We start from the raw sequence: 115,343 nt of genomic DNA, 5'->3' as shown, positions 1-115,343 counted from the left end.
TCTGTTAAATCCCAATGAATGTGCTGAACACCTACAGGAATCGTCGGACATTTATCTTTTGCATCTCCACAAAGCGTAATAATCAAGTCTGCTTGTGTAAAATAATCCTGATCGATCAAATCAGACGTTTGGTTTGAAATATCAATTCCATCCTCAGCCATTACCTGAACCGCTCGTGGATTCAGTCCATGAGTTTCAATACCTGCGCTTTTAATTTCCACATCCGAGGCAGATAATAATTGACGTGCATACCCTTCTGCCATTTGGCTACGACAAGAATTTCCCGTACATAAAAAATAAATTTTTTTCATTTTTATTTCTCCTCCTGGATATGAGCATTCGATATAGCTCGGTCATTATTTTATTCTCTAACTAAAAGCAAGCATACAGGAATTTTTGTAGGAAAGCATCAAAAAAGAGTGAAATGATTGAAAAGTTACGTCATCAATTATCAGTTTGGTATGTTTTGGCCATCAGTTCTGATCTTCTTTTTACCTGACAATTAATAAATGTCATTATCCATGGATCGTCTAAAATTGAAGAAAATTCATCATACTCGATGTCATGAATCATTTCCTAAAAGAATTTTTTACTAACGAATGCTAAATGAACGCTTTGTTTTAAACGGCAGTTTGACGAACCTTATTCTATTGAAAGAAGCTAGAATAACCGTAGCTATTAGCACCCCACCCATAATTTCACTACATTTGGTTTTATACTAAAAAAATGAAATAAATTGATTGATTGGACACATTGAAACCTAAACTTGTTCCTTTAAACTTAAATTGTAAGCGAAGATCGTTTACATAAATTATATTAAAGGGAGGAATACCATGAAAAAAAAATTACCATTGGTCAGCCTATTGTTTGGTTTCATTGCTTTAATGTTTTTCTTACCACTAACCAAAACACATGCTGATGTCACCGTAACAAACGATTGTACAGATCCGTCACATTCATTTACAGCTTCCATTAACGCAGATAATGGAAAAGATGTCTCGTCAGACTACTACAAAGTAACAGTTGGACAAACAGAATCTTGGCGCAGAAATGATCCTAGAGGCCATATTTTAGCCATTGTTTATTTAGAACAACTTAGGACCTACTATACTCCAACTAACGCCGCCTACTCTTTTAAAGATGGAAAACTTTATTCCCAAGGTAGCACAACAGAAATCACTCCGTTAAAAGTTGAAACAAATTCGCTTGTTACGCGAAGTATGAACGTTAACATGATTAATCTTTCCACAAGTCTTACAACAGTATCGTTAAGTAAATGGAAAAGTGGCGGATCGACAGACTACTTTACGCTAAACCACCTTGATAGTGAAACTTGGAGCAGAAATGATGATCCAAGAGGCTTTTTAGTTTCAGTCCTATATAATAGCGGATTCTCAAAAGAATACATATATTATTTACCTAGCATACAATACCTAGGCTACAAAAATTTTCTGACAATCAGAAAAGATGCTATCTATGATTGGGATGAAACACAGAAATTAAAAGTAGTTAATGTGATTGACTACTAAGCATGAAGAACCATTAAAGCGATCAAATAATAACTAATGATGAGCCTAGGGAGAAAAGATGCCCTAGGCTTTTTCATTAAGTACAAAAATAAATAACCAGTGTTTTTGAAGTTAAGCTTCACACAATAGAAATACCGTCGTATAAAGTATAAAAAACGTTTATAAAGGCTATCCGCTTATTCACTCATCTTACAGTACTTTTTCCAACCTCTTGCTAAATTTCAGCCAGCTCCTCCGATATTCAAGAACTGATCGATATCCCAAAGAAAATTCCACTATACTTGACTCTAAAATAAAAAAAATTAATAAAATAGTAAATTAGAATCATTGAAAAATAGTCTGCATCCTTTAGACTTAAATTGTAAGCGAAAACGTTTACGACTATATTATATTAACAGGAGGAATATCATGAAAAAAAAATCATCACTGGTCAGTTTATTAATAGGAATGGTCGCTTTAGCCATCTTTTTAATCCCGACCAAAGCAGCACACGCTGACGTCACTGTAACAAACGATTGTACGGACTTTTCAAGTATTCAGGTTTCAGTTAGTGCAAATTCTACAGGAACGGGTAACACCGACTACTTCAATATCACACCTGGTCAATCAGACTCTTGGAGCAGACTTTCTCGTAGTGGATTTATCTTGTCGATTGTCCATAACGGAATGCTTAGAACCTATTATACGCCAACAAGTGCTTCTTACTCTTATAAAGATGGTAGCCTTTATCAACGAAACAGCTCAACTGAAATCACACCACTGAAAAAAGTAGTCTACTCTGATACAAAAGGAACTAAAATTGTAAATATGGTCAATCTCTCTGATGGAACTGTTCAGGTTGCATTAAGCAAATGGAAAACTGGCGGATATGCAGATTACTTTGAACTTGCTCGTCCAGCTGTAGAGAGCTGGAGCAGAAACAATGATCCAAGAGGCTTTTTAGTTTCAATGAAAGCCAAAAGTGAAATGAATGAATACATATATTATTTACCTAGCATTGAAAATATCGGTGGAAATTATTTAACTATTAAAAACCAAGCCATCCTTGATTGGGATGAAAGAACTCCATTAAAACTTGTAAATGTTATTAAATATTAATTTATAAGCAAATAAACCAAAAGAGACTGGGCCAAAACATTGACGGCTCTATAATTTATGGGACTGAAAAATCAAAATTGATTCTTCAGCCCCATTTTCATTTTTGCTATAAAAAAACATATCGTTCTCTAGTATGATTAAATCACCAAAACCTAACCAACTGAGAGGCCAATATGCTCTATAAATGATTTCAACTAAAAAATGCTAAAATTAATAGATAAAAATTTAACAAAATTCAAATAAGAACTGAGCTAGAATGATGGTCCTTTTTGATCCAGATTTGATTTTGTATCATTCATATTTTTTAAATAAAGAGTAAAAAAAGCAAGTAAAACCTGCCATTAGATATTTCTAGCTAAAAAATTTTAATTTTTGCAGATTATTCCACATTAAAAATACCTTCTCAATCAGTCTCATTAACCATCAAATCAAGTAATTAAGAGTCCATATAGTAGTTTAACGAGTTAATGGTTATCAAATTAAAATGATCAAAATCTGGTCATTTTAGATATGTTATTAGGAACAATACTTAATGTAAAAGTCTACTAAAATTGATCTTTTTTATTAACTTGAAGGTCTTTCCCCATATAAATTTTTGGTGTGAAATTATTTTCTAATATTGAACTATACCAATCAACAATCTTTAATTTTAATAGAATTGAACCTATTTGATTGAAGTCAAATTTCTTTTCTTCTGTCATCTTTACATATTTTTTTGTACTTTGTAACCACAACACTGAGGAAATCCTAGAATTTAAAATTTTCTCAATATTTTTTTTCTGAATATGAGGAAATTTACCTTTATCTTCATCTGTAGATGCTTTTCTATCATTATATTTTAATAACTCTTCTTCTACATTAAACTCAGTAATATTTCTTAATAATTGAAGTGATAATATAGATTGCTCAAAGCTATACATACTATTTGATGTATCCATTCCTCTTTTGATTGCTATTAACTCCTTGGTATCCTTTTTGTATACATCTGCTATTTCTATTGGAACTCCGTTGTAATTAATGTTTCTTTGATGTAACTTTATATAATTTTTATTCTCACTTAGTTTTTCAATATACCCACCTTCTCCTTTTAGCCTTCCTTCACCAGAAGAATAGTATATATTAAACTCCTCATTATACTCAATAACTCTATTTATCTCTTCTAATTGTTTTTTTAATAACTCTGAAAATTTATCGTTAAAGTATCCCCAAAATCCTGAATCCAAAGTATATAACATATTATTATATTCTAATTCACAATAAATCCATTCTTTTAATAAACGATTTTCAATTACATGATGTTCATGATTAGTCACTCTAATTTTCAGATCTGTTAAAGAAGTTATTTTTTCATTGTATTTACGAATGTATTCCAGTATAGAACTGTCGTAAGGTTCTAGCTCTTCTTTCGTTTCTTTCAAATGGTTACTAACATATATCTCTAAATGGTTATTCTCCGAATATATATTAATCGAATTATTTACTAAGTGTATTTTACTCACGTCCAAAGCTATACCAATTTCATTGACATCATTTACTATTCTTTCTATAACTTCTTCATCCAATGATCCTGATAATTGAGAACTTTTCGCAATCCTTTTCTTTCTAGGTAAAATCGATTTATTTTCTTTTAAAGTTAAAGCTTTATCTACATTTTTTAATAATTCAGATAATTGATCAAATCCTTCTTTACTATTTATATCAAAATTTTTCGGAAAAGATACACCAGTTCCACAGTCAATAGAATTTCCATAAAAACTAAAATCTGGTTTTCCACTTATATAAGCATAGCTTTCACTTGCTTTAGGAAATTCTCCTTGATCTTTCTTATAATTAGTGATACCTTTCATTTTATTTTTTTGAATATAACTCACATTTTTTAAAGTAATATGCTCATTTTTGATGGTCTTTTCAGCAAACTTCAAGCCAAATTCTTCGTCAATAAACTTTTCAAGAACTCTAAATCCTTGACTTAACGAATGTGCATACAAGTTATTCGGAGTTTTTAGTATAATAACTGCATTATATTGGTATAAAGTATCATCTATAATATTATGCTCTTTATAGTCTGCTTCACCAACATTAAAGAAACGTAATAATTCAGAAAGCCATTCTATCTGTTTCTTTTCATGACTCTCAAAAAAGAAAAACAATTCTAAATTATTTTTTGGCTCAGTTCTACTTTTTCCTATTTGTATATAACCATTTTCATTAAGTATCCTAGAAACCTCAGAAAAATTATTTGTTCTACATTTAGATAGTATAAGCTTCATTTTTTCATTTCCTTACATCACTTTATTTGTAAATATTAATTCCTATTTTTTAATACAAATATTTCCTTCCCCGAGGAACATCAAATTTATTTCTTATATAACCCAATGTATTCTTGTAATATTCCATATTTCTTTCCTTTTCTATATTTTTTAAGATTTTTAATTCCAACTGTAGTAATGCTGACAAGTCTTTATTATTTGATACACCGTAAAACCTCGAATTGACCAATTTCTTTCTCTAATCGGATTCGTCTTATATTGCTAACGATTACATTTTCTTTATAAATAATTTTCCCATAAACTGAGCAACTACTCATTTCAAATTAGGCACCACTCTTATTCATACACTCGTTTAAAAATTTTTTTGTTTTTCTCCCAATGTTTCCTTCAATTGTCTTCAACCTAAGCAAAGGGATTTCAGCTTTTTCTAAAATAATATTTTTAAGCCTGTCACGTTCTTGCTGCACCTTATCATCATGACTACTTCCATCCACTTCAATCACTCCAATCGGAATCTTGCCGATCTTATAATAAATGACAAAATCACAGCTCGATTTTTGCTTCATGAATTCTATCTCTCTATCAGTAAATGAATTATTTTTTATGGAGACAAGTTGGATTAACTTGATCTGCATATGAAACGTCAAAGAAGCAAATTCATCTGTCCTTAAAATATCCCTCAACAAGGCAGCCATAATCCGCTCAGATTTGAAATATGAGTCCTTTAAATTTAATTGAGTATTTAATTTTTCCAGAGAACGATCATATTCCTTATATAATAAATCGAATGCAGAAATTACTGGACTATCATAGATGTATTGATCAGAGGCATAGTACTTAATATATCTAACTAAAGCTGCCAAACTTTTATTATTCTTTGTAAATACTTGATTACCAGTTACTAAAGTGAATTTATTGATGGCTCTAGAAACAGCTACATTAACCAAATGCGGATTATCAACAAAATCAATCGATACTTGACTGCTTTTTTTCTTATCCAAAACTGTTGAAAAAATAATTTCTTTACATTCTCTTCCTTGAAATTTATGAATGGTTGCTCTAGCAAACTCTTCTGGTAGATACTTCCCAGCTAAATTCACTTGATTGTTATAAGGAGCAATAAATCCGATGTCTTTCTCATCAGACCAGCCAACTTCTACTAAAGACTCAATTTCCCGCAAATTAGTTCGTTTTCTTGTATGGTTTCCTTTAGATGTGGTAATTAGTTCAATGGATGCTTCTCCTTCATCGATAGTCATAGGGATTAATTGATTATTGTAAAATTGCTGATTGCAAAATTGGATAATTTTAGGATGGCATCTATAGTGCTCTTTCAACAAAGTAATCGGCACTTTCTCTTTAAATACATTGATAAAAGAATCCAGTAAACTATATTTTGTACATTCGTAATCATTAGAAGGCGCCTTGATTTCTGTCTTTTCAGGTATGTGGGGAAGTTGTTTGCGATCACCCACCACAATAATATTCTTTGCACAGCCCAGACTCAAAATCCCTGGAACGATATCTTGCTGTGATGCTTCGTCGATAATGATATAGTCTAATATCGCTCCCTCTGCTATAGAATTAATAATCGAATGTGTACTACTGCCAATCACTGGAAAACGTTTAATAAAATTACTGAACTCCTTTTTATAGCTATCTGCGGTAAAATTTGAATTAGATGGAATTGATTTTGATAATTGTTGCTTGAGAAATTGCATTGATTTATTCGTTAACTCTTCTAATAATTTTTCGAAATTATCCCTATTCAAATCGTTCTTATATTTTTGTAATTGCTGTTCTTTTTGTTGTAACGTTTTTTCATAATAATGAAATTGTAGAGAATAAATAAAATTTATTCGTTCAGTATAAGTATTTAAAAACTTAGTTCTAAATATTCTAAACCCTAGCAATAAGCGGAATCTCTCTTTAAAAGAAAATTTTATTTGAGAAAGATAATTCATATATGCAAGTAAATCAGAAGTTTTCTCTGGACTTAATTTGTATCTTTCGACATCCATTAACTCTACAAGTGTATTTTCTTCATGCCATTCTTCTAAGTACTTTTTCTCAACAAGCAGCTCGCTGATTTCTGCAGTCAATTGCGCTACTTTATTTTGTGTAGCCAGACTTGCTTTCACCTTCGCTAAAATATCATCAATTTCCTTTATAGGAGTAGCTGCAGAATTTGAATTATAACGAGGAACTTCTTTTACCCCTGCAAAGAATTCTGTCCTATTAGTTGAACTTCCTAATTTCGCAATAAGGTAGTCTAGTTCTTTTTTAGCCATCTTCTCATACACATTTTCAACTGCTGGGTTGTTATTTGAAACAATTGCAACAGATTTTTTATTCATTAAAATATTTGCAATAATATTTAAAATAGTTTGTGTCTTTCCTGTACCAGGAGGTCCTTCAATAATACTAATTTGAGAGGAAAAGGCATTTTCAACAGCTTTTAATTGACTCTCATTCAATCCAAAGGGAAAAATAAAATGTTTCAAAGAATTTCTAGCCTCATTTTTACCATAGCAATACGAATGCAACGCGGTTCCTTTATAAGGAGTGATTTTTTCCAATTGCCTCTTGATGTTTTCGGCCATAGATTTATTTGCTGGACTAGCATTACGAACACGCTCTTTTACAATTTCAGTAAAATAAGAAAATATATCCTCATTTTTCAAATCAGAACTCGAAATAATACTTACTTTTTCTGACTTCATGACATACTTTTTTTGGTCATTTGGATAGTTTACAACAATATACTTATTCCCGTATTCAGTGGCTTTATCTATTTGTTGATAAACATTTTCTTCTTTAGATAAAAGACCTGCATGTATCTCTTTTTGTGGTGTAATTTTACATAAATCTAATGGCTTCCAAAACGATTTACCTGACGGGAAATAAACAGTTATCATTAGTTTATTGTCTTTTTCCCAGAGCTTCCAATCAATTATTTGATTCGTTTTGTCTTGTCCATTCATAGATATGGAAAACATTTAGATCATACCACCTCAATTTCAGACTATATGCTTATTCTAGATTATTGGGAATAAAAGATTTAACTGGAATTCAGAGCCACTCAACTTTTCTTGATAACTTCTTCTACTGTACTTGAAACATATTCCATTTTTTCAAGTTCAAATGCTTCCATCTCTTGTGCATGTTGTTCTGCTAGACATTTTATACTAATAATAATTGCATTTATTTCATTAATATCTTCTAAACTGATTGAATTTAATGTCAATCGTTCATAAGACATCTGACTTAATGCTGAAAGACAGCTACTTAGACTATATGAATCAGCTACTAATTTATCGAGATCTACATTTTTTTCCATGAGAAATACTCTCCATTCTTTTATCTAGTTAAGGAACGAAACATCATTATAAAAGCTGTTGCTTATCTTAATTAACTAATTCGGTATTAAAACTATTGAATCAAATCTTTACTATTAAATAACTGTATAGGCTATCAAGTAACATCAGTCGAACCATCAATAATATCAGACTAAGGATTAATGGATACTTTTTGTTCATGTTAGCATATTTCCCTCAATTGTTTTTTTCTTTTTTCAGCTTATTTCATTCATTTTTTTTATTTTATCTTGCAAATATTTGATAAAATATTTCATTTTTTCTATAGCATTTAACTTTTAATGCTATCTTCTTTGCAAAGATGACTGAACTAACAAAAAAGCTAGAAACACCCTAAAAAGGTATTTCTAGCTTATGGTATTCATTTAACCCACGGAACCTTCCATCTCATAACTGATCAAACGGTTGAGTTCGACTGCGTATTCCATTGGGAGTTCTTTGGTGAATGGTTCGACGAAGCCCATGACGATCATTTCGGTGGCTTCGGATTCGGTTAGGCCTCGGCTCATAAGATAATAGAGTTGTTCTTCTGAGATTTTTGAGACTTTGGCTTCGTGTTCCAAAGAGACTTGGCTGTTGTGGATCTCGTTGAATGGGATCGTATCGGATTTTGAGTATTCGTCCATGATGATCGTGTCGCATTCAATGTGAGAGATGGAACCGGCGCTGTTTTTAGCGAAGGTTACTTGTCCTCGATAATTAACTTCTCCACCGTCTTTTGAGATTGATTTGGAGACGATGGAGCTTGAAGTGTTTGGTGCGTTATGGATCATTTTCGCCCCAGTATCTTGGATTTGGTTTGCGCCAGCAAATGCAATGGAAAGCATCGTGCCACGCGCACCTTTGCCGTCTAGGTAAACACTTGGATATTTCATCGTTGTTTTAGCTCCTAGGTTGCCGTCGATCCATTCGACTGTGGCACCTTCGTAAGCTTTGGCTCTTTTGGTCACTAAGTTATAGACATTGTCTGACCAGTTTTGGATCGTGGTATAGCGACAATAGGCGTCTTTTCGGGTGAAGATTTCAACGATTGCTGCATGAAGACTGTTACTTGAATACGTTGGTGCTGTACAGCCTTCGACATAATGGATGCTGGCTCCTTCGTCAACGATGATCAATGTTCGTTCAAATTGTCCGGTATTTTCGGCATTGATCCTAAAGTATGTTTGTAATGGAACGTCGACTTTTACTCCTTTAGGTACATAAATAAATGTTCCTCCTGACCAAACAGCTGAATTTAAAGCAGCAAGTTTGTTGTCAGTGGGTGGGACTAATTTGGAAAAGTATTCTTTGAATAACTCAGGATATTCTTTCAATGCAGAATCAGTATCGGTGAAGACGATCCCTAATTTTTCAAATTCGTCTTTCATGTTGTGGTAAACGACTTCTGATTCATATTGAGCAGAAGCACCTGCGAGGTATGCACGTTCTGCTTCAGGAATCCCGATTTTTTCAAAGGTTTCTTTGATTTTATCAGGTACATCTTCCCAATCTCGGGCAGGTTTATCACTTGGTTTTTGGTAATATTTTATGGCATTGAAGTCGATGTCTGACAGGTCTGGTCCCCATTTTTGCATGGGCATTTTATTGAATGTTTCTAAGGATTTCAAACGAAAATCTAACATCCATTCAGGTTCACCTTTGATTCGAGACATTTCTCGAACGACTTCTTCAGTTAAGCCTTCTCCTGTACTGAAAACTGGTTCCACATCATCGTGAAAACCAAATTTATATTCTTCTAATTCTGGTACACCCATGTTCTCACTCCTCTTCCTGATGCACGTGATGGAAGGTTGCAGTGCCGTTTTCTTCCATTGCTTTTTCTAAGGCTTTCCAGCCTAATGTGGCACATTTGATTCTTGCGGGAAATTTGGCTACGCCACTGAGCATTGCTGCATCGCCTAATTGGTCGATGGCTTTGACTTCTTTTCCTTGGACTAATTGCGAGAAATCAGTGATCAATTGTTGTGCTTCTTCAACAGATTTTCCCATGACAGCATCGGTCATCATGGATGCACTGGCTGTACTGATGGAACAACCGTTACCGTTGAATGCGATATTCTTGATGATTCCTTCTTTGACTTCGACTTGTAATTCGATGACATCGCCACAGGTCGGATTATTCAATTCGATTCGACTGGTTGATTCAGTCAATGTACCTCGATGATGAGGATGCGAAGAATGATCAAGTATGACCTGGCGATAGAGATTATCTAGTTTAGAGAGTGCCATGTTGGAAAAACTCCTTCGTTGCAAGAATTGCTTCGACTAAACGATCTGCATCTTGTTTCGTATTATAAAAATAAAAGCTTGCTCGTGCAGTCGCCGAGACTTCTAAATAGTTCAATAAAGGTTGGGCACAATGATGACCTGCACGAACAGCGACACCTTCCATATCTAAAGCAGTGGCTACATCATGAGGATGCAAGCCATCTAGATTAAAGGCGATGACCCCTGTACGAGTAGCGGGATCTTGTGGTCCATAAATGGTCAACCCATCGATTTGTTGTAGTTTAGGTAAGACATAGGCAATTAATTCTTTTTCATGATCATGGATATTGTCCAACCCAACGTTTTCGAGATAGTCAATCGCTTGACCTAGTGCGATGGCTCCAGCGATATTAGGTGTGCCGGCTTCGAATTTCCATGGAAGTTCTTTCCAAGTACTATCGTACAAGTCGACAAAGTCGATCATTTCGCCACCAAATTCGACTGGTTCCATTTGTTCTAACCATTTTCGTTTGCCATATAAGACTCCGATCCCAGTCGGTCCACACATTTTGTGTCCGCTAAACGCAAAGAAATCACAGTCTAATTCTTGGACGTTGATTGGCATATGAGGAGCGGATTGTGCGCCATCTACAACTAGTACCCCACCTTGCTCATGGACAAGTTTTCCTAGTTCTTTGACGGGATTGATCACACCTAAGACATTTGAAACATGAGCAATCGATACGATTTTTGTTTTGTTAGTGATCAATTGTTTTGCTTGTGTCATGTCTAAAAATCCGTCGGTAGTCAAGTCAATATATTTTAATGTTGCTCCTGTCTTTTTGGCTAATTGTTGCCAAGGAATGACATTGGAATGGTGTTCCATGTAAGAAATTAAGATTTCATCCCCTGCTTGCAGAAACTGTTCACCAAAGCTGCGAGCGACCCAGTTCAAACTCGTGGTGGTGCCACGAGTAAATAGGACTTCAGCAGTTTCAGCTGCATGGATAAACTTTCTGACCTTTTCCCGAGCGCCTTCATAGGCAAATGTTGCTCGTTCGGCTAAGGTGTGGACTCCTCGATGCACATTGGCATTATCTTGTTCGTAGTATTTTTTTATTGCTTCAATTACTGCTGTTGGCTTTTGCGTAGTGGCTGCATTGTCTAAATAAACGAGCGGTTCATCATTGACTTCTTGAAATAATATTGGAAAATCTTCGCGAATGGTTTCTTTCAGAATCATACATTCAACTTCCCTTCAATAACCTCCACTAACTCTTTTCGGACTGCTTCTACTGGAATTGCTGTTAACACAGAGCCAAGGAAGCCTCGAATAACTAATCGTTCTGCTTCTTCTTTATGAAGACCACGGCTCATCAAATAATACATTTCTTCAGGATCGACCCGACCAACACTGGCAGCATGTCCTGCAGTGACTTCATTTTCATCAATGAGTAAGATCGGATTGGCATCTCCTCTTGCTTTATCTGAAAGCATCAATACTCGACTTTCTTGTTGGGCATCGGCTCCTTTTGCGCCTTTTAAGATATGTCCGATCCCGTTGAAAGTCAACGTCCCTTTTTCTCGGATCACACCATGTTGTAAGATATGTCCGATCGTATGAGGCGCTTTGTTCGTGACACGCGTATCAATTCCTTGGATTTGTTTTCCTGAGCTAATGGCAACGATTTTCACTTCTGCATGGGCGCCTTCGCCAACTAAATCAGAATCAAAATCAGCAATTACATGTCCATCATTCATCACGCCGATTGCCCAATCTACAGAAGCATCACGTAAAATATGACCTCGGCGGTTGATATAAGAAGTGATATTTTCTCCTAATTGATCGACAGCTGAATATTTGATTTTTGCTCCAGCTTTAGCGATTACTTCGACAATGATATTACCAGAAGCTTTTTGGATTTTCTCTTTGGTCGTTTGGAATCGTTCCAAGTAAGAGAACTCACTATGTTCCTCTGCGACGATCAAGACATGTTTAAAGAAATGCTGTGCTAATTTGCCATCTTGGATGAATAAGCTCTCAATTGGCTCATTGATCACGACATTTTTAGGAACATATAAAAATACTCCGCTGTTCATGAAAGCAGCATGTAAAGCGGTCAATTGATCTTCATCCATTTTCACTGCTTTTTCCATATAGTATGGTTTGATTAAATCTGGATGCTCTTGGAGCGCTGTGAAGATATCTGTAAAGATCACGCCTTTTTCCATGAGTTCCACTGGTAATTGTTCAAAGATCGTACTTGTTCCTTCTTGCACCAACACAGGGTTATCTTTCATTACGTCAAACCCAGCTACATTTCCTGTCTCACTAAAGTGGTCTGTGAACTCATGGATATCGAATAATGGCCAGCGATGGAATTTTACACGATCGATCTGAGGAAGTGGTAATTGATTGGCTTTTTCTAACGCTGCTTGACGTAATTGGGTCATCCATTCAGGTTCCCCTTTGCTTAAAGAAAAATTGGTAACTGCGTCAAGTTGGTCGAGCCAGTTCGTTTCTTTCATTTTCCGCTCCTCCTTACGCTTCTTCTTCTTTATAGTCAATTCCTAGTTCTTTGCTGATGCCAGCATACCCTTCTGCTTCAAGTCGTTTCGCTAGATCTGCATTCCCAGTCATCACGACACGTCCTTCCATCATGATGTGGACGACATCAGGAGTGATATAATTCAATAATCGTTGGTAGTGGGTAATGATCAATGCGCCAAAGTTTTCGCTACGCATTTCATTGACCCCTTTTGCTACGACTTTCAATGCATCGATATCTAACCCAGAATCAATTTCATCTAAAATGGCAAAAGTTGGTTCTAACATCAATAATTGTAAGATTTCATTTCGTTTCTTTTCGCCACCAGAAAAACCTTCATTCAAGTAACGTTCGGCCATTTCTTCTGGCATATTTAACATCGCCATTTTTTCATCTAATTTTTTCAAGAAAGTCAAAACAGACATTTTATCGTCTTCATCACGTTTGGCATTGATCGCTGCACGCATAAATTCTGCATTCGTGATCCCAGGAATTTCGCTTGGGTATTGCATCGCTAAAAATAACCCTAGACGTGCCCGTTCATCGACCTCTAAATCTAAGATATTTTTTCCGTCAAATAAGATCTCGCCTTCAGTGACTTCATAGTTTGGATTCCCCATAATAGCGGCTGACAGCGTCGATTTCCCTGTTCCATTTGGTCCCATAATGGCATGGATCTCGCCTGTTTTCATCGTTAAGTTTACGCCTTTAAGAATTTCTTTCTCTTCAATTGAGACGTGTAAATTTTTTATTTCTAAGACAGACATGCAAATTCCCTCCAGATTCTGTTTCGTTCTCACTTATTTTAGACTAATTGAGAATAGAGCGCAATGTTATAACCCACTAAAATCAAAACTTTTTTCACGAGTTATCATTAAATCAATATTACTAGATAATAATATTTATAAAGAAACTTCTGTTTTTAGCATTCATAGATCACTGGTTATGTTGATTTGTTTTATGTAAAACGATAGGTGAACGTTGGCTTGCAGAATGATGTCAGTACGCATCTCTTGATTACCGCTTACCTGTTCTTAATAAATGCTTCTTGAAAAATGCCATAATAAAGAGAGTTCTCTATTGGTTACATAGCTAATTTATTCACTATTCACTCTACAAAAAAACATCAAAGCTAGTAAAATCAACTAACTTTGATGTTTTTGATGACTTGATTATTTTTTAGATTAACATTTGATTTTGTTCAACTCTATTTTTTGAAGTGCTTATTTAGCATCAGCTGCGACAGGTTTGACTGAACCGCCCCATTTGTCTTCAATCCATTTTTGGACGTCTTCACGGTGTAAGACTTCAAGTAATTTTTTGATTTTTTCGCTATTTTCATCACCTTTACGTGTGGCAATGATATTCACATATGGTGAGTTGTCTTCTTCTAATAAGACAGAATCTTTCAATGGATTCAAACCAGCACCATAAGCAAAGTTTGCATTGATCGCTACTAAGTCACCTTCATCATTTTGATAAGTAGAAGCTAATAAAGAAGGATCAATCGAATGATTGAATTTTAAGTTTTTAGGGTTTTCAGCGATGTCATCAAACGTAGCTGTTTCTAGATCTACGCCATCTTTTACCTTAACTAAGCCAGCATTTTGTAAAATAGTGATGATTCGTCCCCAGTCAGATTCTGAATTTGAAGTAATCACTGTTGCGCCGTCTTTTAAATCAGCAATGTCTTTGATTTTCTTTGAGTACAAGCCCATTGGTTCAATATGGACAGCTCCCGCATTGACAAAATCATAGCCTTTTTCTTTGATTTCTTTATTTAGATAAGGAATATGTTGAAAATAATTGGCATCGATATCGCCTTCTGCTAAAGATTGATTTGGTAAAATGTAGTCATCGAATTTCACGATTTCTAAATTAATGCCTTCATCTTTCAATAGCGGTTGGACGTGTTCCAAGATTTCTGCATGAGGTGTTGGTGATGCGCCTACTTTTAAAGTTGTATCGTCACTTTTTGATGAAGCACCTTTACTATCGCTATTATTGCCACAAGCTGCTAACCCTACAGTCAGCAAGACCGCTGCTGCAAATCCAAAAATTTTCTTTTTCATATCCTTTATCCTCCTATTTCTTCTTATCTTTTATCTGTTTTCTTTGTTAAAAAGTCCCCAATTCCTTGAACAATAAATACAATGACTAGTATCACTAACGTTGCCACAAATGTCACGGTCAGATTACCACGTTGGTAACCTTCTTGCCAAGCAAGACCTCCCAAACCACCAGCTCCGATTGCACCCGCCATCGCAGTAAAGCCGATCATTGAAATGGTAGTAACTGTCAATCCGGAGATCAGTGCAGGCACGCTTTCTGGTATCAAGACTTTCCAAATGATTTCCCAGTAGCTAGCACCCATCGCATCCGCCGCTTCTAAAACTCCAGGACTAACTTCACGAAAAGCAATTTCAACTAGACGAGCATAAAATGGGGCAGCTGAAAGTACCAAGGCAGGAATAGCAGCTTGCGCCCCTAGCATGGTTCCGACGATTGCTTTCGTGAAAGGAATGATCAAGACCATCAAGATCATAAATGGTGTAGATCGAAAGATATTACTAATAATCGAAACAATGCCATAAATGATTCGTGCATAAGGTTTATTTTTTCGTCCAATCGAATACAGGATCAAACCTAGGACTAAACCAATGATGGTCACTAATACCATGGACACCAACGTCATATAAAGCGTATCGATGAATGCTTGTTTCATCGTCTCCATGTTGATTTGACTAAAATCTAAATACGTTTCTGCAAAGCTTTTATCCACGGTGGATCACCTCCACTCCAACACCTTGTTCTTTAATAAACCGCTCTGCTTGATCCAATTCGTTCTCTGACCCAGTCATCAGTGTCGTTAAGGAACCAAAAGAACCTTCTGCTGTTTGTTTAATTTTACCGTAAACGACATTGATGTCGACGTTATACTGACGAATGGCTTGAGAGATGACTGGCTCGTTAGCATTTTTTTCGTTGAACACTAATGTCACTAATCGACCTTTTGGATTTTCTTTGATCAATTCAGCCAATAATTCTTTTGAGTCTGCTTCTGGTTCGATATCTTGTTGCACGAAACGTTTTGTTACTTCTTGTTTTGGATTTTTGAAGACTGTCAAAACATCGCCTTCTTCCACAACTTTTCCTCGTTCCATCACAGCTACCTTGTTACAGATTTTACGAATCACGTTCATTTCGTGCGTGATCAATACGATCGTTAAATGTAATTTCTTATTGATAGCTAATAAAAGATCCAATACTTCTTCAGTGGTTTGTGGATCTAGCGCACTTGTTGCTTCGTCACAAAGTAAGATCTCAGGTTCATTTGCCAACGCTCGAGCTATCCCAACTCTTTGTTTTTGTCCTCCTGAAAGTTGTGAAGGATAGGCATTTCCTCTACCCTCTAATCCGACTAATCCAAGCAATTCTTCTGCCCGTTCTTTACGTTGGGCTTTAGGTACGCCTGCTAATTCTAATGGTAGTTGGATATTTTCTAAAACCGTCCGTGACCATAACAAATTGAAATGTTGGAAAATCATACCGATTTTTTTACGAAATGTTCTCAGTTCTTTATTTTTTAGTTTGGTAATCTCTTGGTCATTCACAACAACCGTTCCGCTAGTAGGTAGCTCTAATCCGTTCAATAAACGGACAAGTGTACTTTTACCTGCTCCAGAATAGCCAACGATGCCGTAAATATCACCCTTTTCAACAGTTAATGAAACATCATTTACCGCTTGGATCGTTCCATTTTTGCCACCAAATGTTTTCTCAACATTGGTTAATTGGATCAATGACATATCGCTCACATCTTTCTTTTATTTTTTACATGGAGATCAAGTGGGAAACAAAAAAGCTTCCGCCCCCTTGCTTTAGCAAAAGGACGAAAGCTGAAACTTCCGTGTTACCACCTTGATTTGCTGCTATCTCACAATAACAACCTTTACCAGTACTTGGGTCATCGTTCTTTCATCATAATCATGCCCGTATACCGTTGTGCTGTAACGGGCACCCCCGTAGTAAGTTTGCAAGGCTCACCTACTCTGCTCTAAGACCATCTTCCATCTCATTTCCGTTACCCTTTTTCAGCAATCAGGGCTCTCTTTGAACGTCTGTGACATGTACTCTTCTTTTCAAAGCTTTATTTATGATTGTTCTGATTATAGCAGTTGGAAAATAACGTGTCAACATTTTACCGGTTACTTCTTTAAAATTTTCTGAAAATTGCTAACTCTTATAATTTCTCAAATTCTGTTGGATCGACTTCTTTAAAGCTTAAAAGCCAAGCATTCATTTCATCTTGATCATTTAAGACATTGATATCTTCATTGATTTTTTCATTCACGGAAGAAACCGTACCGCTTAATGGGCTAGCAAATTCACTGACTGCTTTTTCAGCTTCCACTTCGATCAAAGGCTCCCCGCTTTGATAAGACTGACCAGCTTTTGGCAAATTGGCAAATGTGATATCACCTAATTCTTTTTGTGCTTCATTAGTTAAACCGACACAATATTCTTTCCCATTAAATAAGATCCAAAGGTTATCTTTTTTCTTCAAGTGTTTCCCAGCCATTTTATATCAATACTCCTTCGTATATTTTTTCATTAAAACCGATTGCGACGAGTTGTTTGCCTTTGACGATCAGGGGACGTTTGATCAACATCCCATCACTTGAAAGAATGCGACTAGCTTCATTGATCGAAAAATCAGCCACTTGGTCTTTTAGCCCCATTTCCCGATACTTCATGCCACTCGTATTGAACAGACGACGTAATGGAATCTCATTATGTTCCAACCAGTCTGTGATCATTTCTTCCGATGGTGGACTAGCAATCATATCAATTACTTGATAATCAACATGATGCGCATCCAACCAAGCTTTCGCTTTTTTGCAAGTGGAACATTTCGGATACCAATAAAAACGATACAACAGTGTTACCTCCTAGAAGTTTTCGCAGGCGCCTCATTTTGATACCTCATGGATAATATCAAACCGATACCAATCATATTTCCAAGGATCGATGACCCACCTTGACTAATGAATGGCAGGGGAATCCCTGTTAATGGTAAGAGTCCAATATTAGCACCAATATTTTCAAATACATGGAACAAGAGCATCATGATCAAGCCGCTGGCGATATAAGCATAAAATTCATTGTTCGTATCAAAGCAGACACGAATCATACGATAAATCAAAATAAAATACAAGAAGATGACGAATGCGCCACCGATAAACCCAAAATTCTCACCAATCACGGTGAAAATCATATCTGATTCACGAACAGGTACATAGATATTACTTACATTGAATCCTTTACCTAATAATCCACCAGTTCCTATTGCGAGCAACCCTTGTGCTGGCTGATAGCTCATCCCAGTCGTGTCATGGAATGGATCAAGCCAAGAATCGATACGAGCAAACTGGTAAGATTTAAACCCGATTTTATATAATAAATCTCTTCCGCCTTCTGTGGTAACTAAAAAGATCGTCCCAGCACCGACAATCACTGCCAAAGCAATTACGGGCACGATAATGCGCCAAGAGATACCAGACATTAAGAAAACTCCACCAAAAATTGCTAAAAATACCAGCATGGTCCCAAAATCATCTTGTGCCATAATCAAGGCTAAAACCGGGAGCGTCACAATCAACATCTTGGCGATCAACCAAAAATCTGATTTGAGCGTTCGTTCCTTCATCTGAGTATTATGTTTTGTCACGATCAGCGCCATCATTAAAATATAAGCAATTTTCATTAACTCTGCTGGCTGAAACGTCAAGGAACCAAAACTAAACCAGTTTTTGGAACCGGTCGACTGGGCGAGGTTGCGGTCATAAAACTTTAACAAGAGTCCCATTACAATTAGACCAAAACCATAGAGATAAGGTGTTAATTTCCAGATCCATTTGGAATTCAAATGCATAATCACGACAATAGCAATTGAGCCCACGATATACCAAATCGCTTGCATCCCAACACCTCTTACTACCGAAGGGTGGTTAGGATCATGACTCAGCGCGACATATAAAGAAAGCAATCCAATCAAACATAATAAGAAGACTGGTAATATGACGCCATAATCAATGCGATTATCACGATTATTATTAGAAGCTTTTATTTTTTTTTCCATGTTTCATCCCTTTTCTTAAAAACCATACTGTTCTATATTATAGCGGTCTAGCGGCATAATTGAAAGCCAAAGCAAATACATTTGGGAAAACTTAAAATTATTCTTATCTAATCATCTGCCTTGCTACTCTTCAGTTAGACCCATCATCGAGATAACAGATAAAGTTCTGACGAATCATTTTTGATAGCGTTCATTATATCTCAAGATCTCTTTACCAATCGCTTGTAAATTCTCTGAAACTAAATTTGTTCGCTGGATCAAATAAAAATTTCGATGATACGCTAATTTCTCGGTTGGTATTTCTGGTGGCACCGCACGTTTTGATAAAATCGAACGTCCCACTCCTTCCTTTAAAAGAGCGGCAATGACTTCGTTACTTTTTACTAACAACTTTTTCCCATGGATATTTTTTTCTTCAAAATACCGTTGCGTATAATGAAAAACTCCAGAAGTTGTTTCTCGAACTAACCATAACTGACTGTCAGAATCCCCCGCAATCACTAGTTCATCCTCCATCAATGAAAACCTTTGAACACCAGAAGTTTCTAAAGGTTTTTCGATAAAACCAAAGTCAGCCTCGTGTTTTGCTACTTGTTCCAACGCATCATGAGAATTGGCATAGGCAATCACAAAATTAATTTTAGGATATTTCAAAAGCAAATCTTTCAACAATTTTGGTAACAGATAGACGGCAAAAGTGTGAGAAGCAACGATTCGGCAAACTTCTTCTTCATTTTGTTCATCTAGTAATTGTTGTTGTGTTTCTTGCCACTCCTCTAATAAAACTAACGCTCGTTCGTAGAGTAGATCTGCTTGTTTTGTCGGCTTCATTTCTTTCCGACCATTTCGCTCAAAGAGAATCACTCCTAATTCTCTTTCCAGCTGTTTGATTTGATTTGAAACAGCAGGTTGAGATAAGAAAAGTAATTCGGCTGTTCGAGAAAAATTTCTTGTTTCGTATACGACACGAAAAGTTGTTAACAATTTCAGCATGCGATCACTTCCATAATTATTTATTATAGTAACTATATCAACTATTTGATTTAAATATATCATGAAATGACTATAATAGTAAATGTAACGCACAATATATGAGATTGAAAAGCAACGAATGTTTCGATCTCGCTCAGACATAAAAAGATCGTTACTTGTATTCTTAATGATCAGTCAGGGCTACCGATTTGTTTATTTCCCAATAAATAGTCATTCATAATTATTTATGCAACCTACTATCAACCTTTCCACCTGACTGATCATTTTGTTCTGGGCTTTAGACAACACACTCATCTTATGAAAAGGAGAATTCAATTAATGAAGAATTTTTTAAAACTTATTCCTGTCCCGATTTGTGGGCTCATTCTAGGTTTAGCTTCGCTAGGTAATCTGTTTAAAGAATATCATTGGATTCATCTAGGAAATATCATTGGTGGGATTAGTATGATTCTCATGATCCTAATGTTTAGCAAATTGTTCCTATTATTTGAACATACGAGACAAACATTACATGATCCAATCATTGCCTCGGTTTCACCGACTTTTACGATGTCATTAATGGTTATTTGTACTTACTTTGTTCCATTTACGCACCTTTTACCAATCGTTCGGATCATCTGGCTTGGCGCTGTCCTTCTACAAGTGATTTTAGTTGTTTACTTTACTTACCATCATGTAATCAAAGCAGACTTATCACTGGAAGTCATTTATCCAAGTTGGTTCATTATTTATGTTGGTTTCGGGGTAATTACAGTAACTGCTGGAAACTTTTTCCCATTCATTGGCCAACTATTCTTTTGGTTATCTCTAGCTTGTTACGTTTTCTTATTGCCAATCATCATCCATCGGGTATTTTTCGTGAAAAACATGGCACATCCTACACTACCATTGATCACGATCGTTGCAGCTCCGGGATCTCTTTGTTTAACTGGCTATTTGAAAAATTTTGCGCAACCTTCCTTTTATTTAGTCGTTGCCTTATTTATCCTTTCGCAAACTTTATATTTTATCGTGCTATCTCTTTTACCACGATTACTTAAACTACATTTTTATCCAAGCTACGCTGCTTTTACCTTTCCACTAGTTATTTCTGCAACTGCTATGTTTTGTGCTGTAAATTACTTTCATTCATTAGGGATCGCTACTGGCTTTTTAACGGTCTTGAAACTGGTTGAATTAGTAATCGCTACTGGAATGGTGCTTTATGTATTAGGTCATTATATCCGCTTCTTGTTCAAAGAACATGGAAACACAAATAAATATGTCCCTAAAGAAATTTAATTAAGATGTTATTCTTCTGTCTTTTTCAAATTTAGAAAAAGGCAGAAGATTTTTTGCGTTTTTAAACTTTGTCAATCAAAACGAATAGTGCTACTATTATCAAGGATATTCTTGAGTTCAGAGTCGTCGTCCTCTAAATACGAGTACCCGTTTTTCAACTCTGAAACATGCGCACAGATAATGAAAGGAATTTTTAGAACATGAATCTACAAGTAACCATTAATCAATTTAAAAATCAAGGCTCACGAAGAATCTTGCCTGGATTACTTCTTGCTTTTTCAGTAGCAGTCATGAGCAAACTTCTCGCATTGTTGCTCCCACAGCTTGGTGCTGCCACGATCGCCATTTTATTAGGGATCTTGTTAGGTAATACTTTTTTCAAACAACCTTCTTTAGCCATTGGGACAAAATTCGCTGAAAGCAAATTATTGGAATGCTCCGTTTTCTTATTGGGAGCAACGGTTACGGCTCAAACGATTGCTCAAATCGGCATCAAAGGGATTGCCTTCGTCTTGTTGCAAATGAGTGTGACGATCGTCGGTGCCTATTGGATCGGCAAGAAATTGTTATTTAGTGATACAGCTTCCTTGATGATGGCAGGAGGAAATGCTGTTTGCGGTTCTTCGGCTATTGCAGCGATCGCTCCAGTGATTCATGCTGAAGAGGAAGAAAAAGGACAGATCATTACATTAGTGAATTTATTAGGAACGATCATGATGCTTTCTTTACCTTTTCTTGGCTTACACTTATACGGAGATCACTTAATTGAAAAAAGTGCCCTTTTAGGTGGAACACTTCAATCTGTTGGACAAGTAGTCGCTGGCGCCAGTTTGCTTGATGCTTCAGTTGTTCAATTTGCCATGCTCTTTAAAATTTTAAGGATCATGATGTTAGTTGCTGTTGTCTATTTATTTGAAAAATTTATCCAAAAAAAGACAGCTTCTGCTGAAACGATTTCGTCTGACAGTCCCAAGAAAAGAAGATTCCCATTACCATGGTATGTTTTAGGCTTTTTAGTTTTCTGCTTGCTCAACAGCCTATTTACGCTCCCAACTTTTATCGACAAAGGGGCTCACTTTATTAGTAATTGGTTTGAAATCACTGCTTTAGCCGCAATTGGTTTACGTTTAGATTTCGCTAAATTCATGAAAGAAGGACCTCGATTCTTATCTTATGGTCTAGCAGTTGGTTTACTGCAAACTGTTGCTGCGCTGCTATTCATTTGGTTAACAACACTATAACTACCGGATTCCACTGGTATAAGCGGTCTGCCTTTGTTGGCTTCATAAAATCCCCAGACTTAAAACCACCTCTTCGTCCCAAAATAGTCACTTCTATTTCAGGGCGAAGGGGTGGTTTTTAGGTCAATGATTCCAGTTTTTTTATTCAGATAGTGCTTTTTCTAATACAAGTAGTTGACGTTTGATCAATAAGCCAGCTTCCGCATTTCCCATATAACCGGTTAATTGACCGTTTTGTCCAATCACTCGATGACATGGAATCACGATTGGTAATGGATTCATGCGATTCGCTTGTCCGATTGCTCGGACCGCTTTGGGATGATCAATGGTTTCTGCTATTTTTTTATATGTGCGTAGTTCTCCATAAGGAATCTCTTGCAATGCTTGCCAAACCTTTTGTTGAAAAATCGTGCCTGTGTTTATTGATAACGGAAGTTGAAAGTCCTGCCGGTTGCCCTCAAAGTACTCAGCCAATTGACGTTCTGTTTCAAGTAGGATTTCTTGTTTCTTTCCTTGATCCTGTGCACCATTTACCGCCATTTCTTCAATCGGATGAAACGAAACCTTCGTCAACCCATTCTGATCTGCATCTAACCATAATTCTCCAATTGGCGTATTTATTTTCATTTTCATCGTCTAATCCTGAATGAACTAGACTTGCCCTCCTCTACCGTTCTACTATTTTATTTATCTTGTATTATTTTAGCTAAAAATGCAATTTAAAGTTTTATTAAGTGTCAGCTTAATGATAAACTAAAAATGATGATTACTTAAGTAACAGAAAATACAGTTTATTTACTATTCTGTTCGAACAAATAATATTTGCTTGAAAGGATTTATCATATGAAAATATCAATTGTTGTCCCTTGCTATAACGAAGAAAAGACTGTACCGCTTTTTTTCGATGAAGTAGAAAAATTCAAAGACGGACACGAGTTTGAATACTTGTTTATTGATGATGGCTCCTCAGATGGTACGCTACAAGCCATTAAAGCATTAGCGAGAAAATATGAATATGTGAGATTCGTTTCTTTTTCTCGAAATTTCGGAAAAGAAGCTGCCCTCTATGCGGGTTTACAAGCTTCGACTGGGGAGCTAATCACAGTAATGGACGTTGATTTACAAGATCCTCCAGAATTACTACCACTCATGATTGAAAAAATCACGACAACTGACATTGATTGCGTAGGAACGAGACGCTCAACAAGAGAAGGAGAACCAGTGATTCGGAGTTTCTTCGCTAAACGGTTCTATCAGTTGATCAATAAAATCAGTGACACAGAAATGGTAGATGGTGCAAGAGATTTCCGCTTGATGACTCGACAGATGGTTGATGCTGTTTTAGAGTTAACCGAGTACAATCGTTTTTCAAAAGGATTATTTAGTTGGGTCGGTTTCAAAACAGAGTATCTTTCTTTTGAAAACCGTGAACGAGTGGCTGGTGAAACCTCTTGGTCTTTTTGGAAATTATTCAATTATTCGATTGATGGAATCGTCAATTTTTCAGATGCACCACTAACGATCGCCTCTTTCACTGGCGCTCTTTCTTGTATTGGTTCGGGAATTGCTATTTTATTTATCATTGCACGAGCCTTATTATTTGGTGACCCGACAGCAGGCTGGCCTTCAATGGTATCGATCTTTTTATTTATCGGCGGCATCCAATTACTATGCCTAGGGATCATTGGCAAATACATTGGTAAAATTTTCCTTGAAACCAAACAACGCCCCGTTTATATCATACGTGAAACAGAACAAACCATCGTTTCTCGTGAAAAAGAATAAATCGTGAATACTGACCGTGGTGAGAATAGCTATTTCTATTTCGAGATGTTCTCCCTTCGTGCCCAAGGTTTTCTCTATAAAAAAACACCTGAAATGAGCGTGTGATTTCAGGTGTTTTTTTATTTTTCTAGTTAGCAAATACATTACTTCTAAACATAACAATAACATTCCGATAAAGCTATTGAATGAATCTCTGTCACATTATAGGCAGGTAAAAGAAAAAAGACTAGCTGGTAGAGGAAACATTGGACGTTTCCTTTTGATTTACGACATTTTTTTCGCTGATGCATTGTTTAATTTGTTTAATTAGTTCTTGCCAATTATGATTGTTGGGCAATCGTTGCCATAAGATATGGGTACATTGAAGGTTTCCTAAATGAAAGTCAGAAATATAGATATCCGTTTTCGAAGAAATAACTTTTTCAATGACTATTTTTCCAGCTAAGGAATATTGGAGATGTTCTGCAATAAACTCTTCATACGCTTTTCCATAAGAAAAATCCAACGTAATATAAACAGCTTCTTCAACTGCTTCTAAGGGAAAATTTTCAATCAATTCCATCATATAGTACATGTATAAATCTGCTTTTTCTTCTTCATTAAGTAAAATAGAACGAGCTGTTTCCATAATAGTTTCATTGACTTTCTGATCAAATAAAGGATATTCTTCTCTTAAAAATTGAAAATTATGGATATTTCCAAAACGATGATGGATATCGGGCATAAATAACAACCGTTCATGTATCGGTTGCACATTTTTCAATAACACTTTAAACAGACGTTGATCAACAAAAGTTGAATCAGCAATACCTTTTAGCATACTTGAATAATTATTATTAAAAATTGACAGTGTCGGATCTAGTTCAGAAAAATCTAGACAAGACTTCTTATCAATGATCCGATTAACATATAAATAGGCATACAAGACTGAAGCTTCTTTTACTGCTACTGTATCTGATATTTGGTACTCTGTCTTCAATTTTCCTGCAAGTTTTTGAACCAATATTGAGGTCTGATCAACTTTGATCGTCAGATGTGCTTCATCCAAATACGCTTTTCTCTGAATCCGAAGCGCACTGATTGATAGAAATAAAGATAATTTATAACGTAAACTATTACGGATTCTAATCCTAAAAAATTGTTCGATCCAAAATACAAGCCGGTCACTTTGATTTTTTTGTTGCTCAGTAAAAGGGGAATCAATCCCATTCAAATTATGGAGAATGCCATAGCCCACCGAGCGAATCTTCCATTCATTCCCTACTATCTTATTTTTCTTAATAATGAGATGATCTTTTTCTAACAATTTATTGATTCGTTTTTTATAAAGATATAAAGAAGAATTTGAAATGTAATGATCGGTCGTAAATTTATTAATCGGTCGGTTTGAAAACAGCAGGAAAATAAGCAGCTGATAAGTTAGCGAACTATTTAAATAGTGCTGACGTAATTTAAGAATGTTCTCATCACAAATAAAAGAATATACTTGAATAACGCCCCGCTTTACGACAAAAAAATCATTTAAGCATAATTTCTGTTCTAGCTCCATTTTCAACTCATGAATTAATTTACTTAATTTAAATTTAGATATACCTGTTTTCTGCGCTAAAAAAGAGATTTCTACTCTTTCACCAAGTTTTGTCTGAATAAGTTCCAGAAGTTTAATTTTCATTTTTGAGTTTTCATCTAGCAACTGAACGATATCCATTTCGCCATTCCTTTCCCTAATTACTTCCAGTAGATGAATTCAATACACTAGAAGTATGTTAATTATTCAGTTTTGCTCTTTTTCCAAAAGACCTGATTGTCTTCAAGAGCATTGAATCCTATTCCAAACATTTCGAATCAGAGGCTAGAAAGGTTCTTTTCGTTCGTTTTTGACAAACTTCGTTGTTTTATTTGTTGCTGTGTAGTTGGTTTTATTTGTTGTTTTATTTGCTGATGAACTTGATAAACGATCTGTTTTACTTCATTTTTATTTATATTTTGAGTTTCAACAAGCTCTTTATTTTGAAGTTGACTAGGAATTTTAGGCGCTTCATTTATCGTTATTTTATGGTAAACATAAGTAACTGGTTGATACTGATCATTCAATGCATCCATACGCTCATCTGAAAACTTGCTCTCATCCAAAAGATTTCTTTCAAGTGTCGCTGCGTAAGCAAATGTTGTCCCGTTAGTAAGAACCTGACCAACAACTAACCCCATCACCAATACCTGATAAATTTTTTTCTTTTTCATTTTTCCCTCCTAATTTAAAATAAATTCAAATATATAATTAGAATAGAGTGTTTTTTATTGAATAAACACCAATTTTTTCCGTTTTTTTCTATTTTTTTCACTTTTAAAATAAAAAATAATAGTATTATGAAGGTTTGCTGATGTTTGCATATAAATATGAAAAATAAATAACTAATTTCAAGTGAATTTTTTTTGATCGTCAAATTTCTTCAACTTTTAAATCAGAAGGTCATGAAGCAAGATCATACAGAACATCGTTTATTTCAATATAAAAATATAACTACAGAACTAGTTTGCTATCATTAATAACGACAAATAAATAACCAATAAAAAAATCGGTATAACATTTTAAAAAATAGTAATCTATATTTACAGTGAAAAAAAAAGGCGACTTAGATAGCAAATAAAGGAATAATGTGCCAAATAATTGACTTGATTTAAGAAAAAAATCATTTCCTATCCGCTTTTTTCCTATCCATAATTTTACATTTATTAGAAATCCCACTTAGTTTTTTTATAAAAAAGAACGAAACCTCTAGTTGTGCCAAACTCCTTTATTTTTCAACAGTTTTATGATTCCATCTGTTTTAGCACTTGACGGCTGTCATTTGTTCAACAAAAAAACATCAAAACTAGTAGAATCTACTAATTTTGATGTTTAAAAATTGGTTGAAGAACCAGATCTTGATGCTTCTTCTCAGTTATTGAATAGTAAAACAGATCCAGAATAGACATCACCGTATCCGCTATTTTTAATGATGGTCCTTCCTCTACTTTTCAAATTCCTTACGAAAAAAAGCAACGATCTCAAAATAAAAAATCTGTGAGATCATTGCTTTTATAAATGATGCCAGCTATAGGGATCGAACCTACGACCTACGCGTTACGAGTGCGTTGCTCTACCAACTGAGCTAAGCTGGCGTTTCCATATGAAATTATATACGTATTTTAAAAATTTGTAAAGGCACAAGTGTAAATTTCGTTCTATTTCATGATTTTTTTCATAAAACGTGGTATAATTGATATGAAAGGCAGGTTTTATGAAAATGGCAACGTTTGGAAAATTTGATACAACTATCGTACCGTCAGAATTTGGGGAAAAATTTACGATCGACACTCACGTGACATTTATGATTCATGGAACACCGCAAACTGGAACAATTTCAAAACAACTGAAAAACTCGGCTGTGGTTGAAATTGACAAAACAGATGAAAATGCCAATTTAATGACGCAAAGCAAAGGTGTAATCATCATCAATTACAAAGAATTGAAGAAAATTTAACACTGACCATCTCTGCGTTTTTTGGGATGGTTTTTTTATTTGAAAAATTTCATCAACTATCTAGGATTACTTATTCCATTCATGGGATCATAAACGTGCCTATTGTTCTCTCTAACTAAAAAACAGTTTTTTTCTCACATCAATAAAGACTTATGAGATGTCAAAAACTATCCTCTATTCTTTTGCTGTTCCTCTTGTTCACTTAAGATTCCGCAAGACTCCATCCGTTTTTTCAAATTCCGTATATTCTTTGATCCATCTTCTTGCAGCTATTCTTTGAATAAACTACTTTCTATCAAAACCATGATAAAATTACTAGAATTAATAACAAACAAAAAACCATAATAGAATAAGAAATCCTACTATGGTTTGGTGCCTTAGCGTTTATTATTTTTATTTCGTACCAAATAAACGGTCCCCTGCATCGCCTAGACCTGGAACGATGTAGCCGTGTTCATTCAATTTTTCATCTAATGCAGCTGTGTAGATGTCAATATCTGGATGTGCTTCTTGTAAAGCTTTTACACCCTCTGGAGCAGCTACTAGACAAACAAATTTGATATTTGAAGCGCCACGTTCTTTTAATGCATCGATCGCCATGATCGCTGAGCCACCTGTCGCTAACATTGGGTCAACAACAAATAATTGTCGTGCATCGATATCTTCAGGTAATTTTACGAAATATTCATGAGGTTCAAATGTTTCTTCGTCACGGTATAACCCGATATGTCCGACTTTCGCAGCTGGGATCAATTCTAAAATACCGTCAACCATCCCAATACCTGCTCGTAGAATCGGAATGATCGCTACTTTTTTACCAGATAACGTTTTTTGAGTTGTTTCTGTAATCGGTGTTTCGATTACGATATCTTCTAATGGCATGTCACGTGATACTTCATATGCCATCAACATAGCAATTTCGTCGACAACCTCACGGAAAACTTTTGTTCCACAGTCTTTGTCACGAATAATAGTTAGTTTATGTTGGATCAATGGATGGTCGATTACTTGGAATTTGCCCATTTTTCTGGTCTCCTTTGTTCTGTCGTTTCTTTTTAATTGTAAAACAAAAAGACCCAATTGACTAGTCAAACCAACAACTTTTCAAAAGAAAATAAAATAAATAAAACAACAGTAATCAAAAATAAAAAAAAGCAGTAAAAAATAACAAAAAAGCTTTGAACAATGAATTTTTTTGTTATTTTTACTGTCTTTTAGTCAGATTAATATTACATATATCTGGTTATATAAATAGGATCATCGATCCTGCTGTAACCACTGAGTCGCTAAAAGCATCGCTGCTCTGGTAGCATTGGTTTGGTCCAATGAATTGACCATCACAAAATCGTGGATCATCCCTTGAAAACGAACCTGGGTGACTGCCACACCTGCATCACGTAACTTCCGAGCATAAGCTTCTCCTTCGTCTCTTAAAACATCCGCTTCACCAGTTAAAATCAAAGCTGGTGGTAAGTCTGCCAACTCTTCAGAAGTCGCTCGTAATGGTGATACGGTGATTTCTGACCGCTCTGAATCATCAGTTGTATATTGGTCCCAAAACCATTTCATTCCTTCTTTTGTTAAAAAATAGTTTTCGGCAAATTCTTGATAAGAATCAGTAGTGAAATTGGCATCCGTCACCGGATAAAACAAAAGTTGTTTTTGGATGGGCAACCCTTGGCGTTCTTTGGTTAAAATAGTCATTACAGTTGCCATATTACCTCCAACTGAATCGCCCGCTACCGCTAATTCAGATAAATCTAACCCTTTTGATTCCGCTAGTTCACTTAGCTTTTGTAAGACTGCATAGCTTTGTTCGATCGCTGTTGGATATTTTGCTTCCGGCGAACGGCTGTACTCTGGAAAAACGACGACCGAGTTCGTGCGAACGGCTAATTCACGAATCAACTTGTCATGAGTTTGTGCGCTACCAAAAACCCAACCAGCTCCATGAATATAGAAAATTACTGGTAATTTATCAGTATTTCCTTCTGGACGAACAAAACGAACGTTGATGGACCCCCATTGACCAGTATCAACCGTTAAATCTTCAATGTCGACTGGTAGTTTATCAATGGGCGATTCTTGGACTTTTTCTAATAGCGCTCGTCCTTCTTCAGGTGGTAATTCGTAGATTCTTGGGTGGGGAGCATTTGCATCACTAAATTCGATTGCTGCTTTTTCTAATGAGATTCGTTCGGTCATCATGGTTCCTCCCTAGATTATAATAAAAAGCCAAATTACACCTCATATACTAGTGAGCCCCAATGAAAAAGTCAAAAAATCAGTTTGTTTGTTTTCTCTCAAACTCAGTAAACATAAGCATTCCCCATACTTCCCCCAGTACCTCCGTCTTAGTTTATCCCTTCATTAAAACAAAACCTCAACACTTCCATACCTAATCCATCTCAGTCCTATATCTCAGGCTATTTTAAATAGATCTCACCAATGTATTCGTGCTGCATCGATAGAAGAAAACTTTTGCCTAAATAAAACTAAAACACCCAAAAGAAGCGATTCCAACAACTTTCCCTTGAAAAAGTATCCACACACAATAAGCCATTTCAAAAAATAATCCAAAGAATTCCAAAAACAGGAGAAGCGATTTTGGATTCTTCGGATTATTTTTAATACACAGTAAATTTCAGCAAACTAAGAATTTTGGAACAGTTGCTTTTTGATGTCTGCTGATGGTACTTCTTGCGTTAAGCGACTCGTTTTGTAGTGATTATTCCTTTTATTTATTATATAAAGGATATTTTTCAGTCAATTCACGCACACCAGCTTTGACTTCAGCTAATTCGGCTTCATTCTCTTTGGCTTGTAAAGCTTTGACGATCAATTCCGCCACCTTCGCAGCATCTTCTTCTTTGAAGCCTCTTGTAGTAATTGCTGGAGTACCGATACGGATACCGCTAGTCTTGAACGGGCTAAGTGTTTCAAATGGAATTGAATTTTTGTTAACCGTAATATTCACACTATCTAAAATACTTTCGGCTTCTTTCCCGTTTAACTCTAATCCACGGACATCGATTAAAACTAAATGATTATCCGTTGCGCCAGAGACCACTCTTGTACCGATTGCTTGATTGAAGACTTTTGCCATCGCTTTGGCATTAGCAATAATCTGTTCACTGTATTCTTTAAATTCAGGTGTCAATGCTTCTTTGAATGCTGCTGCTTTCCCTGCAATGACATGCTCTAGTGGTCCACCTTGGATGCCAGGGAAAACTGCACTATTGATTTTTTTCGCTAATTCTTCATTATTGGTCAAAATCATACCACCACGTGGTCCACGTAATGTTTTATGAGTGGTTGTCGTAGTAATGTCCGCATAAGGGATTGGACTTGGATGGACACCAGCTGCAACTAAGCCAGCGATATGTGCCATATCAACCATTAATTTCGCACCAACTTCATCAGCGATTTCTCTAAATTTTTCAAAATCAATGATTCTACCATAGGCACTTGCTCCGGCAACGATCAATTTTGGTTGATGTTTTCTAGCTAAAATCCGCACAACATTGTAATCAATGACTTCTGTTGTTGGATCAACGCCATAGGCTACAAAATGGTACGTTTTTCCACTAAAGTTCACAGGAGAACCATGAGTCAAATGTCCACCTGCTGAAAGATCCATCCCTAAAATCGTGTCACCAGGTTCTACTAAAGCAAGATATGCTGCCGTGTTCGCTTGTGAACCAGAATGAGGTTGAACATTGACAAATTTTGCACCGAATAATTCTTTTGCACGATCGATCGCTAAACTTTCAACGATATCGACAAATTCACAGCCACCATAATAACGATGCCCAGGGTAACCTTCTGCATATTTATTTGTCAAGATACTTCCTTGAGCCGCCATCACTGCTTCAGAGACAAAATTTTCGGAAGCGATAAGTTCCAAATTATTTTCTTGTCTTTCTTCTTCTTTTGCGATTGCTGCCCATAAATCTGGGTCAAACGTTTTGTAGTCTACCACACACAACAGCTCCTTCTTATTGTTTACTAAGAAATCATGAATCAACTAGCAATCTAGGCACGATCAGCTGAAATTCTTAGCTGGTCATTCAGATCGCTGTAAAAAGCTATATCTCACGAATGATTGCTGATTCTTTCTCTTTTGATCATGATCTCTCAGTTTTATTCAAGTTTATTCAAGTAGAGTTTACTTTATTGCATTGTATCATAATAAAGTATGGGTACAAGCTACCTACGTTCTTTTTTCAAAATATTTTTGTCCCGCTGATTTTTTTAAGCGATTCATATAAGCATTTCCCAGACCTTCTTCTGGAAATACTGCAACAAAGATCATATCAAGTCCAAGGTTCTTCTCATCTAACCCACGTAATCCTGCAAATAATCCTTTCGTAGCGGCTTCTACTGAATCATCAAAATACATGTAGACTGCTGCTACATCAAAACGAACAGCTTCAGCAATTTTAGGACCTGCAATTACTCCAACACGCAAATGTTCTTCTTTCGCCCATTTTACAGCGGCTTCCCAATCATTTTCTTGGACCATCATGACTTGCGTATCAGGCGAATAGTGCTTATATTTCATTCCTGGTGATTTAGGTGTTTCAGTACTTTGGACTAAATGACGATCAACGGCTACCTTTCCACCGATCACTTTTTCAAGCTGTTCTTTGGTCACCGCTCCTGGACGTAAAATCATGGGTTCACGATTCGGATCACTGAGATCGATCACGGTTGATTCCACACCAATTCGGGTTGCACCATCATCAATGATCCCATTGATTTTTCCTTTTAAATCATGGTAGACATGTTCCGCAGTCGTTGGACTAGGTTTTCCCGAAGTATTCGCACTAGGACCAACAATTGGTATACCAGCTAATTGGATGACTTCAAGTGTTTTTTTGTTATCTGGCATACGAAAAGCAGCTGTGGATAACCCACCTGTTACAATAGGTGGTAAAGACCCTTTTTTGATCTCAAAAATAAGTGTTAAGGGACCTGGCCAGAAATGATTGACGATTTTTTCCGTTAAAGGATGAAAGTTATCCACAAATTGTTTTACTTGCTCAAACGATGAAACATGGACAATCAAAGGATTATCTTGTGGACGACCTTTGACCGAAAACACTTCGGTTACCGCTTCAGGCAAAAGTGCATTAGCGCCTAGTCCATAGACAGTTTCAGTTGGAAAAGCAACGAGTTCGCCACTTTTTAATGCTTGTGCTGCTTCTGATAATTGTTCTTCATGATAATAGTTTGTTTCCACAGTCTATCCACACCCTCATTTTTCAATATGCTTGATTTATTCTACTTTATCCTCATGTTACCAACAGAGTGTTGATAACTATTTTGTCAATAGTGGATAAGTATGTTGATAAGTCAATAACTCGTTTTCATCCTTGTAAAATCAATGTTTTTTTATGATAAAAAAACATAAAAAATTTTTTTCATCCACAATCAGCTCATCACAGAAACTATTCGTTCATTTCCAAATAAATCTTTATGAATACTTACTTGTTTATTGGGGAATGCCGTTTGAAAGATTTGTTTCACGATCTCCCCTTGGCTAAATCCTATTTCCAAAAAAAGTTTTCCCTCTGGTTTCAAACATTGTTTTGCTTCTTTTGCTATTTTTTTATAGATGGCTAATCCTTCATCTTCGGCAAATAATGCCATTTTAGGTTCAAATGTCCGAACACTTTCATCCATCAATTCCCATTCATCGAAACGAATATACGGCGGGTTGGAAATAATGACGTCAAAGGTTTGATCACTGACCGGTGCCAGTGTATCTCCATGATAAAAATGGATCACCAGTCCAGCTTTTTGCGCATTCTCTTTCGCTACTGAAAGAGCTGCTGGAGATAGGTCCACAGCCGAAACGTCCCAGTTCTTTCTTGCAGCTTTTAAACTGATCGCAATTGCCCCTGTTCCTGTTCCAATATCTATGACCTTCAAGTTTTGTTCTGACGTTTCTTGCAAACATCGTTCAACTAATTCTTCTGTTTCCGGTCTAGGGATCAAAGTGTCCTCTGTCACTTTTAGGCGGTGACCATAAAAGTCAGCATACCCCAACAAATATTGAGGCGGATAATTGTTCATCAAATGCTCCAGATCTTGTTCGATCATCTGTTGATCTTCGCTAGAAATGGGCTCATTCATTTGCAACAACCAATCAAGTTTTTGCCAACCTTTACGTTCAAGAAAAAGAAATTGGATACTATGACCTTCTTTTCCATGATCTTCTAAAAAAGAAGAAGCCCGTGATAGGACTTCTAAATACGTGGTCTTACCCATTTTGCATTTCTTCCAATTTTGATGTTTGGTCATACATGATCAACGCATCCACGATCTCATCCATTTTTCCAGCAAGGATTTGATCTAATTTTTGGATAGTTAAACCAATACGATGGTCTGTCACACGGTTTTGCGGGAAATTATACGTACGGATCCGCTCAGAGCGATCACCCGTTCCAACGGCTGATTTACGGTTTGCATCGTATTCACTTTGTGCTTCTTGTTGGATTTTATCATAGACACGGGCACGTAAAATCTTCATGGCTTTTTCACGGTTTTTCAGCTGTGAACGTTCATCTTGCATTGCTACCACAATTCCAGTAGGTAAATGAGTTAGACGAACTGCCGATGCTGTTTTATTGACGTGCTGACCGCCAGCCCCTGATGCATGATAGATATCTGTTCTGATATCTTTATCTTCAATATCGATTTCTACTTCTTCTGCTTCTGGCATGACCACAACGGTTGCTGTTGATGTGTGGATTCGTCCTTGTGATTCTGTAGATGGTACTCGTTGTACACGATGCGCACCACTTTCATATTTTAATTTTGAATAGACATTTTCTCCAGAGATCATCATGATCACTTCTTTATAGCCACCGATACCAGTAATACTTGCCTCCATCACTTCCGTTTTCCAACCTTGTGATTCTGCATATTTCTGATACATGTTGAATAAGTCACCAGCAAATAACGCTGCTTCATCTCCACCTGCTGCCCCGCGGATTTCCATGATGATGTTTTTATCATCGTTCGGGTCCTTTGGTAGTAATAAGATTTTGATTTTTTCTTCTAATTCTTCTTTTTCTTTTTTCAAATCAGATAATTCTTCTTTGGCCATTTCAGCCATTTCATCATCTAACTTTTCACCTAATAGCTCTTCTGTATCTTTGATCCCTTGTACGACATCTTTGTAACGGCGATAGACATCAACAGTTTCACGAGTGTTTGCTTCTTCTTTTGACAATTGCATAAAACGTTTCGTATCTGAAATTACTTCTGGATCGCTTAGTAGCTCGCCCAGTTCTTCATAACGGTCTTCAATTGCTTGTAATTGATCGTACATCTTTATTCTCCTTCTGTCATAATTGATGGTTCAAAATAGTGTTTCCGACAAACGGGGTAATAGGCTTCATTTCCACCAATTTGTACCTGATCCCCCTCGTAAACTGGTTGACCATCGATATAATGTAAATTCATGATTGCTTTCTTATGGCAGAACCAGCAGATCGTTTTCATCTCTTCGATTTTGTCTGCATAAAGCAATAGATATTTTGATCCTTCAAATAACTCATTTCTAAAATCATTCTTCAAACCAAATGCCATCACCGGAATGTTTAATTCATCAACAATTTTCGTAAACGCAATTACGTGTTTTTTCTTTAAAAATTGCGCCTCGTCGATCAATATACAATATGGCTTATCCTCCATTTGAAAAATGACATCAAAGACATCTGTTTCTTCAAAAATCGGCGTGGCTTCTCTTTTTAACCCAATACGACTAGAGACAACACCAACACCATCTCTGGTATCGATCCCACTTGTCATCAAGACAACTGGTTTATTCTGTTCTTCATAATTATGTGCGACTTTTAAGATCTCAATTGTCTTGCCGCTATTCATTGCGCCATACTTAAAAAATAGTTGTGCCATTTACTTGCTCACCTTCCAGTTTGTTCCTATGGTATTATACTTGATTTTCATTATTTTTTACAGTGAGAATTTTTCATCTGGTAAAAACGTTACTTTAGATTAAAACACTCATACATTTAAAACAATAGCTGCGTGTCTTTCAATTCTTCAAGATCAACTAGTGGTTTGGGAAAACAGATTTTTTTGCTATACTTAATAAAATTCATCTAACTTATGAAGTCAGGAGTGACCTTATGTCAGAAATCTTCAATCAAATCGCAAACCATTATGATACTCCCGAAAGAAAAGCACTAGCAAAAATTATTCAAGACGAACTAATTTCTCAACTACCTTCTTCCACCAAAGAACTGACTTTTATGGATTATGGCGGAGGTACCGGTTTGGTTTCGTTAGCTTTAGCTGACCGATTCAAGCAACTTCTTCTAGTTGATTCCTCTGATGCGATGCTAACAATTGCTGAAGACAAAATTAAGACTAGCGGATTAACAAACGTCTCTTCGGTAACGTTCGATGCCACAACCGAATCCATCAATCAAAAAATCGATCAAAAAGTAGATCTTATTTTGATGTCATTAGTCCTACTGCATATTCCTGACACACGTTTGATCTTAGAAAAACTCTACCACATGCTTACGCCAAACGGTCAACTTTTGATCATTGATTTTGATCACAATGATGCGATCAACCATCCAAAAGTCCATAATGGGTTTGACCATGAAGCACTTATGGCTCTACTTGAACAAATTGGGTTTCATTCCACGAATATCTACACTTTTCACTCTGGTAAAAATTTATTCATGAACCAAGATGCTTCTTTGTTTTTTGCTAGCGGAAAAAAATAAAAAATAAGCCACAGAATCCTTAAAATAGGAAAGACTATTTCGGATTCTGTGGCTTATTTTCTGGGCTAGACAACTTGGTCATGACCACTGTTGCCTACATTTTTGCTCATGCTCTTTCTGATACCTACTCAGAAAGAGACTTAAAAGATTTTGATTTCGTTTAAAGGCCAGTAACGGAAAACTACTTTTCCTTGAATCATGTCTGCATCCACCAAACCAAATATTCGACTATCTTTAGAGATCAAACGATTATCTCCTAAAACTAAATATTTTCCTTTGGGCACGACATATTCAAAATCACTTGTGAAATGCTGCGAATTTTCAGCCTGTGCTTGGAAAGCTTCACTGTAAGAATATTCATTCTGCAATTTATCTTTCGCAAAATCTTTTTTAAACTCATTTAAATAAGACTCATTATATTTTTTACCATTAATCGTCAATTGATCATTTTCCATTTTCACGGTATCGCCCGGCATGCCAATGATTCGTTTAACGATCATTCGTTCTTCATCTCCAGGTTCTTTCGTCGTGATAATATCAAAGCGTTCATACTTTGAGATTTTCGACGAGATCAATCGTTGACCATCACTCAACGTCGGATCCATTGAATGTCCATTAACGGTAACTGGCGTAAATACATAGACCCGAGCTAATAAAATAGCTGCTAGTACTACGATCAAAATACCCCAATTTTTAAAAAATTCTTTCACAACATACCTCCCGCTTTACTTTTGTTTTCTCTTCGTATTATTCAATTGATTTTTTTATTGTTCTTTTTTATTTTACCTTTTTTAGAAAGTAAAGGAAAGAATAAGAATACATCACGTATAACTCTATTTTTTTCTTTTATTATTCAAAGGGAGATTCTGTCATTTTTCATCCACAATTTTCCAACCTGTCTTGATCAACGTGATCCATTAACTTCGTGAATGCTTTCTTCGTTGACTTCTACTGTAAACCATTGCTTCATTTTCTGGTTGTTCTTTTTTCACGATAAGTTTTAAACGATAAGGCTCATGATACCTTAAGCCTTCTTTGACGAAGTCACCACCTACAATAAACAACCCAACTGGTTCGAGCTTTTCATCCGCCGAATCCATAAGAATCGTTCCAACAGGGGCTAAATCCGAGTAGCTGCGCCCAATACTCAACTGATATTCTTTTTCTGCTACTTTTTTAACGTAATAATAAGGATAAAGTGTGTTACGATCCACAAGATAGCCATCCATTCTTCCTAGATCATTTGTTTTAATCTCACCATTCCCGATTAAATAACGCATGTTTTCAGCTAATCGCAATTGATAATCTTCATCATAAGAAACACTGACTTCTTTCGTGTTCACTTTGTCGATTGCACCGCTATTCAGCATCGCTTCTTCTGTTTGAATATTGAATGCTTCTTCCGGTAAATATTTGACAAACAATTGTGTCACATCCGCTTTGGTATTCTTATCCAGAAAGTAATAAAACACATTCAAAATGATAAAATACACTAACACTAAAAAGCCGATTCCATACAAGAAAAATTGTAAGTAATTTTGGTTTTGCCAAAGTCCATAAATAATCCGTAAAAGATACATCGTTGGGATCACACTTAAAATCGTATAGCCTCGATTTAAATATTTAGGACTAATATCTAAATAACCTAAAAACTTATGCACGCTATTGATAATATCTAATAAAATTGTCATTGTGAATCACCTGCTTGCTGATTATACACTTGCTTCCCATCTGTATTTTGGGTTGGCGTTACATTTTTCACGGTAGCCTCTCCACTATCTTGTCCTTCAGTACTTGGTGTCGTATTACTTGGTACTGTTGACGAACTTGAGCTTGGTTCTGTATGATTTCCTCCATTGATCGCATTCGTATCACTGGTTTCGGATGAACTGCTTCCTTGCTTGTCAGACTTTTCTTTCGAACTACTTGGTTGCTCTGTAGAATACGTATTTTCATTGGTTGAACTCGTATTTTCTTCCCATGTGCTCGATGAATCATTCGTCTGATCCAGTGTTGTCGACGTTTCATTAGATGTGGTCTCTGGTGTTGATGTTGATGTTGTTTCTTCCACCGAACTTGAACTAGGGGTACGATAACTTGAACTGTTGACAACACCGGTCGCAGTAGCAACGATTGTTGAAATAGTTAAGACTGCTATTGGTTTCAAAATAGGTGCTACTTTTCGCATCATATCTCTTCCTTTATGTTTTATTTTTCATCACTATTATTTTTTATGCTTGGTCTAAAATTCATTTTTCCACCAAACTGAATATTCGTTTTCAATCGAATCAATCGCTTTTATTTTGACACTTAATTATACTTAACATAAATTTCTTATTTTTTTCTTACGTTTTCTTGAAAATTTTATAATAGAGCTAATTAATTGAAATTTTTGAACTTGCTAAATAATCCTTTGCTTCTTGGTTTATTTTCTTTAAATCGCAACCTTGCTGTTTAGCTGCAAAGACACAGCCACAGTAACACTGACGAAAAATGTCATACTCTTTACACATCTGGATCGATCGCTCATATCCTTTATTTTTCTTAAAATCACTTGGTAAGTAATGAGTTCCATAAATTTTTTGGATATCCATCCCGATTTGGTTGATCAGAGCAGCATTTTTCTTGGGTGAGATCGTTAATGCACTCCCAAAATAATCATAACCAAGTTCTTGGGCTTTTTGTGCTACCAGGTCTAAACGCATATTAAAACAGGCACTACATCTTGCGCCACCTTCTTTTTCTTCCGTAAGGCCTTGCGTAATGACTATTTTATTAAACTCGCTGGGACGGTACTCATCAACGATCAGCTGAACATGATGATTGGTTTGCTCGTTAAACTGATCAACAAATCGCTTTTGTTCATGGAGTCTTCTTAAATATTCATTTTTAGGATGGATATTAGAATTTGAAAAAAATAAAGTAACCTCTGCAAATTGGCACATAAATTCTAACGTATGTGTGCTGCAAGGAGCACAACAAGTATGGATTAATATTTTTGGTCGAGTTTCTTCTTGTTGCCATTGTTGGATCATTTTTTGTAGTACTCGATCATAATTTATTTTCTGGTTTTTCATTTTTTCAACAATTACCTTTGCATCAATCATTGGGAGACCTCGCTATTCTTCAATTCTTCCATAATTATATGCTATTTGATAGCAAATCAAAAGAAAACGTACATTTTGTTTAAGATTTCTTTGAGTATTATTTATAACCTCGGTATACTGAAAGAAACAACTTTTAAAAAGGAGGATAGTTTCTTGAAATTAACCCTTTTCATGCGGAAATTAAGACGTCGAAGCGAACGTTACGCTTCTAGTCATTTTTCTTCAATCCAAGTCATTGTTTTTTACTATCTTATTATGACCATTGTCTCTTTAGGATTGTTTTACATTCCTTTTTTTCGTGAACCAGATAGTCACGTACCTTTTATCGATATGCTTTTCATGGCGATCAGTACAATCAGTGTAACGGGATTGTCCACATTTGATATTAATTCGGCTTTTAATGATAACGGGGTAATCTTACTTGAAATACTATTCCAAGTAGGTGGATTAGGGATTATGATGATCTCTACTGCTTTTATTATCTTTTCTAAACGAAGAATCACGTTACGACAGCGACAACTGATCATGACGGATATGAATCAGCCACGCTTATCTGGTATTGTTCGTTTGATTCGTATCACCTTTGTAATTTTGTTGTGGTTCCAAGTCCTTTTTGGCGCTTTCTTTTCCATTTATTTCTATTATCGAGGCTACTTTGATCATTGGCGGGATGCACTTTTCTATGGATTTTACCAATCGATTTCTGCTGTGACCAATTCGGGTTTCGATGTCACAGGAAACTCAATCGAGCCGTTTGCACATGACTATCTGTTCCTATTTGTTATCATGTTTTTGATTTTTATTGGTGGGATAGGATTTCCTGTTTTGATGGAATTTCGTGAATGGATTTTGTATAAACGCTCAAAAGCAAAATTACCGTTTCGCTTTTCCTTATTTACAAAATTAGCGGTTTTAGCCTTTATCATCTTATTTGTTGGTGGGACGCTGTTAATCTTTTTACTTGAAAAAGACCATCTTTTTCAAGATTCTAGTTTAAGTGTCAAGTGGATCAATTCTATGTTTTACTCTATGACCACTAGAAATGCTGGCTTACAAATCCATGATTTGGGTAATTTCCAAATCACTACATTGATCGTTTTTTCTTTATTGATGTTCATTGGATGTAGCCCAAGTTCGGTGGGGGGAGGGATTCGTACAACGACCGTAGCAATTATTGGTCTTTATCTCTACTCTTTCCTTAAAAGCGAAGACAACATCAATATTTTTGGTCGTCGAATCGATAATGATGATGTGCGTAAGTCAGTCGTTGTATTTATGTTATCTCTTGGTATGTGTTTTTTCTGTATCGTCTTTTTATCAGCTACAGAAAATCAGCCTTTAATTGCAATTATCGTTGAAGTAACTTCAGCCTTCGGAACCACTGGCTTATCCCTGGGAATTACTGGGAACTTGTCAGTAATTGGGAAAATCACGATCGCAGCTTTAATGTTTATCGGTCGTATCGGTATGTTGTATACTTTGATGTTGTTTGTTCCAAAAGAAACAAGAGATTTAGGCTACGAATACCCTACTGAAAAAATCATCATTGGGTAAAATTTCAGACAATCGACAAACCTTGAAAGCCTGAATCTGTATTTAGTATACAAAAATGCATCTTGTGTCGCTCTAATAAAAATAACCCAAAGTAGTCAGAAAATAGAGAAGCTATTTTCGGCCACTTCGGGTTATTTATTTGTACTGAAAGCTTTGTTCTTATTTGTCTAAGAGGATAATAAACTTCCTAAAACAAAAGCAATTAAATCAAAAGCATAATGCACTGCCCAACTAGTATTCAATGACTTTGTTTTTAAATAGGCGTGGTTAAACCAAAGTCTAATTCCTCCTTGAACTAAGATGACTTGCACAATCGTGAACAACGCTGAACTTCCTAGATAAGTTTCAAAATGAATCAGTCCAAAAATAATTGCTGTGAGCAATGATGCCACCTTAGTATTGATCCCCATTTTTTTACGTAAAGTATCAAAAATAGTGATCGAAAATAGTTCTTCTCCCAGTAAAGCAATTGGTAAAATAAATACAAAAAACCACCAAGGATTATCTTGCGCACTATTTGCTTTCGTCTGAATATCTAACAACTGTGCTAGTATTCCCATGATCATCGAAGCCAACATACCATAAATTTGTGAACCAACTAAAATCAGCAAGAATGTTTTTATAAATCGTTTAGGTGTACTAAATAATTGCCTCACACCAACAAAACCAAATACCAGTAAATAGCTTACTAAACCACTAATAACAAGAAAACTAAACTGAATATAATAAAAGTCAACATGAGTCAACCCATAGAACCCTGCCCCTAATACTCCAAAAGCAATCATTATTCTAAGGACTTGATTATTTGGTTCTGTAATTCTTTTTGTCATATTTCTTGTTCCTCTTCCGTTAAATAATTATCATTTGTTCATTGATTAGTCGCTGACGACCCTTCACATGAGTATTGTTTACGTGTCTTTTATACTACCCCATCTCCTCAAACAAGCCTTCATCATTGACAGATTTCCAATGATTTATCATGAATGTTTTCTTTTAATTTTCCATAGTATAATCATCTACGAATGAAAATTCTTTTATAGTCCTATATTTAAGACTTTTGGTACTTTGTATCTAAAAATAACCTGACCATAAACACAATAAATATGCGAATAATTAGTTTTTTTGAACCCCACGTAACCTTCATTCGTACTTATTTGTTATAAGAAACGTGTGGATAACACCCCTCGTCTAACTTCACTAATTTCTCTTTCTTTCAGTCGCTTTTCTGGTCACTTTTCCAAAAGTAACTTTCTTAGAATTTTGACAAATTTTTTGCTACTATTACTTCATTACATAAACACATAAAATAATTTTGATGGAGAGATACTATGGAGTATGGTCAGTTAATACGAAAAATCCGATTAGATAAAGGTTTTTCTCAAAAGGAAATCTATTCAGGAATCGTAACAAAATCTTATTGCATTGAATTTGAAAAAGGAAACCATGACTTGTCTTTCCGACTTTTAGCTCAAGTGTTGGAGCGATTGCTGGTAGATGTGGAAGAATTTATCTTTTTGTATGACTATTATCACTCTTCTTCACAAAATTTATGGAAACAATATGAATTGGCTTCTAATACAAAGGACTTAGAAAAGCTCTTTGAAATCTATCAAACGACAACCGCTTCAAAAGATAAAAAAAGTCAGCTCCTAAACGCTTTAACTAAAATTGGCCATGATCAATTGAGCAACCATCAAATAGACAATGAGACCTTGGAGTTCCTTGTTGATTATTTAAAATCCATCGAAACATGGACACTACAAGAAATCAAAATTTATACCAACACCTTGAATTACTTTTCAGAAGAACAGCAACAAATTTTCTATAAAAATTCATTAAAAAAAATTCAGATCTATCAAGAATATCCCGCTGGTAAAAAAATATATTTGACGTTGCTTCTTAATAGTTGCGGTCATTTTATTTCCTATGGGAATTTATTTTTAGCAAAAGATGCGCTCAGTCATTTAAAGGAATTAACCACCGGAACTGAAGATGCAATCTTTAAACTATATCGTATTTATTTTGAGAACATTCTGATTTACTGTACAAAAGAAAAAAGCAAAAGTGAAACAATGATCCACTTTATTATCGAAACCTTAGACAAACTGGAGTATTCTTTTTTAAGCGAACAATGTACACTCTTTTTTCAGACGATCAAAAACAACTATTAATCCACTATAGTTATTCCTAAAAAATCAACTGTTATCCGTTGGGGCTATTCTTAGACTAAACGAAACTTCAAATAAACAATCAAGCCTAGTACCAATCGTTGTTAGACAAGAGAATCGCAACCATTTCTTAAAAAAAAGAAAAGCAATTTAACCTTTTTTTGAACATATGGTATGATTAATTGAATTTACTCGTCGTTAAGACGTTTTATGGAGGTTACATAATGGGAGTACGCAGTCAATTTGCGATTGCTGTTGGTAAAACATCACAATGGGCATTAAAAACCTTCTTTAAAGGAGGATCAAGTTTACCAGGTAAACTTGCACTTAAAATCGACCCACACATTTTAGACAGTCTTGCAAAAGATTATCAAGTGGTTGTCGTTACTGGAACAAACGGAAAGACATTGACAACTGCTTTGACAGTTAATATATTACGGCAACAATTTGATGAAGTATTAACCAACCCAACTGGGGCAAATATGGTTCAAGGAATCGTTTCTACTTTTTTGCAAGCCAAACCTAAAAAAGGGCAAAAAAAATTCGCTGTTTTAGAAATCGATGAAGCAAGTTTGAGTAAAGTAACTGAATACATGAAGCCTGAACTATTTTTATTTACAAACATTTTCCGTGATCAAATGGATCGTTATGGAGAAATCTATACCACCTACAAAATGATTGTAGACGGAGCAGCGAAATCACCTGATGCCACAATTATCAGTAATGGAGATTCGCCAATCTTCAACTCTGTGGAAACAATCAATCCTCGCCAATATTATGGGTTTGATCATGAAGAAGACCATGAACAAATGGCTCATTATAATACGGATGGTGTGCTCTGTCCTAAATGTCATCATATTTTACATTACAAGATGATCACGTATGCAAATTTAGGGAAATACTATTGTCCAAACTGTGACTTTAAACGTCCTGAACTTGATTATCGTCTAACGGATATGTTGCGCATGGACAATGTCTCAGCTGATTTTACGATTGATGGTCATAACTATGGAATTGAAGTTGGCGGGATGTACAATGTCTACAACGCGTTAGCTGCCACAGCGGTAGCTGAATATTTTGGGGTAACCCCTGAAAAAATCAAGCAAGGCCTAGGATACGACGAAAAAATATTTGGTCGTCAAGAAATCATTGATATCAATGGTAAAAAATGTACACTCGTACTTGTTAAAAATCCTGTTGGGATCAATCAGGTCATCGATATGATCGGCTTAGCCCCTTATCCATTCTCATTAGTTGCTTTATTAAATGCAAACTATGCAGATGGAATTGACGTTAGTTGGATCTGGGACGGGAATTTTGAACATTTTGCTGATATGAATATTCCTGCAGTGATCGCTGGTGGGGATCGTCATACCGATATGTCGTTACGTCTAAAAGTTGCAGGAATCCCTGAAGATAAGATCATCGAAACAAAGGAACTGAATGAAGTCATTAAAAATATCAAACAATTACCGACCGAACACGTCTACATCCTAGCTACCTATACAGCAGTTCTTCAATTACGAAAAGAATTAGCGAATCAAGGATTTATCAAAGGAGGGATGAATCATGCCTAATTATGAATTGAATATCGCCCATCTCTACGGTAATTTGATGAATACTTATGGAGACAACGGCAATCTATTGATGCTTAAATATGTCGCTAAAAAATTAGGTGTGACCTGTCATACCGAAATTGTCAGTCTGCATGAACCATTTGAAGCAGATAAATTTGATCTAGTCTTTTTTGGTGGCGGACAAGATTATGAGCAACTGATCATTTCAAAAGATATCCAAGAAAAAAAAGCAGCACTAACAAACTACATTGAAAATGATGGTGTGATGTTAGCTATCTGTGGCGGGTACCAATTCCTTGGACACTATTATGTGGGTGCCAATGGAGAAAAAATCCAAGGAATCAGTGCATTAGACCATTACACCTTAAGTCAAGAAAATAATCGTTTTATCGGCGATATCGTTATCTATAATGAAGAGTTTAATGAAACCTATTATGGTTTTGAAAACCACAATGGGCGGACATTCTTAGGGGAAGGCGAACGACCTTTAGGAAAAGTCGTTCAAGGTCACGGAAATAATGGTGAAGACCAATCCGAAGGCGTCATTTATAAAAATGTTTTTGGCTCTTATTTCCACGGACCGATTCTTGCCCGAAATGAGAATCTTGCGGAACGATTGATTCGTTTAGCACTTAAACAACGTTATGGAACAGAACTTGATTTACCAGTCGAATCTTTAGCATAAAACATAACTTTTGTTACCATTAATATTTGCTGGATTGTGATTGTAAATGAATCAATAGTAACAAGCGCAACACCACAACAGAAATAGCAAACTTTAATAATTGAGCCAAAGAATACGAAAATCACTGCTCTGATTTCTGGTATTCTTTGGCCTATTTTTGATCAAGTAATGATTATTACCTTGGGATACGATTGGAAAAGCAAATGACTTCACTGACGATAAGAAAGAATCGTTTGAAAAAACGAACTAACTTTTCTGCCGTTACCTCTTTTCATTAATACTTCAACACTATCTTTTAACTAATAATTTTAGCTAATTTGCCAATCAGTTTTTCTTTTTTATTATTTTATTCCCCTTAATTAGTTACCCTTCGACAAATAACAACTGAATCCAAGACCACTCATTCCCTATCATTGATATCTGATTTGCCAATCATTTCTAATCGTTGTTCCCACAATAATTGATTTTCCGGATCTTCATTTTGCTGGTATAACTCAATAAAATCAATAATGATGGAAGCTTGTTCGATATAAGTTTGTAATATTTTTTTCACTTCTTCCTCTTGGATCAATTCTAAATGTTTCGTTGTTTCTGCAATCTTCTTCTGTTTTAAAAAAAACAGCCCTTTCTGTAAATAATTTTGGTCTAACTTTTTTGATAATTCTTCACTTTCTAAATATTTATTTAATATCTCTGCTTCGGCCAATTGTTCTAATTCAATGTAAGCAAATGCAAGCATCACTTTTCTTTTGCCAGATAAATTTTCTGGGGACGTTTCAATAACTACTTCCCAATTTTTTTCAAAAAAAGCTAAATCAAATTGTGCATCTGCGGTGGGGTAATATTCATTGATCTCTTTCACCCATGTAAATTCTTGTTGCTCTGTCAAATAGTCGATCAATTCATGACGCTTTTCTGGATATTCCGTTGCCGCTTGAAGATAGGCTTGCGCTTCGATTAATTTTGCCCACTCCTGCTCCTCTGTCGTGGTAATTTCTTTTTGATCTACTTTCGTAATAAAGTGTGGCCACATTACGCTAATGCCTATGAAAAGACTGAAAACAATCACCACAATAAACCAGACCCTTTTGATCGTGGGGATCAAAGATAGTAATTTTCCTTTGGTTGATCTGCTAGGTTCACCATACTTAATTGCTTTTTTCGTGCGTATCGCTGCTTTACTTTTTGTCGTCTTCTTTTTACTTCGGACTATCTGATATTGCCCATTGATTATTTCTTCTATGGCATCCTTTAAAGGAAATTGTAATTCCATTGAATGAAGAAGGTGATTTTTATGATTGTAAATCCGAATACGACAACTACCTATGCTTTTATTAAGGATCGTTTGTTTATTGACCTCTTCTAATAAAATGAGGGCCTCGAAAATCGGTAGACGCTCTTCTTCGATTTCTAGCCTTTTGACATGATCAATCAGTACAGTTTCTCTTGCCATAGATAGACATCCTTTTCATTTAACAAAAGTGATGGACAAAACCGGTATTTTCATTCTGCGTATTCTTTCGATTCCTTTTCAACTATCTTTATTGGTTGATACCTTTCCACCAAAAAGTGTTTTGTAGCTGAATCAAACACATACCAAATTTGAAACAGCCCTTCATTCTCAAGTGTTTTAGTAGACTTACCTTCTTGATTCAAACTATCAATCGTCCTTGTGACGTTGGCAATCACTTCAATTTGTTGGTCATTCACGTGACGTATAAAATTCTTACTTTTTATAAAACGAGAATGACCAAAAAATTGTGGAAAAAAATCGCTTTGCTTTCTGCTTTCTTCTTCAGCAATTTTCGCTTGTTTTGCTAAAAATTTCTCATAATTCAAATAATTATCCCCGTACTCTGTGAAAGTAAAATACGAGCGTAAAAAATCATTGACCTGTTGTTCCGAGAAATGAGCAACAGGTATACGGTTATTTGCTTCTTGTTGTGTGTTCTTTTTACCAAAAGTATATCCAATACTTACCGCTATACTGCTGCTGATAACCAAACAAGCAATCGTTGTAAATAATTGATGTTTATTTCTGATTTTTACCCGCTCCCTACGATTCGATAAAAGTAAACTGGTGCCAGTTGTGGATCACCATAATACCCTACAAATGGAGTAATGACGACATCACCATTTTGACTAAATCCTTTTTTCGTAGCAGGTGTACAGTGAATAATCGTTTTTCCACCAGCATCTAAAAAGAATCCTGTATGCCCAAAATCGCCCGACGAATTACCTTTTTCTCCCCAAATAAATAAGTCACCTGCTTGTACTTCGGAATAGTTGATCGGATAGAGAAGTTGTCCTTCCAAACCATAAAGTGTTTCTGTATTTCCCAACGGTACATTTAGTCCCATTTCATTCAACACCCAAATTACGTAAGACGAGCAATCGTGATAAGGAAATACGCCTCTTTGGTTTCCCTGAGAATAATACACACCTTTTTGATGAAGACTTTGTGCTTTAGCTAAAAGAGCCTCATGAAAGTCAGAGAATCGCTCCCACAGCAATCCCATCTCTTGCTTTCCACCCAATTGCACCATTAATTGTTTGATCGCAGGCACCCAATAACGATTGAGACCCATGGGATCATTTGTCGCATCAATCGGGCAATAGACCGCTCCTAATTGTTCGACAGTTACTCGTTGCTGGTCAATAATCAGCTTTTTGAGTGTTCGACCAGTTGCTTCGATTCCTTCGTCTAACGTACGATATGAAATTAAACCTTGATCATTCATTAGACCAGCTGGGTTATTTTTTTCTAGGATTCCTTTACTAGTCCCCCAAGCACTTTCATGAATCATGATCGCCGCTAAGATCACCGGTGAGATGCCGTTTCTTTTTGCTTCTTGTAAAATTTTATCTGCTCGATCGCTAAACGCATGACACTTAAGCAGAATTAATTGCCGAAATGTCCATTCATCAAATGACGTGTTTTGATTACCAGAGTCTAATTGGAATGTTTCCGAATATGCTACTTCTTCAAAATAAAAACTTGGATTTACTGATTGTCCATTTTTGGAATATTCAATGGTTACTTCATTTTCTTTCGCTACAGTTCCAATCAATTCTCCCGAAACGACTTCTTGGTCATGATTGACTAATGGTGAAACATTCTTTAAGACAAGCTGTCGATTATTGAATTGGATCACGATTGACTGATCAGTCACAGTCGTTTTCCCAGCCATCGGAGCATATAATTCTATATTTTTCTCAACTTGTAATTGGATTCCCTGAAATAGCTTTTTTTCTTGGCCATCGAGAAAGTAACCATATCTTTGATTGACCATTAATCGATGATCTTCCTTAAATGGCGATTGTAGTTCCATCAATTGACGATAACGACCAATCGTTGAACCAACATTCAATCGTTCTTTCAATTCTTCTGTCCATTCAATGATCTGAGTAAAATATTTTGTTGTTAATGTTGCTTCGTTCCCTTTTGCATGAAGGGACCATAAGTTATCATGGATCTCATGGATTTTCGCTTTGATTACTGGATTTTCGAGTTCCACATTCTCATAACAAATACCCAAATAAGACAATACTTCATCAATATTAGAAACCAAATTCATGTCTTGTGTCATCCCTATCTGTCCGTTGATTTTAATAATGTTATGCTGCTGACGAAGCACTTGATTTTTTTCAACATCCAAATGAGTCATGTACGTCCAAATATTTGTTAATTCAAATTCATTGATATTGGGTACACTCGAATAAATGACACTGGTTATCCCTATCGTCAGTAAGAATAGTAATACACAACTAAGAACCATGAGTGATCTAAAAAAATGCCATTTATTGGGCTGAACAGCTAAGAACTTACGACGCTTTTTTCTGAAGGGAACTAACATTTTATTTGTAACGCTCCGTTTTATCGATTGATTCAAGCTACTTGATAGAAAAATTTTCCGATACTCGTTGTCTCGTTTGTTCCAATTAGATTTATTCATCGGATTGTTCCTGTTTTCTTTTTATCCGTTCCTCGGGATCAGTCGTGATTAATTCATATAATCTTGTGGTTGAATCAACGGTATTAGAAAAAGGCACGATTGCATGACCTGCACGTATCAACCCTGCACCTTTTGGCGGATGGATCAAGTGTTTTTGTTGTTGAGTAGAAAGACGAAAAAGAGTAGAAAGTTCGTCCAGATCACTTTTAGCCTGTTTTAGCATAATGATAAATTCAGTGTTGCTTAGCATCCTCCGTGCTTTATCTGAAAGCAGTAACGTCTCCACATTTTGCGTGATCCCTGTAGGAATTGCTCCCCACTTTCGGATACGACTCCATAATTCAAAAAAATAATTTTCACAGTAAGGATCATTTAGCATCAACTGCATTTCATCAATGTAAATCCACGTAGTGATCCCTCGATCCCGATTACGTACCACCCGATTCCATACTTGCTCTAAAACCACCATCATCCCAAATGTTTTTAACTGACTTCCTAACTCTTTGGTGTTGTAGATGATAAAATGCTTATTTAACTCAATATTTGTCGTATGGGAAAAAATCGCTAAAGAACCTTCAATATATAATTCTAAGTCTAATACTAGTGCCTGCGCTTCTTTTTCCGGCTGTTCTTTGAGCAACGTAAACCATTCCTTCGCTAATGTTGGCATTTGCTTGTCCTGAGAATGAAAATAGTTAAAATAAGTCAAGCGAGTCACACGATCAATGATGGAACGTTGTGCGGAATTCAAACCCGATTGTCCACCGATCAAAGCTTCAAATGCTGTTAACAAAAAGTCGGATTTTAATTTTACTGGATCAACTTCCCCACTTAAATCATCTGTGATATCCAATAGATTGATAAATGTATCGGTGTTTGGTGCAATTTTAACAATTTGCGCATCAAAAGTTTGCCCAATTAATGTATCTTCATCTTCAGGATCAATCGAGATGATTTCGTCTGTTGGATTTTTTAGTAGTGTAGTAATTTCTTCATATTTTTTGGCTACCCCTTTTCCTGAGCCTGAACTACCTAAAATCATTCCACTTGGGGTATTCAACCGTTTCCGATTGATCCGAACTACATTTTTCGTTAGCTCATTCATTCCATAGTATTTACCCTCCTCGTGGTCAAGTTCTTGCGCAGTAAATGGAATAAAGATAGCTGCACTTGCTGTAGTCAATGTTCGGCGGGTTGTTATCCAATTTTTTCCAAATGGAAGGACGGAGTTCATCCCTTCTAGTTGTAGATAATCCAAATAATGAAAGCCACAACCATTTTTTCTGGCAATACTCAAAACTCGTTCTGCTATATCAGTCAATTTTTCTTTTGTGTTTGTTCTGAAATAGACAAAAACCGAAACGAAAAATAAATTCTGTCCTTCTTTTAACAAATCATCTAATAATAAATTAGCTTCATTGATACTATTGGTTAATTCATATGGAATACTTGTATAAGGATCGTAGCCTTTTTGAGTTGCTTTTCTTTGAGCAGCGACTTTGTCTCCTTCCATATAGGCTTTTTTTATTTGAACCAGATGATTGGCTTGCTCAGCCCCGACTGGATCAATGTGGATCGATAACGTGATTTCTTCGGGTATTTCCATCAATTCTGCCATGAGTTTATCTGACAATCTAGCTGGATAGTCTTTTAGGTAAAGAATCTGGGCATATTCCTCATTGATTTCAAAATAGTTTTTCTTTTTAAAATTAAAACTGGAAGGAGCAATCACAGCTTTTGTTGAAAGATGATTAAAGACTAAATCGGAATAGTTAAATTGAAAGTGTTCCGATGATTTCAACAACTGATTGACCAATTTTAGACGCTTTAAACCGTCTAATGGGTCAACCGTTGAGCCAATTTCTTCCAAATTTCCGATTAAATTCTTTTCGATTCGTCCCAATAATTGTTTTGCCTGCTCTAAGTGATTGGCTGGAGTACTGAAAGTCAAATAGTTTTCTTTTGTAAAACGATTCTCCCCTTCATTGATTTTTTGAAGAAGCATCTGATTGACTTCTTCACGATAGCTATCATGTTGATCGCCTTTACTCTCATAAAAAAGCTTATCCGTCATCTCATCAAGCTCAACTCTTTTTTTTAAGATCGTGATTGTTAGATGGATCGTATCATCAAGACTGTTCAATAGTTCGCCATATTTTTGGAAAATCAACAATTGTTCGTCTTGTTGAGCAATTTGATAATTCACATCTGAAAATCGAACACTTTTGGAATAATAATTAGGCACAATTTCACAAATGCCACTTTCAAACATTTTTTCATAACGCAACAAATCTTGGACATTACGCTTTGGCGCTAACTTTTTTTGATATTGCCCTCTTTTTTTCTTTTGTTTTTGCATCAAACGAATAAATTTTTTATTATTAGTTTCCGTACTCAACTTGTTTTCTTTCGGCACGCTTACTCCTTTGACCCACCATGGCATTTGAATACAACTCCTCTACAATAGGATAAGTATAATAATTCGCCAATTGAAAATAATTCCATCGAATCTGCACATACTTTTCTAAAGGTAAGTGATTAGGTGTCAGCCAGCCCACTGACAAGATAGGAGCACTGAGTACCATAAAAGCGATCCCGATATCATCAATCGGATACTTCCAACTGACATAATTTAAAATGCCCAGAGGAACGATCAAAAGCAACGTTACAACAGCAGAGATAAATTGTCTTAACGAAACGCCAAAAAACAATTTTTCTTGGTAGGTTAAAATTTCTTTTCGAATTGGTACTTCAATCATCGATTTTATTTCCCTCCAGTTAAAAATGATTCTCTAGGCAGTTGCAAGAATGATTTTTGCCCATTTATTGGTATAAAATAAACTAGCACATAATGTTAGACAATTCCCTGATATCCCACTGATCACTGCAATCATTCCCTGTTTTTCATCAATTGAAAACACAGAATGTACGAGCAGTGGATAAAAACTTAATATAATAAATAAGAGGATCCCTTGCAGGGAGGAAGCACAAACTAATTTCAAAAAATTTTTACCAATCGAACTAACTTCTTCATTAAGAAACGTCACAAGAGGTAATGGAGAAATGCTAAAATACAAATAAATTTCAAAAAAACGCATGAAAATAACCAGTTTTGTTAGCACACTTGTTAGTACGGATAAAATCAACGGGATCAACAAAATAATTAACAACGTAAGTTTTTCAAAAAAGCCCCAATGGTAGATTCCCTCAATCAATGAAAGAACATCAACAGCCTTACTTCCACCTTCTCGAATCCCAATTTGACTGATACCATTACTGATTGTTGTACTAATTTCAACGATCATATGGATAAATATTGTTAAATGGCGCATGATCAACAGGCTTACTCCTAATTTAAGAAAGAGCGGGAGGAACAACTCCATGCCACCAAAACCGGAATAATTTCCATAAATCTTTTGTGCCATTTGTTGAAACTCCAGCAATAGTAAAAAGCCTAGTACAGAATAAGCAATTGGTTTGATCACTCCATTCATAATTAACTCACTGTATTGATAGATATCAGGTAGATAGGTTTCTAGATTTTGTAGTAGCATATTTTTAGGGTCGTTTGAAAAATTTAATTGATCAGCAATTGTTTGTAGTAAAAATTTGATTGCACCGTCCAGCTTAGCCACTTCCTTAGATTGAAATAGTTGCTACCCAAGCGCCAGCTGCAACGATAACAGCCCCACCAACGATCTGAAAAAGAGCATTTTGCATTCCGGGACCATTATGTTCTTTGATAGCCGCACCGAGTTGAATAATCCCCCATACAGTGAGCAGACTTCCAGAAGCAAGTACTCCTTTTGAAAACAACGACATCGCTTGCTCAAAATAGTCCATATTATTCTTTCTCCTTTTCTATCGCTTGTTGATTCATAATGGTTACTTGGTAACTAGCATGTACCCGCTCAAAAGAATCACTGATACTCAAACTGACAGTGTAAGTTCCTGGTTTGTTGACATCGACGTTTTCAGTCACTTCGACATCTGTTAAAGATAATGTTTCTTCTTTGTCGTAAACCTCAATTCCTGCTAGCGGATCAAATGCCTCTCCAATAGCTAGCACCTTATCGGCTATGCCTATAAATCGTGGTGGTTCATTGATGACCGTGATTTTCCCATAACCACTGGTTGTTTTGCCATTTGTATCAGTAACTTTAAGAGGAAGCAAATATTTTCTTAATTTAGATGTATCGATCCGATTCCATGCTGCTTCATCTATTTCAATATTTAATCGTTCTAACGGATCTTCTCGATCTGAAACAACCAGTTGTGCAAAATAATCTTCTTTCTTCAAAGAAGAGAAAACATTGACTTGAAGATCCGCCTGGATGATTTTAGGGGCTTCATTCGTTACTTGTACGAGAAGTCGTCTCTCCTCTGCATATTTTCCATATCGATCTTGCACATTGCCAATCCTAAAGAAATATTTTCCTTCTTTATTGGAATCAAAATTAGTTTCTAAGATATTGGTTTTAGTTAATGTGATATCTCCGTCTTCCCTATCCCAAGCTTTCACATAGTCGAAAATATTCAACTCTTGATTTATCTGATGGTCAATCCATTCGGGTATATGGATTACCGGTGCCTCATTTTCAATTTTGATAAACGCTTTCGTTTTCGCTTGAGCCCCATGTCGATCATTGACAGAATAAAGCACCTCATAGCTTCCTTCTTTGTTGATATCAAGATTTGTTTCGACTTCAATCTTTGCGGTTAAATCCCCATCTTCTTGGTCCATTGCGGATACTCCTGCTAACAAATCAACTGGTACACCGATCTGCTGGTACATTGTCGTCTGCTTCAAGTTGATTTTCGGTAAGCTATTAACAAAAAAGTAGATGGTGGCATCTGTAAACATTCCTGCCGAGTCGGTGACACGGATCGTAAATTTTTGCTCGCCTAGCTTCGACGTGTCAATAAAATTATGTTTGACTGTGGGAAAAGCGTCGTTACCCGTGAGAATCTCAAAATAGTCTGTTGGTTCAAATTTACTGTATTGCTCAATGACCATGTAAGTGGATGCTAGTGAAATTTGTGGTCTCTGCCAAGTCGTTTGGTCACTCTCACGATTCTTTTCTTTTTCAACAGAAACTGGAGGGGCCTCATAGACTGGGGCTTGTTTACTATCCGCTCTTTCTTTTGAAGTTTCTAAAGTTGTGACTTCTGTTTTCTTTTTTTCTTTAGCAAAGGCAACGACTAATTGCGCTATCTCATGCTCTAGTTGTTGAAGTGGCAATTCTGTTCCCTCAGTTTTAGAACTAAAATAGTCAAATTGTTCCATGACTGCGATTGCCGGATCATGATCCTCTTCAAGAAAATAATGAGTGGGTATTTCTTCTTTTTCTATGTTTTTTGTATCAATGATATTTGCTACTTGTTTTTGTTTACTTGCTACTGGTTTTTCTTGATTGTGACTCAAGTAGATGCTAGTAATTCCTGTGATACTTCCACTGATAAAAAGGAACAAAAGTCCATATTTTATCCTGCCTAGATTCTTTTTCGATAACTGATCTACAACAATTGAACGTTTCACCATTCTTTAGACCATCCTTTCTTTTATCTTCTAAACACTTTGATCATACTTTTAGTAAAAATAAGTGAAATCAATTTTTTCACAACTTTACATGTTTCTGCTTTTTTTGAAGATAGAGATAACTGCTAACGATAATAATCAAGCTCAATCCAAGAAGAACCATCTCTAGCGAACGTCGTTCATTCGTTTTTGGCAATATGCTTTGCTTTAATAATAATTTTTCTTTTTTTAATGTAATTGTCTGATCTTTGTTCCTTAAATCATCCTCACGTCCTACTTCATTTTTTTGCTCTTCTTCGTAATATAAGACGTGGGTCGCTGTTAATTGATCGCCATCTTTGAGGATATTTGCCTTCAACTCAAGAAATACTTCAAATGTATCTTCTTTGCTTTTCGCAGTATAGGTAGACGTTGATTCACTGACCACTTCTCCTGTTTTCGTATTCTTATATTGCGTAAAAACAGTATAAGTGTGTCCGATTTCGATTGCCTCGCCTTTGACCCACACCACATCTTTCAACTGATTGTCTACTGTTGGATCAAGTATTTTTTCGCCAGCAATATCGGTAAATAAAGAGGTCAACTCTAATGGTTCCCGTTCATTGTAGGCTTCAAGAACAAGTAGTTCGCCATCCTTTTCAACCGTGACAGAAAAATCAATTGGTTCTTCTAATGGTACATAGCCTGCCAAAGGTTCCACCTCAACAAATTTATAGTTGCCATAAGGTAGTGCCTCTACATTGATTTTCCCTTCTTTATCAGTCAAATATTTTTCAATTAAGGTTTCAGTCAATTCTCCATTTTCATCCGTTGCTATGTTGTATAAATGAAATGGGACATTTTCTAATGGTTGTTCATTCAACCGATCTCGTTTGATCAATTGGATATCTTGTCGAGCTAAGCGATTCGGAATTTCTAAACGAATCAAGGCATCCGCATTCTCTTTTGTGACACTAAAAATGAGTGGTTCTTCTAGTGGTACATATCCTTCTGGTGCTTTGATCTCATGGAGTTCATAGCGATCCACACCCCAAGGCAAACTTTCTGTGGTAATGATTTCGCCTTTATCATTGGTTTCAAAAATCTCGGTCTGTTCCGTGTCATTGGGTCGTACCATCGAAACAAATTCGCCTTCTCCTTCATTTGCCCAAGTATCAAAAATTTTGAACTGAGCGCCTGCGTAAGGAATGTTCTCGCCTGTCTCTTCATCCACTTTGACAATATGCAATCGAGATTCAATCACTTCATCTTCCAATAAAAAGAAATGGGTATAGCCGTCTTCCGTGATCGTCACTTCAAATGGTTCGATCAATAAATAGCCATCCACACCTTGGGTTTCTTCAATGGTATACGTGTCATAAGGTAGATTCTCAAACTTGAAATACCCGTTCTTACCAGTGACTTGGACATATTCTTGTCCAGTGGTGTGGGAAGTAGCTGTCAGTTCAACGCCTTCTAAAGGTGGCTTTAGCTCCTGTTGCTCTTTCGCCAGCCTGGCAATTACTTCAAAAACGGTTTGAGGAATCAAGGGGCGTGAACCAAACTTATAGCCTTCTACATTTCCTTTGATGACTCGATCAGTCACCGTTTTACTGTGAAGCGCTACAGTTTCATTTTGTCCAGCATACGTGAGGTTAACGGTATGTTTTGTATCATCCAAATTGTAGCCTTCTGGCGGTTCGATTTCTTGGAGATAATAGGTTCCTAACTTTAATCCTTTCACCTCTGCTTGTGCTATGCCATTGACATCTTGCATCGTTAGTTTACTAATAGAAGTCCCATTCTTATCGGTTAATTCGTAAACAGCTCCTACCAATTGAGAAGCCCCTTGTGGTTTACTGCCTGTTTCTTCATCTTCTTTGATCACTTTGAGATTTGCTAGTTGCTCTTTATTATCTAAACTGATCGTGGTGGTCTCATTGGCTTTGATGGTCACTGTCTGAGGTGTGGCATTGAGGACATAGCCATTCGGTGCTTTGATTTCTTGTATCGTGACTTTTGTGTCGACTAACAAATCATTCCAGGTAGCATAGCCATCAGAACCTGTAGTGATTTCTTTGGTTTTTCCATCAGACGTAGTAAAACGAAAAACGGCACCTGCCAATGGTTGCTTGGTCGTTTCATCTACTTTGCGTACACGGGCATTGCCGTTTTTTAAAACAGTTATGGTTAAAGAAATTTTTCTATGTTCATTTAATCTGCCAACCATCATATTTTGGGTATATGGGTGTTGATAAATTAGCGGAACACCTTGAAAAGTAGAGGCAATATCATAGTCAAATTCAACTCGACTAGTCGCTTCTGCATTTTTGTTGGCAAGAATCGTTAATTGATTTCCTTTTTTAGAAATACTTAGTCCTTGTGAGACGAAAGATGGTAATGACTGATAATTACTAAAGGCATGGGTCGTGTCAGTTAAGGTGATACTTTCTCCAACTTTTAAGGTTATCGTTTGTTTGTCAAAAGAAGGTGATGTATAGAAATAATTGACATTTTTCATGACAGCAGATTTAAAGGTTTGATAGTCCGTCATCGAAAATACCCCTGAAATACTCAACGGTGTAATCCCTTGTTGTTCCCATGCCAAAATTTGAGTCATCAATTCTTTTTTCAACGTGTGGCCCGAAACCATCAGCCCGTAATACTTAATCAAAGAAATTTTTTTCATCTGTTCAGTGTTTCGCTCAGCGACTGTATAGCCAGAGTTATTTCCAAGATTAAGTGCAGCACCTGGTTCTATGCACAAGGCAATTTCATTGTTGATCCGTTTACCGTACCAGCCATATTCACGTACACCGTTCGATAAGCGAATATCAATATTGGAGATATGAGCATTGGGGTCAACATAAATCGTTTGATTGTTTCGTTGGTGGGTTTGAGTTTCTCCTAAAGCAGCATGAATCGAGTGAGTGATGTAATTCGAAGGAGTTGTCGTATATAATTTGCCGTCTTCAGTTTGAATCAACTGATTCTCTTGAAGAAAACTTATCTTACGATCGTCTTGATCTGTATTTTCTAAATTTCCTGCTAAAACAACAAGTGGTCGGCAAAACGAAACGGATAATAAATGAATGATCAAAAATATGCGTACAACTAACTGGTATTTTTTCATCGAAATTCTCCTGTTTTTTGATAATAAACCTGCTTATCTACAAAAGTTCTCTCATAAACATAGAATTACTACTGACACTAAAAATCAAAATATTCGCTACTGAATCAAGCGAATCACATATTCATTTTTAGTGCGGTCATACCTTAAAACGCCACTTTTTTGTATCTGATTGATCAATTTTGCTTTGTCTCCATTTGTCCATCCATCTTGATGAACAAGCTGTTCATATTCACGCAAAGTAATCTGTTTTCTTTTACTACTACGCATAAAAGTTAATAATCGCTGGAGTTCTGTCATCAAGTTGTCACTCCTTAAAAATTTTAAGGCCATACCATTTTTAGGATAAATGGAAACCTGACTTTTTTAGGAAAAAGCCAACCCAGATCCTCACGGTCCTCGGAAAAAACATTACGTAAGAAATTTTTCTTCAAACCGTTAATCACAGTTATCGGTTCCGTCCTCCGTAAGAGATTCTAGTCATACTTTTGCTGTTAGCATGCCAACACTAACAGGACTGTCATTTAGTTGAGCATCGATAAAGATTGACAGCAAATCATCGTTATCAGTTAGGTTGCTAACCAGTAATGATGCTCACATATAACGTTTTCAACGAACAAATATGTTTTTTTGCAACGACTAAACTTGCCAAGCTTTTACTTTCATTGGGCGTTCCACGTACTGTAAGTTTTGTTTTGTGTTCCTTCGTTTAGCAAAGATAAGACCGCCAGAAGAAACGGCTGTTTTTATTTGTGGATAAATCTTGTAGTCAGGTAATTCTTTTTTTGTCTCTTGATTGATAAACTGTCCATTCCCTAAATTGGCCCACGTAGAACCATCAAATAATCGAATCGTTAGTGCTTTACTTCGAATTGCTTTTTTTGAACAGATTCGTAACACGTAAATCCCTCCTCACTCTATAATTACGATTTATTTGCGATTCTTCCAAAAAAAATAAAAGACATTGATCAACTTAAGTCAATCAATGTCTTTCAGTTCAGCTTATTTTGTTTTGGGGAAGAGTTAGATCATTACAGTGATCGTAGCAGCAGCTAAAATCAAGACTAGTCCAATAACTGTAACAGTCATTTCTTTCTTGGTTTTCTTTTGTCCTAGGAACCAAATACCAGTCAGTGTCGCTAATACTACGGATGTTTGAGAAAGAATAAACCCTGTTGCTAACCCATTCATATCTGGTTGAGCTGAAATTAAATAAGTTAAAGCAGCGAAGGCAAAGAAAAATCCTGAAAAAATATGTTTATAAGAGACAACTTCGACAAACGCTGATTTTTCTTTAAAACTTAAAACAGCTGCATAAACAACAGCAACGATTACCATACCAATTGCTTGAGGTAAAAAGGCATGCATCCCATCAATTGAAGTTGCTTGAGGAGCTGCGGAATAAGCCCAGTAGCCGATTTCACCTACTGCTAACAAAAGGACCGCTTTTTTCAATAAGTTACTGCCTTCTGTATTTTTCTTTTCAGTCCAAACAGTCATCCAAGCACCTAAAATAATCAAAACTAAAGCAAAGGCACCCAAGACTTTCGCAGTAGCACCTGGCCAATTTCCTAAAGCAAACACGCCCCACAATGAAGCCCCTAATAATTGAAAAGCAGTAGTAATAGGCATTGCACGAGAAGAACCAATCAAGGTAAAGGATTGGAATGTAATGATTTGGGCGATTGCCCAACCAACACCAGATAAGATTGAAAAAGTCAGGTCAGATCCTGTTGGTAACTCCATTCCTTTATATAAAGCAAAAACAATTGCAAAAATCAATGTTCCTAATGTTGAACCTAAAATTTGATTGACCGGACGTCCCCCGATCTTAGATGCGATCGTAGGATATAACCCCCAACCAAGTAGTGGGCCTAAGCCAATTAAAAGCGCGGTAGTATTCATGGTAGACTATTCCTCCTTCTTTTTTAAAAAACGACGCCGCTTTCTAAAATAATATTAGCATAAGGTGTCATTTCTCCTGTGCGAATAAACGCATGACACTGATTCAAATCAGCTTTCATTTTACTATGAGGGATAAAAGTAATAGGTGTTTCAGGTAGCCGTTGTTGAATTTCCGATAATACTTTAGGGTTTTCTGACTTGATTTCTTCAGCTAAATAAATACGTTGAACTTCTAACTCTTCAAGCACATTGTTCAAGACTTCCATAAAGCTTGGAATACCATTATCTACAGCCAAATCGATTTTTTCAGTTGTCATCGGCACGGGCATACCTGCATCACCGATACTTAATGTGTCAAAATGTCCCATTTGTGCGATTACACGAGAGATATCTGAATTGATTACTTTTGATTTTTTCATAATAAAAACGTCCTTTCTTAATTCAATTCTTGTTTATAGGGAATAGAAGGTTGTGCGCCAAAACGTTGAACAGTCAAAGAAGAAGCTTTATTTCCATAAGTAATTGCTTCCTCTAAATTACTAAAATCAGTTGCTAACATGCTACTCATCGCACCAATGAATGTATCACCTGCAGCTGTCGTATCGACTGCATTCACTTTAAACGCTGGCACGATCCCATTTTTGCTGTTTTTAATCGAGTAAAATGCGCCTTTACTTCCGATCGTGATAATTACAACTTCGATTCCTAATTGATGTAAGTGAGCTGCAGCCTGTTTTAAGCTTTCTTCGTCCGTAATCGAAATCCCTGTTAAAATTTCTGTTTCTGTTTCATTAGGAATAATCATATCTGTTACTTTCAATAACTCTTCAGGCACATTTTCTAATGCTGGGGCAGGATTCAAAATTGTTTTTACTCCAACCTCTTTTGCTAGGTTAAAAGCTTCAATCGTATTTTCTATAGCGCTTTCAAACTGTGCAATGATAAAATCACTTTTTTCGATGATCGCTTTGTTTTGTCTAACTTGTTCTGGTGTAAACGCATTGTTCGCTCCGGCATGGATCATAATACTATTTTCCCCAGCATCATCAACGATGATGTAAGCTTGACCAGTCGCTTGGTTTTCAAGAGTTGCTACACCTTGTAAATTGATTTCTTCTTGTTCTAAAAGCTCAGCCATTGTTTTGCCAGCTTCATCGGTACCAATCGCTCCAATAAAATGAGTAGTAGCTTCTGAACGTCTTGCAGCAACTGCTTGGTTTGCTCCTTTTCCTCCGCCAGCTGAAAATGTTTCTTTCGTGTGGATCGTTTCTCCTGGCTTAGGCATATGTTTGACTCGGATGGTCCGATCTAAATTAATGCTACCGATAACTGTTACAGTGTTCATTCCTTCATCACTCCATATTACATATTAATTGAATCAAACGCCATTCATCAATAATTAAAACGTTTTAACTCTACACCGAAAATATACCACAGATTGAAAGCTATTTCAAGAACCTATTTTTTCTAATTTTTTATTAGCAATCAGCAGCTTCATTTTTACCAGCATTCCAAAACAAAAAAACTGAACACTTGTGCTGACTTGCTTCAGTTAGATCTTGGTCTAACTTAAGACATTCACAACACAAGGCTCAGTTTTTTTTATTTCACAACACAAATCAGAAAAAATAACCATCTGCAAAGTTAACTAATAAATCACTGATTCTTTATTTCGATGCTTTACCTGGTTCAGAGGCAATGATTGATAACTCTCCTTGAACCGTCCATTCTGTCACATCATTTGGTAAAATAAAACTTGCCCCTTTAGTTAATGGGTAAATTTTTTCATTAACAACTAACTCTCCTGCTCCATCGATTACTGTCGCTAATGTATAAGGTGCTTGTTTTTTAAATGATGTAATTCCTTTGATATCCCATTCATAAACATTAAAAAACTCGGTCTCTAAATACGTAACGATCGAAGAATTCCCTTTACGTACTTCTTTCATTTGAATCTGTGGCGTAATAGCTGGAACAGTTGTCACATCAATTGATTGTTGGATATGCAATTCACGCGTATTGCCATTGGCATCTTTACGGTCATAATCATATACACGATAAGTCGTGTCCGAGCTTTGTTGCGTTTCTAAAATCATGATCCCTTTACCAATTGCATGGATCGTTCCACTAGGGACATAGAAAAAGTCGCCTTTTTTAACTGGGACTTTTTTCAATAAGTCATCCCAACGACCCTCTTGGATCATCTCAGCAAGTTCTTCTCTTGTTTTTGCATGATGGCCATAAATGATTTCTGCTCCAGGTTCAGCATCAATGATATACCAACATTCTGTTTTTCCTAACTCACCTTCGTGCTTCATTCCATAAGCATCATCTGGATGGACTTGTACTGATAATTCATCTTCTGCATCTAAGATTTTAATTAATAATGGGAAGACAGGCTCAGTTGGGTTGCCAAACAATTCCTTGTGGTTTTGCCATAACTCGTCTAATTTTTGTCCTTGGTATTCACCGTTTTCAACGACACTTACACCATGTGGATGTGCGCTGATCGCCCAATCTTCACCGATTTTATCATTAGGTATATCAAATCCAAATACTGATCTTAAACGGCTGCCTCCCCAAATTTTTTCTTGAAAAACTGGTTTTAAAAACATAGGTTCTTGCATAGTTCAAACTCCTCTCAATGTTCATAGTTATTATAGCATCATTTTTTTAATAACGCTTTCTCTTTCAAAAATTTTTCAACAATTTCATCACGACAACGAATATAAGCTTCACGATGATCCGTTGGATGGATACGGTTTGATAAGAAAATAAATGCTTCTTGTTCAATAATGTCAATTAGTAAGAACGTGCCCGTATAACCAGTATGAAAAAGAATTGGTTGCTGTTGTTCTAATCCTTTTTTTAAATCCCATCCTAAGGAACGATTGCCTTTTTTCGTTGGCGTATGATCTTGTAAAAGTGAGCGAATCGTTTGTTCTTCTAAAAAACGCCCATTTTCAGCTTTCCCTAAATTCAAATACATTTTTACAAAGGTAATACTGTCCTCTAAATCAAGAAACAACCCAGCATTTCCTGCATGTTCAGCGAGTACTCTCGCTTTAGGATCATGTGTAACTCCCCGCAAAACCTCACCTGAAGCGAATTGTTGTGTGGGAACAATTCTTTTGGAAGGATACGGTAAAAAAGTACTGTGCATCATCCCTAAAGGCGCTAATACTTGTTCTTCAAATAATTCTGTGGCTGGCTCTTGGAAAATCTCTTCAAGCATCAATCCTAATAAAATCGTGCCTGCATCTGTATATTTCACTAATTTCCCTAACTGATCACCAGGTTGAAGCTTTAAATAGGCTTCGATCAGCTGTTCTTGAGAGAGTTGATCTCGATTAGGAATCCAAGTTTCAATATTTGATGTATGAGTCAGTAAATGTCGTATCGTGATTGTTTCATTTTCAAAAGCCGGTAAATAATGGTGTAACGGTTTGTCTAAGTCGATTTTACCATCTTCCCACAAGCGTAACACTAGACTGGTGGTAGCGATCACTTTTGTTAAAGAAGCCACATCAAATAATAGATCTGCTGTCATTGGTTGGGTTTCAGGTACGATCTGTGCATGACCTGCTGAAAAAGTTTCAACATGCTTATGCTTAATAAACGCACCAACAACACCAGGATAATAACCTTCTTCAAGTTTATTTAAAATCAACTGTTTCGTTTCTGGGTACATTTTATTCTCCTTCTCTGTCGAAGAAATCAATTTTTGTTCATCATGCTAAGTCAAATCATATAGCTTTATCCAAGAGGATGCAAGTAGATAAAGGTCGTGAAAACATCGGGTAGCTCCGATGACAATAAGAAAGAATTTTTTGAAACAGCTCCTCATGTTTTAAAAAATTCAGGCTTATTTCAAGGAGCTGATGTTTGAACGCCGTGGATAAAGGTTGTGAAAAGAGCGTTTTGCCCTGAGTAATAAGGAGGAAAATCTCGAAACAGCTCCTCATGTTTTGAAAAATTCAGGCTTATTTCAAGGAGCTGATGTTTGAACGCCGTGGATAAAGGTTGTGAAAAGAGCGTTTTGCCCTGAGTAATAAGGAGGAAAATCTCGAAACAGCTCCTCATGTTTTGAGATTTTTTGACTTATTACCGAAGGGCAGCTCTTTGAACACCGTGGATTAGGTCGTGATAGAAGCGATCAGCTCCGAGCGAATAAGAGAGGATTTTTTAAAATAGCTTCTCATATTTTAGAAAATCATCGCTTATTGCTGAGGAGTTGCTTCTTGAACACCGTGGATTAGGTCGTGAAAACATCGGTCAGCTCCAATGACAATAAGAAAATTTTTCAAATCAACTTTTCTTCTATCCTCTTGTATCTTAGAGAAACTTCTTTAGTTGAAGAGTTGTTTCTGGTATCTCTTTATATATTGAACAAAAAATCAGCTTTCGATTTCCGTTGTTGCTTGTGATGCGCTTTGCCAACAATGAACAAAAGCAAAAGCCCCTAAACATCAAATCGTTAGGAGCTATTTCTACCTATTCAATTATTTGTCTTCGCTTTATTTTTTGGCTTTTTTTGTATCGATCACAAACCACCATTCGATACCAATCGCATCATAAATTGTTAACACAGTATGTCTTTGATCGATAAAGAAGTCAACTGCAGTTTCATTTAAATGCTGAATCAACTGTTCCATGCTTTCTTGATCAATCACGAATTTCAAGAAATCTAAACCTAATACTTCATGAGTCGGCAATGCTAATGCCTCACTATTTGCTTCTGAGATTCCTACATGGAAGTTCCCTTCATTTAAAACATGTAATCCGTTCTTTTCTTCCCGAACTTTTAGTCCCAGTAAATCACTTAAAAAACGGCGTTCTTCTTCGCTATCAAAAACGTTTAAATGGATTTTTTCAAAGTAAGAATTAGCGGATAATTTTTTGTAACGCTCTTCTGACTTACGTAATAATGACTCTTGATCCATTGCTTCTGGTTGATTTCGTTCTTGAACATTGTCCTCTTCGTGATAAATTTCTAATTCGTTACCTTCTGGATCCTTAAGTAAGATCCCCATGCGCCCTTGATCTTCTAACGCATCTTCAATTGGATAGTTTGTTTTACGGATACGGGAAAGGATATCAGCCATTTCTGCTACCGTTGGAATAATCAATGAAAAACGTTTCAGTTTTTTGATTTCCCCAATGTAATCATGCGCTCTAGGACTTTCTTCTAGCAATAGCATCTCACTATTTTGCTCTTGTGTCCCTAAAATAGCTAATTCATTTTCTTCCCGTTTCAAATCAAAACCGATCGTATTTTTGTAAAAATCAATCATTTTATCTCTATCTTTAACCCGGATTGCTACACTTTTTAGGTAAGTAGTAGACCCCAATTTAAATTCTTTCATTTTTCTTGCTCCCCTCTACGTCCAGCTTTATTTTAACGATGCTTCACATTTCTTTCAAGCAATAAATGGGTTTTTATTAAAAAAAATGTGAGAATTTTCGCATTTTCCACGCAATACTGCAATTATTTTTAAATAACATTCATTATAATAAATAAAACGCATGGAACGCTTCAGATGCTCTTTCCATGCGTTTTACTATTAATGAATTGTTAAGAAACAGCTTCTTCGGAAAACTGGCTGTTATATAAATCAGCATAAAATCCATCTTTTTCCATCAATTGATCATGATTTCCTGTTTCAACAATTGAACCGTGGTTCATGACAATAATGTTATCGGCATCTCGAATGGTTGACAGACGGTGAGCTACTACAAAGCTTGTTCGATTTTCTAATAAACGATTCATCGCTTTTTGGATCAAAATCTCTGTCCGAGTATCCACACTAGAAGTTGCTTCATCAAGTATCAATACATCCGGATTAGCTAAAAATGCCCGAGCAATCGTGATTAACTGTCGTTGCCCTTGGGAGATGTTGCTGGCATCTTCATTTAATACCGTTTGATAACCTTCAGGCAGTTTGCGAACAAAGTCATCAACATGGGCAGCTTTGGCTGCTTCAATCACTTGTTCGTCAGTTGCATCATCGTTCCCGTATTTGATATTGTCGTAGATGCTACCTGTAAATAGCCATGTATCTTGCAGAACCATTGAAAATTGAGCACGTAAGTTATCTCGAGATAAATCTCTCGTATCTACCCCGTCATAACGGATACTTCCGCCAGAAACATCATAGAAACGTTCTAACAAGTTGATCAAGGTCGTTTTACCAGCACCAGTTGGACCAACAATGGCCACCATTTCTCCAGGTTTCACATCCAGATTAAAATCTGTCATCAATAGTTGATCTTTGGTATAACCGAATTGAACATTTTCAAAACGAACTTTATATGGTGTGTTCTCTTCAACAGGTAACCCAGATTTTTTATCAGACATTTCCTCTTCATCCAGCACTTCAAAAACCCGTTCCGCAGATGCAACAGTTGACTGAATCGTGTTCATTAAACTTGCAAGTTGAGTAATCGGCTGTGAGAATTGTGTCGTATATTGTAAGAACGCTTGAACGTCCCCAAGTGTCATATTCCCATTTGCAACTTTGACCCCACCTAATACAGCAACAAATACATAGCCAAGATTTTTAACGAAGTTCATCAAAGGCATAATGATGGCAGAGATAAACTGCGCTTTCCACCCAGCAGCATATAACTTGTCGTTTTCTTCTTCAAAAACTTCTTGGTCTTTGGCTGTATGATTGAAAGTTTTGACGATCGTATGACCACCATAAGTTTCTTCTACTTGGTTGTTTAAGAGACCTAAACTTTTTTGTTGCTCTGCAAAAAAGATTTGGGATTTGGGTGCAATGATCATCACAACGATCAAACTCAATGGAATCATCAGTAAAGCCACTAACGTCAATTGCCAACTAATAGAAAGCATCATAACGATGACACCGATCAAAGTAACTGCACTTGTTACAAACTGTGTTAAGTTTTGTTGAAGGGTACTGGCAATATTATCCATATCATTGATTGCACGAGACATGATGTCTCCATTTGTATGTGTATCATAATAAGAAATCGGTACACGATTCATTTTTGCTTCTAGATCATGACGTAACTCATAAACTGTTCGTTGCGATACTCGTGTCATAATAAATTGTTGCAAGAAATTGAATACTGCAGAAATCAAATACATCACAATAACCGTGGCGATGATTTGAGCAATTTTATCAAAATCAATTGGGAATTTAGAAATTTGTTGCCCCGCTTGCATTTGTTTTGCTCCAGCCATCACCCCATTAAAAATCTCAGTAGTTGCTCTCCCTAATACTTTTGGTGTTTGGATCTGGAAAATGACTGCTGCGATCGCTAATACAAATACAGCAATGATCGCAACCGAGCGTTTTGACATATAGCCAAATAAACGTTTCACTGTGCCCCAAAAATTCTTTGGTTTTTCTCCTTTTGCCCCAATGTTTCGACCGGGTCCGTGACCGCCGCCAGGCATTGGTCGTTGAGAAGGTTTGGTCGTTCCTTTACTCATGCTAGATCCTCCTCTCTTAATTGTGAATGAACGATTTCCTGATAGGTTTCATTCGTTTTAAGAAGTTCATCGTGTGTGCCTTTGCCAACTAGTTTTCCTTCATCAAGGACTAAGATCATATCCGCATCCATTACTGTACTTACTCGTTGTGCAACTAAAACCGTAATACTTTCTTTCATATTTTGTTTTAAAGCTTGACGTAATTTTGCATCTGTTTTAAAGTCCAAAGCCGAGAAAGAATCATCAAATACATAAATGTCAGCTGGTTTGACTAATGCTCGAGCAATCGCCAAACGTTGTCTTTGCCCACCAGAAAAATTCCCTCCGCCTTGTTCAACATGGCTGTCTAAGCCCTCTTCCATTTCTGAAACGAAGTCTTTGGCTTGGGCGATTTCTAACGCTTTCCAAATCATTTCATCAGTAGCATCTGCTTTACCGTACTGCATGTTTTCTCTGATCGTGCCAGAGAACAACATGGCTTTTTGTGGAACAAAGCCCATCAATTCACGCAAATTATACTGAGTCATATCGGTAATACTTACACCATCAATCTTGATTGTTCCTGATTCGACATCGTATAGTCGTGGGATAAGGTTGACTAAAGTAGATTTACCCGAACCAGTTCCACCAATAATCGCAACAGTTTCGCCTGATTGTGCTGAAAAATCAATATCTTCTAACGCTAGTTTCTCAGCTCCATGGTACCGGTAGTTGACATGTTCAAATGAGATTGTGGCAGCTTTACCTGCAGGAGTCACCTCAGTTGGGTTCTCAGGATCTGAGATACCTACTTTTTCATCTAATACTTCATTGATCCGATCAGCAGAAGCTTGCGCTCGAGGGACCATGATAAAAATAGCTGAAAGCATCATAAAGCTAATTAAAATTTGCATAGCATACGTCATAAATGCAATTAGGTTTCCGACTTCTAACGTCATATCTGCTATGTAGTGTCCACCAAACCAAGTAATTGCTACGTTTGTTCCACTCATAATCAAAGTCATCATCGGCATCATCAATGCAACGATCGTGTTGACTTTAATTGCTGTATTTGTATAATCTTTGTTCGCTAAATCAAAACGATTTTCTTCAAAACGTGTCTTATCAAACGCTCGGATTACCCTTACCCCTGTTAATCCTTCACGAAACACTAGGTTCAAACGGTCTGTCTTCTTTTGCATGCTCTTGAATAGTGGTACCGCAAAAAACATGATTCCGCCGATCACCACTAGCATGATTGGAATAACTACTAAGAAAATTTTGGTTAATTGATGATCTTTTTGATAAGCAAGAAAGCTTGCGCCAACCAACGTGATTGGTGCATTGATCATCATTCTTAAAAACATTTGCGTAACCATCTGGATTTGTGTCACGTCATTAGTTGTACGGGTAATCAAGGATGCTGTACCATATTTGTCAAATGCATCTTTTGTTAAACTTTCAGATTTTTTATAAACATCGGTACGTAATTGCTTTCCTAATTTTTGTGACTCACGTGTAGCAAAAAAGGTATTTGCAATCGCTGCGATGATACTAATCAAAGAAAAACCGATCATAACAAAACCTGTTTGCCAAATATAATCAACATCACCTCGTGCTACACCTTTATCAATGATATTTGATGTGAGCGTCGGCAAATAAAGATCTGATAAAACTTGGATAACCATGAACAACGTGGCTGCAATAGCTGAAGTCAGTGAAATCCGTTTGACGATTTTTAGCATGTAATTCCCCTCTTTCTATTGATATACGCCGTCTTTCAACCATGATAGTTTTAATTTAAATTCTTTAATGGCATGATCCACGGAGTAATTTTCGTTTTTTGAAAATGATTTATAGGCATGAGCAATCGTAGTAAAGACGATATTCATGATCAATTGGATCAGTAGTTCCAGTTCATGATCATCGTTTACTTTCAGTGTCGTTCGATCAATCAATCCAATTAATTCTTTTGCCTCTTTTTGATGTTTTGCATGTGAATGACGCTGATCATCTTTTGTATGTGGCACGACTTTACGAGAAGCACGATAGTCCAAGTTCATGAAAAGATTACGATAAAAAGAAGCATTTTCCCCGACTAAAATCTCCCGAATGATTTTAGTAAAATAAAGCTCGAATCCTTCGAATAAATCCCCATCGACATCTTTTATCAGTTGGAACATATCTTTTGAACTATCACGTCGAACAGTTTCAAAATAATAATAGTAAAGATCCTCTTTGTCTTCAAAATACTGATAAAAACTACCTCTAGGGATTTCTGCGATCTTCACGATATTTGCGATGGAAGCATCTTTTAATGGTACTCTGGAAAATTCAATCCTAGCTGCTTCTAATAAACGTTTCTGCTTTTCCTCTGGTAGATGAAAAAAAGTTTTCGTAGGCATCTTTTTCCTCCTTCCTAAAATGACACACTGTCACATGACACTATGTCATTATAACACCAAGAAGATGTTTTGCAATGCTTTTCCATATTTTTTTCATGAAAAGACTAAAAAAATTCATAATTAAAAATCGAACCTTAAAAAAACTTGATAGCCTTTTCGCTTTCAAGTAAACTAGCTATGTTAGTCAGATAACAAGTCAGCTTAAAGGAGAGAATATTATGGCATCAGTTTTAGTAGTAAAAGGGCACCCATTAACTGCACAGGAATCACGTTCAGTTAAAGCATTAACAACTTTTTTAACTAGTTACAAAGAAAATCATCCGGAAGATGAAGTGACTGTTTTAGAGCTTTATCGTGATGATATCCCAGAAATCGATGAAGAATTACTTTCAGGATGGGAAGCACTTCGGGCAGGTGCTGAGTTCTCTACTTTGTCTGAAAGTCAACAACAAAAAATTGCTCGTTTCAATGAATTGACCGACCAATTTCTTGCTGCAGACAAGATCGTTATTGCGAATGCTTTATGGAACTTGAATATTCCAACAAAATTAAAAGCTTGGTTTGACACCGTCAATGTCGCTGGCAAGACATTCCGTTACACTGAAAACGGACCAGAAGGATTAGTTTCTGGTAAAAAAGCTTTGCACATCCAATCCAACGGAGGCATTTATAACGGTCAAGACTTCGCTTCTCAATATGTCAAAGGCATCTTAAACTTTGTCGGTATCGATCAAGTGGATCAATTATTTATTGAAGGTATCGACTATACCCCTGACCGTGCAGAAGAATTGATGCAATCAGCTTTAGATAAAGCTGCAGCATTTGGTCAAACTTTCTAATAAAAGCTACTTGCACGTTTACCATAAAGTTAGTCCCTTACTAACTTTGATTGTTGCATAGTGGGCACCTAAAAATTTAAAAAAATGAAGAAAGCGAAAATAGTTAAACTATTTTCGCTTTCTTCGTTTTTTTAGTCATGTGTTTTTAGTGCACAATTGGTTAGTCACTTTGTTTTTCTTCATATAAACTAGAGATAGTTGTATACCATTCAAAAACATGTGAGATGACCACTTTTGCTGCAGCATATACTGGAATACCTAAAATCACACCGACGATTCCAAACAGCTTCCCAGAAGTTAATAAAACTAATAAGATCGTGACCGGATGGATCGCCAATTGATTCCCTAAGACTAATGGAGAAATCAATCGTCCTTCAATCGTTTGTTCTAAAGCAAACACGATCAATACTTTGATCAACATGATCGGTCCCGCCACGATTCCTAAGAATACTGCCGGGATCATTGCTAAAAATGAGCCTAGATAGGGAATCAAATTTAAAAAGCCGGCAATGATCCCTAAGGTGACTGCATAATCAAGTCCAATGATCGCAAATCCAATCATAAACATGATCGCTACTGCAAAAGCCACCGTCAATTGTCCACGGATATAAGAAGAAACTTGATCGTTCATTTCACTTAATACTTTCAAAGTTGGTTTTCGCATACGTGTTGGTAGGAAATTCACAAAATAAGGGGCAAGTTGCTTGCCATCTTTCAATAAATAGAAAAGGATAAACGGCATAGTTAGCAAAGCAACAATAATCGTAGCAACTGCTCCCACAAAACTTCCTAAACTTTGAACCGTACTTTTTGAAATATCTTGGAGCATATCCCCCGCTGAACTCATGAACTTATCGCCAGTAGCTTCCAATTGTTCCCTAAATTGGTTGAATAGAGGATCTCTTAGTATTTCTGTCAATTTATTATCGATCGTATCCACATATTGAGGAAAATGATTGATAAAACTCACGGTTTGCTCTTGGATTTTAGGAATGATTACCACTGTTCCCCAAGCAATCAGTGCCACGACTAATACAAATAACCCGATGATGCTATAGAGCCTTGGAACTTGGCGCTTTTCCAAATAGTCAACAACTGGATTCATCAAATAATACAAAATTGCCGCTAAAATAATGGGTAAGCCAACGATCGCCAGGAATTGCCAGATCGGGGCAAATAGATAGGACACCTTAGTAAATAAAAAAACGATCAATAAGATCAAAAGTACTACTAATAACGCAGTAACGACTTGATTATTTAAAAACCATCGCCAAAACCAAGAGACTGGTTTTGATCGCTTGTTTTTTCCTTCCATAATCTCACCTACTTGTATTTGATTTGTGTACCGACATGAATCTCAGGTAACTGATGTGGTGTTAAGTAAAGACCGTTCACAATACTATTTTCCTCAGAATAATAATCAAAAATCAGCGTAACATGCCCTACTGTGTTTAAATTTTCATTTGCCAATCTTCCCACATGTTCAATCTGATATTCTTGTTGATCAAAAAAAAGTGAATCCCCTTTTTTTAATGAAAATTTTTCGGTAGAAGTAATCTTTTGGATCACTGAATAGTTACGTAGTGTAGTTGTTGCTGTTCGATCAAATAAAATCAAGATCGGTTCTTGTTCACTTACTGCATTTTCTCCGATTTCTTTGATGGTTGCATGAATCATTTTATTCTCTCCTTTGTTACAAATTCTGTCGCTCAACTCTATATTCAGTATAACATATTCTCATTGTTTAACTCTCCTGTTTGAAATGTGCTAAAATAAACAAGGAACCTATTTCATACATTCTAGGAGGGATAAAATGAAAGAAAAAATCATTTTAGGGACGTACACAAGACGTGTGAGTGAAGGAATTTATACTATTGAATTAGATACAGAAAAAGCAGAAGTCTCAGGATTGAAGCTAGCTGTAAAAGAAAATAGTCCAACTTACTTAGCAAAAAGTGAAGCTGGTAATCTTTATAACGTCACAAGTCTGGACGGTTTAGGTGGGATCGGGGCTTACGATCAAGAATTCCATTTTTTGAATGCGGTAACAGAATCAGGCGCTCCTTTATGTTACGTTGCAGTTGATGAATCTCGTCAATTAGTATATGGTGCTAATTATCATAAAGGTGAAGTCAATGTTTATCGTATTCTAGACGATGGAGGTCTCGAAGCAACTGATGCCGTTTTTCATCAAGAAGCAACTGGTCCTCATAAAAATCAAGACCATGCACATGTCCATTATACTGATTTAACTCCAGACAACCGCTTAGTGGTTTGTGACCTGGGAACGGATCGGGTCTATACGTATGATGTATCTGATCAAGGAAAATTAACTATAGTTTCTGAATTTGTGGCAGAACCTGGAACTGGTCCCCGCCACCTTGTCTTCCATCCTGCAAATGAAACCATTGCTTACCTATTTGGTGAACTTGATAGTACTGTTCGTGTGCTTTCGTATAATAAAGCCCAAGGCAGCTTTGAAGAAAAACAAAAAATTAGTACACTACCAGATGATTTTCAAGGAGAAAATGGTGGTGCTGCGATTCGTATTTCAGATGATGGTCGATTTGTATATGCTTCCAATCGTGGTCATAACTCAATTGCAGTCTTTGCAGTTTCTGAAAAGGATCAACTGTTAGAATGTATCCAAATTATTTCTACTGAGGGCGATTTCCCAAGAGATTTCGCTTTAGATCCTACGAACGACTATGTCTTATGTGCCAATCAAAATACCGATAATCTTACGCTTTTCGCTCGAAATAAAGAGACTGGTTTACTAGAATTACGCCAAAAAGACATCTATGCACCAGAATGTGTCTGTGTTTATTTTGAAAAGGAGCAGTAACATGAACAAAGATGAAGTATTGGATCGATTACGGGAAGAGTTAGAAATCCCTTTTTTCCAAGGAAAGTTAGAAGAAAAAGAATATAGTGAAGCAGATTATCAAAAATTAAAACAAGATTTACTTCAATATTTTGATGATTATGTCAGAAATGTTGAAAATTAAATAAATGATCGGAAAAGTACTACTTGATTTGATCATGAAGAAAAAACTCGAAACAACTTTTTCACGTTTCGAGTTTTTTTGCTTAGTGTTGAAACTCCGCCGGGTATATTATTTGTTCATCTGAACTACATTATTTTCGGTGAACGATTTGTTGAGAGCAGCCTCTATAAGTTGAATTTGAATATGGAGGGATTGAGTTGAACTGAGACAAACGATCGGTAAATAGCAAAAACCGTCAAGTTGGTTAGGCTTGACGGTAAAAGTGAATTATTCGATCGAGTAATTCAAAATTGTTGTTGGTATAGGTTACTTTCATATAATAAGTGATTGACTGATTTTTATCATAAAAAACATATGATAATTAAATTAAAACACTCTATTTTTCAATGAAACTTTATACTGTTTTATTTTTTCAACAATAAATTTGTCATTTTTTGGATGGCTGAAGAAATATTTTCTGTCGCTTGATCCTGTTTTTCTTCAGAAGCATCAAATAAATCATGGTCAACTCCAGACTCTGGTTGGATACTTTGAGTCATTTCTTCACAACCAGCCACGTAGGAAGTATAGGCTTTTTCAAAACTTTTATGAATACCCATTACTTTTGCTGGTGGTCGCAACTGACTGATTTTTTTCAATATCACACGATATTTTTTTGTTCCTTCTTCAAACAAATGAACGATTTCAGCTAACTCTTCTGGAGACAAGTCTTCTGTTTTTTTCTGATCAATCGCTTCTCTGATCACTTGATATTTTGGATGCATCTGTTCACCGATCTCTTCCGTCTCTTTGACCATTCGATCGACTGATTGTACATAATAACCAATATTCGGTAACATTCTTTCTCCTACTTTCGATTTTATTTCTCTTTTATTTTACCTTTTTTTAGCACAATTGAATAGGCTTTCTACCCAGAGTAATAAAGTCATATGTTATTTTTCAAAAAAATTTGTTTGTAAACTGTATTTTTCTCCAGAAACAATATCATATTGAATCATCTCATAAGCTTGATAAAGTTCTGCTTGTTTTTTGTTTAATTGTGTTTCTCGATGCCATTGCCCCTCTTGGTAGTATAGTTCTCGCTCAAACGCTGGTAATTCATTTTGAAGTGCCAACAATAATTGATAAAAACCAGTTGTCTGTTGATTAGTCTGATTCATCAAGTCAGCAGCAAAATAAAAGGGACTTGTAACAGGAGCTTCGTTTTTTTCTAATTCTCCTTGACTATCAAACATCAAAAACTGTGTTTCGTGTAAGGTGTGTTTCTCATTACTATTTTGAATGGTGTCAGAATAGATCCCTGGTAAATGATCTCCCCAGAAAACAACTAGTGTTCTTCTTGATAACTTCTTCAGTTCTTCCGTGAACGCTTTTAAGGATTGGCTACTATACGAAATATCTTGAAGATAATTTTCTAAACTACTTATCCCACTATTATCCTCTGTTTTGGCTGTATATTCGAGCTGCTGATATTTTCCATCATAAGGCATATGGGTTTGCATCGTCACAAGATGGATAAATTGGGGTGTATCGTCCTCTTTTAAAAGATCCATCACTTCTTGATAAGCAGAAGCATCAGAAATGTAGGGATTATCTTCAATGGTGTCTGTATACGTCATCGTATTTTCACTAATAAATTCATCAAAACCTAAAACCTCGTAAACATCTTTTCTTTTGTACATCGAGGTGTTATAAGGATGGATCGCAGTCGTATGATAATTTTGATCTTTCAATGTTGAAACGATCGAAGGTAATTGATTCATTTTGGGTACTAGCATTGTGTAGGGTGTTGTTAATTGAGCATTGAATAGTCCCATTGAAAAACCAGTTAATGCTTCAAATTCGATATTGGCTGTTCCCCCACCATAATTTTGAGAAAGCATCTGACCACTATAAGTCTGATCAGCCACCGCATAATAATCTGCCAAAGGATCACCGGTAATTTCCACCCCATTCAAACGACTAGGATCTGAAAAACTTTCGCTCATCACATAAATGATATTCGGTTGTTCTTCTGAGGCAGTTTTATTTTTTTCATCTGCCAGCTTTTGATAGTGTGATGTAATTTCCTTGATTTTTTCTTCGGAGTACCCTTTTGGCTTTTCCATTGGATCGATTTTTAAATTGTATAAGAAACCACCAATAAAACCTGTATTATAATAATTCATCTTTTGACTATAAGGAATCCACAAAGCCGTTTTGTTATATGCTTTACGTAATAAATTATTTGGGTTATTGAAATGACTAATATAAATTAGCGCAAAGGTCGTAGTAAATAATGTGATCACTCGGATGGCTTGAAATTTCTTGTCTTTCTTAAAACTCCGATAGATAGCCCAACAACCACCTGCTACCACCAATAGAATCATTCCTGCTAATAGATAAAACGAGATTGTGCCTGTCATATCTTTTAATAAACCAAACTCTTTGATCATCTTTAGGTCGTCGGGATAAATCGGTTCTTGTCGATAGGTCATTTTTAAATAGTTTGCGTAACCTAATATTCCAATGCCAACAAGATAAAAGAATGTTCCAAAGAGAAAAGAACCTAATACTGCCACTAAAAAAAGGAAGATCATTAATAACACTAAACAAGCTAATAAAAATTTTTCCGTATGCCACGAAAAAGCAAATTTTACAGCTAGATCAAAAGAAAGATCGTTTTGACACCATTGTAAATACAAATTGCTTAGTCCAACGACAAAAACGATACTTATCGCCACTAATGTATATTTTAACCAATTTTTCTGTTTGACAGACAATTGATTGAGACTATCTTTTATATGTCTTTTCAAATGGATACTCCTTTAATTCATTTATTATTCGATACCGCTTTCCTTATTTTAATGATTTCCAGATAACAAGTAAAGAACTGTCTGCAAACCCTTATCTTTTTTTATTCGTTGTCCGATTTGATTGCTCACAAATTGTCGACTGCTCAATATCGTATTGTAAAAGCATAACAATAGTATGCAAGTAGCGACTTATAAAAAAGGCGTTAAAAAAATCCATGTGAAAGAAGTCTACTGACATAACTTTAATTTTTAACACAAGATGTTTAAACAATTTATTACAGCTACTAAAAAAATCCTCCATGCGTTTATAATCTTAATTAATAGTACTTCATTGACGTACTACTACAGAATAGAACTGAAACCCAATGAATAGCTATTTTTAATCTTTTGTCTTAAATCTTGAAAAAGAACATGCGGTTCATATTCTCTTGATAATAGAAATAACCCGCTATATCCAGAAAATGCGAGAAGCTGTTTTCGGATATAGCAGGTTATTTTTCCATCTGAACTTTACTATGACAACCTTATTTTTTACTAAATGACGAGTTCATTAAAAACAAGCAATGCTACTTCATTCATTGGTGTGATCTTCAACAAAGTTTTTAGGCTTATTTCCAAAAATCATCTAACACCGAGATAGGTAAGTGTCGTTTATGCTGCGTTTTGTTCCACCAAGCTTCAATTTTTTGTTTGGCATCTGTTGGAACTTCTTTACCTTCTAAATAATCATCAATCTCAGTGTAAGTAACACCTAAAGCAACCTCATCGGCGATCAACGGCTTGCCATCTTCCAAATCAGCTGTTGGGATTTTGGTATAAAGTTTCTCAGGTGCCCCTAGTTCTTGTAATAATTGTTTTCCTTGACGTTTGTCCAAGCGGAATAATGGTAACAAATCGGCGCCACCGTCGCCATACTTTGTAAAGAAACCAGTAATGTTTTCAGCTGCATGATCCGTTCCCAAGACTGCTCCTGCATGACCACCTGCAATTGCATATTGTGTGATCATCCGTTGACGAGCTTTGATATTTCCTTTATTGAAGTCACTGACTTCGATCCCTGCAGCGACTAATTCAGCAACTTGCGCATCGACAGCAGGTTTGATATTCACTCGTAGGCGAACGTCAGGCTGGATAAACTCAACTGCAGCTTTCGCATCCTCTTCGTCTACTTGTTCGCCATAAGGTAAGCGTACAGCGATAAATTGATAACGATCGTCTTGTGTTTCTTCACGCATTTCTTCCATTGCTAATTGAGCCAAACGTCCCGCTAACGTAGAATCTTGTCCCCCACTGATTCCTAAAACAAAGGTTTTTAAGAAAGGATATTTCTTTAAATAAGCTTTCATGAAATCAATACTAGTTCGAATCTCACCTTGTGGTTCAATGGTTGGTTTGACACCTAATTCTTGGATAATCTCTTCTTGTAAGCTCATTCTTTTTCCTCCTTAATATTCATTGTATAAAGTAGCTACGTTTTTCTTCATCCGTTCCATCGTAGCCATTTTATGATTCCAACAATCTGTTGATAAATCAACTGGGTATTTTTGTGGATTAAGGTCACGTTTGTACTCTTCCCACAGTGAATCAAGGTTATCACGTGTATATGCTTTGATTTCATCTAAAGTTGGTAATTCATAGACCCGTTCGCCCTTCACGAAAATATCTTGTAAGATAGGTCGAGCTGTAAAGTCACGCACCGTTTTATTGATAAAGGTATGCACAGGATGAAACATAAAAATCTCTGCTTCCTCTCTAGGATCTTCATCCCAAAGCGTAACGTAGTCTCCTTCTGATTTGCCATCAAAATTGCGAGTGATTCGCCACACTTGCTTCTTGCCAGGAGTTGTTACTTTTTCTGCATTGCTGGAAAGCTTGATTGTATCGATCATTTTGCCCTCTTTATCTTCAATTGAAACCAATTTGAAGACTGCACCAAGCGCAGGTTGGTCATAGGCTGTAATCAATTTCGTTCCTACACCCCAAACGTCGATTTTAGCTTTTTGCATTTTTAAATTTAAAATCGTTGCTTCATCTAAATCATTTGAAGCATAAATTTTAGCCTCAGTGAAACCAGCAGCATCTAATTGTTCACGAACACGTTTCGAAATATACGCCATGTCGCCACTATCGATACGAACCCCAAGGAAATTGATTTTATTGCCTAATTCTTTTGCTACACGGATCGCACTAGGCACACCAGATTTCAAGGTGTCGTAAGTATCAACTAAGAACACGCAGTCTTTATGAGTTTTCGCATAAGCCATAAACGCTTCATAATCATTTCCATAAGATTGAACAAGTGCATGCGCATGCGTTCCACTTGCAGGAATCCCAAAGATTTTCCCAGCTCTGACATTACTAGTAGCATCTGCTCCACCGATGTAAGCAGCTCGAGTTCCCCAAACAGCAGCATCCAATTCTTGCGCTCTTCTAGTACCAAATTCTAACAATGGATCATCGCCGATCACTGATTTGATTCTTGCTGCCTTCGTAGCGATCAACGTTTGAAAGTTCACCATATTCAGTAGGGCTGTTTCAATCAATTGACAATGTGCTAACGGACCTTCCACTTGGATCAACGGTTCATTGGCAAACACTAATTCACCTTCACGCGCCGAGCGGACAGTAGCTTTAAATTTAAATTCTTTTAAGTATGTTAAAAAACCTTCTGGGTAGATGTCCATTTTGCGTAAGTATTCAATATCTGACTCACTAAACGTCAAATTTTCTAGGTATTCCACAAGACGTTCTAATCCTGCAAACACGGCATACCCATGGTTAAATGGCATATCACGGAAATAGCATTCAAAAACAGCGTGGAGATCCGCACGACCTAATTCCCAGTACGTTTGCATCATGTTGATTTGGTATAAATCAGTATGCAACGTCAAACTGTCATCTGGGTAAATTTTATTCATCTTTATATTACTCCTCTTGGCAAGTTTTCATTTCTTATCCATTATAACAAAAAAACGCTAGAGTAGAAGAAATCTTGATTATTTTCTGAAAAAGGACAATTGAAAATAAATTTATAACCTAGCACAATAATGAACCAACCTCAAAAAATTTAGACTAAAAAGTGACCTTTTTGGTGGTCGATCTTTTTATGGTTACAGACAATTTTGAAGTGAAATTAAAAGTTGTCCAATCTTCCATGATTTTTCCGAAAAAACTGACTTTAATCACCGCTTCTCTCATAAAAGACTACAGACATTAGGCTGTTCGCCCTCCGTACAGTGCAGAGGACAAACAGCCTATGTCAATTTTTTTACTTTCCACTTTTAGGTGTCGTGCCTATAGGAATATTTCAAGAAGTGAAAGGTTATAAAGTTTCTATTTTTTATAAATGAACAGACAGTGCTAATAAACTTTCCGCCTTCTTGCATAAATTACTTAAATGAACGATGTCACATTTTCCTACAGCCTTAAGAATCAGCGTTCTAGCTTCTTTGATCGTTTCAGTTGTTGTGTTTGGAGATAATGCGGTATATGTATTGTCGGTAAATAAATTGTTTACAGCCTCTACAGCATTTTGGACAGCTGAATCTACTGAATTGGTACTTTCTAATAACAAGCTTTCCGCCTTTTTGCATAAATTACTTAAATGAACGATGTCACATTTTCCTACGGTCTTAAGAATCAACGTTCTAGCTTCTTTGATCGTTTCAGTTGTTGTGTTTGGAGATAATGTGGTATATGTATTGTCGGTAAATAAATGGTTTACAGCCTCTACAGCATTTTGGACAGCTGAATCTACTGAATTGGTACTTTCTAATAACAATTTTTCCGCCTTCTTGCATAAATTACTTAAATGAATGATGTCACATTTTCCTGCGGCCTTAAGAATCAGCGTTCTAGCTTCTTTGATCGTTTCAGTTGTTGTGTTTGGAGATAATGTGGTGTATGTATTGTCGGTAAATAAATGGTTTACAGCCTCTACAGCGTTTCGGACAGTTGAATCTGAGACAGTTACTTGTTGAGCTGCATTAACTGTCATGGTATTTATTGTCCCAGCGCTAATGCACAAAAACGAGGTTAATAATAATAGTTTACTATGTTTCATCAAATCAATCCTTTTATGTTTTATTTTTTATCATGACATCCTAAAGTTCATATTCTCTAACCATTAATAAATGTCGGTATTGATTTTTCTCCAAGTAATCGGATGATTATGTTTATTCTATAATAGATATCTGTATGGGTTTAAATTTGATCATCATCTAAATAAATCATCCTTGGATTCAATAGAGATCTAATAATACATAGTTACATAAACTTAATTTTCTTTTCCTAAATAAAAATATTACACTTTGCGCTTTCTTATATATTTAACGACCTCCCTTTATCTATAGTAATAAGATTTATGTAACGTATCTCCCGACACTTAGCATTATATACTGATAAAGAGGTACCATCATAAATTTTTTTTTATATTTTAATAAGTATTAGGAAAGATTTATAGTTTGATGTTGGAATTGTTGTAATAAACTAGATAAAAAATGAAGGAAAATCGAGGATTTCTATTATGCCAAGAGATTCAGTTGATAAAGTAAGTAAAATTGTTGCCGTCAACCTAATGATCGAAGAATAATTTTTTGTGAAAGAAGTTAGCCTGTAGCTAAAAAAACAGGCTCACCGCTTGTATCGTTGGATTCAAGAAGTTAAAAAATATAAAGCAAGTGCGTTTCTTAGAAAAGGGAACGCACTTTTTGATGCTCATGATGACATGAAGAAGTTAGAACAAGAAAAGCATTACTTAAGAGAGGAACGAGGCTTATAAAAAAGTTCCTAGTTTTTTTGAAGTCAAACAAGCGTCCGATTTCCAGTTCAAAAAAACAGAAAGAAGTTTTCTTCTTTCTGTTGAATTTATCCTAAGATTTCTCGTTACCAACCTCGTTGGACAAAGAGACTCAATTCAGAGACATCACCTCAAACTCAGATGGAAATATTTAAATGTATTAAAACTTACTACAATACTAAAGGGATGCATTTTGCCCTTAGTCATCCATCCCTAGAGACCTTGAAAAAAATTTTTTCTCTTGTTCTCTGAACCAAGTATCTAGTTTTTCTTAACAGCTCCAATTTTGAGACCGGTACACAACTTACTCATTTGCAGAAGACTGTTTTATTTTTCCTCCACTGAACGACCTACTTTCTGTTCAACAATAACGATATCTTTATTTGGTCGTTTGAATTGGACACCTGCTCGTTCTAAGTCTTGTTTTACACCAATATGGACCTTGACGTCTTCACGTTCTGCTTTCAAAATACGACGGATTGCAAAATCAATTTCTTGCTTGGTGATTTTTTTCTTCGTATTAATCATCAATAATTGGGATTTTTCATACGTATCAATGTATAAAATCTGTGTTCGATCAAGCGAATAAAGTTTATAGTATTTGATGGCTTTGCTACTAAAGAAAAAATCTACTACTTTAGGATAAAACGTCTTAATATTTAAATTACTTGTAACTGGCGTTTCGATTAATTTCATCTTATTCCTCTTTTCTATTATTATTTATAACAAGCGCCCAACAAAGGAATCGCTTTCAACATGACATATTTAAAGCAGAAAAATTCGTTTTTCTACTTTACTTATTATAACATAAAAATAAACATAAAAAAATATTCAAAAATTCTTGACCTTCTAGTTACGTCAAGGAATAAGATCATTCTATAAGGAGGTTAAGCATGGAATATACTATAAAAAAAATGGCAGAAATTTCTGGTGTTAGTCCTCGTACCCTGCGTTTTTACGATCAGATCCACTTACTGAAACCGTCACGGGTGACTGAGTCTGGCTATCGGATCTACACCAGCCAAGAAGTTGATCGACTACAACAGATTTTGTTTTATCGCTCCCTTGATTTTAAGTTAGAACAAATTGCAGAAATTTTAGATAATCCAGCTTTCGATCATCGACAAGCGTTGATCCAACATCAAGAAATGTTACAAGAAAAAAGAAAACAGCTCGACACACTATTAATGACTATTCAACATACATTGGAGAGTTACGAAGGAGGAAAACCGATGAAAGATCATGATAAATTTGAAGGATTTAAAAAACAAAAAATAATGGAAAATGAAACAAACTATGGACAAGAAATACGAGAAAAATATGGAGACGACACCGTTGAGAAAGCAAATAAAAAATGGCAAAATATGTCTGAAGAAAAATTTGAAGAAATGCAGTCTTTAGAAAAACAACTCTTAGCTGATTTGACAGCTTATTTACAACCAGACTCTGATCAAAAACTAGCATTGAAACTATTTGAAGAACACAAAAAATGGCTTACTTTTAGCTGGCCTTCTTATAGTTCCGAAGCTCATCGTGGCTTAGGCTTATTGTATATCTCTGATGAACGATTCACCGCTTACTATGATGAGCGTTGTGGAAACGGAGCTGCCCAAGCATTGAATACGATCATTCAAACATACGCTGTTGAATAAGTTGTCTTTGAGTGGACGTTCATTTTAGGAAATAAGTAGCGAAGATCTCACTTTATGATCCATCCTGTCAGAATGCAGACACTACATTCTTTCATAATCCATTGACGTCAAAAAGAAACCGAAGCAATCACAAAAATAGGAGAAACTATTTTTGGCTATTCGGTTTCTTTTTTAGGTTTTTGCGTTACTTCGATCTACTTTTGATTCCGCATTAAAACCATTTCGACTATCGCACAATAAATCGATAAGGAATTTTGATTTGATCTTTTTTTTCTTCGATAAAAAGTAGAAAGGCCGTTTCTCCACACTCTCTTAAGCCATGGTCAATCGTAGAAAAAGACATTAGCTCACTGATCAACAGATTATCACGACCAACAAGACGGTTTTTACTTTCTAAGATGGAGCTTTGCAATATACCGGCAGCAACTGTATCTGAATTAGTGAAGACACCATCTACCTTTTTTTCTTTAAAATACGTCGCTGCATTCACCCCTTGTTCATAGTCAATACAGTTCCAAAAAACATTTTCCTCTTTGAAATCGGGAAATATTTTTTTACAAAGTTCCAACGTCACTTTTGTATTAAAACTAAGACGACCACTTCTTCCTAAAGTAACGCCAAGCTTTTCCACGCCTTGTTTTTTTAAATACAATAATGCTTCAGTAATAGATTGTTCACGATCGATAAACACGCAACCAGCTTCTGTTTCTTTTATTTCTTCACAAAAAATGATTGGCCCATACTTTTGATAAGAGAGCAATACATCTAAATTGTTGGCACGAGAAGTAACGATCAACCCATCAAATCGTTTACCTGCAAATTCTTCTAAATACATTCTCTCTCTTTCTGCCTGATAATTTGTTGGTAACAAGGTCACCTGATAATCTTCGTTGAAGGCGACTTCAATGATCCCACTAAGCAATTGATCGAAATAAGGATGATCCGTATAAGGCAGAATAACACCAACATTTTTTGTTTTTCCATAACTGAGCTGTCTGGCACTTGCATTAGGAACATACGATAACTCATTAATGACGGATAGAATCTTGGCACGTTTTGTTTCGTCAACATAAGGATGATTATTGATCACCCGTGAAACGGTAGAGACAGAATAGCCCGTCAGTTTTGCAATATCTCTGATGTTTGTCATGCTTTACTAAAACCACCTATGCAAAAAGATTTTCTTGTAAATAGTCTACCACAGCATGCCCACATTCAAAAAATTGATAGAACGTTCCATCATATTCAAAGCTAATACGTTGCCCACCCAGATACGTATCTTTTGCCAATCCACTAATTTCATCTAAAGGAATTTTTTTCATTACCGTTTTATTTAACCCTTGAGGACTAGACAATTCAAGCATTGTTTCTTTAAATTCAACAAAAGCATAAAAATAGTCATTCGTAGCGCCATTGGTCGTTTTGATATAAGTATTCATCAGTAATTCCTCCTTTTTGATGAATTGAGTATAGCTTATGAAACGCGTCTCATAGCAAGATCTTTGCTTCACCTTCTAAAAAAACGAGCAATACGATACATACTTTTGTCTTCGAATCTTTAAACTTGTCTTTGAATTTTTAAAAGCAGAACTTTATTTTAATTATCTAGAAAAATAAGTTCGAGTACCTCATTCAAACTCTGCTACTATACATTTAAACCATTAATTGAGAGGAGTTTTTCAATTGTATAAAAAGCAAAAAAAAGCAGGTATACTGAAAAGAATACTGAGACTAATAAAGAAGAAAATAAAGGCCATACTACAACGCATAAGACTATTAAAAATATTGAGAAGAAAACATCGAATAAACGAACGAATGTCTAACCTAGTAAACATTAAAGAATACTGCCTAGTAGAGAAACCTATGCCATTAAAAAGTACAAAGGAAAATAATCACTCCTTGTTGTCTAAGAATGAGAATCTGAAAAATATGAAGAATATAAAGAAGAAAAAAAAAGACAAAAATAGTAGCACATCAAGATCCTCTAGCTTCACGTATATAGGTCGTTCTAGAACATAAGCAACTATCCGCATCGAATGATTGATTTAAAAAATAATCTTTCATATTTTTGCACCCTTTAGCTTGTAATAAAAAAAGAGAGCCCTTATTACATAAGGGTTCTCTTAGACTCCATACTTTTGATATATTGTGAAATATACCTGTGGCGCAACCCACTACAGAAGCTCCATAAAAATTTTTATTTTCACTTAAATAGAATGTACCTCGTTTACCAAAACCAAAATCATCTAATAGATACAATTTTGAAAAAAGTTTTAGATTTCAACAAGCAATTATCTCTAGCAGGTCACCTTTCTCTTAGAATAAGAAGAAAAAATATTTTACTTTAGCAATCAATAAAAAACTGAAGTAAGTCATTTTATGCAAGATTGAGATGTATGATTTTCTATCCTAAATACCCCTAACTATCTTTTTACAGTTAGGGGTACCTAGAATCCATCTTAACATTGGATAGCTTATTTATTTTTCTTTATGTGCTTATCTTTTACTCCTATAAATATCAATAGAATAAGAATGGTTCCAACCTTTTGTAGATAACCCATCCTCATATCGCCTGTTTGGGGCAACCTCTCAGTTTTTTTCGGGATAAATCGTACGGAAACATTATTTTCATATATTTTTTCCATATCAATTGTATCAGCAGCTATCTTTTGCGGTGTGAAAAAAACGAGTATCATAACGAGCATCAATAGAATGCTGTTTTTCTTAAAATTTATCCTCACGTTAGTTCACTCCCTGACTTGGATCTGCTACCAGCTCCCAATTGATCGTTGTCCTATAGGTATCTTCGTTTGCCTCTAATGAATTCGGTACTTGAATCTCTACACCAGGTGTATGATTCGTTCCAAATGAGATAGTAGTGTTACCAATTGGCTGGCTTCCTACGGAGCTATTCACGAAATAGTTTGCCATTTCTATAGGTTGCGTATTTAAATTTACTTCGTTTTGCGTATGAAGATTGGCTGCTTGATCACTTTGGCTGACAATATTATGAAGCCTAATTTCCACGCCTCTTAGTTCATCTCCATTAGAATTTTGAAATGAAGCACTTTGATATGCTTGAAGAGACCAGTTGCTTGTACCAATATAGTCAGATAACTGTAATCCCAATGGAGTATCTTCTTCATTCAAAGCTGTAACTATCTGGCGACGATTACTTTTTCTGATGGTGCCAAAATCAAAATTGGAGACATTCGTTATCTTACGCGTACCTTCTACTGTAAATGGTACTTCATAAGCCATTTGGACATACTTGCCATTACTTAATTTCTCTTGAACTTGGATTGTTCCTGTGGTTTGCCCTAAGCTTGATCGATCTGGGTAACTCGTAAACCCAACCACTTCGACATTTGGTGCGTTGCTCAGATTTAAATAAGAAGCAGCTTGTTGAGCCAATTGTTCATCGGTCATGTTTTGGCTAATCAGCCCTGTACGAGGTGTTACTCGATCAATCAACACTTGGCGATAACCGGTTGGTGTTAGTTCAAGATAAGCAATATTGTCTTTATGTGACAATGCTCCTTCTATCTCGTTATTGAAGATTCTTAACCGTTCCTGCGCTTCCGCATGATACACTTTTAGAATATCTCCATATTCAATTGAAATCGTTCCGATACCACTTACATGCCCATTGACACCTCTGCTACCAGCGGCTTCATAATTCTTTTTAATACTTAATTCATCCAACGACTGCTGGCTAGCTGTATTTCTTAGTACTTCCAATGAGTAATACAATTCTGGAAAATCAGGATGGATAGGTGCTACACCAATATTATCTCCACGACGCGCTACAATCTTATTTTCTCCAGGTAAATAGGCTAATGCTCCCGCTGAACGATCTGCTTCTCCTCTAAAAAGAAGGGTTTCTCCCCACCTAATGGTTAGATGAACCTGCACTTGAATTCGTTCACCAGAAGCTTTATGCACGACTGTCACCATAGTATATCTTCTTCCTGGTACATCAAGATCGTGTCTAGGCTCGTACTCGAATTCATAAGCATCTCTTACTAAAACAGTATTATTGTACTTGACTTCATTCACTGCTTTTTCTAAATCAAGAGTTTCACCAAGTGTTAATACTTGTGCCATGGTAGTGGCTTCCAATCCTTGATGAACAGTAAATAGTACATTGTAGTTCATTTGAATATAGTTGCCATTACTTAGTTTTTCTTGAACTCGGATTGTCTCTAGCGTTTGACCTTGTCTTGATCGGTCTGGGTATCTCGTAAACCCGACTACTTCAACGTTTTTAGCATTACCAAATTCAAGATATGTTTCTACTGCTGCATCTAATTGTTCGTCACTCATCGTTTGGGAGATTGTTGTGTTTTTAGGACTTAGTTGATTAATGAACAACAATCTTAATCCATCATTCGTGGTTTCATAATAGGTTGTTTGATTGACGAATCCATTGTTTTCGTGAACATCCACTTCAACACTATCGGTGTACAAACTCATCATTCTGCCAGCACTTAACGATTCCTGATGATAAACTTCTACAACATCTCCAACTTGAACATTATTTACACCGAAATCATCTATAATATCAAACTTATAGTCTCGTCCATAATACGTAAAGTTTCTTTGATAGTTTGGTAAGTCCAGTGCTATATTTTTTTGTCCTGAAATCAAGCCTATTTTCAAATAAGCGGCGTCAAAAAAGAGACCTGTATGAAGCTGAAGATTTCTGTCTTCTGAACCTTTTGTTCCGATCAATTGTAGTTGATTTCCAGCTCTTATTAATGAAAGTCCTAAACTTTCATGACGAGCTGTCCCTTTCAAAATCAGCGTATTCCCCCAATGAATAGTTACAGGAATTTCCACTTCAATAGTTTCAGCCGATACTTTGTGTGTGATGGACGCGTTAATCGTACGACTGCCAACTAAATTCATGATTCCGTTTTCGCTGACTTTTACTTCAAAGTCATTGTTAGATAAGGCTTGACCATTATATTTAACATCTTTGACTACTTGGCTTGGATCAATTGTTTCACCTAAGTTTAATACTTGTGAAACGGCAGTTGCTTCTAACCCAGCCGTCACCGTAAATGGCACATCGTAGGACATTTGGACATAGTTACCATTACTTAGTTTTTCTTGAACCTGAATTGTCCCTGTTGTTTGTCCTGGTCTTGATCGGTCTGGATATTTCGTAAAGCCGATCACCTCTACATTTGGTGCGTTGTTTAAATTTAAATAAGAAGCCACTTGCTGGTCCAATTGTTCATCAGACATTCGGCGACTAATTGTCCCTGTACGAGGCGTTACCCGGTCGATCAATACTTGACGGTAACCGGTCGGCGTCAATTCCAAGTAAGCTATATTATTGCTATGGGACAAGGCACCTTCTGTTTCATTATTAAAAATTCTGAGTCGCGTACGTGCTTCTGCATGATAGACTTTCAGAATATCACCATAGATAATTGTCCGATTACCGAATCCCTGGCGATTTTGTTCAGCATTCCATGTACCTGGGGAGGAGAACTTATAATACTCAGGTAATTCTGTCAAATTTTGACGATTAGCTGAATTACGCAATAAAGAGATATTAAAGTATTCATTTGGAAAATTAGGATGTGTAGAAGCCAACGCTTCATAACTTCCACGTGTCATCGTCAATCGTTGCTCTGATGGAACATAAGCAAGCGCTCCTCCTGAACGATCACCTCTACCTCGGAACATAATGGTATTACCCCATCTAATGGTAACAGGTACGTTCACTTGGATTCGTTCTCCTGTCGCTCTATGAACGACTGTTACTACTGTATTTCTACTTCCCGCTACATCAAGATCTTGTCCGGGATCATACTCTAATTCATAAGCATCCCTTGCTAAAACAGTATTATTGTACTTGACTTCATTCACTGCTTTTTCTAAATCAAGGGTTTCACCAAGTGTTAATACTTGTGCTATGGTAGTGGCTTCCAATCCTTGATGAACAGTAAATGGTACTTCATAAGTCATTTGGACATACTTGCCATTACTTAATTTCTCTTGAACTTGGATTGTTCCTGTGGTTTGCCCTAAGCTTGATCGATCTGGGTAACTCGTAAACCCAACCACTTTGACATTTGGTGCGTTGCTCAAATTCAAATAAGAAGCAGCTTGTTGATCCAACTGTTCATCGGTCATTTGACGACTAATTGTCCCTGTACGAGGTGTTACTCGATCGATCAATATTTGGCGGTAACCAGTTGCTGTTAATTCAAGGTAAGCAATGTTGTCTTTATGTGACAAGGCACCTTCTGCTTCGTTATTAAAGATTCTCAATCGACCTTGTGCTTCTGCGTGATACACTTTTAAAATATCTCCATGTTCAATTGAAATTGTTCCAATATCACGGGTATGCTCATTTACATCTCTATTTCCAGCTGCTTCATAACCAGTAACTGTTTTCAACTCATTAAGCGCTTGTTTTGAATCCGTGTTTCTTAATACTTCTAATGAATAATACATATCTGGAAAACTAGGATGGATCGGTGCTGCCGCAGTATAATCTCCACGACGAGCTACAAGTTTATTTTCTCCAGGTAAATAAGCTAATGCTCCTGCTGAGCGATCTGCCTGCCCTCTAAACAGAAGGGTTTCTCCCCACGTAATTACTACAGGAACTTGCACTTGGATTCGTTCACCAGAAGCTTTATGAACGACTGTTACTGTTGTGTTTCTGCTTCCTGGCACATCCAGATCTTGGCCAGTATCATACTCGAATTCATAAGCATCTCTTGCTAGAACAGCATTGTTATATTTTACTTCCCCCACTGCTTTTTCTAAATTAAGAGATTCACCTAACGTTAATGATTGAGCCACAGGAGTGGCTTCTAGCCCCTGATGGACAGTAAATGGCACATCGTAGGTCATTTGGATATAGTTGCCATTACTTAGTTTTTCTTGAACCTGAATTGTCCCTGTCGTTTGTCCTAAACTTGATCGGTCTGGATATCTTGTAAAACCAACCACCTCGACATTTGGTGCATTACTCAAATCTAAATAAGAAGCCACTTGCTGATCCAATTGTCCATCAGTCATTCGACGACTAATTGTCCCTGATTTAGGCGCTACACGATCGATCAATACTTGGCGGTAACCTGTCGGTGTTAATTCCAAGTAAGCTATATTGTCTCTATGTGACAAGGCACCTTCTGCTTCATTATTGAAGATCCTTAATCGTTCTTCAGCTTCCTCATGATGCACTTTTAAGATATCCCCGTAATTGATGGTTCGGCTACCGAAATTCTGCTTATTTTGTTCAGCATTCCACGTACCTGGTGAGGAAAACTTATAATATTCAGGTAACTCTGCAAAGTTCTGTCGATTGGCTGAATTACGCAACAAAGAGAGATTGAAGTATTCATGAGAAAAAAGAGGATGTGTAGGAGCAAGAGTTTCATAACTTCCACGTGTCATCGTCAATCGTTGCTCTGATGGAACATAAGCAAGCGCTCCTCCCGCACGATTACCAACACCACGGAACATAATAGTGTTACCCCATCTTAGCGTTATCGGTACACTAAAATCAGCAGATTCTCCACTAGTATTATGTGTTACTTTCACCGATAGATCTCTTGTACCAGCCACATCTAAAACTGTTCCTAATTGAAAATCAAGGGTATATTGATTGCTATTTAATGTTGTGCCCCTGTAACGAACATTTGATATGGATTTATTAATATCAAATGTTTCACCAACTAATAGATTCTGATGGGTGATATCTGCTTGAATCCCATCTTGCACATTAAATGGTACTTGGTAGTCCTTATAGACAAAGTTTCCTGTCGATAACTGTTGACGAACACGAATAACGCCATTACTTGTCCCTGTTCTGGAACGATCAGGATACGTAACAAATCGTTCAATTTGCGAACCCGTAGCACGACTCATATCTAAATAATTTGCTAGACTAGCATCTAATTGTGCGTTTGTTGTGTTTGTACTTATTGTTGCTTGACGTGGTGTCGCTCTATTAAAAGTTAACTGTCGATAACCTGAATTTGTTAGTTCAAGATAGCCTCTATTTCCATCACGTGAATCTGCGACAGAGCCAAATCCTTGTACATTTCCGCTTGAAAGAGTGCCTACTCTATTCGGTTGTGTGTGAAATACCTCGACTACATCGCCATATGCAAGCGCTGGTTTAGATGCTGAATTATATTTTGTACGTAAAGTATCTACTGTATCTCCACCATTAGCAGTAAGCGAAAAAATAGGATTGATATTTTCTATTGTTTGTGCTACACCTGGTCGTCTTACCGAAAACGTATAGAACATTCCAGCATTTGATGACATAGTTGAAGAATTTCTTTCATGACGTTTAAATTCTATCTGTCGTGTTTGTGGATTATATAAAAACACACCTCCTGAACCTTGTGTTGCTCCCATGTAGATAGCATTATTATTTCCATTTGGCCATAGCACTCGAACGTATCCATATAGATCAATCCAGCCATGAGGCGCAACTTCATCTGTAATTCGAACGGTAAATCTTGCACCCGAATTTCCTGTAGAAGCATTCACAATATCGTCATCTGGAAATTCAATAATTTGATAATGTAAAGGAGCAGTATACTCCGGCCAGAAAAGCAGCTCTCTTTTCTCTAACCTTACCAAAAATCCCATGTGTCGGCTTCTATCGTTAAGAATTTCATCAGATGCTCCAGAATTCAACATAGCATGTCTAAATGGCCGAAAAGAATCCACATCCCATGTGTCTCCAATAGAATGCGTTGCATTAATAGCATTAAGCCATGTAGACCGCCAAGCCTGCGCAGTAGGTAAAACTGAAGCATTACCTGCACTGTCCCGTAGCCGCAGCGCTCCTTGAGAACTACCTGCACCTGGACCCGGCCCACCTGTAGGCGGAGCAGAGAAACTTTGTAGTATACTTTCATTTTCTAGTACATTTTTTATGTCAGTTTCACTTGTCTTCTCAGCGCTACCAGCTTCTTCATCACTTTTACTTTCAGAATCATCCGCATTTTCTTCACTTTCGGATACAGAAGGAGAATCATCTTTATCTTCTTTTTCAGAAATATTTTCAGAAGCAACTGTATCTTCCGGCAAAGAAGTAGTGTCTTCTGTTTCTTCTAATTCTGAAACAGGTTGGGGGCTTTCATCTTCTAAGAAACTTTCAGCATACACCATATATATAGAAGGAGACATGGCTTGACTTAGCATGCACACTATTCCTAAAAATGTAATCAGCTTCTTCATTAGTCATCTCCTCTATCTCTGTGGTCTACTAAGGTGTTGGTGTTGCGCCTGGATCTGCAACGAGTTCCCAAACAATGGAAGTAGAATATGTTTTATCTGATTTTATTGTATTAGCAGGAATATGAAGGCTGACGCCATCTGTTGAGCTATCACCATGAGGTTTTCCCAAAGCTAATGACCAAGTACCTGCTCCTTGAGTAGCATTTGCTGTAGAAATAACTTGTTCACTACTATTCAATACAACCCTCGAATTAGGGATTTGTGGTGTATTATTAATGTTTGCATAATACATATTTTGAATCGATATCTCTGCTCCATCTAACTCTTTACCGTCTTCGTTAGTAAGTTGACTAGGCTGCGAAGCTCTTAATTCCCACCCTTGTCTGGCTAAACCTCGGCGATCTTCAATTGAAATAAATGGTACTCGTTTTTCCGTCTGACCAGCTACTTGAACATCAATCAACTGGGCATTTTGATTAATTGCTAAGTTCGTATGTTCAATCTCTCCAAAATCAAAATCTGCTACGAAATTGATTTTTAAATCTCCAGGATTAGGATTCGGTGGAGTTGGCGGCTCGATTGGTTTGTCTGGATCTTCTGGATCGACAACCTCGGGTTTGTCTGGATCTGGTGCACCAACTGTTACAGAACCTTCAGTTGTTGCTTTAGTTGCCCCGTCGTAATCAACAGCAGCTACATTCATCGCTTGTCCTAAAGTCATGATTCCTAATAAACTAGTCATAAATAGTAAGTTTGTTTTTTTCATTGTTTTCTCACCCTCTAATAAAAGTCAATTTTATTTTGTTACCACTGAATTATTCTCTTTTTCCTCACCCCCTTTAAATTTATCTTTTAGAAGTAAGTACAAAATCAAACATATCAAGATTATTCCGACCCCTATCAACAAGTAGGTCAACCAAGGTGTCGGTAATTCGATGTCCAGAGCTGTTTGATTCAGTGTATTTGCGGCAGATGAACTGATATGAAAATTTTCGACAAAATGATAGGTTTCTGTATCAGCTTTCACTATTAACTCAACACGATAATTCCCGGCACGAACTAGCTGGGAAAAAGTGGGTATCCCAAAATCAAAGTTCGAATTTGGCGCCATTCTTAAATTTTCTTTTTCATATTGAATGAGTGGGTCTTTTTCCTCTTGATAGTATACTTTTGCGTTAACTTCCATGGTTCGAATCGATACAGGTTGTTTATTTTGTAAATTTATCTCAACGACATTTCTATAATTTCGCTGCCCCATCCTAGCGTCCCGAGCGATTAATTCGTTAACAGGTAGTTCTATATTTTTTTGACGCATCAACACCCCGACTGTATAAGCAAATTGATGTGTAACTTGCTGATCTTGAAGCGCTGTTTCTTGATAAAATCGGAACCCTCCAAGAATCTCGCCACCCCATTTTTTTGTTGGATAATTGATTCTTGTTGTATATTTTTTGGTTTCCCCTGTATTAAGCTCAATTGTTTCTTCTTTATTTTCTACTAATGTGTCAAAAGGAAATTCCAGCGTTTCATCAAGATTTTCTTTACTTATGAATGAGGTAATCCCATTTTGATTCGTTTGAGCAGGAATGGCTTCTACTCCAATCTTTATTGATTCATTGCTGTTATTCATTATTTCGATTGTAACGGTTTCTTCTTCATTTGGATTCCCTTCAAAGATGTAATAGCCTTGTTCATTTACTGATCCATCTTCTTCCAAACTCCTAACTGAAAATGGTGCGCTGGAATCTCCAAAAACTGGAACTTGATTTATTTTTTCAATTGCTAAAAGAAGAACGGCTACAAGAGCTAATTTTATGATTATAGTGGTTTTATTTAATCGTACTTTCATTTCACTCCCTCCTTTACATCAGCTATTCTAAGGTATGTACCAAGTGCCCAGTCAAAACTTTTTTTTTACATTTCAGATATTAACCGTTAAACTATTTTCTAAAGGGAGGGCATACTATGGATAAAAAAACATTTCATATCAAAGATATTTTAAAATTAACCACATTAAACAAATCAACTATTCGTTATTGGGAGCGTGAAGGCTTACTAAGTTTCAAACGTGACCATGATAATAACTATCGACTTATTGACAGCCGTACTTTACTTGATTTACTAGACATTGTGTTCTATCGTAATTTAAACATCCCAATAAAAAAATTAAAATTGATCTTACATCAAAAGCCCGAAACCACTTATGAAGCATTAGTAAAGTCAGAACAAGATTTAATGGATGAACTAAATAAAATAACAAAACAACAAAAAATGCTTGCACACAAAAAACAAAGCTTAGAAGAACTGATTCAATTACAAAAAAACTCGACATCTCTATCTATTCCAATGAATTTTTCATATGTAGAGCAACTCAGTCTTAGTTCTATGGAACATGTCAGTCAATATTCCACTAGTCCAACAAACTTTGTCTTATTTTTTTCTAATGACAGTGGTCATGCTTATCAAGAGGGAATTATTGTAGATGAAAAATTAAGTGATCATTTATTATTCGAAAAACAAAAACAAAAAATTATTTTTGGTGGACTGCTTGAAGTAGACAATATAAATTATAAAAAGAATAATTTGGAATCTCTCTTAGAACGAGCAAATTTTCCTGTGGATACTACTTGTATTGCCCAATATCTTGCTTCAGGAAAATCAGAAACTGGACAAGCAATTGATTATTATAAATGCTGGTTTTTACCTGAACTATAAATAGAAGGGATTATTTCAGCTTTCGAAATCCTTGGGAGTGACTTAAAAATTGAAATTTATTACACAGAAATATACCTTCTGGAACTAGTTGAACAAACTAGTTTCAGAAGGCTTATTTGTATTTCCATATAAATTTTAGTGTAAAAAATTCAAGATAACACTAAAATCAATAAATGTTTTTTGTTGATTCAAGATTTATTCCATAAAAAGTTTACATCTTCTCGTCTTTTTCTAATTGTAAAAGAAAAGTTCTATTTAAGATTTTCCATTCAGATCCTTCGCCTCATACTTATGTTGCGGATATTAATTCTAGTTTTTCGTTTCTCAGCATATATACATACGTATATTTATTATTTCCTAGTTTTGTTTTTAACTCACCATCGTTACTCGTTCTAAATCTGTGCCATGGCCCTTCTGCGTGATAAATCTCAATTGTACTTCCCTCAGATAAAACTTGCTGTGCAAACGTTCCATATGTTCGAGGACCATTACCTATAACCGTACCGTTTCCATTCCACATTTGGCTAAATAATATTCTCCCAGAAGGGTCATTGACTCTAATAGACGCATACCGTTGATTGTTCCACCCACTTCCATGAAATTGATAATCAGAATTCTTTACTAATAAAATTTTTCTTCCCTTTACTTCTACAGTAATCCTAGCAAAACCAGAAGGATTTGAGGCTTTTGCATCTCCGCCAATTGAAAAAGATTGTTTATTTATATGACGTTCATTTAGTCGGATCACATTATGAATCAGTGCTTCTCCAGGAAAGTCAGCAGCAACAATTCCAACATGTCTTAATTTTTGATTTCTGATATAGTCAGAAGTCAATATATTTGTACCTTCAAAAGCAATCGTTGCGATACCTAAAAACCAATCGATTCTGGGAAAATCTGGAACGGAACCTGCCCATCCCGGATGAGTCATACCAGTGGCAAGTCTACCTGCATGGGTTCCCGGACTGCTATGACCGCTAGCTACAAAATAAGGAAAGGATCCTCCTGATCCTGATAAGTAGTTAATAAAAATCCTGTTTCCATTATCTTTATTTGCTTGATTTAAATGTTCTTTTACACTTAGCCATTTATCGTATAGATCCCAATTTGTTCTTAGATGATAATTGTCTTGTATCGCAAAGCTGGCTGGATAGCGTATTCCTAAAGAAGATCCTTCAAAATTACGTAAAATTACAATTTTACCACGGGTTTCTCCTAAAGTAGGATTCGCATTATTGCTTAAGAAAAACATATTTTTATAATTAGGATTATTAAGATAGCTATTCACTAAGCGGTTCAGCTCCGTATCATTGACGCTAGTATGCTCCTGTTTTAACCGCATATAAATCGTTTCACTGGGATTCCTTTGAAGAAATGTTCGTAATGTATTTAAAGCGTCTTCAAATCTAGCTAGAAAAACAAACCCATGGTGAACCGTAAGCAAATTTGGTCTTGCAGCTACACGTATATCAATGAAACGGATCCCCACTTCTAATTGTTCATTCAATGATAATCCTTGGTTTTGAACGATATCTCCCCCTGGACCGTTAGACATGGTATTGTGCGTACCTGGAATAGATAACTGTGACAGCCTAGTATTATCTTGTATTTCAGACATCCAATTGGGATTTCTAGAATGAAATTCTGAAATCGAACGTAAATATGCTGGATGATAATGTGCATCTACTGTTTTAGGTAAAACCAAAACAAACAATAGCATGAATATTGAAAAAATTTTTTTCACCAAATAACCTCTTTCTTTATTACATGTAACAAACTGACTATCCATGAAATAAGTATTCATAGATAATCAGTTTCTTCATAAATTTATAAAGCTAACTACTTAACAACTGTTAATTCTAATTTATTGTTTTTCATCGTATAGATATAAGTCGTTTTATCGTTCCCTAGTTTTCTTTTCAATTCCTGATCGAAGCTCGTTCTAAACATATAACTTGGACCTTCTGCATGATAAATTTCTACAGTACTTCCTTCAGGTAAGTCATATTGAGCGAATGTCCCAAACGTGTGAAGTCCATTTCCAACGACTGACTCATTCCCATTCCAAGTTTGGTCAAACAGTATTTTGCCGTTAGGTTCAGAAATCTTGACTGAAACATATTTCTGATTTTGCCAGTCATTCCATTGAAATCTAAAATCAGAGTGTTTGACCAATGAAATTTTTCCGTTCTGTGATTCTACTACCAAACGTGAAAAACCTGTTGGAAATACTTCTGGATTCGACGGAACTTTTTGACCGCCAATATGAAACCTTTGGGTAGTAAAGGCTGTTTCATCCGTAATATCAACATGAGTATCACTTAGAATATTTTTGACTAAAGTAGTTAATTCAGCTGTATCTGGTGTATCATGTGCTAATTCCCAAATAATCGCGCCGCCATAACCTTGATCAATTGTATAGTTTACTTTTCTAGAAATACTTGCGATGTTATCATAAGTGAATAATTCTTTCTTCTCTGAATCATAGATAAATGGCGCCTCGGCTTCATCGTCCCAATGGTAAGACAAGTGTTCAACAGTTGGATCTTTAGCTTTAGCTTCAAATTCTTTTAATTGCCACCAAGGTTTCAAACCAGCTAATTGTTCAGGATCGTCCCAACTTCCGCCATTGGCTGCTCCTCTACTTGGTACAGCCATTGCTGCTGAATCAACATTAGCAAACCCTCTTGAGTAATAACTCATACCAACCATCAATTTATGTTTAGGAATCCCGTAAACCTTATGGTACTCTTCCATGGTTGCAGAAATATTGAATTTTTGATCTTTATCGTCTCTTGTTTTTGGATATAGTGGAGATTGATGTCCGGTTTGATCATCAAACCCACCTCGGTAATCATAAGTCATTACGTTGAAGTTATCGACATATTCATTCGTAATTTTGGGAGCAATAAACGCCATTTTTTCATGATTAGCTGTCACTGCAATACTTAACTGGTAGTAGACGTCATTTTCTTTACCTGCTGCGGTCATCTTTTCACGTAGCTGTTTAATCAAAGCCACAAATTTTTCTTTTTGTTCATCATTTTCTGGATATTCCCAATCAATATCAATACCTTCAAAATGATAATTCAGCATAAAGTCTACTAACTGTGTAGTAAAACGATCCATACGTTCAGGCGTTGCTGTAGCATGATCAAATCCATGATCGTCTACCGAGTTGGTCCAACCACCGATAGAAACCATTGCTGCAACATCATGTTCTTCAGCTAATTGAGTGATTTGATTGATGTAGTTTCTGCCCCCACCTTCATGTGAATCATCGAAGTCGGCCCAAGGATCATTTGAAACCAATTCTCCATTTTGGTCAATAACCATAAAAGCATAATTGACATGAGTAATTTTATCAAAAGGAACATCTACTGGATCGTATCCTTTTCCATCGATGATTCCTTGACTATAATTATAGTCTGGCTTATCTGGCTCATAGTCTGTTTTATACCCATGCCAATTTGAGAAATAACCAATTACTTTTTTCTCGTTTTGAATTCTTTGTGCTTCTTCTTTTTGTAATCGTTCTGCCTCTTCACCTGTAAATCGATTAAATTTAAAGATATTTAAAGGTGTTGGCAAGTCTTTGACTTTTTGCCAAACAGAAGCACTACCTGGTCTATCTGAAGGCTCTGCCCAATAAGCATTACGCCAGACACTTCCGTTATAGATAACTGTTGCTCCTCCTGGATAGCTTTTTACTTGCCATACTGAACTATCCACAACAACTTGATCAAATGCCGCTACCCGTACTTCTTGGGTTCCTCTGAATAATTGTCCTTCTCTTCCTTGAGACCAACTGTTTCCTCCGTCATTCGACCACATATGAGAAGCATTCAATCCCTCAATATGATTTGTCGTATCATTCATCACTAATGTACCATCATTTTTTTGTAACTCTTCAGCAAAAGCAGTCAGTGACTGTGTATTCAATAAAGAAATCCCAACTAATGATAATGCGAAAAATTTTTTTGCCAGTTTTTTATTCATTTTTTCCTCCCCTTTTCTCTTTTATCAGATCGTTTAATTCTTTCGAAACTTGGATAAACATAGGAGATTGCTTACTAAGTTCTTTGACTTTAACTTTATCTGCCCTCGGATGAACAAAATAGATTTTTTCATTTAAAACAGGACGTCCATTTTTCAATGTATACTTTAAAAAAGGACTTTTTAAGTAATCAATAATCAGGACACCGTAACCTTCATCTTCAAGATAAATATCATTCGTTATTTTATACATTTAAAGCCCCTCTTCTCCCCCACAAGAATCATTAAAATCCTTAACTTACTTTTAAATGAGTTACATACATTTTTGTCTTTTACAGCTTGTTAATTTTATATAGTCTTATCTCAACAACCCCTCCCTTTTCTCTTCTAATTGAATGAGTGTTTATTTAAACAATCTCCTAGAACTTATTGTGTCTTATCTATGGTTTATTTTCATTTCTTTCACGTAGCAGTTTTATCCTTTTGCGTTATTTTAACGTCGTAAGTATGTAAAAATATTCTAGTCTTTGTTAAACTTCATTTACTAGTTTTATAGGAAAGTTTTATTGGAGGAAAAGAATGCAAAGGATTTACATTATCGAAGATCAGTTATTACACCAGAAATTTATTGTAGAAACAATCAGCGATTTTATCAAACGCTCATACATTTCTGCAGAAGTTGTACCTATCAAGTCGGTCAATTCATTTATTAAAGAAATTCATCTACTTGATATAACCGATATTGACATCTTTTTTATAGATATAGATTTAAGACATCAATATACAGGGATCGATATTGCCGAATGGATTAGATATACCAATTCATTTTGTAAGATCATTTTTATCACCAATTACGAAGATCAAAGTATGGCTATTGTTACTCGCAATATCATTCCTTTTGACTACATTCATAAAAGCATCTGCTTATCTGATATACGTAAAAAAATTCATACTACATTAAAAAAACTATTTTTTTCTTTGCAAATAAACACCGGAGAAATACTGATATTATCCGTTCAAAAAGAAAGACAAGTATTTGCCTTTTCTCATATAAATTATATACAAACAATAAAAGAGGATCGTTTTCGGGTATACCTACAAACGACCTCTCAAGAACTTTTGATCAATGAGAGCTTTTCGGATATAAAAAAACTCAAATTTCCCAAATATTTTTTATTTTTAAAATCATATATCATAAATTTACGGCAGATAAAAGCACTTAATCGTAAGTTAGGAATCATTATATTTAAAAACGGATCAGAAATTTACTTTGGACATAAGGTAATAAAAAAAATAGAAGAGTCACTGAAACAATTTCTATGAAAAAAACAAAATTTTTCTTACTCTTTTAAAAAGAGAGTGACTGTAAAAGCAGTATTATCTCTTAAAATTGTATAGGAAAAATTTTTATATTCTTGAGTAATTCGATGTAAATTACTGAATCCAATTCCATAGTGCTGTTCTTTTGAGGTAATCCCTTTCCTCCCTATATCACTCAATATTGCACTATTAACATAGTTGTTTTTGACCAAAATTTGATAGATACCAAATTGTTTATTAATAGTTAAGTTTATATAAGGAGATTCTGTCTCTATACTCGCTTCAATTGCGTTATCTAGCAGAATCTTGAGACATCGAATAAAATCTAAACTATTTATAGGTACTTCAGCGATCACTGTATCAATAGATAAATCTACTTTAATTCCCATGCTTATCGCTTTATTGATTTCAATCAAAAGCACACTCTTAATTGCCATATTTCTTACCTTAGTTAATCCCCCAATATTATTTTTTGAAAAAATAATATTCTTAGAATAATCTTTAATCTTCAAAAGCTGCTCTATTGCTTCTTCCGTGTCCCCTTTTTCCAGCAACAGCGCCAATGTGAATAGTATTCCTTCGTAATCATGTTTAAAACCTTCTATTTCATCGATTCTCTCTAATTTTTCTTCGTAAAAATTTATGGTATTAAATAAATCTTCATGGCATACAGCTGAATACTCCAGAAAGACAATGCCTCCGAAGATAAGGGCTCCTTTCAACAACAAAATAATTAATACAAGCCAAAAGTCTCCACGATCTAACACCGAGTACATGAATTGGAAATACATCGCTAAAATAAAAAAGAAAATACCACATAAAATAAGAACTTTTTTTATGCGTATTCTTCTATGAAGAAATAAGAAAATTTTATTTTTAGTATAAACCTTTTTTACCATTAAATTCCCAGCCAAAAAAATCAAAAAGATTAGTATTTGCAGACCAATCAATAGAAATAAAGGATTTTTCACACTATCTAATTGAGCAAAAAAACTATATATAGTATCAATACTGGTAATATGAAATTGAATGAAAAAATATACTCCAAGTATATAGACAAATGAGAAGAGAGACTTTTTTTTAAAAGAATAAAACAATAGCCATAAATTCAGTCCCATTGCAGTTAAGATAAAAAATCCAGCGAGATTGATAAATCTCCATGATAGGAAACAAAAAATGATTAAGGATAAAAGAAAAAATAACTTGTATCTCTTATGTAAAAAAATTTTTCCCATATAAAAATCCAAAATAGCATACTGTAAAAATATAAATACGACATACACTTTATCTTCCAAACAATGTTCCACCTTCACATAAATATATATTTTTTATATAAGTATAAAGTAGGAAGTAGGAACCTAGTCAACACGACTTGACTAGACATTTACCTAAATAAAGACTGTGAGACAATCGTCAGCTCTCAAGAAGGCTCTATGCTTTTTGATATGAGTGAAATTCATCAACATCTTTTTTTATGATTTAAAAGGATAGAAAAGACAACCTGAAATCCTTTAGAATTATTTTGGTTAACCAATTCATAGGAGAACTCAAGATATCTTATCATCAGCTTATCAAAGCTACCTTAATTATTTTAGACCGAACTATCTATTTCAAGAAAAATTGTTTAACCAAAAATAGAAAGAGAAAATTTGTTTGATTTGTAAAAGTACTCTTCAGGACACGCCAGAGGAATGTCTGTATTGTCTTTGTGCCCCCCTCTCTGAGATCATGTGTTGGGAAGTTGGTACTTATCAAACGACGGATCATGATTCATCATGGTAGATTCTACCAAAAAAAAGAACAGAAAGAAGAAAAACTTCTTTCTGTCCCAATTATTCTAAAATTTCTCATCATAATCATCATTTGACAATGAGGATTTAATGACTACATCATGCCGCCCATCATTGATGGATCCATTGCTGGCGCTGCTGGTGCTGCTGGTTCTGGTTTGTCAGCAACTACTGCTTCAGTTGTTAATAATAGAGCTGAAACAGATGCAGCATTTTGTAATGCTGAACGAGTAACTTTGGTTGGATCAACAATCCCTGCTTCAACCATATTTACCCATTCGCCTGTTGCAGCATTGAAACCTGTTCCTAATTCAACATTTTTCAATTTATCAACGATGACTGAGCCTTCATATCCCGCATTTTCTGCGATTTGACGAATTGGTTCTTCTAAGGCACGAACAACGATTTTCACACCTGTTGCAACGTCTCCTTGAGCTTCAACTGCTGAAACTTTGCTGATGACATTCACTAATGCTGTACCACCACCAGAAACCATACCTTCTTCAACGGCTGCACGAGTTGCATTCAACGCATCTTCAATTCGTAATTTCAATTCTTTTAATTCTGTTTCAGTTGCTGCACCAACTTTGACCACTGCAACCCCACCAGCAAGTTTTGCTAAGCGTTCTTGTAATTTTTCACGGTCAAAATCTGATGTTGTTTCAGCAATTTGGTTTTTGATCAATTGAACACGTGCTTCAATGGCTGTTTTATCACCAGAGCCTTCAACGATTGTTGTGTTATCTTTGTCTACCACAACTTTTGAAGCATTTCCTAGGTTTTCGATTGTTGCATCCTTCAATTCTAATCCTAAGTCGTCCGTAATCACTGTTCCGCCTGTTAGGATAGCGATATCTTCAAGCATTGCTTTACGACGATCACCGAAACCAGGTGCTTTCACTGCAACAACGTTAAATGTCCCACGGATTTTGTTCAAGACTAATGTTGGTAAAGCTTCTCCATCCACATCGTCAGCGATGATCAATAGCGGACGAGATTGTTGTAAGATTTGTTCTAATAAAGGCAAGATGTCTTGGATATTAGAAATCTTCTTATCTGTGATCAAAATGTATGGATTTTCTAAAACAGCTTCCATTTTGTCGTTGTCAGTCACCATGTATTGTGACAAGTAACCACGGTCAAATTGCATCCCTTCAACAACATCTAATTCGGTTTCGATTCCTTTTGATTCTTCAATAGTAATAACGCCGTCATTGCCGACTTTTTCCATTGCATCAGCAATCAAATGTCCCACTTTTTCTGAACCAGAAGAAACAGCTGCAACTTGAGCAATTGCTTCTTTAGAATCTACGACTGTTGAAATATTGTGTAATTCTTCAACTGCTGCTTTTGTTGCCAATTCGATCCCACGACGAATACCTAAAGGATTTGCCCCAGCTGTTACGTTTTTTAATCCTTCACGAACAATTGCTTGGGTTAACACAGTAGCGGTTGTTGTTCCGTCACCTGCAATATCATTGGTTTTTGAAGCCACTTCAGAAACTAATTTTGCACCCATGTTTTCAAAGTGATCTTCCAATTCGATTTCTTTTGCAATCGTTACGCCATCATTAGTAATCAATGGTGAACCGTATGATTTTTCTAATACAACATTACGACCTTTTGGACCTAATGTTACTTTTACTGTATCAGCTAATTTATCAACTCCACGTAGCATTGCTGCGCGTGCATCTTCTGCAAATTTCAATTCTTTTGCCATGTCTATTCACCTCATCAAATTTTTTTCGTACTTTTTTATTTATTCAACGATCGCCATGATATCTTTTCCTGCAACGATCAAATATTCTTTTCCTTCAAATTTTACTTCTGTACCGGCATATTTTTCAAACATCACTTGGTCGCCCGCTTTTACAGCAGCAGGAACTTTTTCTCCGTTTTCCAATAAACGGCCTTCACCGACTGCAACAACTGTTCCTGTTTGTGGTTTTTCTTTAGCGGATGAAGCTAAAACAATTCCTCCAACAGTTGTTTCTTCTTCTTTTGCGACTTCGATAATGACGCGATCACCTAATGGTTTTAACACGATAAATCCCTCCGATAACTCTTTTTTTGGATTCGTTAGCACTCTTACACATCGAGTGCTAACCTACATTTTTAATAATACTCATACTTTGATTTTTTTGCAAGCTTTTTAAATGAAAGTACACTAATTTTATCCGTAACCGTTAGAAGTCCCTTAGTAATATCCTCTAAATTGATCTATGTTATAATTAATTTCTATTCTTGCAGTCTACTTCTGCCTATCTTTAAGGAGGTATTTTATGTCATTAAAAAAATATAGTTTCGCTAGTATCTTTTGCTATGGACTCATTTTTCTTTCCCCATTGATCCTTTCCTCTATCGGAATCGTCCATACTGTTACTGACGTGATTACAGCAACGACGATTGCCTATATCCTAGGAGCAATTGTTTTAGCTTTCTTTTATTTCAAGCAAAATGAACCACTACCACTAGAAGCAGCCATTCCTAGTGCTTCGACGCCAAAAATCATCTTATATGGGTTTGTTGGGATTTTCATTGCTTTGATCTTACAGGCGCTTGCAGTAACGTTGGAAACTCTTTTATTTGGTAACAGCGCTCCTTCTGAGAATACACAAAATATTATTCAAATGATTCTTGAAGCTCCAGCCTTTTTAATAGCTACCACAGTTGCTGGTCCAGTCATGGAAGAATTCGTCTTTCGCCGCAGCATCTTAGGTATCGTTGGCAAATATACAAACTTTTGGATTGGGGCAATTGTTAGTTCCTTATTGTTTGCTTTTGCCCATAACGATGGTCACTTACTGATCTACTTTTTCTTAGGTTTTTTCTTTAGTCTACAATACAAAGCAACGGGAAGAATCTGGACCTCGATGATCACACATGTGGGAATGAATACATTGGTGGTAGTTGTACAAATCGCCGTTCAAAAGGGCTGGATTGCTGCTTCATAAGCTACTAAACAACCCCTTATCAAAAGACTCTTCTTATACCATCCACTGACCAGCAACTCTTAGTCGCTGGTCTTTTTTTGTGTCCTTTCCGATCCCGGCTCATTCTCTTAACAAATTTTCCCTTCATAGTCATGAAAAAGATAGATTTATTTAGAGCTATTCATTATGTTTTATCCGCTAGCTACTAGCAGTTTCCATTTATCGTGACACTCGCCATTTCCTCTGTTAACCTTCTCAAAACACTTTGATGGTCTTCTCTAATAGCACACTTATTTTAAATACGACAGAAAATAGCAGTCATTGCCATTTGGATTATTTTCAGATCCTATTAAAATCATGTTCATCTAGATCTAACTATAAACATTTAATTAGATTGGTTCATGGAAAAATTTAACCACATCGTCTTATGGGCGCCCACAAGAGTTATCAACTTTGCACTAAACCAACTCGTTCCCCTTCTCTTCCAACTAAAGTGTCTTTGCTTTCGTTTTACAAAAATACGCAGTATGAGAGAAAAACAGCCTAACAAAAATGCGATTAAAAAACACTTTATTTATAAAAAGATAAATACAAAAGTGATTTTAAAACAATTAATATTGTTTTGTTTTTGTTATTAAATGAGGAACTTGCTAATTCATTACATACTTTAATTAATTTTATCAATCATTACTACTTACGAATGCATCATCTCTTAGAAAAATCATTTAAAAAAAGACATATCCTTTATATCAGATTGACTGCCGTCATTCACGATTTTATAAAGAATAAAACAAAAATAAAATTTTTTGTTAAAAAACCACTGTTTTTATTATATATCTAACAGACTATCATTTATTTAACTTTTACAAAAAAGTTATTTTATATGTCACAAAATAACATTTTTAGGAACGTATCTTTCAAAAAAATAAAGGTAGTGTGTTGCGAAATGAATATCTGGCAAATGATTGATGACTTATTGAAGAAATATTATCTGACGAATGATAAAAATATCTTAGATTTAATCATTTTAGATTTAGACCCTTATATAAAATCTTGTGCGCATCGTTTTGTATTTAAAGCACAATCTAATGGAGTATTTATTCCTTTTGAAGACTTCTACAGTAACCTTTGTTTAGCAATTTGGGAAGGCATTGAAGATTTCAAGAGTATCTCAGGCTCCACGTTTAAAAATGTTACGTTGCGAAGGATTTATATTGCTGAAAAGAAGACTTGGAAACAATATAAAAAATCCGGAAGTAAGGTCTTCAATAAAGATGGGATTACTTATGACGTGACAAGATGGGAAAACATCGAATCGCTACATCATTCTAAAAATTGCACAGTTAAAAGCGCAGAACGTTCGATCGAGGAAAAACTTCTAATAGAAAATTTTAAAAAACAGGACTTTTTTAGAGGTACCTTCATCGAACTGCTTTATCACGGTTATTCTTGTAAAGAAATTTGTCTCCTTTTAGGAATCAGTAAGACTTACGATGCAAAAACCAGAAAAAAATGTCAACGAATCAAAGAATCATTCTTGAAATATATTGCCTAATCACTATGTTTTTCTTTCTCCATTAATTTTACTTCGAAAAATAGCTAGACATTTCAATGTTATGTCCATCGTAAAAATCTAATCACCACCGTGAATACAAAATATTTTTGTCACAAGAAGGAAAAATTAGAAACATACGTACTGTAAACGTAATAAAAAAATTGAATGGAAGAAGGGAAACGCAATGACACTTAAAACTTAGGAAGAGTATTTCGTGAAAGATGCAATAGGAAAGAAGGAAAAATTATATTTTATAGGTAATGAAGACCTAAACAATCTAACTTTATAGCAGAAACGAGGAGGTTTTATTTATGACAACATCTGTAGAACAAATTTTAACTGAAGCAAGAAAATATATCGGTGTAACACAGGGCTCAGCTGAGCATCATTCAATTGTTAATACCTATAATAGTGTTAAGCCTTTGCCTCAAGGATATCAGGTCACTTATTACGATGACTGGTGTGACATATTCGTGAGTTTTCTAGCAATCAAATCGGGGGCAACAAACTTAATTGGGCGAGAATGCGGTGTTGAACGTCATATTCAAATTTTTAAACAATTAGGTATTTGGATTGAGGACGGTACAATCAAACCTCATCCCGGAGATATTATTACCTTTGCTTGGAGTCAATCCGTTCAGCCAAATAATGCCTGGGGTGATCACATCGGAATTGTCGAAAGTGTTTCGGGAAACACTATTACAACAATAGAAGGAAATTCTGGAAGCGCCGTCCGAAGAAACACGTATAGTGTCGGTCATGGAAATATCCGTGGTTTCGCTCGTCCTAGTTACTCTTCTTCAGGCAACAATAGCACACTATATAATTCTGGTTCACTAGTTAATGCAGGTCATGTGCTGACTCAAAACAACATTCGTTTAGTCATTGAATATGCTGCAAAATATAATATGAAGCCAAGTTTTTTAATTGCTCAAATGTTCATTGAAAGTCATTGGGGCGATCCTAATACATCCATTGTAGGAAGTGTTGATAATAACTGGAGTGGTATTTCCGAACCGTTTACAGCACCATCGGATCTTGCAATTAATATGCGAAGAGGAACAGCTCGACCAGCCGGAGAAGGTAGCTACTATGTTCATTTTGAAAGTTTAAAAGATTACTTTAAAGCCTATACATTTATTCTTTCAAAAAGAAACGGCCTATATAACACAGAAGGAACGACTTCTATTGTCGATTTTTGTAAAGGATTATTTCGTGTTGGTGGAGCTACGTTTGATTATGCTGCTACTGGCTATGATAATTACTACAATCTGTTAATCCCAACTTATAACGCCATCAAACAACAAAATCCTGGAAAATTAGAAGCGATTGATAGTAGCTCAACGGGTGGAATAATTGATCCAGACATCAATAATCCAGGTACGAATGATAATTTCACTAGAATAAATGAGACGGGAACTTTTTATCCTAACACCACGATTAATGTACGTGACTATCCAAGTACTCAAGGGAATGTTTTAGCACAATATACAAGTGGGGATAGTTTTGTTTATGATTCTTATGTGATCAACGATGGCTATGTTTGGTTAAGTTATATCGCCTACTCTGGAGTGCGTCGTTATGTTGCTTGGAGAGTACAAGGTGGAGAAACATTTGGAACGATTCCTGGAGGAGAAACTGGTAATGTTAATCGCATTCCAGAAACTGGACAGTTCTTCCCAGCAATGACCATTAATGTACGTGACTATCCGAGTACTCAGGGAAATATCTTAGCACAATACACGAGCGGAGATAGTTTCTATTATGATTCGTACGTCATTAATGAAGGCTACATCTGGTTAAGCTATATCTCCTACTCTGGGTTGCGTCGCTATGTCGCTTGGAGAGTACAAGGCGGAGAAACATATGGTTCTTTCAATTCTAGTTTAGATTCAGGACTTAATTTAATCCCACAAACAGCGACTTTCTATCCAAATACTACAATTAATGTACGTGATTATCCAAGTACTCAAGGAAATATTTTAGCACAATATACAAGTGGAGAATCCCTTGTTTATGATTCTTATGTTGCAAATGATGGGTATGTCTGGTTAAGCTATATTGCCTCTTCAGGGTCAAGACGTTATCTCGCATGGAGAGTACAAAACGGCGAAACATTTGGAACGATCCAATAATTTTTCTAAAATAAACTTTTAGCTTGTTTCAACTCTATGATTATGTAAAAGTAATTGATACACCTATTAGGCGTAATAAAAATTTTCAATCTTTTCACTAATACAATAATAATGGGAAGCTAGTTTCACTTTGTATCTGTCTGTTTTGAGCAATGTCCCTCTTGCCTAGTCTTCTCTATTATATTTTTCATTTACGGTCTAACTATACTTAATCTTTGAATAGCTGTTTCAGCATTTGTCAAAAAATGCCGAAGGGACTGAGACAAAACTTGTCTCAATCTCCTTCGGCTAATTTTTTCGGAAAGGATCCTGTTAATCACAACTATTTTTCCTTATTTATTATTGACCATTCAGCACTTGTTTTAAACTAGTTTGGATCAACTGAGTATCTGCTGGATTGTCCAATTCCAATTGGCTAGCTTTGGCGTTTGCGGCAGCAGACGGTGTTTGAACAGATTGTTTCACCTTAGGATCTGTTAACGAGTTGATATAGTCAGATTGTTCTTGCCACGCCTGCTTGATTAAACGATAGTATTCATCTGTTTTCTCGCTTTCATTAGCAATCGTTTCAGTAGTAGTTGAAGAATCCTTTATTTCTTGCACATTTGAATCCTCTGCAGGATTATTTCCCGTCGATTCTACATTACTAATAGGTTGATTCTCTTTTTCCTTGGTAGTACTATTTTGTGAATTTTCTGTAGAAGTCTTGGTGATCTGCGTGGAAGTCTGATCCGTGCTGGAAGAGGTACGATCAACTCCTGAGTTGGAACACCCCGACAATAATAACAACCCTAAAATAATAAAATAACTTTTTTTCATAATAACACCTCAGTTGTATAAATATTTGTATTTAATTAAATATAATAAAAAATCACTATAAATAACCAACAAACAATATATCTTATCTAAAATTTAAACTATTACATATTTTTTGAAAGGCCCGCCTATTGTCATTAATAAAACGTTACTGGATTAGCCAAAATACTCCCAGTTAAACAGTCCGTGACTAATGAACAAAAAAAACACTCAAAACAAGTTGTTTGAGCGTTTTTTGGGTTATATAGTTGACTACGGCTAAATCGAAAATAACTCCGTTGCTTCTGAGGGATCGGTATCATAAATATCAAATTCATAACCGACACCTAGATCTTTTTCTTTTAGGACATTCTCCATCGTCAAGTGAGCTAGTTCTTTTAGATTGTTTTCTTTACTCAAGTGACCAAGGTAGATACGTTTGGTACGATCACCAATAACATCGGTCATGACTAAGGCGCCATCTTCATTGGATAAGTGCCCCCGATCACCTAAGATCCGTTGCTTTAAATTCCAAGGATAAGGTCCCATCCGCAACATCTCTAAATCATGGTTACTTTCCATCAAATAGCCATCTGCATTTTTGATGATTCCCCGCATATGATCACTGCAATAACCTGTATCAGTTAACATCACAAATGAACGGTTTTCTTTATGGAAACGATAAAATTGCGGAGCTGCAGCATCGTGAGAAACGCCAAAGCTTTCAATATCTAGATCCCCAAATGTTTGCACCTTCCCCATTTCAAACAAATGCTTTTGTTCAATAGGAACATTCCCAATTAATGGAGACATTGCTTCCCATGTTTTTTCATTGGCAAACACATCTAAATGATATTTCCTTGCAAGTACCCCTACTCCATGAATATGATCACGATGTTCGTGAGTGACTAAAATCCCGTCTAATTGGTCAGGTGTCCGATCAATTTGTGCCAACAAAGAAGTAATTTTTTTCCCGCTGAGACCAGCATCTACCAAGAGCCTTTTTTTATCACTTTCGATATAAAGTGAATTTCCAGAGCTTCCACTGGCTAGGATACTGATTTTAAAAGCTGGTTTTTCTTCAGCCATTTGACTACTTCCCTTCTTACTTTGTAAACTTTTTTCATTATACTACTTTTTTAATGATCTTCCACCTTTGGAATCGTATTATTTGTTACAATCGTATTACTAAATGCATTGACCGACTCTACTTGGATCGATTTATCAGGCGTTTCTATCGCCACATACCAGACTGGAACATACACATTCTTTTCTCGCACTTTCAAAATACAAGAGTAAGCAAGCTGCCTCCAAAGGATTTTTGAACCTCGAGAAATCTTATTATTTACATACAATGTTTTGATTGCATCTTCTTCTGTGTGTAATTCTGTTTTTTCCCGTAATTGTTCAATATCGGATAAATGTGTCTGAGTGTACTTCGTGACAGCATAACTTTTATCTTGTTTATTCAGTGAAAACACAATTTTAGCTGTATCATCATAAAAAGGTAGACCATCATATTTCTGACTCGCTTGTACTTCCGGCGTTGCGCTGTCTAGATCAGAAAAATTCTTCATATAAACATAATCGCTACCAAAGAGTACATTGTTTTTTTTGTTTAAAAAGCTATTCACTGAACTTCCCATTTTATCAGGATCAAAAATACTATTTTCTGATTCTGTCTCAGATAAAGTTTTTGTTAAGACATTGTCATTGAAAACAATCCCACTACTCAACAGTCCTTTTTTACTTGTCCCATGACGTTGACTGTCCAGTTCCTTACTAAGGTCCGTTTCCTCCGCACTTAAATAATACCCTTGTCTACTTTCTGAAGAGATTTTACCAGTATAAGAAATGTCATCACTAGAAAGTCGTTGTTGAATGGATTCGGTTTGTCCTGATCGGATCACATTATTTTCTTGGCTGATCGTTTCTTGATAACTTCTAAATAAAAAAACATTTAACCCTAAAAAAGCAACGAAAAAAATCCATTCAATTTTTTTGAAATCCATTTAATTCGCCTCCGTTTCAGGTAATCGTCCAAGCAAATCATTGACAGCGTACCATTGACCTTGGTATTTTACATACCACTCAGGTAATAAATCGACGACTCGATTCGTTTCCTTGATATTTTGCCACGTGTAGCCAACAATCAACGACTCGATTTTTTCTTTGTCTGCCCCTTTATCCAAAAGACTCTGGATGACTTTTTCTGTTTGTGGCAATTCAACTTCTTCATCAGATGGAATCGGTACTTGGATCGTATTCAAGCTGGTTTGGATCTTCACTTGTGAATCTACTTGATCCGCTCCAATTTCAATCTCAACTTTCCCTTTACTGTCTGAACCAAATACAGGAAATCCTTCTACAAATATTCGATAATCGATCTGATTGTTCTCTCGATCAAAATAACGCATATTTCCTAATGAATTGCCTAATTTACTAATATATGGAAAACTTTGTGAGAAAATATTCGCTGTGACGTTGTCTTGTCCGATTTCTCCCCGAAAATCAACGATTTGTGTTTCTGAATGGATCCTCATCGTCTCATTTCCATCATAAAAAAGCAGTTCATTGCTCTCATTATTTGTTTTGACCTCATCTGGTTTTTGGAAAAAGGCATTTCTAAACAAAGTATATGGTTGTTGTGACAGGATATAACTATATTTTTTTAATTTGATTTTATCTTTCGTTTCATATTGTGTCTCAACAATCGAAGGCGTTTTTTCCATCTCTGTCCACGTACTATCGGTTGCCTTTAATTCTTTTTCCAACTCTTTCCAATCAACTGAAAGATTCGATTCGTAAATGGAATCCGTCTCAAAATCAAGGAATCGCACTTTGTTCTCATTTTTATCAAACTGGATACGCATAAAGTAAATAGAATCTGTCCGATTAGGAAGCGCTGAAAAATCCAAACTTAGATGAAAGGCTTCTTTATACTCACTAAGTAGCAGCGGCGCATTATAAGTAAGCTCAATGCCTTCTTGAATAGTTTTTAGCTTGTCAAATTTCTCTTTATCGCCATTGACGATTTCTGTTACTCTGCCAAATCGAGCGCCCTCGATAACTGTTTGGAGGCGAGAAACAAGATTTTCACTATTTGTTTCCTTTATTTGTCCTGAATGCAACCAAGTCACATGTAATGGAAGAAAAACTTCAGATGCTTTTCGGTAGTTTTGTGAATCGATCATCTGTGAATTGGATTCGTCAAAATTAACCGAGGTTTTACCTGCTGGACTTAGCCAAATGGCATATGAGAGGTAGATACTTAAAGCAATCATTAGGAGCAATCCTATTCGAATAACTTTTTCAGAAATTTTCATTCCCACCATTCCTCCTCATATGGTTCATATGGCAACGAGATATAGAAGGTTGATCCTTTTCCTTCTTTACTCTCTGCCCAGATTGCGCCACGGTGGGATTTGACTACTTCTCTAGAGATAGCCAACCCTAACCCCGTTCCACCTTGGGCTCTCGCACGCGCTTTATCCACGCGGTAAAATCGTTCAAATACTCGATTCAAATCTTTTTTAGGAATCCCAAGTCCTTGGTCAGTAATACTTAAAATCACATTATTGTGTGTTTCCAACAAACGACATGTGATCATTCCACCGTCTGGAGAATATTTGATCGCATTATTCATAATATTATCAATCACTTGGATTACTTTATCGGTATCAATCTCTACCCAAAGATCTCTTTGAGTAAATTCCCGTTTAATCGTATAGTTCTTTTCTTGGTTACCCACCATCATATCAAAGCGGTCAAGAACAAAATTGACTAATTCATTAAAATTGACGTACTCTAACTGTAATTGTGTATTTCCTGTATCCATTCGCGAAAGATTCAACAGGTCATTGATCATGCGGATCATTCGATCTGTTTCATCTAACGTTACTTTTAGGAAATTAGGAGCAACTTCTTCATCTTTCCAAGCTCCCTCACTTAAAGCTTCAATATAACTACGCATACTTGTCAACGGTGTGCGAAGTTCATGAGACACATTCGAGACAAATTCACGACGTTCTCTTTCTGTTTTTTCTTGTTCTGTTACATCATGCAGTACGGCTACCAATCCACTAATGAAACCTGATTCTCTGCGGATCATGGAGAAATCTACTCGTAAAATCATTTGGTCGCTTTCCATTAATCCAGTTGAACGATCAAGTACCATTTCATTTGGGTCTTCTAGCAGTTTACGTAATGTATATTCTTCTTCAATATCTAACAAAGTCAAAATCGACTGACCGATTGCATCTTCATTTTTGACATCCAATAAAGAAACAGCCATATCGTTGATCGTAATGACTTTACCTCTTCGATCGGTCGCAATGACACCATCTGTCATATGTGACAGGACGCTATCTAACCGATTCCTTTCCGCTTCCATCGTGTCTTGAGCTTCTTCGATTCTTTCAGCCAGCTGGTTGAATGTATCCGCCAGTTGCCCTAATTCATCTTGTCCATGGACTTTAACTTTACGACTATAATCTCCCCGAGCAATCCTAATCGCTTGCTCTCGCATCTCGCCAATTGGCTGAGTGATCGACCGTGCGACTAAGACTGATACGACCATGGAGATCAGGGCTGCGATCAACGAAGCTGTGAAGAATATAATCGCAGTATTATTGATTTCAGAATATTTTTGCTCAATATTACTTTTGACGTAAAGAGCCCCGATAACGGCATCGCCGGTCGGGGACAGGATCGGTTGAATATTGATATTCACTCGCTTATCGTCACTATCTAATGCGACATACCTTTTTGTTGTGAAATCATTGATATCTACATAATCGTTTTTCTTACCGATTGAGCTTTGATCACTAACATCCGTTGTCCCACGTATAATCCCTTTTTCATCAATAACTCGAATCTCTAAAATGTCACTCGAGGCATTGTTTTCAATGAATCGTTTGATATTGGCATTGACTTCTTCAATGTCTGCGTTGTCTTTACGATTTAATTCGGGACTGATCGTGGTCGCTAAAGATTCAACTGTTTGATTCATATCTTTGATAAATGTATTGATTGTTGAACGCTCTAACCCTCGGATAAAGTAGGCACCAATAATCTCAATCGAAATCAGTAAGATCAAAATAAACGTGATCGCAATTTTGAAATTGACTGATCGAAAAAAGCGCACTTTTCCTTTCATCAATTACTCCTGTTCCTGGTTACGTAAATAGTAACCAACACCTCGCCGTGTCACTAAATAATTAGGATGACTTGGATTATCTTCAATTTTTTCGCGTAGACGTCTCACGGTTACATCTACAGTTCGCACATCACCAAAGTAATCATAGCCCCACACGGTTTGCAGCAAATGCTCTCGTGTCATCACTTGTCCGATGTGTTTTGCTAAGTAAAAAAGCAATTCAAATTCACGATGCGTTAATTCAATTGTTTCGCCTCGTTTCGTTACCATATAAGCATCCGGATGAATCGTCAGGTCACCAATCACGAGTTCAGAAGGGGCAATTTCTTCTACTTCTTTGGTAGCAGTTGCGCCACGACGAAGATTGGCTTTCACTCGAGCCACTAGTTCACGATTAGAAAAAGGC

Annotated in this window: 97 protein-coding genes, 1 tRNA gene and 1 other annotated feature (2 of these 99 cut by a window edge); of the genes, 20 read left to right on the top strand and 78 right to left on the bottom strand. The window is 36.0% G+C overall.

What is annotated here, in order from left to right; genetic code table 11:
• Window positions 1-311, bottom strand: partial view of an arsenate reductase (thioredoxin) gene (gene arsC / locus IGJ23_RS02595; protein WP_207414639.1) — the 5' portion only. The gene continues 100 nt to the left of window position 1, outside the view; only the first 311 of its 411 coding nucleotides appear in the window; its start codon is at window positions 309-311; its stop codon lies off the left edge, out of view.
• Window positions 312-833: 522 nt separating this feature from the next.
• Between arsC and IGJ23_RS02590 the strand changes: the two genes are divergently transcribed.
• Window positions 834-1,529 (top strand): hypothetical protein, encoded by a 696-nt coding sequence (locus IGJ23_RS02590; RefSeq protein ID WP_010719970.1) that lies wholly within the window; start codon window positions 834-836, stop codon window positions 1,527-1,529.
• A gap of 408 nt (window positions 1,530-1,937) precedes the next feature.
• Complete coding sequence (locus IGJ23_RS02585; protein ID WP_242697195.1) at window positions 1,938-2,627, top strand: hypothetical protein; 690 nt, start codon at window positions 1,938-1,940, stop codon at window positions 2,625-2,627.
• A 545-nt stretch (window positions 2,628-3,172) separates the two neighbouring features.
• Here IGJ23_RS02585 and IGJ23_RS02580 read toward each other — a convergent pair.
• The 15 genes from IGJ23_RS02580 to IGJ23_RS02510 form a co-directional block, all read right to left on the bottom strand.
• The gene (locus IGJ23_RS02580; RefSeq protein WP_207432902.1) at window positions 3,173-4,897 is read right to left on the bottom strand and encodes a DUF6119 family protein; all 1,725 of its coding nucleotides are present in this window, start codon (window positions 4,895-4,897) and stop codon (window positions 3,173-3,175) included.
• A 323-nt stretch (window positions 4,898-5,220) separates the two neighbouring features.
• Entirely contained in the window at window positions 5,221-7,896 is a 2,676-nt protein-coding gene (locus IGJ23_RS02575) for an AAA domain-containing protein (RefSeq protein WP_251849351.1), read from the bottom strand.
• Between the two features lie 83 nt (window positions 7,897-7,979).
• Window positions 7,980-8,237: a hypothetical protein gene (locus tag IGJ23_RS02570; protein WP_063626604.1), complete on the bottom strand. Its 258-nt coding sequence runs from the start codon at window positions 8,235-8,237 to the stop codon at window positions 7,980-7,982.
• Window positions 8,238-8,639: 402 nt separating this feature from the next.
• On the bottom strand, window positions 8,640-10,031 hold the full coding sequence (gene sufB, locus IGJ23_RS02565) for a Fe-S cluster assembly protein SufB (RefSeq protein ID WP_010738383.1): 1,392 nt from the start codon (window positions 10,029-10,031) through the stop codon (window positions 8,640-8,642).
• 4 nt (window positions 10,032-10,035) lie between these two features.
• Window positions 10,036-10,506: a Fe-S cluster assembly sulfur transfer protein SufU gene (sufU, locus tag IGJ23_RS02560; RefSeq protein ID WP_096709544.1), complete on the bottom strand. Its 471-nt coding sequence runs from the start codon at window positions 10,504-10,506 to the stop codon at window positions 10,036-10,038.
• Window positions 10,493-11,728, bottom strand: a complete 1,236-nt coding sequence (locus tag IGJ23_RS02555) for a cysteine desulfurase (protein WP_063626601.1) — start codon at window positions 11,726-11,728, stop codon at window positions 10,493-10,495. Before IGJ23_RS02555 ends, sufU begins: the two co-directional genes overlap by 14 nt.
• On the bottom strand, window positions 11,725-13,014 hold the full coding sequence (gene sufD, locus IGJ23_RS02550) for a Fe-S cluster assembly protein SufD (protein ID WP_161652270.1): 1,290 nt from the start codon (window positions 13,012-13,014) through the stop codon (window positions 11,725-11,727). Before sufD ends, IGJ23_RS02555 begins: the two co-directional genes overlap by 4 nt.
• Window positions 13,015-13,027: 13 nt before the next feature.
• Window positions 13,028-13,801 (bottom strand): Fe-S cluster assembly ATPase SufC, encoded by a 774-nt coding sequence (gene sufC / locus IGJ23_RS02545; protein ID WP_207432880.1) that lies wholly within the window; start codon window positions 13,799-13,801, stop codon window positions 13,028-13,030.
• A gap of 456 nt (window positions 13,802-14,257) precedes the next feature.
• A complete protein-coding gene (locus IGJ23_RS02540; RefSeq protein WP_010738388.1) occupies window positions 14,258-15,106 on the bottom strand; it encodes a MetQ/NlpA family ABC transporter substrate-binding protein in 849 nt (282 codons plus the stop codon).
• Between the two features lie 23 nt (window positions 15,107-15,129).
• Entirely contained in the window at window positions 15,130-15,816 is a 687-nt protein-coding gene (locus tag IGJ23_RS02535) for a methionine ABC transporter permease (protein WP_010719980.1), read from the bottom strand.
• On the bottom strand, window positions 15,809-16,843 hold the full coding sequence (locus tag IGJ23_RS02530) for a methionine ABC transporter ATP-binding protein (RefSeq protein ID WP_053765902.1): 1,035 nt from the start codon (window positions 16,841-16,843) through the stop codon (window positions 15,809-15,811). The genes IGJ23_RS02535 and IGJ23_RS02530 overlap by 8 nt, the downstream gene beginning before the upstream one ends.
• A 76-nt stretch (window positions 16,844-16,919) precedes the next feature.
• Window positions 16,920-17,189 (bottom strand) — a binding site (T-box leader).
• A gap of 88 nt (window positions 17,190-17,277) precedes the next feature.
• Window positions 17,278-17,616 carry a glycine cleavage system protein H gene (locus tag IGJ23_RS02525; protein WP_034699629.1) on the bottom strand — a complete coding sequence of 113 codons (339 nt, stop codon included), beginning with the start codon at window positions 17,614-17,616 and terminating at the stop codon, window positions 17,278-17,280.
• Between the two features lies 1 nt (window position 17,617).
• Window positions 17,618-17,974, bottom strand: a complete 357-nt coding sequence (locus tag IGJ23_RS02520) for an arsenate reductase family protein (RefSeq protein ID WP_010719983.1) — start codon at window positions 17,972-17,974, stop codon at window positions 17,618-17,620.
• A 5-nt stretch (window positions 17,975-17,979) separates the two neighbouring features.
• Complete coding sequence (locus tag IGJ23_RS02515; RefSeq protein WP_010719984.1) at window positions 17,980-19,176, bottom strand: FtsW/RodA/SpoVE family cell cycle protein; 1,197 nt, start codon at window positions 19,174-19,176, stop codon at window positions 17,980-17,982.
• 174 nt (window positions 19,177-19,350) lie between these two features.
• On the bottom strand, window positions 19,351-20,169 hold the full coding sequence (locus IGJ23_RS02510; RefSeq protein WP_207432879.1) for a LysR family transcriptional regulator: 819 nt from the start codon (window positions 20,167-20,169) through the stop codon (window positions 19,351-19,353).
• 318 nt (window positions 20,170-20,487) lie between these two features.
• Between IGJ23_RS02510 and IGJ23_RS02505 the strand changes: the two genes are divergently transcribed.
• Complete coding sequence (locus IGJ23_RS02505; protein WP_034699625.1) at window positions 20,488-21,450, top strand: TDT family transporter; 963 nt, start codon at window positions 20,488-20,490, stop codon at window positions 21,448-21,450.
• A 200-nt stretch (window positions 21,451-21,650) separates the two neighbouring features.
• Entirely contained in the window at window positions 21,651-22,691 is a 1,041-nt protein-coding gene (locus tag IGJ23_RS02500; protein WP_034866233.1) for a YeiH family protein, read from the top strand.
• Between the two features lie 141 nt (window positions 22,692-22,832).
• Here the strand turns inward: IGJ23_RS02500 and IGJ23_RS02495 are convergent, their stop codons facing one another.
• Window positions 22,833-23,318 carry a methylated-DNA--[protein]-cysteine S-methyltransferase gene (locus IGJ23_RS02495; protein WP_025480241.1) on the bottom strand — a complete coding sequence of 162 codons (486 nt, stop codon included), beginning with the start codon at window positions 23,316-23,318 and terminating at the stop codon, window positions 22,833-22,835.
• Between the two features lie 216 nt (window positions 23,319-23,534).
• Here IGJ23_RS02495 and IGJ23_RS02490 point away from each other — a divergent pair, with 216 nt between their 5' ends.
• A complete protein-coding gene (locus tag IGJ23_RS02490; protein ID WP_034699620.1) occupies window positions 23,535-24,476 on the top strand; it encodes a glycosyltransferase family 2 protein in 942 nt (313 codons plus the stop codon).
• Window positions 24,477-24,702: 226 nt separating this feature from the next.
• On the opposite strand, the gene IGJ23_RS02485 is transcribed toward IGJ23_RS02490, so the two are convergent.
• From IGJ23_RS02485 to IGJ23_RS02475, 3 genes are all read right to left on the bottom strand, one after another.
• A complete protein-coding gene (locus IGJ23_RS02485) occupies window positions 24,703-26,184 on the bottom strand; it encodes a helix-turn-helix domain-containing protein (RefSeq protein ID WP_053765904.1) in 1,482 nt (493 codons plus the stop codon).
• Window positions 26,185-26,321: 137 nt separating this feature from the next.
• Window positions 26,322-26,717, bottom strand: a complete 396-nt coding sequence (locus IGJ23_RS02480) for a hypothetical protein (protein WP_010719991.1) — start codon at window positions 26,715-26,717, stop codon at window positions 26,322-26,324.
• Window positions 26,718-27,565: 848 nt separating this feature from the next.
• Window positions 27,566-27,638: transfer RNA gene (locus IGJ23_RS02475), tRNA-Thr, on the bottom strand.
• A gap of 119 nt (window positions 27,639-27,757) precedes the next feature.
• On the opposite strand from IGJ23_RS02475, the gene IGJ23_RS02470 reads away from it, so the two are divergent.
• Window positions 27,758-28,000, top strand: coding sequence for a hypothetical protein (locus tag IGJ23_RS02470; RefSeq protein WP_010719992.1), 243 nt, complete (start codon window positions 27,758-27,760; stop codon window positions 27,998-28,000).
• 393 nt (window positions 28,001-28,393) lie between these two features.
• Here the strand turns inward: IGJ23_RS02470 and upp are convergent, their stop codons facing one another.
• The 7 genes from upp to IGJ23_RS02435 all read right to left on the bottom strand — a co-directional run bounded on the left by upp (window position 28,394) and on the right by IGJ23_RS02435 (window position 35,929).
• Window positions 28,394-29,023, bottom strand: a complete 630-nt coding sequence (gene upp / locus IGJ23_RS02465; RefSeq protein WP_010719993.1) for a uracil phosphoribosyltransferase — start codon at window positions 29,021-29,023, stop codon at window positions 28,394-28,396.
• A gap of 234 nt (window positions 29,024-29,257) precedes the next feature.
• Window positions 29,258-30,205 (bottom strand): alpha/beta hydrolase, encoded by a 948-nt coding sequence (locus IGJ23_RS02460; RefSeq protein WP_438774581.1) that lies wholly within the window; start codon window positions 30,203-30,205, stop codon window positions 29,258-29,260.
• A gap of 532 nt (window positions 30,206-30,737) precedes the next feature.
• Window positions 30,738-31,982, bottom strand: a complete 1,245-nt coding sequence (glyA, locus tag IGJ23_RS02455; protein WP_034699610.1) for a serine hydroxymethyltransferase — start codon at window positions 31,980-31,982, stop codon at window positions 30,738-30,740.
• A 231-nt stretch (window positions 31,983-32,213) separates the two neighbouring features.
• Entirely contained in the window at window positions 32,214-33,245 is a 1,032-nt protein-coding gene (locus IGJ23_RS02450; RefSeq protein ID WP_126344611.1) for an L-threonylcarbamoyladenylate synthase, read from the bottom strand.
• A gap of 191 nt (window positions 33,246-33,436) precedes the next feature.
• On the bottom strand, window positions 33,437-34,276 hold the full coding sequence (prmC, locus tag IGJ23_RS02445) for a peptide chain release factor N(5)-glutamine methyltransferase (RefSeq protein ID WP_438774580.1): 840 nt from the start codon (window positions 34,274-34,276) through the stop codon (window positions 33,437-33,439).
• Window positions 34,269-35,342 carry a peptide chain release factor 1 gene (prfA, locus tag IGJ23_RS02440; RefSeq protein WP_010719998.1) on the bottom strand — a complete coding sequence of 358 codons (1,074 nt, stop codon included), beginning with the start codon at window positions 35,340-35,342 and terminating at the stop codon, window positions 34,269-34,271. Before prfA ends, prmC begins: the two co-directional genes overlap by 8 nt.
• Before the next feature lie 2 nt (window positions 35,343-35,344).
• Window positions 35,345-35,929 carry a thymidine kinase gene (locus tag IGJ23_RS02435; protein ID WP_010719999.1) on the bottom strand — a complete coding sequence of 195 codons (585 nt, stop codon included), beginning with the start codon at window positions 35,927-35,929 and terminating at the stop codon, window positions 35,345-35,347.
• 233 nt (window positions 35,930-36,162) lie between these two features.
• Here IGJ23_RS02435 and IGJ23_RS02430 point away from each other — a divergent pair, with 233 nt between their 5' ends.
• On the top strand, window positions 36,163-36,771 hold the full coding sequence (locus IGJ23_RS02430; protein ID WP_438774579.1) for a class I SAM-dependent methyltransferase: 609 nt from the start codon (window positions 36,163-36,165) through the stop codon (window positions 36,769-36,771).
• A 140-nt stretch (window positions 36,772-36,911) separates the two neighbouring features.
• Here IGJ23_RS02430 and lepB read toward each other — a convergent pair whose 3' ends face one another.
• The 4 genes from lepB to IGJ23_RS02410 all read right to left on the bottom strand — a co-directional run bounded on the left by lepB (window position 36,912) and on the right by IGJ23_RS02410 (window position 39,878).
• Window positions 36,912-37,481: a signal peptidase I gene (lepB, locus tag IGJ23_RS02425; protein WP_010720001.1), complete on the bottom strand. Its 570-nt coding sequence runs from the start codon at window positions 37,479-37,481 to the stop codon at window positions 36,912-36,914.
• Window positions 37,482-37,688: 207 nt separating this feature from the next.
• On the bottom strand, window positions 37,689-38,462 hold the full coding sequence (locus IGJ23_RS02420) for a DUF6681 family protein (RefSeq protein ID WP_010720002.1): 774 nt from the start codon (window positions 38,460-38,462) through the stop codon (window positions 37,689-37,691).
• Window positions 38,459-38,959: a hypothetical protein gene (locus tag IGJ23_RS02415; protein ID WP_438774578.1), complete on the bottom strand. Its 501-nt coding sequence runs from the start codon at window positions 38,957-38,959 to the stop codon at window positions 38,459-38,461. The genes IGJ23_RS02420 and IGJ23_RS02415 overlap by 4 nt, the downstream gene beginning before the upstream one ends.
• Before the next feature lie 187 nt (window positions 38,960-39,146).
• A complete protein-coding gene (locus tag IGJ23_RS02410) occupies window positions 39,147-39,878 on the bottom strand; it encodes an epoxyqueuosine reductase QueH (RefSeq protein WP_438774577.1) in 732 nt (243 codons plus the stop codon).
• A 171-nt stretch (window positions 39,879-40,049) separates the two neighbouring features.
• On the opposite strand from IGJ23_RS02410, the gene IGJ23_RS02405 reads away from it, so the two are divergent.
• Window positions 40,050-41,432 (top strand): TrkH family potassium uptake protein, encoded by a 1,383-nt coding sequence (locus IGJ23_RS02405; protein WP_148282908.1) that lies wholly within the window; start codon window positions 40,050-40,052, stop codon window positions 41,430-41,432.
• Window positions 41,433-41,599: 167 nt separating this feature from the next.
• On the opposite strand, the gene IGJ23_RS02400 is transcribed toward IGJ23_RS02405, so the two are convergent.
• Complete coding sequence (locus tag IGJ23_RS02400; protein WP_438774576.1) at window positions 41,600-42,262, bottom strand: CPBP family glutamic-type intramembrane protease; 663 nt, start codon at window positions 42,260-42,262, stop codon at window positions 41,600-41,602.
• Between the two features lie 498 nt (window positions 42,263-42,760).
• Between IGJ23_RS02400 and IGJ23_RS02395 the strand changes: the two genes are divergently transcribed.
• The 3 genes from IGJ23_RS02395 (at window position 42,761) to IGJ23_RS02385 (ending at window position 45,862) form a co-directional block, all read left to right on the top strand.
• Window positions 42,761-43,603, top strand: coding sequence for an Rgg/GadR/MutR family transcriptional regulator (locus IGJ23_RS02395; RefSeq protein WP_438774575.1), 843 nt, complete (start codon window positions 42,761-42,763; stop codon window positions 43,601-43,603).
• 221 nt (window positions 43,604-43,824) lie between these two features.
• Window positions 43,825-45,177: a MurT ligase domain-containing protein gene (locus IGJ23_RS02390; protein WP_438774574.1), complete on the top strand. Its 1,353-nt coding sequence runs from the start codon at window positions 43,825-43,827 to the stop codon at window positions 45,175-45,177.
• Window positions 45,170-45,862, top strand: coding sequence for a type 1 glutamine amidotransferase (locus IGJ23_RS02385; RefSeq protein ID WP_081127735.1), 693 nt, complete (start codon window positions 45,170-45,172; stop codon window positions 45,860-45,862). The genes IGJ23_RS02390 and IGJ23_RS02385 overlap by 8 nt, the downstream gene beginning before the upstream one ends.
• A gap of 400 nt (window positions 45,863-46,262) precedes the next feature.
• Here IGJ23_RS02385 and IGJ23_RS02380 read toward each other — a convergent pair whose 3' ends face one another.
• The 20 genes from IGJ23_RS02380 to IGJ23_RS02285 all read right to left on the bottom strand — a co-directional run bounded on the left by IGJ23_RS02380 (window position 46,263) and on the right by IGJ23_RS02285 (window position 70,220).
• Complete coding sequence (locus IGJ23_RS02380) at window positions 46,263-47,315, bottom strand: hypothetical protein (RefSeq protein ID WP_438774573.1); 1,053 nt, start codon at window positions 47,313-47,315, stop codon at window positions 46,263-46,265.
• Between the two features lie 50 nt (window positions 47,316-47,365).
• Entirely contained in the window at window positions 47,366-47,866 is a 501-nt protein-coding gene (locus IGJ23_RS02375) for a hypothetical protein (protein WP_438774572.1), read from the bottom strand.
• A 41-nt stretch (window positions 47,867-47,907) separates the two neighbouring features.
• Window positions 47,908-49,818 carry a peptidoglycan amidohydrolase family protein gene (locus IGJ23_RS02370; RefSeq protein ID WP_438774571.1) on the bottom strand — a complete coding sequence of 637 codons (1,911 nt, stop codon included), beginning with the start codon at window positions 49,816-49,818 and terminating at the stop codon, window positions 47,908-47,910.
• Complete coding sequence (locus IGJ23_RS02365; RefSeq protein WP_438774570.1) at window positions 49,811-52,261, bottom strand: VirB4-like conjugal transfer ATPase, CD1110 family; 2,451 nt, start codon at window positions 52,259-52,261, stop codon at window positions 49,811-49,813. Before IGJ23_RS02365 ends, IGJ23_RS02370 begins: the two co-directional genes overlap by 8 nt.
• Window positions 52,200-52,577, bottom strand: a complete 378-nt coding sequence (locus tag IGJ23_RS02360; RefSeq protein ID WP_181914810.1) for a PrgI family protein — start codon at window positions 52,575-52,577, stop codon at window positions 52,200-52,202. The genes IGJ23_RS02365 and IGJ23_RS02360 overlap by 62 nt, the downstream gene beginning before the upstream one ends.
• Window positions 52,578-52,610: 33 nt before the next feature.
• Window positions 52,611-53,453 carry a hypothetical protein gene (locus tag IGJ23_RS02355; protein WP_010720015.1) on the bottom strand — a complete coding sequence of 281 codons (843 nt, stop codon included), beginning with the start codon at window positions 53,451-53,453 and terminating at the stop codon, window positions 52,611-52,613.
• A 4-nt stretch (window positions 53,454-53,457) separates the two neighbouring features.
• Window positions 53,458-53,661: a hypothetical protein gene (locus IGJ23_RS02350; protein ID WP_010720016.1), complete on the bottom strand. Its 204-nt coding sequence runs from the start codon at window positions 53,659-53,661 to the stop codon at window positions 53,458-53,460.
• 1 nt (window position 53,662) lies between these two features.
• Window positions 53,663-55,360, bottom strand: a complete 1,698-nt coding sequence (locus tag IGJ23_RS02345; RefSeq protein ID WP_438774569.1) for an immunoglobulin-like domain-containing protein — start codon at window positions 55,358-55,360, stop codon at window positions 53,663-53,665.
• A gap of 76 nt (window positions 55,361-55,436) precedes the next feature.
• Window positions 55,437-58,469: a SpaA isopeptide-forming pilin-related protein gene (locus IGJ23_RS02340; protein WP_438774568.1), complete on the bottom strand. Its 3,033-nt coding sequence runs from the start codon at window positions 58,467-58,469 to the stop codon at window positions 55,437-55,439.
• 96 nt (window positions 58,470-58,565) lie between these two features.
• Complete coding sequence (locus tag IGJ23_RS02335) at window positions 58,566-58,766, bottom strand: hypothetical protein (RefSeq protein WP_010720019.1); 201 nt, start codon at window positions 58,764-58,766, stop codon at window positions 58,566-58,568.
• A 339-nt stretch (window positions 58,767-59,105) separates the two neighbouring features.
• Entirely contained in the window at window positions 59,106-59,366 is a 261-nt protein-coding gene (locus IGJ23_RS02330; protein ID WP_010738415.1) for a hypothetical protein, read from the bottom strand.
• A 123-nt stretch (window positions 59,367-59,489) separates the two neighbouring features.
• Window positions 59,490-60,371: a ribose/proton symporter RbsU gene (rbsU, locus tag IGJ23_RS02325; protein ID WP_207432841.1), complete on the bottom strand. Its 882-nt coding sequence runs from the start codon at window positions 60,369-60,371 to the stop codon at window positions 59,490-59,492.
• A 23-nt stretch (window positions 60,372-60,394) separates the two neighbouring features.
• On the bottom strand, window positions 60,395-60,790 hold the full coding sequence (gene rbsD, locus IGJ23_RS02320; protein WP_010720022.1) for a D-ribose pyranase: 396 nt from the start codon (window positions 60,788-60,790) through the stop codon (window positions 60,395-60,397).
• A gap of 17 nt (window positions 60,791-60,807) precedes the next feature.
• On the bottom strand, window positions 60,808-61,716 hold the full coding sequence (gene rbsK, locus IGJ23_RS02315; RefSeq protein WP_438774567.1) for a ribokinase: 909 nt from the start codon (window positions 61,714-61,716) through the stop codon (window positions 60,808-60,810).
• Between the two features lie 322 nt (window positions 61,717-62,038).
• Window positions 62,039-62,998, bottom strand: a complete 960-nt coding sequence (gene manA / locus IGJ23_RS02310) for a mannose-6-phosphate isomerase, class I (protein WP_010720024.1) — start codon at window positions 62,996-62,998, stop codon at window positions 62,039-62,041.
• 38 nt (window positions 62,999-63,036) lie between these two features.
• Window positions 63,037-64,062 (bottom strand): serine hydrolase domain-containing protein, encoded by a 1,026-nt coding sequence (locus IGJ23_RS02305; RefSeq protein WP_368024470.1) that lies wholly within the window; start codon window positions 64,060-64,062, stop codon window positions 63,037-63,039.
• Between the two features lie 826 nt (window positions 64,063-64,888).
• Window positions 64,889-65,737, bottom strand: coding sequence for a VOC family protein (locus IGJ23_RS02300; RefSeq protein WP_010738419.1), 849 nt, complete (start codon window positions 65,735-65,737; stop codon window positions 64,889-64,891).
• A gap of 209 nt (window positions 65,738-65,946) precedes the next feature.
• A complete protein-coding gene (locus IGJ23_RS02295) occupies window positions 65,947-67,836 on the bottom strand; it encodes an ABC transporter ATP-binding protein (protein ID WP_367010983.1) in 1,890 nt (629 codons plus the stop codon).
• Window positions 67,833-69,560, bottom strand: coding sequence for an ABC transporter ATP-binding protein (locus IGJ23_RS02290; RefSeq protein WP_010720028.1), 1,728 nt, complete (start codon window positions 69,558-69,560; stop codon window positions 67,833-67,835). Before IGJ23_RS02290 ends, IGJ23_RS02295 begins: the two co-directional genes overlap by 4 nt.
• Window positions 69,561-69,575: 15 nt before the next feature.
• Entirely contained in the window at window positions 69,576-70,220 is a 645-nt protein-coding gene (locus IGJ23_RS02285; protein WP_010720029.1) for a TetR/AcrR family transcriptional regulator, read from the bottom strand.
• Between the two features lie 218 nt (window positions 70,221-70,438).
• On the opposite strand from IGJ23_RS02285, the gene IGJ23_RS02280 reads away from it, so the two are divergent.
• Window positions 70,439-71,059, top strand: coding sequence for an NAD(P)H-dependent oxidoreductase (locus IGJ23_RS02280; protein ID WP_010720030.1), 621 nt, complete (start codon window positions 70,439-70,441; stop codon window positions 71,057-71,059).
• Window positions 71,060-71,219: 160 nt separating this feature from the next.
• Here IGJ23_RS02280 and IGJ23_RS02275 read toward each other — a convergent pair whose 3' ends face one another.
• Together IGJ23_RS02275 and IGJ23_RS02270 are read right to left on the bottom strand one after the other, a co-directional pair.
• On the bottom strand, window positions 71,220-72,374 hold the full coding sequence (locus IGJ23_RS02275; protein ID WP_010720031.1) for an AI-2E family transporter: 1,155 nt from the start codon (window positions 72,372-72,374) through the stop codon (window positions 71,220-71,222).
• An 8-nt stretch (window positions 72,375-72,382) separates the two neighbouring features.
• Window positions 72,383-72,736 (bottom strand): PTS glucitol/sorbitol transporter subunit IIA, encoded by a 354-nt coding sequence (locus tag IGJ23_RS02270; RefSeq protein WP_010738423.1) that lies wholly within the window; start codon window positions 72,734-72,736, stop codon window positions 72,383-72,385.
• A 136-nt stretch (window positions 72,737-72,872) separates the two neighbouring features.
• Between IGJ23_RS02270 and IGJ23_RS02265 the strand changes: the two genes are divergently transcribed.
• Together IGJ23_RS02265 and IGJ23_RS02260 are read left to right on the top strand one after the other, a co-directional pair.
• Window positions 72,873-73,904 carry a lactonase family protein gene (locus IGJ23_RS02265; protein WP_161652251.1) on the top strand — a complete coding sequence of 344 codons (1,032 nt, stop codon included), beginning with the start codon at window positions 72,873-72,875 and terminating at the stop codon, window positions 73,902-73,904.
• A 1-nt stretch (window position 73,905) separates the two neighbouring features.
• Window positions 73,906-74,067 carry a hypothetical protein gene (locus tag IGJ23_RS02260; RefSeq protein ID WP_010720034.1) on the top strand — a complete coding sequence of 54 codons (162 nt, stop codon included), beginning with the start codon at window positions 73,906-73,908 and terminating at the stop codon, window positions 74,065-74,067.
• 404 nt (window positions 74,068-74,471) lie between these two features.
• Here IGJ23_RS02260 and IGJ23_RS02255 read toward each other — a convergent pair whose 3' ends face one another.
• From IGJ23_RS02255 to IGJ23_RS02230, 6 genes are all read right to left on the bottom strand, one after another.
• Entirely contained in the window at window positions 74,472-74,906 is a 435-nt protein-coding gene (locus IGJ23_RS02255; protein WP_010738426.1) for a hypothetical protein, read from the bottom strand.
• A 93-nt stretch (window positions 74,907-74,999) separates the two neighbouring features.
• Window positions 75,000-76,862: an LTA synthase family protein gene (locus IGJ23_RS02250; protein ID WP_438774566.1), complete on the bottom strand. Its 1,863-nt coding sequence runs from the start codon at window positions 76,860-76,862 to the stop codon at window positions 75,000-75,002.
• Window positions 76,863-77,470: 608 nt separating this feature from the next.
• Window positions 77,471-78,295 (bottom strand): ammonia-dependent NAD(+) synthetase, encoded by an 825-nt coding sequence (nadE, locus tag IGJ23_RS02245; protein WP_438774565.1) that lies wholly within the window; start codon window positions 78,293-78,295, stop codon window positions 77,471-77,473.
• A 12-nt stretch (window positions 78,296-78,307) separates the two neighbouring features.
• Window positions 78,308-79,780, bottom strand: coding sequence for a nicotinate phosphoribosyltransferase (locus IGJ23_RS02240; RefSeq protein WP_010738428.1), 1,473 nt, complete (start codon window positions 79,778-79,780; stop codon window positions 78,308-78,310).
• A gap of 422 nt (window positions 79,781-80,202) precedes the next feature.
• Window positions 80,203-80,925, bottom strand: a complete 723-nt coding sequence (locus IGJ23_RS02235; RefSeq protein ID WP_438774564.1) for a hypothetical protein — start codon at window positions 80,923-80,925, stop codon at window positions 80,203-80,205.
• Between the two features lie 1,062 nt (window positions 80,926-81,987).
• On the bottom strand, window positions 81,988-82,356 hold the full coding sequence (locus tag IGJ23_RS02230) for a DUF1827 family protein (RefSeq protein WP_034699551.1): 369 nt from the start codon (window positions 82,354-82,356) through the stop codon (window positions 81,988-81,990).
• Between the two features lie 197 nt (window positions 82,357-82,553).
• Between IGJ23_RS02230 and IGJ23_RS02225 the strand changes: the two genes are divergently transcribed.
• Window positions 82,554-83,312 carry a MerR family transcriptional regulator gene (locus IGJ23_RS02225; RefSeq protein ID WP_368019974.1) on the top strand — a complete coding sequence of 253 codons (759 nt, stop codon included), beginning with the start codon at window positions 82,554-82,556 and terminating at the stop codon, window positions 83,310-83,312.
• 226 nt (window positions 83,313-83,538) lie between these two features.
• Here the strand turns inward: IGJ23_RS02225 and IGJ23_RS02220 are convergent, their stop codons facing one another.
• From IGJ23_RS02220 to IGJ23_RS02195, 6 genes are all read right to left on the bottom strand, one after another.
• Window positions 83,539-84,462: a LacI family DNA-binding transcriptional regulator gene (locus tag IGJ23_RS02220; RefSeq protein ID WP_368019973.1), complete on the bottom strand. Its 924-nt coding sequence runs from the start codon at window positions 84,460-84,462 to the stop codon at window positions 83,539-83,541.
• A gap of 16 nt (window positions 84,463-84,478) precedes the next feature.
• Complete coding sequence (locus tag IGJ23_RS02215; RefSeq protein ID WP_088745028.1) at window positions 84,479-84,751, bottom strand: hypothetical protein; 273 nt, start codon at window positions 84,749-84,751, stop codon at window positions 84,479-84,481.
• A 1,035-nt stretch (window positions 84,752-85,786) separates the two neighbouring features.
• The gene (locus tag IGJ23_RS02210; RefSeq protein ID WP_438774563.1) at window positions 85,787-86,053 is read right to left on the bottom strand and encodes a hypothetical protein; all 267 of its coding nucleotides are present in this window, start codon (window positions 86,051-86,053) and stop codon (window positions 85,787-85,789) included.
• 1 nt (window position 86,054) lies between these two features.
• A complete protein-coding gene (locus IGJ23_RS02205; protein WP_438774562.1) occupies window positions 86,055-92,540 on the bottom strand; it encodes a putative mucin/carbohydrate-binding domain-containing protein in 6,486 nt (2,161 codons plus the stop codon).
• A 28-nt stretch (window positions 92,541-92,568) separates the two neighbouring features.
• Window positions 92,569-93,306 (bottom strand): WxL domain-containing protein, encoded by a 738-nt coding sequence (locus tag IGJ23_RS02200; RefSeq protein ID WP_438774561.1) that lies wholly within the window; start codon window positions 93,304-93,306, stop codon window positions 92,569-92,571.
• A gap of 30 nt (window positions 93,307-93,336) precedes the next feature.
• Window positions 93,337-94,389 carry a DUF3324 domain-containing protein gene (locus IGJ23_RS02195; RefSeq protein ID WP_207432798.1) on the bottom strand — a complete coding sequence of 351 codons (1,053 nt, stop codon included), beginning with the start codon at window positions 94,387-94,389 and terminating at the stop codon, window positions 93,337-93,339.
• Window positions 94,390-94,505: 116 nt separating this feature from the next.
• Here IGJ23_RS02195 and IGJ23_RS02190 point away from each other — a divergent pair, with 116 nt between their 5' ends.
• The gene (locus IGJ23_RS02190) at window positions 94,506-95,255 is read left to right on the top strand and encodes a MerR family transcriptional regulator (protein ID WP_178286809.1); all 750 of its coding nucleotides are present in this window, start codon (window positions 94,506-94,508) and stop codon (window positions 95,253-95,255) included.
• A gap of 289 nt (window positions 95,256-95,544) precedes the next feature.
• Here the strand turns inward: IGJ23_RS02190 and IGJ23_RS02185 are convergent, their stop codons facing one another.
• From IGJ23_RS02185 to IGJ23_RS02175, 3 genes are all read right to left on the bottom strand, one after another.
• Window positions 95,545-96,999 (bottom strand): phosphatidylinositol-specific phospholipase C domain-containing protein, encoded by a 1,455-nt coding sequence (locus IGJ23_RS02185; protein ID WP_178286811.1) that lies wholly within the window; start codon window positions 96,997-96,999, stop codon window positions 95,545-95,547.
• A 95-nt stretch (window positions 97,000-97,094) separates the two neighbouring features.
• On the bottom strand, window positions 97,095-99,254 hold the full coding sequence (locus tag IGJ23_RS02180; protein ID WP_438774560.1) for a glycosyl hydrolase family 18 protein: 2,160 nt from the start codon (window positions 99,252-99,254) through the stop codon (window positions 97,095-97,097).
• On the bottom strand, window positions 99,247-99,504 hold the full coding sequence (locus IGJ23_RS02175) for a hypothetical protein (protein ID WP_178286815.1): 258 nt from the start codon (window positions 99,502-99,504) through the stop codon (window positions 99,247-99,249). Before IGJ23_RS02175 ends, IGJ23_RS02180 begins: the two co-directional genes overlap by 8 nt.
• A 326-nt stretch (window positions 99,505-99,830) precedes the next feature.
• Between IGJ23_RS02175 and IGJ23_RS02170 the strand changes: the two genes are divergently transcribed.
• A complete protein-coding gene (locus IGJ23_RS02170) occupies window positions 99,831-100,574 on the top strand; it encodes a response regulator (protein WP_207432781.1) in 744 nt (247 codons plus the stop codon).
• Between the two features lie 17 nt (window positions 100,575-100,591).
• Here the strand turns inward: IGJ23_RS02170 and IGJ23_RS02165 are convergent, their stop codons facing one another.
• The 3 genes from IGJ23_RS02165 to groES form a co-directional block, all read right to left on the bottom strand.
• Window positions 100,592-101,866, bottom strand: a complete 1,275-nt coding sequence (locus tag IGJ23_RS02165; protein WP_242697193.1) for a GHKL domain-containing protein — start codon at window positions 101,864-101,866, stop codon at window positions 100,592-100,594.
• Between the two features lie 589 nt (window positions 101,867-102,455).
• Window positions 102,456-104,081 carry a chaperonin GroEL gene (gene groL, locus IGJ23_RS02160; protein WP_010720044.1) on the bottom strand — a complete coding sequence of 542 codons (1,626 nt, stop codon included), beginning with the start codon at window positions 104,079-104,081 and terminating at the stop codon, window positions 102,456-102,458.
• A 39-nt stretch (window positions 104,082-104,120) separates the two neighbouring features.
• Entirely contained in the window at window positions 104,121-104,405 is a 285-nt protein-coding gene (gene groES / locus IGJ23_RS02155; RefSeq protein WP_010738436.1) for a co-chaperone GroES, read from the bottom strand.
• A 238-nt stretch (window positions 104,406-104,643) separates the two neighbouring features.
• On the opposite strand from groES, the gene IGJ23_RS02150 reads away from it, so the two are divergent.
• The 3 genes from IGJ23_RS02150 (at window position 104,644) to IGJ23_RS02140 (ending at window position 108,984) form a co-directional block, all read left to right on the top strand.
• Window positions 104,644-105,315, top strand: coding sequence for a CPBP family intramembrane glutamic endopeptidase (locus tag IGJ23_RS02150; RefSeq protein WP_010738437.1), 672 nt, complete (start codon window positions 104,644-104,646; stop codon window positions 105,313-105,315).
• Between the two features lie 925 nt (window positions 105,316-106,240).
• Window positions 106,241-106,849, top strand: a complete 609-nt coding sequence (bacL2, locus tag IGJ23_RS02145) for a BacL2 family protein (RefSeq protein WP_207432777.1) — start codon at window positions 106,241-106,243, stop codon at window positions 106,847-106,849.
• A gap of 311 nt (window positions 106,850-107,160) precedes the next feature.
• Complete coding sequence (locus IGJ23_RS02140; protein ID WP_207432774.1) at window positions 107,161-108,984, top strand: SH3 domain-containing protein; 1,824 nt, start codon at window positions 107,161-107,163, stop codon at window positions 108,982-108,984.
• 339 nt (window positions 108,985-109,323) lie between these two features.
• On the opposite strand, the gene IGJ23_RS02135 is transcribed toward IGJ23_RS02140, so the two are convergent.
• The 6 genes from IGJ23_RS02135 to yycF all read right to left on the bottom strand — a co-directional run.
• On the bottom strand, window positions 109,324-109,803 hold the full coding sequence (locus tag IGJ23_RS02135; RefSeq protein ID WP_207432771.1) for a hypothetical protein: 480 nt from the start codon (window positions 109,801-109,803) through the stop codon (window positions 109,324-109,326).
• 255 nt (window positions 109,804-110,058) lie between these two features.
• Entirely contained in the window at window positions 110,059-110,868 is an 810-nt protein-coding gene (locus tag IGJ23_RS02130) for an MBL fold metallo-hydrolase (RefSeq protein ID WP_010720049.1), read from the bottom strand.
• Between the two features lie 50 nt (window positions 110,869-110,918).
• Window positions 110,919-111,791, bottom strand: a complete 873-nt coding sequence (locus tag IGJ23_RS02125) for a two-component system regulatory protein YycI (protein ID WP_010720050.1) — start codon at window positions 111,789-111,791, stop codon at window positions 110,919-110,921.
• Entirely contained in the window at window positions 111,792-113,105 is a 1,314-nt protein-coding gene (locus IGJ23_RS02120) for a YycH family regulatory protein (RefSeq protein WP_010720051.1), read from the bottom strand.
• On the bottom strand, window positions 113,102-114,937 hold the full coding sequence (gene walK, locus IGJ23_RS02115; protein ID WP_438774559.1) for a cell wall metabolism sensor histidine kinase WalK: 1,836 nt from the start codon (window positions 114,935-114,937) through the stop codon (window positions 113,102-113,104). Before walK ends, IGJ23_RS02120 begins: the two co-directional genes overlap by 4 nt.
• Window positions 114,938-114,940: 3 nt before the next feature.
• A protein-coding gene (gene yycF / locus IGJ23_RS02110; RefSeq protein ID WP_010720053.1) for a response regulator YycF crosses the window boundary here: on the bottom strand, window positions 114,941-115,343 show its 3' portion. It continues 302 nt past the right edge of the window; only the last 403 of its 705 coding nucleotides appear in the window; the start codon falls outside the window, past its right edge — the gene reads right to left on this strand; it ends in the stop codon at window positions 114,941-114,943.

The sequence above is a fragment of the Enterococcus sp. DIV1682a genome, assembly GCF_051711005.1.
Taxonomy (GTDB): Bacteria; Bacillota; Bacilli; order Lactobacillales; family Enterococcaceae; genus Enterococcus_B; species Enterococcus_B hirae.
The sequence above is the reverse complement of the archived record's forward strand: the minus strand, read 5'-3'. Positions and strand labels throughout refer to the sequence as shown.

Coding starts and splice junctions, on each gene's coding strand:
- IGJ23_RS02590 (WP_010719970.1), top strand. CDS start 834: ATGAAAAAAAAATTACCATTGGTCAGCCTATTGTTTGGTTTCATTGCT.
- IGJ23_RS02585 (WP_242697195.1), top strand. CDS start 1,938: ATGAAAAAAAAATCATCACTGGTCAGTTTATTAATAGGAATGGTCGCT.
- IGJ23_RS02580 (WP_207432902.1), bottom strand. CDS start 4,897: ATGAAGCTTATACTATCTAAATGTAGAACAAATAATTTTTCTGAGGTT.
- IGJ23_RS02575 (WP_251849351.1), bottom strand. CDS start 7,896: ATGTTTTCCATATCTATGAATGGACAAGACAAAACGAATCAAATAATT.
- IGJ23_RS02570 (WP_063626604.1), bottom strand. CDS start 8,237: ATGGAAAAAAATGTAGATCTCGATAAATTAGTAGCTGATTCATATAGT.
- sufB (WP_010738383.1), bottom strand. CDS start 10,031: ATGGGTGTACCAGAATTAGAAGAATATAAATTTGGTTTTCACGATGAT.
- sufU (WP_096709544.1), bottom strand. CDS start 10,506: ATGGCACTCTCTAAACTAGATAATCTCTATCGCCAGGTCATACTTGAT.
- IGJ23_RS02555 (WP_063626601.1), bottom strand. CDS start 11,728: ATGATTCTGAAAGAAACCATTCGCGAAGATTTTCCAATATTATTTCAA.
- sufD (WP_161652270.1), bottom strand. CDS start 13,014: ATGAAAGAAACGAACTGGCTCGACCAACTTGACGCAGTTACCAATTTT.
- sufC (WP_207432880.1), bottom strand. CDS start 13,801: ATGTCTGTCTTAGAAATAAAAAATTTACACGTCTCAATTGAAGAGAAA.
- IGJ23_RS02540 (WP_010738388.1), bottom strand. CDS start 15,106: ATGAAAAAGAAAATTTTTGGATTTGCAGCAGCGGTCTTGCTGACTGTA.
- IGJ23_RS02530 (WP_053765902.1), bottom strand. CDS start 16,843: ATGTCATTGATCCAATTAACCAATGTTGAGAAAACATTTGGTGGCAAA.
- IGJ23_RS02525 (WP_034699629.1), bottom strand. CDS start 17,616: ATGGCTGGGAAACACTTGAAGAAAAAAGATAACCTTTGGATCTTATTT.
- IGJ23_RS02515 (WP_010719984.1), bottom strand. CDS start 19,176: ATGGAAAAAAAAATAAAAGCTTCTAATAATAATCGTGATAATCGCATT.
- IGJ23_RS02510 (WP_207432879.1), bottom strand. CDS start 20,169: ATGCTGAAATTGTTAACAACTTTTCGTGTCGTATACGAAACAAGAAAT.
- IGJ23_RS02505 (WP_034699625.1), top strand. CDS start 20,488: ATGAAGAATTTTTTAAAACTTATTCCTGTCCCGATTTGTGGGCTCATT.
- IGJ23_RS02500 (WP_034866233.1), top strand. CDS start 21,651: ATGAATCTACAAGTAACCATTAATCAATTTAAAAATCAAGGCTCACGA.
- IGJ23_RS02495 (WP_025480241.1), bottom strand. CDS start 23,318: ATGAAAATAAATACGCCAATTGGAGAATTATGGTTAGATGCAGATCAG.
- IGJ23_RS02490 (WP_034699620.1), top strand. CDS start 23,535: ATGAAAATATCAATTGTTGTCCCTTGCTATAACGAAGAAAAGACTGTA.
- IGJ23_RS02485 (WP_053765904.1), bottom strand. CDS start 26,184: ATGGATATCGTTCAGTTGCTAGATGAAAACTCAAAAATGAAAATTAAA.
- IGJ23_RS02480 (WP_010719991.1), bottom strand. CDS start 26,717: ATGAAAAAGAAAAAAATTTATCAGGTATTGGTGATGGGGTTAGTTGTT.
- IGJ23_RS02470 (WP_010719992.1), top strand. CDS start 27,758: ATGAAAATGGCAACGTTTGGAAAATTTGATACAACTATCGTACCGTCA.
- upp (WP_010719993.1), bottom strand. CDS start 29,023: ATGGGCAAATTCCAAGTAATCGACCATCCATTGATCCAACATAAACTA.
- IGJ23_RS02460 (WP_438774581.1), bottom strand. CDS start 30,205: ATGACCGAACGAATCTCATTAGAAAAAGCAGCAATCGAATTTAGTGAT.
- prmC (WP_438774580.1), bottom strand. CDS start 34,276: ATGGGTAAGACCACGTATTTAGAAGTCCTATCACGGGCTTCTTCTTTT.
- prfA (WP_010719998.1), bottom strand. CDS start 35,342: ATGTACGATCAATTACAAGCAATTGAAGACCGTTATGAAGAACTGGGC.
- IGJ23_RS02435 (WP_010719999.1), bottom strand. CDS start 35,929: ATGGCACAACTATTTTTTAAGTATGGCGCAATGAATAGCGGCAAGACA.
- IGJ23_RS02430 (WP_438774579.1), top strand. CDS start 36,163: ATGTCAGAAATCTTCAATCAAATCGCAAACCATTATGATACTCCCGAA.
- IGJ23_RS02420 (WP_010720002.1), bottom strand. CDS start 38,462: ATGACAATTTTATTAGATATTATCAATAGCGTGCATAAGTTTTTAGGT.
- IGJ23_RS02415 (WP_438774578.1), bottom strand. CDS start 38,959: ATGCGAAAAGTAGCACCTATTTTGAAACCAATAGCAGTCTTAACTATT.
- IGJ23_RS02410 (WP_438774577.1), bottom strand. CDS start 39,878: ATGATTGATGCAAAGGTAATTGTTGAAAAAATGAAAAACCAGAAAATA.
- IGJ23_RS02405 (WP_148282908.1), top strand. CDS start 40,050: ATGCGGAAATTAAGACGTCGAAGCGAACGTTACGCTTCTAGTCATTTT.
- IGJ23_RS02400 (WP_438774576.1), bottom strand. CDS start 42,262: ATGACAAAAAGAATTACAGAACCAAATAATCAAGTCCTTAGAATAATG.
- IGJ23_RS02395 (WP_438774575.1), top strand. CDS start 42,761: ATGGAGTATGGTCAGTTAATACGAAAAATCCGATTAGATAAAGGTTTT.
- IGJ23_RS02390 (WP_438774574.1), top strand. CDS start 43,825: ATGGGAGTACGCAGTCAATTTGCGATTGCTGTTGGTAAAACATCACAA.
- IGJ23_RS02385 (WP_081127735.1), top strand. CDS start 45,170: ATGCCTAATTATGAATTGAATATCGCCCATCTCTACGGTAATTTGATG.
- IGJ23_RS02380 (WP_438774573.1), bottom strand. CDS start 47,315: ATGGCAAGAGAAACTGTACTGATTGATCATGTCAAAAGGCTAGAAATC.
- IGJ23_RS02370 (WP_438774571.1), bottom strand. CDS start 49,818: ATGAATAAATCTAATTGGAACAAACGAGACAACGAGTATCGGAAAATT.
- IGJ23_RS02365 (WP_438774570.1), bottom strand. CDS start 52,261: ATGCCATGGTGGGTCAAAGGAGTAAGCGTGCCGAAAGAAAACAAGTTG.
- IGJ23_RS02360 (WP_181914810.1), bottom strand. CDS start 52,577: ATGATTGAAGTACCAATTCGAAAAGAAATTTTAACCTACCAAGAAAAA.
- IGJ23_RS02350 (WP_010720016.1), bottom strand. CDS start 53,661: ATGGACTATTTTGAGCAAGCGATGTCGTTGTTTTCAAAAGGAGTACTT.
- IGJ23_RS02345 (WP_438774569.1), bottom strand. CDS start 55,360: ATGGTGAAACGTTCAATTGTTGTAGATCAGTTATCGAAAAAGAATCTA.
- IGJ23_RS02340 (WP_438774568.1), bottom strand. CDS start 58,469: ATGAAAAAATACCAGTTAGTTGTACGCATATTTTTGATCATTCATTTA.
- IGJ23_RS02335 (WP_010720019.1), bottom strand. CDS start 58,766: ATGACAGAACTCCAGCGATTATTAACTTTTATGCGTAGTAGTAAAAGA.
- rbsU (WP_207432841.1), bottom strand. CDS start 60,371: ATGAATACTACCGCGCTTTTAATTGGCTTAGGCCCACTACTTGGTTGG.
- rbsD (WP_010720022.1), bottom strand. CDS start 60,790: ATGAAAAAATCAAAAGTAATCAATTCAGATATCTCTCGTGTAATCGCA.
- rbsK (WP_438774567.1), bottom strand. CDS start 61,716: ATGAACACTGTAACAGTTATCGGTAGCATTAATTTAGATCGGACCATC.
- manA (WP_010720024.1), bottom strand. CDS start 62,998: ATGCAAGAACCTATGTTTTTAAAACCAGTTTTTCAAGAAAAAATTTGG.
- IGJ23_RS02305 (WP_368024470.1), bottom strand. CDS start 64,062: ATGTACCCAGAAACGAAACAGTTGATTTTAAATAAACTTGAAGAAGGT.
- IGJ23_RS02300 (WP_010738419.1), bottom strand. CDS start 65,737: ATGAAAGAATTTAAATTGGGGTCTACTACTTACCTAAAAAGTGTAGCA.
- IGJ23_RS02295 (WP_367010983.1), bottom strand. CDS start 67,836: ATGAGTAAAGGAACGACCAAACCTTCTCAACGACCAATGCCTGGCGGC.
- IGJ23_RS02290 (WP_010720028.1), bottom strand. CDS start 69,560: ATGCTAAAAATCGTCAAACGGATTTCACTGACTTCAGCTATTGCAGCC.
- IGJ23_RS02285 (WP_010720029.1), bottom strand. CDS start 70,220: ATGCCTACGAAAACTTTTTTTCATCTACCAGAGGAAAAGCAGAAACGT.
- IGJ23_RS02280 (WP_010720030.1), top strand. CDS start 70,439: ATGGCATCAGTTTTAGTAGTAAAAGGGCACCCATTAACTGCACAGGAA.
- IGJ23_RS02275 (WP_010720031.1), bottom strand. CDS start 72,374: ATGGAAGGAAAAAACAAGCGATCAAAACCAGTCTCTTGGTTTTGGCGA.
- IGJ23_RS02270 (WP_010738423.1), bottom strand. CDS start 72,736: ATGATTCATGCAACCATCAAAGAAATCGGAGAAAATGCAGTAAGTGAA.
- IGJ23_RS02265 (WP_161652251.1), top strand. CDS start 72,873: ATGAAAGAAAAAATCATTTTAGGGACGTACACAAGACGTGTGAGTGAA.
- IGJ23_RS02260 (WP_010720034.1), top strand. CDS start 73,906: ATGAACAAAGATGAAGTATTGGATCGATTACGGGAAGAGTTAGAAATC.
- IGJ23_RS02255 (WP_010738426.1), bottom strand. CDS start 74,906: ATGTTACCGAATATTGGTTATTATGTACAATCAGTCGATCGAATGGTC.
- nadE (WP_438774565.1), bottom strand. CDS start 78,295: ATGAGCTTACAAGAAGAGATTATCCAAGAATTAGGTGTCAAACCAACC.
- IGJ23_RS02240 (WP_010738428.1), bottom strand. CDS start 79,780: ATGAATAAAATTTACCCAGATGACAGTTTGACGTTGCATACTGATTTA.
- IGJ23_RS02235 (WP_438774564.1), bottom strand. CDS start 80,925: ATGAAACATAGTAAACTATTATTATTAACCTCGTTTTTGTGCATTAGC.
- IGJ23_RS02230 (WP_034699551.1), bottom strand. CDS start 82,356: ATGAAATTAATCGAAACGCCAGTTACAAGTAATTTAAATATTAAGACG.
- IGJ23_RS02225 (WP_368019974.1), top strand. CDS start 82,554: ATGGAATATACTATAAAAAAAATGGCAGAAATTTCTGGTGTTAGTCCT.
- IGJ23_RS02220 (WP_368019973.1), bottom strand. CDS start 84,462: ATGACAAACATCAGAGATATTGCAAAACTGACGGGCTATTCTGTCTCT.
- IGJ23_RS02215 (WP_088745028.1), bottom strand. CDS start 84,751: ATGAATACTTATATCAAAACGACCAATGGCGCTACGAATGACTATTTT.
- IGJ23_RS02205 (WP_438774562.1), bottom strand. CDS start 92,540: ATGAAGAAGCTGATTACATTTTTAGGAATAGTGTGCATGCTAAGTCAA.
- IGJ23_RS02200 (WP_438774561.1), bottom strand. CDS start 93,306: ATGAAAAAAACAAACTTACTATTTATGACTAGTTTATTAGGAATCATG.
- IGJ23_RS02195 (WP_207432798.1), bottom strand. CDS start 94,389: ATGAAAGTACGATTAAATAAAACCACTATAATCATAAAATTAGCTCTT.
- IGJ23_RS02190 (WP_178286809.1), top strand. CDS start 94,506: ATGGATAAAAAAACATTTCATATCAAAGATATTTTAAAATTAACCACA.
- IGJ23_RS02180 (WP_438774560.1), bottom strand. CDS start 99,254: ATGAATAAAAAACTGGCAAAAAAATTTTTCGCATTATCATTAGTTGGG.
- IGJ23_RS02175 (WP_178286815.1), bottom strand. CDS start 99,504: ATGTATAAAATAACGAATGATATTTATCTTGAAGATGAAGGTTACGGT.
- IGJ23_RS02170 (WP_207432781.1), top strand. CDS start 99,831: ATGCAAAGGATTTACATTATCGAAGATCAGTTATTACACCAGAAATTT.
- groL (WP_010720044.1), bottom strand. CDS start 104,081: ATGGCAAAAGAATTGAAATTTGCAGAAGATGCACGCGCAGCAATGCTA.
- IGJ23_RS02150 (WP_010738437.1), top strand. CDS start 104,644: ATGTCATTAAAAAAATATAGTTTCGCTAGTATCTTTTGCTATGGACTC.
- bacL2 (WP_207432777.1), top strand. CDS start 106,241: ATGAATATCTGGCAAATGATTGATGACTTATTGAAGAAATATTATCTG.
- IGJ23_RS02140 (WP_207432774.1), top strand. CDS start 107,161: ATGACAACATCTGTAGAACAAATTTTAACTGAAGCAAGAAAATATATC.
- IGJ23_RS02135 (WP_207432771.1), bottom strand. CDS start 109,803: ATGAAAAAAAGTTATTTTATTATTTTAGGGTTGTTATTATTGTCGGGG.
- IGJ23_RS02130 (WP_010720049.1), bottom strand. CDS start 110,868: ATGGCTGAAGAAAAACCAGCTTTTAAAATCAGTATCCTAGCCAGTGGA.
- IGJ23_RS02125 (WP_010720050.1), bottom strand. CDS start 111,791: ATGGATTTCAAAAAAATTGAATGGATTTTTTTCGTTGCTTTTTTAGGG.
- IGJ23_RS02120 (WP_010720051.1), bottom strand. CDS start 113,105: ATGAAAATTTCTGAAAAAGTTATTCGAATAGGATTGCTCCTAATGATT.
- walK (WP_438774559.1), bottom strand. CDS start 114,937: ATGAAAGGAAAAGTGCGCTTTTTTCGATCAGTCAATTTCAAAATTGCG.